We start from the raw sequence: 97,789 nt of genomic DNA, 5'->3' as shown, positions 1-97,789 counted from the left end.
GTGGGTGTGGATGGCATCGTCCAGATACGTGACGAGGTCGGACAGGACGCTGCGCCGTCCCACGACATGCCGGTAGTGCAGCGCGACGCGCGCGCCGTTGCGCAGGTGGATGCCCGTCAGCCGAAACCGCCGGCCCTCGCGTTGGTAGGTGGCGCGCCGCTCGTAACCTTGCGCCACGGTCAGTTCGGTGTCGGAGGTGCGAACCACCGTCAGGTTCTCGACGGGGTCGTAGTGGAATTTGCCGACCGCCGGTAACGGCCAGGCGTGCGTGCGTCCGTCGGCGGCGTGATAGCGCAGGGTTTCGCGGTCCGCGCCTGCCATCTTGATATCGATGCGCGTGGTGTACTCGTTGATCCAGCGTGCGCCGATGACGCCGTTGTCGTACGCAGCCAGATCCGAGGAATAGGTGCGTGCCCAGCGCAGCGGAAATGGCCCGGGCAGTGCGAAATCCACATGCGTGATCCGCTCGGTCCCCATCGCAAAGCTGATGCTGTGGCAAGTGGCCGGGCACGCGCCGTTCTTGTCCGGATTGGCATTCCGCCGCGCGCGGGCCTGGCGGCGGATGCGCGCCAGGCGCATGGAGCGCGCCATCTGCCGGGCCTTGCTCGCCACGGCCGGTCGCACGTTCGCGCCGATCGCGTACCCCTTGCGCTGGCGCCACAGCACCACGGCCACCGACAGTTGCATGAGCAGCGACGCGATGCTGTTGACGTTGTTCTCGTCGGCGAGCGATTGCATGCTGTCATTGACTTGCGGCGCCAGGGCATTCAGGCGCTGGGCGGAGCGCAGCATCAAGTCGCGCGCCTTGGCGGGCAGCAGGTCCTTGGCGGCGTTGCCGACCGACTGCTTGCTGCCGCGCACGCCGCTACCGAGGCCATCCCAGAGGTCGCGCGCCGCGCCCAGCGGCGAGTCCCACTTCTTGTCCCACGCGGACGAGAGCTGCTCGCCGGCTTTCTCGAACGAGGCATCCGCGTTTGCCGGGATGGTCAGGCTCACCAGGACATCGGCCAGCGCCTTGATGATTTCCTCTGCCTTGGCCCCCGCATCCTGCAGCAGCCCTTCCAGCCGCGCCTGCGCCTGTTGCGCGAAGTCTTCGATGTCGCCGGCGATGTTCTCGCTCAGGTGTGCGGCCAGGGCCATGATGATGGCGTTGCCCAGGCCCGCCTTGGCCTGGCGCGCGACCTCCTTTTGCACGAGAAACAGCGCGGGCCGCAGGCTCATGCGCGCAGCCGCCGTGCCCGGTACCGGCACCACACCGAAGAGGTTGATGCCCAGGCTCACCCAATCCAGGAATTGGGTGGGATTGCTGTCGACCAATGTGGTGATGTCGCCGATGGCGTCCACCAGCGCCATGAGGTTGCCCAGCACCGGCACCGCGCCCGCTGCCGCCTTGATGCGCGGCAGCGTGACCCAGCCGTCGCTGTTCTCGCGCAGCCACTGGTCAAAGGCGTTCTGGCCGGCTTCGACGTCTTCCGGGGCAATGGTGTTCAGCGGGGCGACGACGCCTTGCGGGCCGTCCAGGTCTTCGTCGCTCCATTCGATGCCGTCGTTCTCGGCTTCGGCTTCCTGGTATTCGGCTTCGGTGTAGTCCTCTTCGACGGGAGGGGCGTTTCGCTTTGGAACGGAGGGGGCAGCGCCTGGCGGGGTTGGCATGAAGGAGTCCGGTGTCGTCACAAAGGCCTTCAAGAGGCCGGAGGCATCCCGTTGTCGGGAATGCGGCGACATATGCGAAATCCGTGCCAGGGTTAGCAGCGCAAAGAAAACCCCCGCAACATCAAGGCCTTGAAGCTGAATCGCGCGCGAATCAGCCAGCCGATCGCCATCGCGGCTCAAGAAAAGCTGCGGTTTGGCCGGAAAATCGGGCCAAATTTGGCCCGTTTATTTCCAAGTTATTGATAAATCAGAAAACGCACCGGGCCAGATTTGGCCCGGTCGGGTCAAATCTGGCCCGACTGATTTGCCGACTCCCAGTCAGCCGGCGATACGGTGCCCCGATAGCCGCAAAAAAATCAGCCCGACCTCCACGCAGCGTAATGCTGCGCGGAAATCGGGCTGACTCTCTCACAGACGGGCGCATTGACCGCCCACGGTCCCTCCGCAGGCGGTCTTTCAGGGACGAACCTGAGCAGCCTCAGGCCGCCAGCCGGCCCTCGATCTCGGTCTTGGTCGAGCGCAGCTCTTCGGGCAGGCCCTGGGCCAACTGGCCGAACAGCTCATGATGCAGCGCCAGTTCCTCGCGCCAGGCGGCTTCGTCCACCGACATGACCTGCTCGAACTTGTCCGGGCTGAATTCCAGGCCGGTCCAGTCGATGTCCTGGTACGTGGGCGACACGCCGAAGACCTGGTCCACGCCCTTGGATTGGCCGTCGATGCGGCCCAGCATCCAGCGCAGCACGCGCATGTTGTCGCCAAAGCCCGGCCAGACGAACTTGCCGTCCGGGCCCTTGCGGAACCAGTTCACGCAGTAGATGCGCGGCAGGGTCGCGCCGGCGGCTTCGAGCTGCTTGCCGAGCTTGAGCCAGTGGCCGAAGTAGTCGCTCATGTTGTAGCCGCAGAACGGCAGCATGGCGAAGGGATCGCGGCGCACCACGCCTTGCTGGCCGGCGGCCGCGGCGGTGGTTTCCGAACCCATGGTGGCAGCCATGTAGACGCCTTCGACCCAGTTGCGGGCTTCGGTGACGAGCGGCACGGTGGTGGAGCGGCGGCCGCCGAAGATGAAGGCGTCGATGACCACGCCCTTGGGGTTTTCCCATTCGGGGTCGATGGACGGGCACTGCGAGGCCGGCGCGGTGAAGCGCGCGTTCGGGTGCGCCGCCTTGCGGCCGGTTTCGCGCGCGATCTCGGGCGTCCAGTCCTTGCCCTGCCAGTCGACCAGGTGCGCGGGCGGCGTGTCGGTCATGCCTTCCCACCAGACGTCGCCGTCGTCGGTCAGCGCGACGTTGGTGAAGATGACGTTGGCCTTGAGCGTGGCCATGGCGTTGAAGTTGGTCTGCTCGCTGGTGCCCGGGGCCACGCCGAAATAGCCGGCCTCGGGGTTGATGGCGTGCAGGCGGCCGTCCGGGCCGGGCTTGATCCAGGCGATGTCGTCGCCGATGGTGGTGACCTTCCAGCCGTCCATGCCTTGCGGCGGGATCAGCATGGCGAAGTTGGTCTTGCCGCAGGCCGACGGGAACGCGGCGGCGACGTGGTATTTGCGGCCCTTGGGCGAGGTGACGCCCAGGATCAGCATGTGTTCGGCCAGCCAGCCCTGGTCGCGGCCCATGGTGGACGCGATGCGCAGCGCGAAGCACTTCTTGCCCAGCAGCGCGTTGCCGCCGTAGCCCGAGCCGTAGCTCCAGATTTCGCGGGTCTTGGGGAAATGGACGATGTATTTGGTGGGGTTGCAGGGCCAGGCCACGTCGGCCTCGCCGTCGGCCAGCGGTTTGCCCACCGAATGCAGGCACGGCACGAAGTCGCCATCGGTGCCCAGCACGTCATAGACCTGCTTGCCCATGCGCGTCATGATGCGCATGTTGACGGCCACGTACGGGCTGTCGGACAGTTCGACGCCGATGTGCGCGATGTCCGAGCCCAGCGGGCCCATCGAGAACGGCACCACGTACAGCGTGCGGCCGCGCATGGCGCCGTCGAACAGGCCGTTGAGCGTGTCGCGCATTTCGGCGGGATCGGCCCAGTTGTTCGTGGGGCCGGCGTCTTCGGCGCGATCCGAGCAGATGAAGGTGCGGTCTTCCACGCGCGCGACGTCGGAGGGATCGGACCAGGCCAGATAGGAATTGGGGCGCTTGGCGGGGTTGAGCCGGCGCAGGGTGCCCGACTGGACCATCTGCTCGCACAGGCGGTCGTACTCTTCCTGAGAACCATCGCACCACACCACGCGATCGGGCTTGGCCAGCGCGACAAAACTGGCGACCCAGTCGATCAGTCCGCGATGCTTGACGTACGCGGGCACGTTCAAGGCTGCCAATCCCCCGTCCAAAGGCTTATTCATTGGGGTTATCTCCATACTTTGGCTAAAGGTGATACGGCCCCAATTGAGGGGGCCGTATCCAGTTTGCGCAATCATACTTGCAGCGCCGGGCAACCCGTCAACCCATCCTCATGGGGGAGATTGTCACCGGGTGAGACGGTCATCCGGGGTATCCGGCGCGCAGCTCCCTGCGGATAATCTTGCCGGTGGCGGTGGTCGGCAAACTGGTTACAAAGCGGATCGCGCGCGGGTATTCGTGGGCCGCAAGACGGGTGCGCACGTGGGCCTGCAGCGCCTTGACCAGCGCTTCGTCGCCTTCGACGCCTTCATTCAGCACCACATACGCCACCACGATTTCGGTGCGCTCGGCATCCGGCATGCCTACCACCGCCGCCATGCGGACGGCGGGGTGGCCGATCAGGCAGTCTTCGATCGGCCCCGGGCCGATCCGGTAGCCGGCACTGGTGATGACGTCATCGTTGCGGCCGACGAAGCGGATGAACCCCTGCGCGTCGCGCACGCCGATGTCGCCGGTCAACAGATAATCGCCCGCGAATTTCTCGGCGGTCGCATCGGGATTGTTCCAGTAGCCCAGGAACATGACCGGATCGGGGCGCAATACGCCGATGTTGCCCTCCTGTCCATCGGCCACTTCGACGCCGGCGTCATCCACAATAGCGACGCGGTGTCCGGGCGCGGCCCGGCCGATGGCGCCGATGCAGGGGTCAAAGAGCGACGAGCACGACGACACGATCATGTTGCACTCGGTCTGGCCGTAGAACTCGTTGATGGTCACGCCCAGGACGCGGCGCCCCCAGTCGATGAGTTCCGCACCCAGCGACTCGCCTCCGCTGGCCACCGAGCGCAGGGCGCGCGGCCCGGCCTCGCCGGGCCAGTCGCAGCCGCGCATCATCTTCAGCGCGGTGGGCGGCAGGAAGGTGTGCGTCACGCCGTGGCGGGCCATGAGTTCCAGCGCCGAGGCGCCATCGAATTTCTCGAAACGCCGCGCCAGCACGGGCACGCCGTGGTGCCAGGACGGCAGCAGCACGTCCAGCAGCCCGCCGATCCAGGCCCAGTCGGCCGGCGTCCACATCAGGGCGGCGTTTTGCGGGAAGAACTCGTGCGACATCTCGACGCCGGGCAGATGGCCCAGCAGGACGCGATGCGCGTGCAGCGCCCCCTTGGGCTTGCCGGTGGTGCCGGACGTATAGATGATGACGGCCGGGTCGTCGGCCGCGGTGGGCGCCGGGTCGTAGGCGTCGGATTCCAGGGCGAGGCTGCGATGGAATGGCAATGCACCGACCTGGGCCGGAGCGCCGGAAGCGGCGGACGAAGCATCGGCGCCGTCCTGCCCTTCGCCATCGATGCAATAGATCACTTTCAGGGCGGGCAGGCTGTCGCGGATCTCGCGCAGCTTGCGGCAGCCGTCCGCGTCGGTCACGAGGGCCGCCGCGCCGCTGTCGGCCAGCCGGTACTGGATGGCGTCCACCCCGAACAGCGTGAATAGCGGCACCGCGACCGCGCCCAGCTTGTAGGCCGCGACGTGCGCGATCGCCGTTTCCGGCGCCTGCGGCAGGTAGATGGCCACGCGGTCGCCGCGCCGGATGCCATGGCGCGCCAGGCTGTTGGCCAGCTGGTTGGACTGCGCCTTGATCTCATCGAACGTGTAGCGCGTCTGCGCGCCATCGCTCTTTTCGTAGATCAGCGCCAGCCGGCCGCTGCCGTCGGCCCATTTGTCGCACACGTCCACGCCGATGTTGTAGGCGGCGGGCACCTGCCACTGGAACGTGGACACGAGTTGATCGTAGGAATCTGCGCTGTGCAGCATGGTCTGTCTCTGGTGTTGTTATGGATGCGGGCCGGCTCCGGCGCGGCGCGGGGCATGTGCGCCGCCTTGCCTGGAAGTTGACCCTGGCTCAATAATAGGCCCTCGCGCGGCGGCCCGGCAGGCTGGCCGCCCCCTCCTTCCGCTTTCTGCCTGTATGGAAAAGACCCCACCCGTTCCCATGCGCCGCCCGCCGGCCAGCGCCAAATCCGAGCAACGCATCCGGGACATCCTGCGCGTCGCGCGCCAGGTGTTTTCCGAAGCCGGCTTCCAGGCGGCGACCACCACCGAGATCGCGCAGCGCCTGGGCGTGTCGGAGGCCACCGTGTTCACGTATTTCGGCGGCAAGCGCGAACTCTGCGTGCGGGTGATCAGCGACTGGTACGACGAAATCATCGCCAAGGTGGAGGACCACCTGCCGCATATCCACGGCGCGCGCGCCCAACTGCATTACCTCGTGCACACGCACCTGCGCCACCTGCTGGCCGAGGGGCCGGGCCTGTGCGCGTTCATTCTTTCCGAGGGCCGCGCGCGCAATGACGACTTCGGCGAGATCTACGCCGACCTGCAGCGCCGCTATACCGCCCCGCTGATGCGCATCCTGGCGCAGGGCCAGGCCGACGGCGACATCCGCCAGGACATGCCGCTGCGGCTGTTGCGCTCGGCGGTCTACGGCCCGATGGAGCACGTGCTGTGGGACGCGATCCTGCGGGGCGCGGGCGCCGACGTGGCCGCCACCGCCGACCATCTGGTCGGCTTCCTGTGGCAGGCCCTGCAGCCGCCGCGCCGGGACGCCCTGGCGCTGGCGCAGTTTCGCGGCGAAGTCCAGGACGCGCTGCATCGTCTTCAGTCGTCCGAGAAGAGCGAAGGCGGCACGTACTGAGGAAAGCCGTTGTAGGTCTCGCCGCGCTCGGCGGGCTGCAGCGTCCAGGAATGGCGGGCGTTGGGCACGCCGCCATCGACGCGTATCACGCTCCCATTGATGAACGCCGCCGCGGGCGATAGCAGGAAGACCACGGCCGCGGCCAGTTCGGCCTCGGTGCCGAAGCGCTGCAGCGGCACCTTGGTCTTCAATTCGCGCAACACGCTGCGGTAGTGTTCGTCGTAGCTGTCCATGCCGCTGGAGGCGATCCACCCCGGCGCCACGGCATTGACGCGCACGCCCGCGTGGGCCCATTCGCAGGCGGCGGTCTCGGTCAGGTTCCATACCCCGGCGCGCGCCGCGCCGGAATGGCCCATCCCCGGCATGCCGCCCCAGATGTCGGCCAGCATATTGACGATGGCGCCGCCGTGCTGGCGCATGTGCTGCGTATAGACCTCGCGCGATACCAGGAAGGTGCCGTGCAGATTGTTCTGCACCACGGCGTTCCAGCCGTTCAGGCTGATGCGGTCCAGCGGCGCGGGAAACTGGCCGCCCGCGCAGTTGAAGAGGCCGTACATGCCGCCATGCGCGGCCAGCGCATCGGCGACGGCGGCGCGCACGCCGGCCTCGTCGCGGATGTCGCAGGCGTGCTGGCTGATGCGCCCCGCCGCCTCGGGATAGATGCGGGCGATTTCGTCGGCCGCCGTCCGCAGCTTGTCGGGATTGCGCCCGACCAGCGCCAGGCGGGCGCCCAGGGAGGCGAGTTCGTGTGCGGTGCAACGGCCCAGGCCGCTGCCGCCGCCGGTCACCATCACGGTCTTGCCCTCGAACAGTCCGGGCCGGAACACGGATGCATAGCGTTGATCGGCGGCTGCGCCGCCTGCCTGCTGGGTCATGTCTCACTCCTTTTTTTGTTGAGCATAACTCAATAACTGGAAAGGAAGGGTCGCCGTTTTGGTCTTTTGCCAATAGAATCAGTCCACCAGATGACAGCATTCATTGAGCCACCATCAATAAAACCGGAGACTACTCATGACGCCGAACATCCCCCTGGACGTCGCCCTGGACGGCGCCATCGCCCGGCTGACGCTGAACCGGCCGGACATGCGCAACGCTTTCGACGATACGCTGATTGCCGCGCTCACGGCGGCGGTCAGGTCGGCCGCGGACGATCCGCAGGTGCGGGTGCTGTTGCTGACCGGCGCGGGCAAGGCGTTCTGCGCGGGCGGCGACCTGAACTGGATGCGCAAAATGGGCACGCTGACCGCCGCGGACAACCGCCAGGACGCCACGCGGCTGGCGGACATGCTGAATGCGGTCTGGACCTGCCCGAAACCCGTCGTGGCTTGCGTCAACGGCGATGCGTATGCCGGCGGCATGGGCCTGGTGGCGGCCTGCGACATCGCCGTCGCGGCGGACAGCGCGCATTTCTGCCTGTCGGAAACCCGCCTGGGCCTGCTGCCCGCCACCATCAGCCCCTATGTGATCCGCGCGATGGGCGAGCGCGCGGCCAACCGCTATTTCCTGACCGCCGAACGGTTCGACGCCGCCACGGCACTGCGGCTCGGTCTGGTCCACGAGGTGGTGCCGCCGGCGCAGGCGCTCGAGGCCGCCGAAGCCCTTTGCCGCACGCTGTGCGCCAACGGTCCGGGCGCCGTGCAGGCGAGCAAGCGGCTGGTGCGGGACTTTGCGGGCCAGCCCCTGGACGCCGCCCTGATCGCCGATACGGTCGAACGCATCGCGGCCATCCGCAGCACGGATGAAGCCCGCGAGGGGGTGACGGCATTCCTGGAAAAGCGCGAGCCGGCCTGGCGCAGCACCCCGTGAGCCGCGCCCCGGAGCCGCCGGGCCATTGATGCCATAATCCCGGGCGGATCTTCTGGAAGCCTCATGCCGCACGTCACACCGCCCGCCTTGCCTCCCCTGAACGCCGAACGCCTGTGGGCGCGGGTCGAAACCCTGTCCCGGTTCACCCTGCCCGACGTGCCCTGGACGCGCCGCGCCTTTTCGCCGCTGTTCGATGACGCGCGCGCCTGGCTGCGCGGCGAGTTCGAGGCCGCCGGGCTGGTCACCCGCCTGGATGCGGGCGGCAACCTGATCGGCACGCGCGCGGGGCGCGACGCGTCGCGCAAGCCCATCGCCACCGGATCGCATTGCGACACCGTGATGAGCGGCGGCCGCTTCGACGGCATCATCGGCGTGCTGGCCGGCATCGAAGTCGCGCACACGATGCAGGATCACGGCATCACGCTCGACCACCCCTTCGAGGTCATTGATTTCCTGTCCGAAGAACCCAGCGACTACGGCATCTCCTGCGTGGGCAGCCGCGCGCTGTGCGGCCAGCTCACCGCCGACATGCTGGCCGCGCGCAATCCGCAGGGCGAGACGCTGGCGCAAGGGATTGCCCGCATTGGCGGCGATCCGACCGCGCTGGGCGCGCCGCTGCGCCGCGCGGGCGAAACGGCCGCCTTCGTCGAACTGCACATCGAACAGGGCCCCGTCCTGGAAAGCCGCAAGCTGCCGATCGGCGTGGTCACCAACATCGTCGGCATCCGCCGCGTGCAGATCGTGGTCGAGGGGCAGCCCGACCACGCGGGCACCACGCCCATGGACATCCGCCGCGACGCGCTGGTGGGCGCGGCCCGCATCATCGACGCCGCCCATCGCCAGGCCAGCGCCGCCAGCGGCAACCCGCATTACGTGGTTGCCACGGTGGGCCGGCTGTCCCTGACGCCCAACGCGGCCAACGCGGTGCCCGGCCGGGTCGAGATGACGCTGGAAATGCGCAGCGACAGCAACGCCGTCCTGGACGCCTTCCCGGAAACCCTGATGGCCGGGGTGGCCGACGACCTGAAGGCGCTGCGCCTGACCGCCGGCTTCACGCAGCTCAGCCGCGCGCAGCCCACCGACTGTTCGCCGCTGGTCATGGACGCCGTCAAGGCTGCCGCCGACCAGCTGGGCTATGCGTCGATGCGCCTGCCCAGCGGCGCCGGGCACGACGCGGTCTACATGGCGCCCACCGGCCCCATCGGCATGATCTTCATCCCCTGCCTGAACGGCCGCAGCCACTGCCCCGAAGAATGGATCGAACCCGCGCAACTGCTGGACGGCACCCGCGTGCTGTACCAGTCGGTGCTGGAACTGGACCGCGCGCTGCGCGGCGCTTGAGGCTCACGACCCCATGGAACAGATCGAACTCAACGACAGCACCGCCGACCGCTTTCTGCTGGACGCGCGCGGCCTGTCGCTCATCGTTTTTCACAGCCGCACCTGCGGCACCTGCCGCGTGGCGCGCGAGCAGCTTCCCGCCGTGAAACTGCCCGTGGAGCGTCTCTGCTGGATCGACGCCGGCGACAACCGCGGCCTGGTCGAGCGCTACGAAGTCTTCCACCTGCCCGCCATGTTCGTCGCCCGCGACGGCGCCTTCTACGGACCGGTGCAGTCCACGCTGGCGGAATGGGACCTGCGCCAGCAGATCGGCCTGGCGCTGGACAGCTACCCCGCCGAATTGCCGTGAGCATCGCCACGGCAACACCGCGGCGCCTGCCCCTGGACGCGCTGGCCACCGGCGCCATGCTGCTGCTGTGCGTGTGTTGGGGCTTCCAGCAGATCGCCATCAAGCTGGTGGCGGACGACGTGGCCCCGATCATGCAGATCGGTTTGCGGTCGACCTTCGCGGCCCTGGTCCTGGCCGTGGTGGTGTGGCGCGGCGAAGGCCGGCGCGCCTTCACGGACGGCACCATCCTGCCCGGCCTGATCGTGGGCCTGCTGTTCGCGGGTGAATTCCTGTTCGTGGCCCAGGGCCTGCTCCACACCACGGCCTCGCACATGTCGGTGTTCCTGTACACCGCGCCGATTTTCGCGGCGCTGGGCCTGCATTGGCTGCTGCCCGAAGAGCGCATGAAGCCGCTGCAGTGGCTGGGCGTGGCGATCGCCTTCTGCGGCATCGCGGTCGCGTTCCTGGTCAAGGACAGCCAGCCGGCCGCGCCGGGCGGCGCAGGCAACGTGCTGCTGGGCGACGCCATGGGCCTGCTGGCCGGCCTGCTGTGGGGCGCCACGACGGTGGCGATCCGCAAGACCTCGCTGTCCGAGGCCGCGCCCGCCAAGACCCTGTTCTACCAGATGGCGGTGGCCTCGGTGGGCCTGCTGGCGTTCGCGGCGGCCACCGGCCAGCACGGCATCCGCTACACCCCGGCGGCGATGCTGAGCGTCGGCTTCCAGTCGGTGGTGGTGGCGCTGTCCAGCTACCTGGCCTGGTTCTGGCTGCTGCGCCGCTATCTCGCGTCGCGCCTGTCCATCCTGTCGTTCATGACGCCGCTCTTTGGCGTGAGCTTCGGTGTGCTGATCCTGGACGAGCCGCTGGACGCGGGCTTCGTGATCGGCGCCGCGATGGTGCTGGCGGGGATCACCCTGGTCAGCGGCGCGGAAATGGTCAGGCAATTGCTGCGCCGACGCTAGGCGCAGCGCCCCGCGGCGCCTGGCGCCATGGCCGGTAGCCTCATGGTTATCTCGGCTGGCGCCGGGAATGCCGACCGGATATAACCAAGGGTCTTTCCCACAGCCCGGCCGGCCGGTCCGGCGCGCGGCCACGGCGCGGAGCCCTCCAATGCAACCCTGGCACAGCGACAACCCGGCGCTTGCAGGCGCCTTTGCCCCCGTCTTCGACGAGCGCGACGACACGGACCTTTCGGTGGAGGGCGTGCTGCCCGCGGGCCTGTCCGGCGTCTTCATGCGCAACGGTCCCAATCCGCAGTTCGAGCCCGGGCCCGGCTACGCCTACCCCTACGACGGCACGGGCATGATCCACGCGCTGTACCTGGACGCCGGCCGGGCGCGCTACCGCAATCGCTGGGTGCTGACGCGCGAACTGCAGGAAGAGCGGGACGCCGGACGCCGCCTCTACAACCCCACTTTCGGACCGCCGCCGCAAGCCAACCTGGCCAATACCAACGTGCTGCGCCACGCCGGCCGAATTTATGCGCTGTACGAAGGCGGATGCCCTTACGTCATCGATGACACGCTGGCGACGCTGGGACCGGACGCGTTCCAGGGCAGGCTTGCCGGCGCCTTCTCCGCGCATCCCAAGGTCGATCCCCTGACCGGGGAAATGGTGGCGATCAATTACGACCTCATGGCGGGCACACTCGAATACCTGCGCCTGGACGCCAGCGGCCAGGTGGACCGCCAGGTGCGGTTTGCGTCGCCCTGGCCGGCGCTGGTCCACGACATCGGGCTGACCGCCACCCACGCGGTGGCTTTCGTGTGCCCGCTGGTCTTCGACTTCAGCCGCGGGCCGGCCGCGCCTGCGTGGGAACCGAAGCGCGGCACACAGGTGCTGCTGGTGCCGCGCGACTGCACCGACGCGGCGCAGATCCGGTGGATCGAGGCGGCCCCCTTCTTCAACTGGCACGTCGCCAACGCCTGCGTGGAGGGCGACACGATCGAGGCGGTGATGCCCTGGCACGACGGCTTTGGGCCGGACTCACGCAAGCGGCTGGAACTGCACCGGCTGCGCATCGACCTTGCCAGCGGGCAGGTCGATGACCAGATGCTGGACGACCAGCCCTGCGAGTTCGGCCGGGTCAACGACGCCTGGCTGGGCCGGCGCGCGCGGTACTGCTATGCCGGCCTGCGCGACCCGCGCCCGGGCGAGACGCCGCAACCGGGCGCCTTCGAGGCCTTTGCCCGCTACGACCTGGAAACGGGCGCAAAGACAGTGTTCCGGCTGCCCGCCGGCCAGACCGCCTGCGAACCGGTGTTCGCCGCCGACCCGGCCGCCGACCCGGCCGCCAACCCGGCCGCCGACGAGGCGGACGGCTATCTCCTGAGTTTCGTGCATGCCGAAAACGACGCGGGCGGGCGATTCATCGTGCTGGACGCCCGCGACCTGGCCGCCGGCCCGGTCGCGACGATCCGCCTGCCGCGTCGCGTCCCCGCCGGCCTGCATGGGTCATGGATGCCGGCATCGCCCGCGGGCGCGGCTCAGGCGCGCCGCTGACCCAGGTTCAGGACGATCAGCCCTGCCCCGGCCATCACGAACGCAAAGCCCCACCAATCCGACGCGCCCGGCCGGTCCCCCACCAGCGCCATCGCGCCCAGCACGCCGACCACGGGCACCATCAGGGTGGTCAGCGCGGCGACCGTGGCACTGACGCGCTCGCTCAGCACGAACCACAGCCAATACGCCACGGCGGTGCCCAGGATGATGTGGAACGAGAGCGCGCCGGCGACGCTGGCGGTCCAGCCGCGCGTGGGAAAGGATTCTCCGGCGATCAACGCCCCGGCCAGGGCGCAGCTTGCCCCCACGACCAGTTGCCAGGCCGTGATGACGATGCGGTCGCCCGCCACGGGCCAGCGCTTCAGGTAGACGGTGCCGGCCGCCCAGCCAAACGCCGCCACCAGCGGGAACACCAGGCCCTTGGCGGCCGCCACGTCGTTGCCGGCGAATACCGCGTGCAGCACGGGCCAGGCCAGCACCGCGACGCCGCAGGCGCCCAGCAGCAGCGCCAGGCCGCGCCGGCGGTCCAGCCGTTCGCCCAGCACCAGCCACGCGAGCAGCGCCGACATCATCGGCATGGTGAAAGTCAGCACCGCCGCGCGCGACGTGCTGGTGCTGAGCTGCGCCCAGGCCACGGCCAGGTTGAAGACCGCGACCGCCAGGATGCCGCCCACCGCGATGCCGGGCCACGCGCTGCGCGGCGGCAAAAGCGGCAGCCGCTTGGCCCCCGCCAGCAGCAACAGCAACAGCGCGCCGCTGCCCAGGCCCAGCACGCGAAGCGTGAACGGCGGGAAGATCGACAGGATGATCTTCACCGCCGGCCAGTTCAGGCCCCAGAACAGGGCCAGGGCCACCGGGATCAGGCGCACGCGGCGTGTTCTCCCGGGGAGTCTGCCCTTTCGGCGGCCGCAAGGTCGGCCAGTCCTCGGCGCTGGTTGCCTTCGGCGTCGAAGTTGTCCGGGCTCAGCCAGCATTCGTAGGCCGCGCGCAGGGCCGGCCATTCGCTGTCGATGATGGAAAACCACGCCGTGTCGCGGCTGCGGCCCTTGTAGACCGTGGCCTGCCGGAATACGCCCTCGAACGTGAAGCCCAGGCGCCGCGCCGCGGCGCGCGAGGGCGCATTCAGGCTGTCGCACTTCCATTCGTAGCGGCGGTAGCCCAGTTCGTCGAAGGCGCGGCGCATCAGCAGGAATTGCGCTTCGGTGGCGATGCGGGTGCGCTTGAGCTGGCGCGAATAGCACACGAAGCCCACCTCGATGACGCCGTTGGCCGGATCGATGCGCATCAGGGCCAGCGTCCCGATGGCGCGGCCCGTGGCCAGATCGATGATGGCGTGGTGCATCGGGTCCTGGCCCGCCTGCACGGATTCCGCGAAGGCCCGGTATTGCGCCTCGTCGGCGAATGGTCCGATGCCCATGTAGGTCCAGTCGCTGCCGTCGGGCGCCTGGCTGAAGGCGTGGTACAGGTCGGCCGCGTGGCGTTCGGTCGACAGGGGTTCCAGCCGGCAGTAGCGGCCGATGGCGGGTTCCAGCGGGGGACGCGGACGCGGGGTCCAGCCGGGCAGCGCCGGGCCGATCGGTTGTTGGAAAGCGTTGGTGCGGGGTTGCATGCGACGGTGCCTCGGGTCGGTTCAGGGAGCGCCGCCGAGCGTGGCGGGCGCGACATCCAGGCCCTCACGATATCGGAACCGTGGCATCATAAAAAGCGCCACGAACCTCTTGTTTAATAGGGCCATGATCGACACCACTTTGAGCGATTCCGCCGGCGTATCGTTGCTGTCCAGCCCGCTGGCGCGCGGCCCCGGCGCGCTGCCGCGCCAGCGCCAGCTCATCCAGCGGCTGAAGCAGGCCATCCTGGCCGGCCGGCTGCCGGCCGGCGGCAGGCTGCCCTCGTCGCGCGCGCTGTCCGAGGAACTGGAGATCTCCCGCAACACGGTGCTGATCGCCTACGAGCAACTGACGGCCGAAGGCTACGTGATCGCCGACCGCCAGGGCACGCGCGTGGCGCCCCTGTCGGCCGCCGCCCGCAACGCGGCCCGCCACGCCGCCCCGGCCGACGACCGGCCGCCCGCCACCGCGCGCCGCCTGGCCCGCATCGTCTCCGCGCGCCAGGCGCAAGACGGATCGCTGCCGATGACGCCCGGCACGCCGGCCCTGACCCAGTTTCCCCTCAATGCCTGGCGCCGCGCGCAGGACCGCGCCCTGCAGTCGGCCCCGGCCGCCGCGCTGGGCTATGGCGATCCGGCGGGCGAGCCGGCCCTGCGCGAGGCCATCGCCCAATACCTGCGGGTGTCGCGCGGGGTGCATTGCGACGCATCGCGCATCGTCATCACCGAAGGCGCCCAGGGCGCGCTGGCGCTGTGCGTGCAATTGCTGACCAACCCCGGCGACACGGCGTGGCTGGAAGATCCGGGCTACCGCGGCGCCAAGTCCGCATTCCATGGCGGCGACCTGAATGTGGTGGCCATGCGCGTGGACGCCGACGGCATCGTCATCCCGGAAAGCGCGTGGACCAGCCAGCCCCCGCGCCTGATCCAGACGACGCCGTCGCACCAGTACCCAACGGGCGCCGTGCTGTCGCTGACCCGCCGGCTGGACCTGCTGGAACGCGCCCGCCGCGCGGGCGCATGGATCATCGAGGACGACTACGACAGCGAGTTCCGGCACCAGGGCGAACCCATCGCCGCCATGCAGGGCCTGCTGCCCGACGCGCCGGTCCTCTACGTCGGCACGTTCAGCAAGACCATGTTCCCCGCCCTGCGCCTGGGATTCCTGGTGCTGCCGCAGGCGATCGCGGACCGGGCCATGCCGTCCATCATCGAGATGCAGCGCGGCGGCCATCGGCTGGAACAGCTCACGATGGCCGCCTTCATCGAAAACGGCCAGTTTTCGCGCCACCTGGGCCGCATGCGCCGCCTGTACCGCGAGCGGCAGGCCGCCTTGCGCGAGGCGCTGGCAACGCATCTGGGCATCGAACACGAGGTCCTGGGCGGACATTGCGGCCTGCACCTGACGGTGCGGCTCGCGCCGGCGTATTCCGACGTGGACATCGTGGCGCAGGCGCGCAAGCTGGGGATGCATCCCGCGGCGCTGTCGTCCTTTGCGCTGAACCCGCGCGAAGAAGACAACGGGCTGGTGATCGGCTACGGCAATACCGGCGCGGAGCGGTTTCCCGCGCTGGTGCGCCGGCTGCACGAGGTGGCGGCCGGCCTGAAGGCGGCTTAATCCACCAGCCCGCCCAGCACCAGCAGCGTCATGAACAGCCAGAACAGGAATCCGAGGATGGAGCGCCGCAGCAGCGCCTTCACCGCGCCCCACAAGAACATGAGGCCCAGCGCCAGCAGCACCAGGTTGAAGATCGACGGGCTCATGCCCATCGCGCCGGCCAGGCCGGCGTAAAAGTCCGCCAGCGCGCCGCCCAGCCCGCCCAGCAGCCACTTGATCCCTGCAACGATGGCGCGCAGGCCCTCGCCAAGCATGCCGCCCAGCGTTGCGAAAAAACCGTCCTGGGCCGGCATCAGCGACGCGTATCCGCAAGCATGCGCACGGCCAGGCCGGCCAGCACGGTGCCCATCAGCCAGCGCTGCGCCACCATCCACAGCGGGCGGCCCGCCAGGAACCCGGCGATGGACCCGGCCATGACGGCGATGAGCGCGTTCACCGACAGGCTGATCACCACCTGCGTCATCCCCAGCGCCAGCGACTGGGTGAAGACGCTGCCGTGGTCGGGCTGGATGAACTGCGGCAGCAGCGACACGTACATGACGGCGATCTTGGGATTGAGCAGGTTGGTCAGCAGCCCCATCGTGAACAACTGGCGCGGGCTGCTCTTGGGCAGGTCATGGACCTGGAACGGCGACCGTCCGCCCGGCCGGATCGCCTGCCAGGCCATGTAGAGCAGATAGAGGGCGCCGGCGATGCGCAGCGCGTCGTAGGCGTAGGGCACGGCCATCAGCAAGGCGGTGATGCCGAACGCCGCGCAGGCCACGTAGAAGATGAATCCGACCGCCACGCCGCCCAGCGAGATCAGGCCGGCCTGCGGCCCTTGGGAGATGGAGCGCGACACCAGGTAGATCATGTTGGGCCCGGGTGTGAGCACCATGCCCAGCGCTACCAGGGCGAACGTCAGCAAATGAGTCAGGTCGGGCATGATGAGCCGGCGCGCGCCGGTCGGAAGTCGGAGGTCGGAGGTCGGAAGTCGGGTCGTGAACGCACACCTTAGCCCAAAACTGTACCGGAACAGCGGATTTTTCCGGCGGGGTTGGCGGCGGGTCGCGCTGGCGATACAGTTTGCCGGTCGTTCACCCCGATGGAGCCCCGGCATGCCGAAACGCCATTCGTCCCCGGAAGCCCGCCCCGCCGCGATCCGCGTCGGCATAGGCGGCTGGACCTACGAGCCGTGGCGCGGCGCTTTCTACCCCGACGACCTGCCGCACGCGCGCGAGCTGGAATACGCCAGCCGGCAATTGACCGCCATCGAAATCAACGGCACCTACTACGGCACCCAGAAACCGGCCACCTTCGCCAAGTGGCGCGACGACACGCCGGACGATTTCGTGTTTACGCTCAAGGCCTCGCGCTACGCGACCAACCGCCGCGAACTGGCGGGCGCCAAGGAATCCATCGACCGCTTCGTCAAGAGCGGCATCGCCGAACTGGGCCCGAAGCTCGGCCCCATCGTCTGGCAGTTCGCCCCGACCAAGCAGTTCGACCCGCGGGACTTCGGCGCCTTCCTGGAATTGCTGCCGGACAGCATCGAGGGCCTGCCCCTGCGCCATGCGCTGGACGTGCGCCATCCCAGCTTCGCCTGCGAGGAATACGTGGAACTGGCGCGCAAGCACCGTGCCGCGACCGTCCATACCGACAGCGACGACTACCCTTCCCTGGCCGACCAGACGGGCGACTTCGTGTATGCGCGGCTGATGCGCGCCAGCGCGAGGTTCAAGGCGGGCTATGCGCCCAAGGCGCTGGACGCCTGGGCCGACCGGCTGCGCGCGTGGTCGGCCGGCGCGGACCCGGACGGCCTGCCGCACACCGGCGAGCCCGCGAAGACCGCGAAGGCGCGGCCGCGGGACGTCTATGCGTATTTCATCAACGGGGCCAAGGAACGCGCGCCGGCGGCGGCGCGCGCCTTGATCGAGCGGCTGTAAAGGCTTACTGCGCCACCGGCGTGCGCATCGTCACGAACTCTTCGGCGGCCGTCGGATGGATGCCGATGGTGTCGTCAAACACCGCCTTGGTCGCGCCCGCCTTCAGCGCCACCGCCAGGCCCTGCACGATCTCGCCCGCGTCCGGACCGACCATGTGCACGCCCAGCACCCGGTCGGTCTGCGCGTCGACGATCACCTTCATCAGCGTGCGTTCCTGCGATTCGGTCAGCGTCAGCTTCATGGGCCGGAAACGGCTTTCGAAGAGCTGCAGTTCATGGCCGGCTTCGCGCGCCTCTTCGGTCGTCATGCCGACCGTGCCGATGTTGGGCAGGCTGAACACCGCGGTGGGGATCAGCTTGTAGTCCACCTTGCGGTATTCCTGCGGACGGAACAGGCGGCGCGCCACGGCCATGCCTTCTGCCAGCGCCACGGGCGTAAGCGGCACGCGGCCGATCACGTCGCCGATGGCGAGGATGGACGGTTCAGCCGTCCGGTATTCGTCATCGACCTCGATGAAGCCATCCTCGCGCAGCTTGACGCCGGTGTTTTCCAGCCCCAGGTTGTCGAGCATGGGGCGGCGGCCCGTGGCGTAGAACACGCAGTCGGTCTCGATGACGGCCCCATCCTTGCAGGTGGCGGCCAGCGTGCCGTCCTCGCGCTTGTCGATGCGCGCCACCTCGGTGTTCATGCGCAGGTCGATGCCTTTCTTGGTGAGCTCGTCGCGCAGGTGCTCGCGCACGCCCAGGTCAAAGCCGCGCAGGAACAGCGGGCCACGGTAGGACTGCACGGTCTGCGCGCCCATGCCGTTGAAAATGGACGCGAACTCGACGGCGATGTAGCCCCCGCCCACCACCAACACGCGGCGCGGCAACTCCTTCAGGAAGAAGGCCTCGTTGGAGGTAATGGCGTGTTCCTTGCCCGGGATGTCGGGCACCTGGGGCCAGCCGCCCGTCGCCACCAGGATGTGCGCGGCGCTGTAGGTCTTGCCGTTGATCTCGACCTTGTGCGGATCGACGATGCGGGCGTGCCCTTCCAGCAGCGTCACGCCGCTGTTGACCAGCAGGTTGCGGTAGATGCCGTTCAGGCGTTCGATCTCGCGGTTCTTGTTGGCGATCAGCGTGGGCCAGTCGAACTTCGGCGCCTGGGCGGACCAGCCGAAGCCGTGCGCCTGCTCGAAGTCTTCGCTGTAGTGCGCGCCGTAGACCAGCAGCTTCTTGGGCACGCAGCCCACGTTCACGCACGTGCCTCCCAGGTAGCGGCTTTCGGCCACCGCCACGCGCGCGCCGAAGCTGGCCGAAAAGCGCGCCGCGCGGACGCCGCCGGAGCCCGCGCCGATCACAAACAGATCAAAATCAAATGCCATGTCGTTTCCTTCGCGCGGCCTGGCGGCCGGCGTTCACTGTCCGGGAAAGCTGTATTTAACACCACTGCGTCCCGGACCGCCGGCTCCGCCTCATCGCGTCCGCCCACTGTATCCCAGCCATCGCACGCGCCACCGGTCGCGCCCTGCCGTCCGCCCGGTTTCCACGCGGCGACGGTTGGGATACAGTGGGCGCAGCCGGCCCCGCAGGCCGGCACTTCATCCGGAGCGCATCCCATGTCTCTCGAAACCTGGCTGGCCTTCCTGGGCGCCTCGGCGCTGCTCGTCATGCTGCCTGGCCCCACCATCCTCACCGTCATCAGCTATTCGCTCACCCACGGCAAGCGCGCCCGCCTGCCGCTGGTGCTGGCCGTGGCGCTGGGCGATTCGACCGCGCTGGTGCTGTCGCTGCTGGGACTGGGCGCGCTGCTCGCCGCCTCGGCGTTCTGGTTCACGGTGGTCAAGACCGTCGGCGGGCTGTATCTGCTGTACCTCGGTTACCGGCTGCTGCGCGCCGGCGTGTCGCCGGCCACGCTGCCCGCGGCGACGGCCACGGGATCGCGCTGGAAGCTGTTCGCCAACACCTACCTGGTCACCGCGCTGAACCCCAAGGGCATGATCTTCTTCGTGGCTTTCCTGCCGCAATTCATCGACCCAGCGGGCGATGTGACGCGGCAGCTCTGGATGCTGTCGGCGACCTTTGTCGCCTGTGCCGGCATCAACGCCGCCGCCTACGCCGTGTTCGCAGGCTCGGCCCGGCGCATGCTGGCGTCGCCGCGCGCGCAGCGCGGCTTCAATCTGGGCGGCGGCGCGTTGCTGTCGGCCGCCGGCATCTGGGCCATGCTGGCCCGCCGCGCCTAGCGCAGCCAAGGCGCCGCCGGAGCGCTGTCGCGCTACCGCGCCGCGGCCATCATGTATTCCACCGCGGCGCGCAGCGTCGCCTCGTCGGCGGCCGAGCCGCCGCGGGGCGGCATGGCGCCCTTGCCTTTCAGCACGGTGACCATGAGCGCATCCGCGCCTTGCGCCAGGAACGGCGTCCAGGCCGCTTTGTCGCCCAGCTTGGGCGCGTTGGCCACGCCGCTGGCATGGCAGACGACGCAGGCCGATTTGTAGAGCCTTTCGCCGGCGGGGTTGACGGCGGCCAGGGTGTCCGCCGACGCCTGTTGCGCGGGCAGGCTGGCCAGGACCAGGGCGAATGCGAGTCGGGCAAAGTGGGGCATGGCTGGGGTTCTCGTCTACGGGGTGGGAATGTAGCGGCAAGGCGCGCGGCGCGCGCCCTGCCCTCTCGTCGATCAGCGCGGGATCGGACCCGGCGCCTTGATCTGCTTCATCAGGTCGTCATTCCACTTGCCCTCGACCTTGATGTGCCCGGCCGCGCCCAGCTCGAAGGCTTCGATCAGGTTGTGGTTCAGGTACGCGTACACGCCCGGCTGCTTGAAGGTGTAGAGCGCGGCGCCGGCCGATCCGCCGCGGATGAACCAGGTTTCCAGGTCCTTTTCCGGCGGGTTGTTGAACTTGCCGGTTTCCCAGACCCAGTCGCCGTGGCCGCCAATCAGGTGCGGGCGCGTGTCGCGGTTGGCCTGCGAATGGATCAGCAGCACGGTTTCGCCGACCTTGGCGGTCAGCGCGTTGTCGCCCGTCAGCGCGCCGACCTTGCCATTGAAGACGATGTGGGACGGGGTCAGCTTGCGCATGACTTCGACCGTGTCGCCATAGCTCTCGGCCAGGGTCGCGTAATCCTTGTACTTGCCGTTGGCGTCCTTCGGGATATACAGATCGAATTCGCCGATCGTGTAGACGCGGTCGTAGTGCAGCGGCTTGCCCTGCGGGTCTTTCAGGCCCTCGCGCGGCAGCACCATGATCGTGCCGCTCATGCCGGACACCACGTGCCAGGGCACCATGCCTTCCGGCGCACAGTGATAGACGAAGGTGCCGGCGCGGTCGGCCTTGAAGCGCAGCGTGGCCTGTTCACCGGGATTCACGTTGGTGAGCTTGGCGCCGCCCAGCGCGCCCGTCGCGGCATGGAAGTCCACGTTGTGCGGCATGGCGTTGGACTTGGGATTGACCAGGGTCAGCTCCACGTAATCGCCCTCGTGCACGACCATCGTCGGGCCGGGCATGGACCCGTTGAAGGTCATGGCCTGCAGGGTGGTGCCCTTGCCGTCGATGACCATTTTCTTTTCCTCGATGGTCATGGTGAATTCGACGACCTTGGGGCCGGACTTGGCCACCTGCTCATGCGGGTGGACCATGGGCGGGGCAACCAGCGTGACCTTGGCGCGCGGCAGCGTGTCGGCATCCTGGGCGTGGGCCAGACCTCCGGCCATCGTGAGAACCAGGGCGGCGGCAAGCAAGGTGGGGCGCAACGCGTTCATGTGCTACTCCTCTTTCGGTTTCTTCAACGCCGAGTCTGTCGGCAGCCCCATTGAAGAACCGCGGGCCAATGCGTTCTTTGTCGTAGCGCAAATTCGGGATAACCCTGCGGCCGTCCGCGCATTGTCAGTGCCACCCCCAGGTGTCACCATCGGACCGTGGAATTCCTCCACGGCCACACGCGGACCGCCATGCCATCGCCTTTATGCCATGCCCTGCTGCGCAACCTGGATGTCTTCAGGCCCTTGTCCGACGCGCAGCTCGATGCCGCGCTCCGGGACGCCGTTCCCTGCCGTCTTGAAGCGGGCGAAGTCGCCTACCGGCAAGGCGCCGACGGCGCCCACTTCTTCGTGTTGCTGCACGGCTGCCTCAAGGTCACTCAACTTACATCGGAAGGCGATCAAGTTGTCGTGAGATATGTCAATCCGGGCGATATGTTCGGGCTGGCGTGCGCGATGCGGCAGTCCTGTTATCCGGCCACCGTGCTGGCCGTGCAGGAAAGCGTCTGCCTGGCGTGGCCGGCGTCGGCATGGGAAGGCTTTATCGCCAGCCATCCGCAATTGGGCGCCATTGCGCTCCAGACCATGGGCCAACGCCTGCAGGACGCGCACCTGCGCATCCAGGAGCTTTCCACCGACGACGTCGAACAGCGCGTGGCGCGCGCGATCCTGCGGCTGGTGCAGCAGTCCGGCCAGCCCATGCAGGACGGCATCGGCATCGGCTTTCCCATCACGCGGCAGGACGTGGCCGAGATGACCGGCACCACGCTGCACACCGTCAGCCGCCTGCTCAGCGACTGGAAGCAGCGCGGCATCGTGGCCAGCGGCCGCAAGCGCATCGTGCTGCGTTCGCCCGCCGCGCTGGCCCGCCTGTCCGAAAGCGCGCAGCCGGCGATGGACTGCGCGTCGTGCCTGTCGTGCCGGGATGGTTCGCCGGCGGCCGATCCGCCGGCCGCCCAGCCCGCCGAGGCGGCCGCGCAGGCATAGCACGGCCCTCGCGGCCCGCACAGCCCGCGCCGCGCGGCTAGCCTTCTTCCAGCACCAGCCGCAGCCCCAGGTTCGCGGGCGGCACGCCCACCGAGCAGGCCCCGCTCTTGGGGTCGCGGATGAAGTCGGGCAGGTAGGCGATATGCCGGCCCGCCGCGACCCGGATGCCGCAGTTGCGGCTGAGCGCCGCGTCCGCCGGCGCATCCAGCACGCGCCGCGAATGGCAGTCCGAGGTCCATTCCCACACGCTGCCCGCCATGTCCTGCAACCCCGCCGCGTTGACGCCATAGCCGCCGAAAGGACGCACCGCCGTATCGGCACCCTCCCCGCCCCGGCGGCTCTGCTGTTCGTATTCCGCCAGCCAGCGCTGCGCGGGGTCGCCCGCGTCCTGGCCGCTGTCCTGCGGCCCCGGCAGCGTCTCTTCGCGATAGGCTTCGCCCGCCGCATAGACCCATTCCGCGTAACGGGGCAGCCGATAGCGCTGGCCCGTCGAGCCCGACAGCCATGCGGCGTAGGCGGTGGCGTCCGACCAGCTGATGCCCGTGGCCGGCAGGTCGGGCGACGCGTCCTGGCGATGCGCGGCATCCAGGGGCTTGCACGCGGCGGCGGCCACGCACGCCGCGTATTCCGCCTGGCTGACCTGGCGCGTCATGATCGCCACGCCGCGCGCATGGCGCGTGGTGACCGGCGCCTGCGACACCGGATAGCCGTTGCGCAGCGCCTCGCCGGGCGGTTGATGGGTGGCTACGCCGGGCGGCAGCCGCGTCAGGTCCGGCAAGGCAAGACGGGCCCGGTCTGCGGGCCCGCATGCGGTCAACGATAGGGAAAGGATGGCGGCAAGAGGCAGGAAGCGCATGCGGAGTTTCTCCGAAGCGCCCGCACCGGTCGGGCGCGGGCTTGGCTTGCATTGGACCCGCCGCGAGGGTCCGCGACGTTGCGCTGGCGCAAAGTCGCCCACGTGCGCGGATCAGCCGCGCGCCGCCTTGGGCGCCAGGCGCGGTTCGACCCGCGCGGGCTTGCTGCTCAACAGGCCCAGGATCACCTGCATGACCATGGCCAGCGCCCCCAGCAGGAACACCACGTCGCCAAACGTGCGGCCCCAGCGCAGGGTCTTGAGCAGGTCCTGCTGCATGAAGGCTTCGCTGCGGGCGTACCACATGCCTTCGCTGACGCTGGCATGGAACTGGATCAGGCCCACCGGCAACAGGCTGGTGAAGATCATCAGCACCAGGCCGATGTTCATGCCCCAGAACGCCAGCTTCATCAGCCCGGGGTTCAGTGCGTACTGCGGACGGATGTAGCGCAGCACCAGCAGGGTGAAACCCAGCGCCAGGAAGCCGTACACCCCGAACAGCGCGGCATGCGCATGCACCGGCGTGGTGTTCAGGCCCTGGATGTAATACAGCGAGATCGGCGGGTTGATCATGAAGCCGAAGACGCCCGCGCCCAGCATGTTCCAGAAGGCCACGGCCACGAAGCACATCAGCGGCCACTTCAGGTTGTCCATCCAGGCGGCGCGGGTCTTCAGGCGCCAGTTTTCCCAGGCTTCGTAGCCCAGCACGATCAGCGGCACCACTTCCAGCGCCGAGAAGCTGGCGCCCACCGCCATCACGGGCGTGGTCGTGCCCGCGAAATACAGGTGGTGGAACGTGCCGGGAATGCCGCCCAGCATGAAGAGCGAGGCCGAGGCCAGGCTGGCCGTGGTGGCCATGCGGCGCGACACGAGACCCAGGGTCGAGAAGATGAAGGCCAGCGCGGTGGTGGCGAACACTTCGAAGAAGCCTTCGACCCACAGGTGGACGATCCACCAGCGCCAGTACTCCATGATGGTCAGGTGCGTGCGTTCGCCATAGAAAAAGCCGGCGCCGTAGAACAGGCCGATCGCGCCGACCGAAGCCGTCAACAGCGCCAGCAGGTTCTTGTCGCCACCGGGCGTACGCAGCGCCGGCACGATGCCGCGCAGCATCAGCACCAGCCAGAAGCAGATGCCCGCGAACTTGCCGATCTGCCACAGGCGGCCCAGGTCCACGTACTCATAGCCCTGGTGGCCCAGCCAGAAGTTCAGCTCGGGCGGCATGATCTGCGCGATCGCCAGATAGTTGCCGGCGAACGAGCCGACCACCACCAGCACCAGCGCCCAGAACAGGATGTCGACCCCGACCTTCTGGAACTTCGGATCGCGTCCGCCGTTGATCAACGGGGCCAGGAACAGGCCGGCGGCCAGGAACCCGGTGGCGATCCAGAACAGGGCGCTCTGGATGTGCCACGTGCGCACCAGCGAATAGGGGAACCACTGGGACACGTCCATGCCATAGAACTTCTGTCCTTCGACGGTGTAGTGCGCGGTGAAGCCGCCCAGCAGCACCTGGAAGCCAAACAGCGCCACGACCAGGAACAGGTATTTGCCCAGGGCGCGCTGCGAGGGCGTCAGGGCGAAGGCCGTGAGCGGATCGCGCGCGGGCGCTTGCGGCTCCGCTTCTTCCTGCCCGCGCAGGAAGGCCCAGGCCCAGACCAGGAAGCCGATGCCCGCCAGCAGCACGACGACGCTGATGATGGACCACATCACGTTTTCGGCGCTGGGCTGATTGCCGATCAGCGGTTCGTGCGGCCAGTTGTTGGTGTAGGTGACCGGCATGCCTTCGCGTTCGGTCGCCGCGGCCCAGGCCGTCCAGAAGAAAAAGCGCGTGAGCTGCGTGCGGCGCGCGGCGTCGGGCAGCGTGTTCTCCTTCATGGCGAAGCTCTCGCGGCTGCCGTGCAGGGCCGGCGCGTCGGAGAACAACTGGTCGTAGTAGGCGGAGGTCTGCTCAATGGCTGTTGCGCGGCGCAGCGTGATCGTCAACGTATCGGTCGCGGCGTCGCTGCGGTTGGCGCGGTACTCGGCCTTGAGCGCTTCACGCAGCGCGGCCTGCTGCGGCGCGGGAAGCTGCGCATAGGCCTGGCCGTGCTCGTCGCGCGCGGCCAGGTCCAGCCAGGCCGTCAACTCGCGATGCAGCCAGTCGGCCGTCCAGTCGGGCGCCTGATACGCGCCGTGGCCCCAGATCGAACCGAGCTGCATGCCCCCGACGGATTGCCAGGCGGTCTGCCCATCCAGGATGTCGTCGCGGCCGAACAGCGCACGGCCGTCGGACGTCACCACGTGGCCGGGAATGGGCGGCGCCTGCCGGTAGACCTCGCCGCCGTAGAAGCCGAGCAGTGCAAAGGTGATCGCCACCACGGCGATCAGCGTGAACCATAATTTCCGATACGGACCCATGATGGGAACGCCCTCCTGTGTTGCGGTTGGTTGGGGTACCTGTCCCCATGCGAAATCCGTGCCAGAAAAAAACCGTTCGGAATCAATGCACTGTGAAGGGCGTGGTGTTTTTTACTGTTGCGCCGGCAGGTATAAAACACCATCACGGGGTGAATTCCACCGCGCGGCGCCGGCGCCCCATCCCCTTGCCGTCACTACAATGGGCATGGCATCTGCCCGCCCTACGCCCTGGTCCCACCGCCCGCCCCACACGCGAGGAATAGCCCGGATGAACACCGCGCCGCTACACATCGGAATCGTCGCCTGCTCCGCCGAGGGCGCCGCGCTCTGCTACCGCACCCTGTGCGCCGAAGGCGCGCGCCGCATGGGCCCGCACGCCCACCCCGAGATTTCGCTGCACACGCATTCGCTGGCCGATTACGTGGCCTGCCTGGACCGGGGCGACCTGGACGGCGTGGCCGCCCTGATGCTGTCGTCCGCCGACAAGCTGGCGCGCGCCGGCGCGGATTTCCTGATCTGCCCGGACAACACCATCCACCAGGCGCTGGACCGCATCGTGGCGCACGCGCCGCGGCCCTGGCTGCACATTGCGGCCGAAGTGGCCGCCGTGGCGTCGGCGCGCGGCTATCGGCGGATCGGCATCCTGGGCACGCACTGGCTGGTGGACAGCGGCGTCTACCCCGGCAAGCTGGGCGACCGGGGCCTGGACTACGCGCGCCCCACGCAGGAAGACCGCCAGCTGCTCGGCCGCATCATCATGGACGAGCTGGTCTACGGCGTATTCGAGCCGGCGTCGGTGGCGCGGCTGCAGGGCATCGTCGACCGGCTGAAAGACGACGGCTGCGACGCCGTCGTGCTGGGCTGCACCGAACTGCCGTTGGTGCTGAACGACAACAACTGCGCCCTGCCCACGCTGGATTCGACCCGCATCCTGGCGCGCGCCGCGCTGGATCGCGCGATCAACGGCCGGACGCCCTGACGCCGCTCAGATCTGGTCCAGCCCGTACTGACGCAGGCGGGCCAGGTCCCGCACCTGGATCTGGTTGTAGGCCAGGGCCAGGATGTCCAGGTCGGCCAGCGTCTGCAGCGCCTGGTTGACCCGCTGGCGCGACAGGCCGGTCAGGTAGCCCAGCTCTTCCTGCGAGATCGCCAGGGTCAGGTCGGTGGAGGGATACAGCTGCGGGTTGAACAATTGCGCCAGCGACTGCGCCACCCGCGCGTCGGCATCCAGCAGGCGGTGGTTCTGGATGGACGCGATGAACTCGCCCATGCGGTCGTTCAATTGGCCGATGACGAAATGCGAAAAGGGCAGGCTTGCCGACAGCAGCGCATGGAACGTGGCGGCCGGCACCAGCATCACCAGCGACGGCTGGATCGCCACCACATCGTATTTGCGCAGCTCGCGCTTGATGACGCTGCCCTCGCCGAACCAGCCGCCCGGCGGCACCCCCGAGAACGTACAGCTGCGCCCCGATTCGTTGTAGATCGCCAGTTTGAGCAGCCCCTTGCTCACCCCGAGCCAGTAGTCCGACGGCGCGTTGCGCCGCGCGATCCACGCCCCGCTGCCTACGTGTTCGGCGCGCGAGGTCGCCAGCACCAGGTCCTGGTGCGCCGCGTCCAGCGCGCCGAACCAGCGGCAGGCGCGAAAGAGCCCCGGCAGTTCGTCGGAGGAAACTGTGTTTGAAACATCGGACATGGGAAGAACCGTGTAAAACTGGGGGGTGCGCGGCCGGCCGTCTGTCGCGCAGGCGACAGACGCCATTTTCCGGCGGGCCATAAGCTAGGGCAAGCGACGGGGATCAAACTTCCCCGCAGACACATAAGAGGCGTACGCGCCCCAATTGGAGACCAAGCATGACCGGCATGTTCGACCACGGCCTTGCGCGCCGCGAGGCCAATTACGAAGCCCTGACCCCCGTGGATTTCATCGCCCGGGCCGCGCAGGTCTACGGCCACCGGCTGGCCATCGTCCACGGCAAGGTCCGCCGCACCTGGGCCCAGACCTACGAGCGCGCGCAGCGCCTGGCCGGCGCGCTGGCGCAGGCCGGCATCCAGCGCGGCGACACGGTCGCCGTCATGCTGCCCAACATTCCGGCCATGGTCGAGGCGCACTTCGGCGTCCCCATGCTGGGCGCCGTGCTCAACACGCTGAATACCCGCCTGGACACGCCCAGCGTGCTGTTCATGCTGGGCCACGGCGAAGCCCGCGCGCTGATCGTCGACACCGAATACGCCGACCTCGCCCAGCGCGCCCGGGCAGAGTTTCCGCATCTCAAGGTCATTTCGGTCCACGACCTGGACGGCGCCCCCGCCACCCTGCCCGGCGCCACCGACTACGAGGACTTCCTGGCGGCCGCCCCGGCTACCTTCGACTGGAAGCCGCCCGCCGACGAATGGGACGCCATCGCCCTGAACTACACGTCCGGCACCACGGGCGATCCCAAGGGCGTCGTCTACCACTATCGCGGCGCCTACCTGAACGCGCTGAGCAACATCCTCGAATGGGACATGCCCAAGCACCCCGTCTATCTGTGGACGCTGCCCCTGTTCCATTGCAACGGCTGGTGCTTCGCGTGGACGGTCGCCGCGCGCGCGGGCGTGAACGTATGCCTGCGCAAGTTCGACCCCAAGACGGTGTTCGACCTGATTCGCGACGAAGGCGTCACGCATTATTGCGGCGCGCCCATCGTGCAGAGCGCGCTCGCCAACGCGCCGGCCGAGATGCGCGCGGGCATCGCGCATACCGTGCGCACCATGGTGGCGGGCGCCGCCCCCGCGCCCGCGGTCATCGACAAGATGCGCGAGATCGGCTTTGAGCTGACCCACGTGTACGGCCTGACCGAAGTCTATGGCCCGGCCGCCGTGTGCGCCCACCAGGACGCCTGGGACGCGCTCGACCCCGAACGCCGCGCGCTGCTGACCGCGCGCCAGGGCGTGCGCTATCACCTGCAGGCCGGCGTATCGGTGCGCGATCCGGAAACCATGCAGGAGGTGCCGGCCGACGAAGCCACCATCGGCGAGGTCATGTTCCGCGGCAACATCTGCATGAAGGGCTACCTGAAGAACGAACGCGCGACCGAGGACGCCTTCGCCGGCGGCTGGTTCCATACCGGCGACCTGGGCGTGATGACGGCCGACGGCTATGTCCGCATCAAGGACCGCAGCAAGGACATCATCATCTCGGGCGGCGAGAACATCTCCAGCATCGAGGTCGAGGACGCGCTGTACCGGCATCCGGCCGTGGCCGCCGTCGCCGTGGTGGCCATGCCGGACCCCAAATGGGGCGAGACGCCCTGCGCCTTCGTCGAGCTCAAGCCCGGCTGCACCGCCACCGCCGACGAAATCATCGCGCATTGCAAGCTGCTGCTGCCCGGCTTCAAGGTGCCGCGCGCGGTGCGCTTTGGCGAATTGCCCAAGACGTCCACCGGCAAGATCCAGAAATTCGAGCTGCGCGCCGCCGTCGGCGCCACGTCCGCGATCGACGTGGCCAAGCCCGGCAAGCCGGACTGACCCGCTGGCCCTTGCCCCTTGCCCCTTTCCCACGATCACTCGCTGAAAAATTACCCGCTGAATCCAGGAGCGCTTACGCCATGACGTACCAAGCCCCCGTGAAAGACATGCTGTTTGTGATGAACCACCTGGCCGGCCTGGCCCAGGTGGCCGCCCTGCCCGGTTTCGAGGAAGCCACGCCCGACACCGCGCAAGCCGTGCTGGAAGAGTCCGCCCACTTCGCCGCCGAGGTGCTGGCGCCGCTGAACCACCCCGCTGACCGCGAACCGAGCGCCTGGCACGACGGCGCCGTCACCACCGCGCCCGGCTTCAAGCAGGCGTTTCGCCAGTACGCCGACGCCGGCTGGCAGGGCATGACCCACCCCGTGGAATACGGCGGCCAGGGACTGCCCGGCCTGATCGGGTCGCCCTGCTCCGAAATGCTGAACGCCGCGAACCTGTCGTTCGCCCTCTGCCCCCTGCTCACCAACGGCGCCATCGAGGCCCTGATGACGGCCGGCTCGCCCGAATTGCGCCAGCGCTTCATCGGCCCGATGATCTCCGGGCAATGGACCGGCACCATGAACCTGACCGAGCCGCAGGCGGGTTCGGACCTCGCCATGATCCGCACCCGCGCCCAGCCGATGGGCGACGGCACCTACCGACTGTCGGGCACCAAGATTTTCATCACCTACGGCGAACATGACCTCGCGGAGAACATCCTGCACCTGGTCCTGGCCCGGCTGCCCGACGCGCCGGAGGGCGTGAAGGGCATTTCGCTTTTCCTGGTGCCCAAGTTCCTGGTCAACGAAGACGGCACCCTGGGCGCGCGCAACGACGTCGCGTGCGTCTCCATCGAACACAAGCTGGGCATCAAGGCCAGCCCCACGGCCACGCTGCAGTTCGGCGACGCGGGCGGCGCGGTCGGCTATCTGGTCGGCCAGGAAAACCGCGGCCTGGACGCGATGTTCATCATGATGAACGCCGCCCGCTACGCCGTCGGCGTGCAGGGCATCGCCATCGCCGACCGCGCCTACCAGCATGCGCTGGCCTATGCCGCCGACCGCGTGCAGAGCCGTCCGGTGGACGGTTCCTCGCGCGAGGCCGTGCCCATCATCCAGCATCCGGACGTGCGCCGCATGCTCGGCACCATGCGCGCCCTGACCGAAGCCGGCCGCGCGCTGGCCTACGTCACCGCCGGCCACGCGGACCTGGCCCATGCCAGCCCGGACGCCGACGCGCGCAAGCGCCACCTCGCCATCCAGGAATTCCTGGTGCCCATCGTCAAGGGCTGGTGCACCGAAATGTCGATCGACGTCGCCAGCCTGGGCGTGCAGGTCCACGGCGGCATGGGGTTCATCGAGGAGACCGGCGCCGCGCAGTATTACCGCGACGCCCGCATCCTCACCATCTACGAAGGCACGACCGCCATCCAGGCCAACGACCTCGTCGGCCGCAAGACCCTGCGCGACGGCGGCGCGGTCGCGCGCGCGCTGCTGGAGGCCGTGCGCCAGACCGAAGCCGACCTCGCCGCCCGCAGCGAGCCCGCCGCCCAACGCATGGTCAAGCCGCTGCGCGAGGCGCGCGAAGCGCTGGCCAGCGCGGTCGAATTCATCCTGGCCAATGCAGCCGGCAATCCCAACGCGGTGTTCGGCGCCGCCGTGCCCTACCTGCTGCTGGCGGGCACCACCTTCGCCGGCTGGCAGATGGCCCGCGCCCTGCTCGCCAGCCTGGACCTGCGGGCCGAAGACCCGGCCTTCCATGACGCCAAGATCGCCACCGCGCAGTGCTACGCCCTGCACAAGCTGACCCAGGCGCCCGGCATGGCGGCGGTCGTGCTGGGCACGGCGGAATACGAGGTCCAGCCGTAACGCAGCGCCTGGGGCCCGCCTCGCGGGCCGGGTTTCAGCGCTGCCCGCCGGTGCCGGACGCCTCGGCGTGGATCCAGGCCAGAAAGGCCTCCACCGACGGGCGCTTGGCATGCCGAGCCGGGTACACGACGAAGTGCGCCTTCACCAGAATGGCCTTGGCCATGCCGAATACCGGCTGCAGGCTGCCCTGGGCCAGGTGCATTCCCGCGATGGTGGCGCTTTCCAGCGCCACGCCCAGCCCCTGGGCCGCGGCATCCAGCGACATTTGCGCCCGGTCGAACCGGATCGTGAAGTGGTCCGGCGCCCGCCGGTCCGAATAACGTCCGAACCAGTCGGACCACTGGATGACGCTGACGTTGCTCTGGATCAGGGGCACGTCGAGCAACTGGTCGATGCGTTTGATGCCGTGCTCGCGGATGAACGCCGCGCTGGCGAGCGGCAGGATGCGCTCTTCAAACAACGGCTCCACCACCACATCGTCCCAATGCGGCACCCCGTAGCGGATGTCGATATCCGACTGGCCCAGGGCGAAATCGCTGTGCGAATGCGCCGCCGACAGATTCAGCGCCACATGCGGATGCGCCTCGGCAAACCGCCGGAGCCTGGGCATCAGCCACAGGCTGGCGATGCTGGGCGCCGAATGCACGTACAGGCTGTTGCTGACGCCCAGGCGCAGATCTTCGGTCGCCGAAGAAATGGCCGACAGCGCCCCGCCGATGCGCGCCAGGTACTGTTCGCCCGCGCTGCTCAGGCGCACGCCGTGCGCGCTGCGTTCGAACAGGCGCACGCCCAGGTCGGCTTCCAGCCGGGAAATCTGATGGCTGACGGCCGACGCGGTCAGGTGCAGCTCCGTGGCGGCGATGGCAAAACTGCGCCGGCGCGCCACAGCTTCGAACGCCAGCAGATTGACGATGGGCGGCAGAGCAGGCATGGGGGTAGACCCTGACTTCAGATGAAGATTCGTCATCTTAGACTGATGACACATCGTTTGTCTTAATGCTAGGCCGCGTCCAGAATTGTCCTCGCTGACCCATACAACGACAGGAGGACGACAAATGCTGCTCAAGGACAAGGTCGCCGTGATTTCCGGCGGCGCAGGGATCAACGGACTGGGATTCGCCACCGCGCGCAACATGGCCGCGCACGGCGCCCGCGTCGTGATCCTGGACCTGGAACGCGCGGAGCCGGCGGCCGCGGCCGCCCGGCTGGGCGACGGCCATCTGGGCCTGGTCGCGGACGTGACCGACAAGGCCGCGTGCCTCGCGGCCGTCGAACAGGCCCTCAAGACTTACGGCAAGATCGACATCCTGGTGAACAACGCCGGGATCACGCAACCGGTCAAGACACTGGAAATCACGGGCGCGGACTATGACCGCATCCTGGACGTAAGCCTGCGCGGCACGCTCTACCTGTCGCAGGCGGTGCTGCCCGCCATGCAGGCGCAACGTTCCGGGTCCATCGTCTGCATATCTTCGGTGTCGGCGCAGCGCGGCGGCGGCATTTTCGGCGGGCCGCACTATTCGGCCGCCAAGGCGGGCGTGCTGGGCCTGGCGCGCGCCATGGCACGCGAGTTCGGCGGGGACGGCATCCGGGTCAACTGCATCACGCCCGGCCTGATCGAGACCGACATCACCCAGGGCAAGCTCTCGGCCGAGCGCAAGGCCGACATCGAGGCCACCATCCCGCTGGCGCGACTGGGCAAGGCCGACGACGTCGCGGGCGCATGCGTGTTCCTGTCCAGCGACCTGTCGGCGTACTGCACGGGCATCACGCTCGACGTCAACGGAGGCATGTTGATTCACTGATTCATCGATTCCCCGATTTACCGATCCGCAGCACCCATAAAAAAATCCAAGGAGACAAATCATGAAAAGCAAGACATTGCTTCGCGCGGGCCTGGCACTCGCCGCCGCCGCCCTGCTGCCCGTCGTGGCGCAGGCGCAGAACATCAAGCTGACCCTGGGGCACGGCGCGGCGGTGGGCAATCCCCGCCACGAAGCGTCGGTGAAATTCGCCGAGGCGCTCAAGGCCAAGACCGGCGGGCGCATCGAGGTCCAGGTCGCGCCGTCCGCCCAGCTCGGCGACGACGCCGCGATGGTGACCGCGCTGCGCACTGGCGCCCTGGACCTGAGCGCCAACTCGCAGGGCGCCGTCGCGGCCGCGGTGCCGGAGTACGCCGCGTTCGGCATGCCCTTCCTGTTCCGGGATGCCGGCGCGGCCTTCAAGCTGCTGGACGGCCCGCTGGGCAAGGAGCTGGCCGAAAAATCGGCCGCCAAGAACCTGATCCTGCTGGGAACCTGGGACAACGGCATCCGCCAGATGACCAATAGCAAGCACCCCATCAACAAGGTCGAGGACATGAAAGGCCTGAAGATGCGCGTGCCGCCCGACGCCACCCTGGTCGACATCATGAACGCCCTTGGCGCCCAGGCGCAGCAGATCAAGTTCGCCGAGCTCTACGTGGCGTTGCAGCAAGGCGTGGTGGACGGCCAGGAAAACCCGCTCATGAACTTCGAGGCGAGCAAGCTCTACGAAGTGCAGAAGCACCTGGCGATGACCAATCACCAGTTCCAGATGACGCCGTTCCTGATGAGCAAGCGCACCTGGGACCGCCTGAGCGAAGCCGACCGCAAGGCCGTGCAGGAGGCGGCGGACGAAGCGTCGGCGCTCCAGCGCAAGCTGAGCAAGGACGCGGACGACAGGCTGCTGGCCGAGCTGAAGGCCAAGGGTGTGCAGGTCACGACGCCCGATACCGCGGCGTTCGCAAAAGCGACCGCGTCGGTGGACGAGAAATGGCTGGCCAGCCCCATCGGCCCCTACGTCAAAAAGGTTTTGGCCGCGGCGCGCGCCAACTGACATGTCCCGGGTCCGCCCCTGACCGCCGCGGCGGTCAGGCGGGCGGACCGTGCACAAGGCAGGAGACAACATGAATACCGATCGACACGGACGGGTCGGCAGGATCATCGACGGCCTATGCCGCGTGGTGCTCTGGCTGTCCACCACGGTGATCTTCGTGATCCTCGTCGTCAACACCGGCCTGCGCTATGCAACCGGTTCAAGCCTGAAATGGGCCAACGAAATACCCGAGCTGCTCTTTCCGTGGCTCGTCATGTCGGGCGTGGTGCTCGCGGCGCTGCATCACGCGCACATCGCCACCACGTTCATGATGGACGCGGTGCCGGCCCCCGTCCGCCGCCTGGTGGCCACCGGGGTCTGGAGCGTGGTTGCCGCACTGTACGCCACCTTGTCCTGGGCGACCTTCAACATGCTGGAAATCGTCCACGACGAAAAGTCCCCCATCCTGCAGATGCCCGGCTCGCTGACCTATGCCTGCGTGATGGGCGCAATGGTGTTGCTCGCCGTGCTGGCGCTGCAGTCGGCGTGGCACAGCTGGCATTGTCGCGAAACCGCAGCCCAGTCAGAGGGCGAGCCGCCGGCGCGCGCCGTGCACTGGTGAGGACGGAGGATAGCCATGAGTGCAGTGATACTTATCGTTTTCATGGGCGCCGCGGTCGCGGCCATGCCCATTGCCCACGCGCTGCTCGTCGCCGCCATGGCGGCAGTGGCCAGCACGGACCGCGTGCCGCTGGATGTGGTGGTCCAGCAGATGGTCGCGCAGGTGCAGAGCTTTCCCCTGATCGCCATTCCGTTCTTCATGCTGACCGGCTCGCTCATGATGGGCGGCAGGCTCGGCGAGGCGCTGGTGGGCGTGCTGTCGGCGATGATCGGCCGTTATCACGGCGGACCCGCGCAGGTCGGCGTGCTGTCGTCCACGCTGTTCGGCGGGGTGTCGGGCTCGGCGGTGGCCGACGCCTCGGCCATCGGTTCGCTGATGATCCCGTGGCACAAGCGGCTGGGCTATCCGGCCGCGTTTTCGGCGGCCACGTTGTCCGCCGCCGCTACGATCGACATCCTGATTCCGCCGTCGATTCCCTTGATCCTGTTTGCCCTGACGGCCAACGCCTCCATCGCGTCGCTCTTCGTCGCGGGCGTACTGCCGGGCCTGCTGCTGTGCGGCGGATTCATGGCGGCCTGCTGGTGGGTGGGGCGGCGGCGCAACTTCCCGCGCGACACGGCGCCCTTCGATGGCGCGGCATTCCGGCGGCATCTGTTCTTCGCGATGCCTGCCGTGATCCTGCCGCTGCTGATCATCGTCTTCCTGCGGTTTGGCATCGCCACGCCGACCGAGGTCGCGGTCCTGTCCACGCTGTATGCCGGCCTGGTTTCCGCGGTGATCTATCGCGACCTGAGCTGGCAGCGGCTCAACGCCGCCGTCGTCCATGCCGGGCTGGCGACCGGCGTGGTGCTGCTGGTGATCATGGCGTCGTCGGCCATCGGCTGGCTGCTGACCTTCGACCAAACGCCGCAGGGAATTGCGCATTGGGTGCAGGAGAACGTGCATGCCAAATGGCTCGTCATCCTGTTGATGAACCTGATGATGCTGTTCCTCGGCATGTTCATCGACCTGCCCGCCGCCGTGCTGCTGCTGGCGCCGGTCTTCGTCCCGCTGGCCCAAAGCATCGGCATGGACATGACCCAGCTCGGCGTGATGATGGTCGTGAACCTGGCGATCGGCCTGTACACGCCACCGGTGGGCACGACGCTGTTCATCACCAGCGCCTTGGCCAAGGTGAAGGTAGGCCAGACCGTGCGCGAGCTGGTGCCCTTCTATCTGGTCGCGTTTGCCGTGCTGGGGCTGGTTTCCTACGTGCCGGCCAGCATCCTGCAATGAACCACAACTGAACCAAAAGGGAGCTTCGAATGGAGCAGTCCACCGCTTTGAATGAACTGGCGACGGCCGCGTGGCGCATCCGCCGCTACGCGGTCCGCATGGGAGAAGTCCAAGGCCAGGGGTACATCGGGCAGGCGCTCGGATGGGCCGACGTCCTGGCCGTGGCCTATCGGCACGCCATGAACCTGCAGCCCGCAGATCCGCAATGGGAAGGCCGCGACCGCTTTCTGCTGTCCCACGGCCACTACGCGATCGCCCACTACGCCGCGCTGATCGAGGCCGGCGTCATCCCGGAAAGCGAGCTCGACACCTACGGCAGCGACGACAGCCGCCTGCCCATGTCGGGCATGGCGACCTACACGCCGGGCATGGAGATCTCGGGCGGCTCACTGGGCCAGGGCCTGTCCATCGGGGTCGGCATCGCGCTGGGGCTCAAGCACAAGCGCAATCCGGCCTTCGTCTACAACTCCATGTCGGACGGCGAACTGGACGAAGGATCCACCTGGGAAGCCGCGATGGGCGCCGCGCACCATGAACTGGACAACCTCATCTGCCTGGTCGACATCAACAACCAGCAGGCGGACGGCCCTTCCGGCAAGGTGCTGGGATTCGAGCCGCTGGCCGACAAATGGGCGGCCTTCGGCTGGCATGTGCAGCGCGTGGACGGCAATGACATGGCCGCCGTGATCCAGGCATTCGATGCCGCGCGCACGCTGCCGGACCGCAAGCCGCGCGTCATCCTCTTCGATACGCGGATGGGCAAGGGCATCCCCTTTCTCGAACAGCGCGAGAAAAACCACTTCATCCGCGTCGACCCGCCCGAATGGCAGCAGGCGCTGGACATCCTGGACCAGAACCGCCCCACCCCCACGACCGAAGGAGCCTGGTCATGAGCCGCGCCAGCACCCCGCAAAAACCCCGACTCACCACGTCGGCCATGATCGCGTCGATCGCCTCGGAGGGGCAGCGCGTGCGGGCCGCCCCCTTCGGCAAGGCGCTGGTGGACTATGCGCAATCGCGGCCCGACGTCGTGGGACTGACCGCCGACTTGGCCAAGTACACCGACCTGCACCTGTTCGCGCAAGCCTATCCCGAACGCTTTTTCCAGATGGGCATGGCCGAGCAACTGTTGATGGGCGCGGCCGGCGGCATGGCCAAAGAGGGCCTCGTGCCGTTTGCCACGACCTATGCCGTGTTCGGCACGCGCCGCGCGTACGACTTCATCCACCAGGTGATCGCCGAAGAGAACCTGAATGTGAAGATCTGCTGCGCGCTCCCGGGGCTGACCACCGGCTACGGGCCCAGCCACCAGGCCACCGAGGACCTGGCGATGATGCGCGGCATTCCGGGCCTGACCATCGTCGACCCCTGCGACGCGCTGGACATCGAACAGGCCGTTCCGCAGATCGCCGAACACCAGGGACCGGTGTACATGCGGCTGCTGCGCGGGCAGGTGCCGCTGGTGCTGGACGAGATCGAGGGCTACCGCTTCGAACTGGGCAAGGCGAAGATGCTGCGCGAAGGCGGCGACGTGCTGATCATTTCGAGCGGCATCATGACCATGCGCGCGCTGGAGGCCGCCGAGGACCTGGCGCGGGACAACATCGGCGTAGCGGTGATGCACAGCCCGACCATCAAGCCCCTGGACGAGGCCAGTCTGGTCGAGGCGGTGCGCTACAAGCACCGGCTGGTGGTCGTGGCCGAGAACCATTCGGTGATCGGCGGGTTGGGCGAGGCCGTGGCCAGCGCCCTGCTGCGGCACCGCGTGCAACCGGCCCGGTTCCAGCTGGCCGGGCTGCCGGACGCCTTCCTGGACGCGGGCGCCCTGCCCACGCTGCATGACCGCTACGGCATCAGCCGCGAAGCGCTGGCCGCCCGCATCAGGCGATGGCTGGATTGAGCGCGGGGCGGCGGGCGCAGCCGGCTAGGTGCGCGCCCGCCCGTCCGCGGGACAGGCGGCGCGCGCCGCGCGCGGCGCCGTCGCTGCCCAGAACAGCAACGCCGCCACGCTGATGCCCGCGCCCAGCACGCAGACGCCCAGCCAGCCGGCCCGCGCATACACGGCCGTGGCCGCGATCGACCCCAGTCCGCTGCCCACCGCGTAGAACAACATGTAGCCCGCCACCAGGCGGCTGTGCGCCTGCGCGCTGATGCTGAAGATCATGGCCTGGTTGGTCACATGCAGCGCCTGCAGGGCGAGGTCCAGCGCCAGCACGCCGACCGCGAGCAGCCACAGGCTGCGGTCCAGGAAGGCGATGGGCACCCAGGCCAGGCACAGCAACGCCAGGCCCATCGCGGTGGTGCGCTGGCCATGCCCGGCATCCGCCGACCGTCCGGCGCGCGCCGCCATCAGCACGCCCACCACCCCCACCAGCCCGAACGCGCCCACCGCGGTGTGCGACAAGGCACGCGGCGGCGCGCTCAGCGGCAGCACCAGCGCGGTCCAGAAGGCGCTGAACGCGGCGAACATCAACAGCGCGATCATGCCGCGCACCCGCAACACGCGCTCGGTCGCCAGCAAGGTGAACACCGAGCGCAGCAGCGCGCCATAACGCAGGCCCGCGGCGGGCAGGCGCCGCCGCGGCAGCCAGCGGGCCAGCGCCACGGCCAGCAACGCCGACAGGCCAGCCGAGGCCACGTACACCGCGCGCCAGCCCCACAGGTCCGCCAGCACGCCGGCCAGCGTGCGCGCCAGCAGCAGGCCGATCACCACCCCGCCCTGCGCGGCGCCCACGACGCGCCCGCGCTCGGACGGAGCCGCCAGCGCCGCGGACAGCGCCAGCAGACCCTGCGTCATCGCGGTGCCCAGCAGGCCAAGGGCCACCATGCCCGCGAGCAGCCATGGCGGATTCGCCGCGCTCGCCACCGCTCCCAGGGCCAGCACCAGCAGGCCCAATTGCCACAGCATCAGCCGGCGGCGGTCCAGCAGGTCGCCCAGCGGCACCACGAAGAACAGGGCCAGCGCGCAGCCGAGCTGGGTGGCGGTGACGACGATGCCGACCGCCGCCTCGTCCAGGTGGAATTCCCGTCCGATGGCGTCCAGCAGGGGCTGCGCGTAGTACACGTTCGCCACGCTCAGGGCGCAGGCCGCGGCCAGTAGCAAGACCAGCAGGGCGGGCGTAGCGGGCGCGTTGCCGTCCGGCGAGGGAGAGGGTTTCATGGCAAATCCAGTTTTATTACGAAACCAGAATGCTAGGCGACTAGGTTTTATAATGCAACCAACTTTCGGCCGGCGCGACCGGCCGCCGGCCCGGATCCAGATCCAGATCCAGACCCAGCCCCAGACCCAACAAGGAACCCGACATGGTCAAACGCACCAGCCTTGAAGGCGCCGCCTGCCCCGTGGCGCGCTCGCTCGACGCCATCGGCGACTGGTGGTCGCTGCTCATCGTGCGCGACGCGTTCGACGGGTTGCGCCGCTTTGGTGAATTCCAGAAGAACCTGGGCATGGCCAAGAACATCCTCAGCGACCGCCTGCGCACGCTGGTCGCGCACGGCATCCTGCAGGTCGCGCCCGCCTCGGACGGAAGCGCCTACCAGGAGTACGTGCTCACCAGTAAGGGCGAGGCGCTGTTTCCGGTGATCGTGGGGCTGCGCCAATGGGGCGAAGACCATTACTACGGCCCTGAGGAAGCGCATTCGGCCCTCATCGACCGCCAGCGCGGCCAGCCGGTGCGGCGCCTGGAGATCCGCGCGCAGGACGGCCGCGTGCTGGCGCCGGGCGACACGGTCGTGCGCAAGGTGGCGCCGTCCGCACCGGATCCGCGGGGCGACGCCGCACGCTGATGCGCAGGGCCGGCCACGGCCGGCCAACTTCCCCGCCCTAGGCCGCCGCGGGCCAGCGGCCGGTCGCGAGCGCCGTCGGCGACCACGACTCGAAGCGCCACCGCAAGGCCAGCGCGCCCGGCCGCCGCACCACCCGGCGCACATGGACGCGCCACAGGCGTTCGGCGCCCTCGAATTGCGCGATCTCGGGGCCGTCCAGGACCACTTCCGCCCGCCCGCTCAGTTGCAGCACGTCGCCGCGCTCGAAGTCGATGAAGAGCAGTCCGGCCACGGGATTGGCCACGAGGTTGCCCAAGGTGTTGAAAAAGCGGTTGCCCGAAAAATCCGGAATCGTCAGCACGTCGCCGTCCACCCGCACGAAGCCGGGCTTGCCGCCGCGATGCGAGACATCCACGCTCCGGCCGCCGTCGCCGTCCTCGCGGTCGACGTAGCTGGCGACAAAGAAGGTGTCGGCCGCCGCGATCAGCGCGCGCGCCGCTGCGTCCAGTCCGGCCTGCCCGGGCAGCGCCGCGGCAAAGCGCAGCGACGGCGAGCGCGAGAAATAGAAGTCGCGCGACTGGATGTACTGCGGGCAATTGCCGAAGGATTGCGCCACCGCCACGTCGAAACGCTTGCCATCCCAGGCCTGGATGCGGCCGTTCATGCGGTTGCGCCGGCGCGTATGCAGCTCGATGCCCAGAAGCCCCACCGCCTTGCCCGGCCCCAGCCCGGCGCGCAGCGGATCGTCCGTGTCGGGCATCGCGGCGATGCGCAGCGTGTGCGGGTCGGGCGACGCGGCAAAACCGGGCTCCCCTTCCAGGATGCCGGCCCAGGCATCGCCCTGCGCATCGACGGCGCCCGCCACCAGGAACGGGAGCTGCGCGAAGAACTCGCGGTGCTGGTCGGGCATGTAGTCGCGGATGACCTTGCGTCCGACCAGGTCCATGCGCGCGGCCACGCCCGTGTGGTCCTGCAATTGGCGTTCGCCGGCGTGCCACGGCGAGGGTGCGGGGGTCTCGGAAGAATTCATGATGGTCTCCTTGCGGCGGGCGCCCGGCCTCAGGCCGCGAGCAGGCCCACGGCGGACGACGCCATGGGCACGAAGCGCGGCAGATGCTCGATCCGGTCGAGCCACGCGCGGATATGCGGATAGTCCGCCAGCGACACGTTGCCTTCCGGCGCATGCGCCACGTAGGCATAGCAGGCCACGTCGGCAATCGTCGGGGCATCGCCCGCCAGGAAATCGCGCTGGCGCAGTTCGCCTTCCATGACGGCAAGCAGCGCATGCGCGCGCGCCAGCGTGGCGTCCGCGTCGAGCGGCGCGCCGAACAGCGTCACCAGGCGCGCCGACGCAGGGCCGGCGGCCAGCGGCCCGGACGCCACCGACAGCCAGCGCTGGACAGCGGCCGCCCCCACGGGATCCTGCGGCAACCACGCCTGCCCGCCATAGCGCTTGGCCAGGTACACCAGGATGGCGGTCGAATCGGCGACCACGACGCCGTTGTCATCGATCACCGGGACCTGCCCGAAGGCATTGAGCGCCAGGAATTCGGGCCGCTTCTGCTCGCGCTGGCGCAGGTCCACGTCGACGGCCTCATGCGGCACGTCGAGCAGGGACAGCATCAGCTCGACGCGATGCGCGTGGCCGGACAAGGGGTAACGGTAGAACTTCAGGGGGGTGGACGGCACGGCGGGCTCCCAGGTGGATTCAGGGCTCCATCTTGGGGCGCGCCGGCCGGATCGGGAACGGCCGGCGCCGGCAAGACACTCTTGCCGTACATGAAATAAAGCCCGTCAGGCCGGCAGTGCGTCCAGGTCCCGGCGCAGGGCCTGGACGCAGAATTCCACGAAGCTGCGCACCTTGGCCGAGCTTTTGCGCCCTTCCGGATACACCACGTGGACCGGCACCGGCGGCATTTCGAATTCACGCAGCACCACCTGCAGCGCGCCGCTGGCCAGGTGCGGCGCCACCTGGTAGGACATCACCTGCGTCAAGCCCCAGCCCTCGCGGGCGGCCATGACCGCCGCCTGGAACGAGGTGACGGTGAGCTGGGACTGCACGTTGAGCCGCTGGATCTGGTTGTCCTGCACGAAACGCCACTGCGGCCCCCTGCCCTCCATCGCCGCGGTGATCGTGCAGAAGCGATGCAGGGCGTCCGGGGTTTCGGGCACGCCGCGCTCGCGCAGGAAACCCGGCGATGCGCAGACCACGCGGCGCACGTGGCCGACCGGCACCGCGGTCAGCGAGGAATCCGGCAGCGCACCGATGCGCACGGCCACATCGATGTCCTCGTCCACAAGATTGACCACGCGATCCACCAGCAGCGCGCGCACCGAAACCTGGCGATGCTCGCGCAGATAGCCCAGCACGGCCGGCATGACGTGCAGTTCGCCGAACAGCGCGGGCGCGGTGATGGCGAGCGCGCCGCGCGGCGCGGCCATGGCCCCCGCCGCCGCGTCGTCCGCCTGTTCGACGTCGTCCAGAATGCGGCGGCAGTCGGCCGCATAACGCTGGCCCGCTTCGGTCAGGCGCAGGCTGCGCGTGGTGCGCACCAGCAGCAACGCGCCCAGGCGGCGCTCCAGCGCGGCGACGCTGCGCGTCACGGTGGGCGCCGACATCTGCATGCGCCGCGCCGCCGCGGCAAAGCTGCCCGCGTCGGCCACGGCAAGAAATACCGTCATCTCATGGAATCGGTTCACAGCGGGACGGGCTCCGTAGTCTTGTCATGCGTGGTGGCGTCGCGTCTCGCGCCGTTGCCTGCAATTTACCCGCGAGCGTCCGCCTTGTCCTGCCCGCCGCGCAGCGCCTGGCCGCGGAACTCCTTGCGCAGCCACGCCAGAAACGCCTTGACAGGCGGGTGACGCTCACGCCCCGGGGCGCACAGCGCGGTGTAGGCCGAGCCCGCGACGCGGATCTCCGGCCGGAACGGCACCAGGGTGCCGGCCGCCACGCTGTCGGACACCATCACCGAACTGGCCAGCACCAGTCCCTGCCCGGCGATGGCGGCCTGCAAGGCGTAGTGTTCCTCGGTGTAGGCATGCTCGGCGGCCGGGCGGCGCCATGCCGGCAGGCCGGCCGCGTCGCACCACGCCTGCCACCCCTGCTCATAGAGTGGCGAATCGCGCCAGCGCACCGTCACCAGCGCGGGCGCTCGCCGTCCTGCCTGCGCGATGCGGGCCGGCGCGCCGTACACGCCGAACCACTCCGGCAGCACGCAAGCCGCGTGCAGCGCGGGATAGCGCTCGCGGCTGTAGCGGATGGCCACGTCCACGCTGGCGTCCTGGAGTAGGTCGACGGGGTCGGGCGTCGCGTCCAGGCGCAGTAGGTATTGGGGATGCGCCTGATGGAAACGCCCCAGCCGGGGCACCAGCCAGAGCGCGGCGAAGGAGTGCGTGGTGGAGACGGTCAGCGCGCCCGACGCCGGCGCGGGGCGCAATGCGTCCAGCGCCTGGGCGACATCGAGCAGGGCGCCATGCACGCCCGCAAACAGGCGCGCGCCCTTGTCGGTCAGGCGCACGCCGCGCGGAACGCGATCGAACAGCGCGCACCCCACGTGGCGCTCCAGCGCCTTGACCTGATGGGAGACGGCGGTAGGCGTGACCGACAGCTCGTTCGCGGCCAGCTTGAAACTGCGCAGGCGCGCGGCAGCCTCGAAGGTGCGTAGCGCGGTGACGGGAAGCGTGGCAAACATCGGCGGCAGACCTGGATGAATTTGATTCAGCTTAATCCAGGAATGGTCATTTGTCGCGGTGGCGGCTTGCGGCCAACATAGCCTGCAACATGGCCTGAAACATGGCCATGAAGATCGTTTCCAATCACTCTTGCGGGAGCCAAGCATGAATTCAAATCAGCAATCCAACCGGCTGCTCATACTGGTGGGCAGTCCGCGCCGCGATGGCAACAGCGCCGCGCTCGGCAAGGCCGCCCTGCGCGGGGCCGAGGCCGCCGGCACCACCGCCTCCCTGCTCTTTCTCGATGACTACATCCACGGTTTCCTGCCGGACCTGCGGCACGCCCGCGCGCCGGCGGACCGTTACGCCGAACTCTTCCTGGAACACTTTCTGCCCGCCGACGGCATGCTGCTCTGCACGCCCGTCTATTGGTATGGGATGTCGGCGCAGGCCAAGGCGTTCTTCGACCGCTCATTCAGCCATTACGCCGGCTCGGGATCCGAGCCCCAGCGCGTCATGGCGCGCATGACCGGCAAGCGGCTGGGCCTGGCGGTCGCCTCGGAAGAAACCTATCCCGGCGCGGCGCTGGGCATCGTGCACCAGGTCCAGGAATATGCGCGCTACACCCATTCCGACTTTGTCGGCTACGTGCACGGCGCGGGCAACAAGCGCGGCGAGATCGCGCGGGATCCGCGCCAGCCCCTGGCGGCCGCGCAGACATTGGGCGCCGAGTTCTTCACCCGCAAATACTCCGACTACCGGATCGAGACGCCCCGCCGTCACAACGTCTGGGAGCCGGCACCCGCCTTGAGCAGCACGCCGGGCGGGCTGCCATAGACCTGCTTGAACACGCGCGTCAGATGCGCCTGGTCCGCAAAGCCCACCGCCTGCGCGGCGTCGGCCAGCGGCAGGCCGCCGCGCAGCAGCGCGCGGGCGCGCGCCACCCGCCAGTTGCGCAGCCACGCCTGCGGCGGCAGACCATAGCGCCGCGCGAACTGCTTGACCAGCGTGGTGCGGTGCCGGTCCTGCGCCTGCGCCAGCGCCTCCAGGTCCGGCGCGCAGGCCGGATCGGCGGCCATGCGTTCGCGCAGCAAGGCGCATACGTCGGCCAGGTCGGCCACGCCGGCAGGGTCGCCCGACGCTACACGGCCGCCCTCGTTGCCGCCGTCCGGCGTCCGGCCATACGCGGCCAGCAGGCCGAACACGGCCGCCGACATGCGCGCGCGGCGCTGCGCGGCGGGAATCTCGTCGGCTGTCAGCGCATTCAGCCAGGTTGCGCACAGCGCGGCATCGGCGATCACCGGCCCGGCCCGCCGCACGCCATGCGCATCCAGCGCCCGCTCGTGGTCCTGGAACCAGGCGGGGTCGAGATAGGCCATGCGGTACGCCAGCGGCCCGGCAGCCGTGCCGCCCGTGTGCACCTGTCCCGGGGCGATCACCACGAGCTCGCCTGCCCGCGCGGTGTAGGGCGCGCCTTGCACCGTGAATTCGCAGCAGCCCTGCTCGACCGCGCCGATGGCCCAGGCGTCATGGAAATGCGGCGCGTAGCGATAGGCGCGCAGGTCCGCGATCAGCACGTCGCCGGGCAGGCCCGCGCCGCAATGCCAGATGTGTTGAGAAACCGCCATGGGTAGAGGGTCAGCCGTCTCGCGGCTATCCGAAGTAGCGCCCATCCGACGTCAGGGATCGGGCCAGCAGCCACGCGTTGCGAGGGTTTTCTCCGACGCGCCGGATGGCATACGGCCACCAGTCCGCGCCGAACGGGAGATAGACCCTGACGTTATAGCCCAATCCGCGCAGCGCCAGTTGCCAGTCCGGGCGCACGCCGTAGAGCATTTCAAATTCGAAGTCGGCGGGGGACCAGCCACGTTCGCGCGCCAGATCGATGATGGCGCCCGCCAGCCGGTCGTCGTGCGTGCCGAAGACCGGGTAGAAGCCCGAGTCCCGCGCCTCGCGCGACAGCATGATGGCGGCCGCGTCCAGATAGGCCAGGTCGATGCGCGCGCGCCCCGCGTGATCCAGCGCCCGCTCCGGGAACGCGCCCTTCACCAGCCGCAGCGAGGTCCGCTGGCGAATCGCCCAGGCCAGGTCTTCCGGCGTGCGGCGGCGCCGCGCCTGCAGCGTGAGCCCGGCGGGGACGCCCGCTTCCAGCAAGTGGCGATGCAGCGCGCAGGTGCGGTCGCGGATGGCGGAATCTTCCATATCCAGCATCAGGCAGCCGCGTCCCCCGCGCGCGGCGCCTTGCGCCGCCATGCCGATGCGCCGCGCGTTGTCCTCGCCCAGCGCGTCGCCCTGCATGTAGCCGATGGCGGTGGGGTCGACGGACACGTGCACGTCCAGGCCGGCGTCGGCCAACGCCTTGCATGCGCCGATGGCCTGATCGACGTTGTGCGCGATGGCGGCCCGGTCCGCGACGTACTCGCCCAGGTAGAAGAGCGATGCGCGGATGCCATGCGCCTCGCGCAGCCTCACGGCCGTGCGCACGGCCTCGTGCACGTCGGCGCCGCCGACGAACCGGCGGGCCAGCGAGGTCCGGGCGGCCATCGCCCGCATCGCCTGCCCGACCGCCGGGCTGCGCGCCAACGCAATCGTGGTTCTCTGGAAAATGCTCATCGCCTCACCGCGCAAAGCGGCCACTATGCAGCGACGGCGAAAGGCTGTCTTGAACGCCCGTGAACGGACGCCGGGACATGCCGGGATTCCGATCAGGCCTGGATCAGGCCTGGATCAGGCCCGGATCAGGGCCGGAACGGCGCGGGATCCAGCGGCAGCTCCAGCCCGCCCATCTGGGCGGTCAGCAGCGCCGCGCTGCCGCAGGCCAGGGTGAAACCCAGCGCGCCCTGGCCGACGTTCAGCCAGAGATTGTCGGCGGCGGGACTGCGGCCGATCAGCGGCTTGCCGGTAGGCGTGGCCGGCCGCAGTCCGGCCCACGGGATGGCCTGGCTCAGGTCCAGTTGCGGGAAGGCTTCGCGCACCTGGCGCTTGAGCAGGCCGATGCGCGCCGGGTCGATGTCGGCGTTGTTGCTGCCGATATCCACCATGGCCGCGATCCGCAGCACCCTGCCCACGCGGGCATAGACGATGCGCCGCTCATAGTCGGTCACGCTGATGCGCGGCGCCACGTTGTCGTCATCGGCCAGCGGGACGGTCAGGCTGTAGCCCTTCAGCGGGTACAGCGGCACGTCGTGGCCCAGCGGATTGAGCAAGGCGCGCGTGCCGATGCCGGTGGCCAGCACCACGGCGTCGGCGCCGATATCGCCATCGCGCGTGTTGACCGCGACGATGCGGCGGCCTTCGCGCTGCAGGCCGGACACGGGATTGGACATGGCGCACTGCACGTTGCCCAGGGTCTGCAGGCGATCGAACAGCGCTTCGGTGAACTGGCGGCAGTCGCCGGCTTCTTCGCTTGGGGTATAGATGGCGCCCGCCAGGCTGGCGCCCATGCCGGCAAGCGCCGGCTCGCGCGCCACGGTCTGGGCGGCGTCCAGCACCTGCTGGTCCGCGCCGTGCGCGGCCTGGTAGGCCACCAGCGCGCGCGCCTTATCGAGCAGTTCGGCGCTGCGGTACGCAATGAGCTTGCCGTTCTTCAGGTGCCCGAAGGCCAGGTCTTCCTGTTCGAGCAGGGAATGCATCACGTCCCGGCTGAGGTAAGACAGCGTCAGCATCTGCGCCGTGGACGCCTTGGCCACCGACGCGCGGCAGGCCAGCGCGAACTGCAGGCACCAGCGCCATTGGTGCGGATCCAGCCGGGGCCGGAAACGCAGCGGCGAATCCTGGCGCAGCAGCCAGCCCGGCACGCTGGGCAGCACGCCGGGGCCGGCCAGCGGCGCCACATAGCTGTAGCTGAGCTGACCGCCGTTGGCATAGCTGGAGACTTCCGCCGGACGGGGCTGGCTGTCGACCAGCACCACTTCATGACCCTGGCGCGCCAGGAAATAGGCCGACGTCACACCGACGACGCCCGCGCCAATCACGCAAACGCGCATACCGTTATCCAAAAAAGACCGCGAACCGGTCCATTCTGTAACGGGGTCCCCCGCGCCGGCAAATGCCAAACGCCGCAGGGGCCATAACCAAACTTCATGCCCTGGGATCAGGCGATCCGGTGCAGCTTGATGATGGCGGCGGCGGTCGGTTCGCGCACCAGATCGGCCAGCGTGTAGGCATTGAGCGCGTCGTAGAACGCCTGCAGCGTTTGCGCCAACACGCCCGCCAGCCGGCACACGCCGTCCAGCGCACAGGGCGGCTCGCGGCAGTCGATGAGCGGTCCCTGCTGTTCCAGCTCGCGCACCAGGTCGCCGACCCGGTAGTGGGTGGCCGGATGCGCCAGCGCAAGGCCCCCGCCCTTGCCGCGCGAGGTGCTGACCCAGCCGCGCTGCGACATGAAATGCACCACCTTCACCAGATGGTTGCGCGACAAGGCGAAGCGGTCCGCGATCTCGGGGATCGTGACGGCGGCGGGCCGGTCGCGGCATTGCGTCAGGTACATCAGGACGCGCAGGCCAAAGTCGGTGAATCGGGTCAGTTGCATGGCTGTGGGGCGGAGACCGGGCGGCCCGGAAACATCAGGCCGCCAGGATACACCGCTCAGGCGGCGACGCCGCCGGTGCCGAATGCCTCGGCGTGGATGCGGTCTTCGGCCACGCCCAGGCCCAGCAGCGCCTCGCGCTGCGCCCGCATGAAAGCAGCCGGGCCGCACAGGTAGTAATCGGCGCCCGGCACGATGGCCTCCTCGCGGATGGCGTGCAGATCGACGCGCCCCTTGTGGTCGTAATCGCGGCCAGGCTGGTCGCCATGGGCCACCTCTTCGTAGAACACCGCCTTGCGCACATTGGCGCGCGACGCGGCGATATCGTTCACGTGGTCGCGCATGGCATGCACCGACCGGTTGCGGCAGCCGTGCACGAAGCGGATCTGCCGATCGTCGTTGGCCCGCACCAGATGGTTCAGGATCGACACCATCGGCGTCAGGCCCACGCCCCCGCTCAGCAGCACGACCGGCGCGTCGCCGTCTTCACGCAGGTGGAAATCGCCCTGCGGCGGCGCCACGTCCAGCACGCCGCCCTCTTCCAGGCTGTCGTGCAGCGCATTGGACACGCGCCCCGCCGGCGTCTGGTCGCCCGCGGGTTCGCGCTTGACCGAGATGCGCAGGCGATCCTGCCCCGGCGCGTCCGAGAGGCTGTACTGGCGCGGCTGCATCAATCCCAGTTCCGGCACATAGACGCGCACCGACACGTACTGCCCCGGGCTGTACGCCGGCACCGTGCCGCCATCGGCCGGCGCCAGATAGAAGGAGGTGATCTCGGCGCTTTCCGGCTGTTTGCCCACCACGCGGAACGCGCGCCAGCCGGTCCAGCCGCCCGGCTTGTTGGCCGATTCCGCGTACAGGCGCGCCTCTTCGGCAATCAGCAGATCGGCCAACTGCCCGTAGGCGGCGGCCCAGGCGTCCACCAGCTCGTCCGTGGCGGCGGCGCCCAGCACTTCGCGGATAGACGCCAGCAGATGCTTGCCCACGATGGCGTAGTGCTCGGGCCGGATACCCAGGCTGACGTGCTTGTGCACGATGCGCGTCACCACCGGCATCAGCACGGAGGGATCGTCGATGTGCTCCGCATAGGCGGTTACCGCGCCGGCCAGCGCATGCTGCTGCGCGCCGCCGGCCTGGTGGGCCTGGTTGAACACGTGCTTGAGTTCCGGATTGTGCTGGAACATGCGCGCGTAAAAGTGCTTCGTCAGGGCCACGCCATGGACCTTCAGGACAGGGGCGGTGGCCTTGACCAGCTCGCGGACTTGGGGACTCAACATCTACGGCTCCTTGAATGGCGATCGTGCTCGCCTTTAAACATATATTCATAATACATCTTTAAGGGCGGACAGAAAAATCGCAGCTAGGATCAGTCTGAATCGGAGCGCCAGCGGCCAAACGGCTCGGGCGGCGGCAAGGTGCAAGCGGGCAGGCAAATCCATTGCGGCGCCACCGCGTCCGCGGCTCGATCCTGCGGGGCCTGCCACACCACCGAGGCCACCCAATCGCTTCCGATGCGGTAGGAACACGCCTGCCACGCGCCCCCGGGCGCGCGCAGCAGCGGGCTTTCCGGCGACCCGGACAAGCCCACGCAGGCCATGTCCGCGGGAAAATCCAGCCCCGCTCCTTTAATGAAGGCTTCTTTTAGTGTCCAGAGCCGATAGAAGTGTTGCAGGCGCGCTTCGCCCTGCAAGTCGGCCAATGCCTCGCGTTCGACTGGCGAACAGACCCACTGCGCAAGCCCGTCCACGTTGCGTGGCCGGATGGCCTCCAGGTCGATGCCGATCTTCCAGCCGGGCGGCGCCGTCGCGCAAACGGCATGTCCGCCACTGTGGCTCAGGGACGTTGCCCCGGGAACCGGCCCTGCGCGGCGCAGGTGCTGCAGCAGCGCGCGGCTGACTTTCCAGTCTTGCATCGCCTTGCCGCTGCGGATCGCCGCCGCCCGCCGGAGGTCGTCCGCAGACAGGTGTTCAACCCGGTATTGAGAGGCGGCGCTTTGATCGGCCCACCAGATTAAAAGTTCCTGAACGCTCACGGCTTAAAAGTAACTTTTGGATAAAATTATCGGTAATATGGGTTATTTTGTGTAATTTGTAACTGTTTAAATCGTTTCAGGCCGTATTCGCCATAGTAGAATCGCGCGCTATGTTGACGTTCTCAATCGCGCACTGGCAAGGTTGGACGCACGGATTTCAAGACCCGAGCCGTTGGCAGCACTGGGCCGAACACCCCTACTGCCCCCTCGGAGATCAAAGCGCCCCCCGCCTCGACTTCCTGCCCCCCATGCAACGCCGCCGCCTCAGCCCCCTGGCCCGCGGCGTCTTTGCTTGCGCCTGGCCGCTGGCCGACGGATATCCGGACATGCCGTTCGTATTCGCCTCGCGCCACGGAGAAACGTCGCGCAACTTCGGGCTGCTGGAATCGCTGGCGGCGGACGAGCCGCTGTCCCCCACCGCATTCGGACTGTCGGTCCACAATGCGATCGCCGCGCAGTGGTCGATCATACGCCGCGACACCGCCGAGTCCGTCGCGATTGCCGTCGAGGACGACGGCCTGGAACACGCCTTTATTGAAGCGGCCATGCTGTTCGATCAAGGCCATGACAACGTGCTCGTGGTGCTGGCCGAAGAACAGCCGCCCCGGCCCTACGCCCCGTGGGTGGACGATGTGCCGTTCTCTTACGCCGCCGCCTTCCGGCTGCGCCCGGGCACGGACTGGGCGCTCGCGCCCAGCGCCGCCACCCCCGGCGACGCTGCGCCGCAGATCTGGCCCAATCCCTTGAACCTCCTTCGCCATCTCGCGCTGCGGACCCCAAGCTGGCGGCACGCCAACCGCACCCGCCAATGGACCTGGACACGCAACGCATGAACACCACGGCACAAGTCCGCCAGGATTTCTGGCTCTGGCGCCTGGTCGCCACCGGCATGGCCTTCACCCTGTTCGGCCTGGGCGGCGTGCTGCTGCGCCTGATGGTGTTCCCGCCTCAACGGCTGTTGCCGGGCGACCGCCACGACCGGCAGCGCCGGGCACGCTGGGCGCTGCATGGCACCTTCAGGCTGTTCATCCGCTTCATGGTGCGCGTGGGCATCCTGACCGTGGAATTCAAGGGCGCCGAACGCCTGGGCCGTCCGGGCCAGATGATTCTTGCCAATCATCCGTCGCTGCTGGACGTGGTGTTCCTGGTCGGGCACGTCAAGAACGCCAATTGCATCGTCAAGCACGGCCTGGCGACCAATCCCTTTACCCGCGGGCCGGTGGCAAGCGCGGGCTACATCACCAACGACGAAAGCTTCGACATGTTCGATCGCGCCGCGGACGTGCTGCGCAATGGCGAAACGCTGATCGTATTTCCCGAGGGCACGCGCACGCCGCCCCGCGCCCTGCCGCAGTTCCATCGCGGGGCCTGCGCGATTGCCTTGCGCGGCGCGCGGGTCGTGACGCCGGTCGTCATCCGCATGAATCCGCGCAGCCTGACCAAGGGCGAGCCCTGGTACCGCATTCCGCCTTCCCGCATGCGCTATGTCATCGAGGTCGGCGAGGACATCGATCCGACGACCTGGAGCGCCGTGCATCCGCTGCCCATCGCCGGCCGCAAGATGAATGCCTATCTGCATGCCTATTTCGAAGCCGAACTGGCGCGCAGCGCGCCGGACGGCGCCTCAATGAACGCGCTGTCGCCCCAGACGGTGGAAGTGGAGTCAAAGCTGGATGAATCAACTGGAACTTGAGCTGAAAACGCTCGTCATCGAGTCCCTGGGACTGGAAGACATCACCCCCGACGACATCGACCGCGAGGCCGCGCTGTTCGGCGACGGGCTGGGCCTGGATTCGGTCGATGCGCTGGAGCTGGGCCTGGCGCTGCAAAAGCGCTACGCCATCACCATGGATCCCGAAACGCGCAACATGCGCGAGCATTTCGCCAGCATTGCCAGCCTGGCGGCATTTGTCACAGCGCAACGCCGCGACTGACGCACACGGAGTCACGATGCATACCCGCGAAGAAATATTCAATACGCTGCGCGGCGCGCTGGTCGAACTGTTCGAGATCGAACCGGAACGGATCACGCCCGACGCTCACCTGTACACCGACCTGGAAATCGACAGCATCGACGCGATCGACCTCATCGACCACGTCCGCCGGCAGACCGGCCGCAAGCTGGACGCCAATGATTTCCGCACGGTCCGCACCGTCGAGGACGTGGTCCAGGCGATGTGGCAAAAGCAGGATCCCGCCGCATGAAACGTGGCGTCGCGGCCGCGCTGGCCGCCGCCGCCGTGGCCTACCCGTTCCTCGTCTACGCGACGCTGGACAGGGTAAGCGCCGCCTGGCTCGCGTTGCCGCTGGCGCTGCTTTGGCTGGCGCGCGCGCTCACGGCGCGCGCCACGCAGCCCGGCGACCGCCTCCTGCCGGCCGTCGCCCTGGTCTTCTGCCTGATCCTCGCCATCTCCGATTCGCAAAGCTGGCTGCGCTGGTATCCCGTGCTGGTCAATGCCCTGATGCTGGCCATCTTCGGCATGAGCCTGCGCGGCCCGCAGCCCGTCGTCGAACGCCTAGCGCGATTGCGCCATCCGGCGCTGCCGCCCGAAGGCGTGCGCTATACCCGGAACGTCACCCGCGCATGGTGCGTCTTTTTCGCGCTGAATGGCTCGGTCGCGGCCGCGCTGGCGGTCTGGGGGCCCTGGAGCTGGTGGGTGGCCTACAACGGCTGCGTCAGCTATGTGCTGATGGGATTGATGGCCGCCGGCGAGTGGCTGCTGCGCCCGGCCATGGCCAAGGCCAAGGCAGCCTGAGCCATGGCCTGGACGCCCCTGCCCCGCCTGCTGTTGCCGGCCACGCCCGGCGACGGCAACGCCCCGGTCGCCGATTCGCCCCTGCTGACCCGTGACGCCTTCGCCCAGGCCAGCCTGCGCATCGCGGGCACGCTGCGCGCCCGCTCGTCGCGGCGGGCGGCGCTCTGGTTCGACGACGCGGCCGAACTCGCCTGCGCGCTATTCGCCTGCTGGCGCGCGGGCGTGGTGGCCGTCCTGCCGGGCGACCGCCAGGCCCAGACCTGCCAGGGCCTGGACGCCACCGTCGACGCGTGGCTGACCGACGCCGCGCTGCCCTTGCCCGCCGCCCGCCAGTGGCGGCTGGCCGACCTGCATGAACATCCGCCCCTCGAACCGGCGGAACTGGATGCGTCGCAGACCCTGGTGCTGTGCACCTCCGGTTCCAGCGGCACGCCCAAGCACATTGCCAAGACCTGGGGCCAACTGGCGCAGGAAGTGCAGGCGCTGCAGCAGCAGTGGCCCGACCCGCAGGCGCCCGTGCTGGGCAGCGTGTCGGCGCAGCACATGTACGGCCTGCCCTTCCGCGTCTTGTGGCCGCTGTGCGCGGGCCGGCAGATCGACCGGCCGCAGCGCCTCTACCCCGAAGACCTGCAGCAGGCCAGCCTGCGCCATCCCTCCTTCACCTGGATCGCCAGCCCCGCCCTGCTGCGGCGTCTGGGCCAGCGCCTGGACTGGACGCAGTTGCGCGGCAAGCTGACCCGCATCCACTCGTCGGGCGGCGCCTTGCCGCGGGACGTGTCCGATGACATCGCGCGGTCGCTCGGCCTGCGTCCCACGGAAATCTACGGCAGCTCGGAAACCGGCGCGGTGGCCTGGCGCACCGGCGACGCGGACTGGCAGCCGCTGCCCGGCGTGACCGTGGACGTGAACGGCGACGGCGCCCTGCGCGTCGCATCGCCGTGGGTCCATGCCGACGACCGCCAGACCGCGGACGGCGCCGAGCTCACGGCCGGCGGCTTCCGGCTGCTGGGCCGCCTGGACCGCATCGTGAAGATCGAAGAAAAGCGTGTGTCGCTGCCCATGCTGGAGCACGCACTGACGGAACACGCCTACGTCGCCGACGTGCGCGTGGGCAAGGCGGCCGGCGCGCCGCGCCTGACGGCGCTGGTGGCGCTGACGGCCCATGGCCTGCATGCGCTGCGCAACCAGGGCCGCGCAGCCGTGGTCGATGCCTTGCGGGCCCATTTGGCCACGCGCTTCGAATCGCTGGCGGTGCCCCGCGGCTGGAGATTCTTCCGGGACCTGCCCGCCAACGCGCAGGGCAAGCTGCCGCAAGCCGAGTTCGACGCCGCGGCCGGCCCGCGCCCGCTGGCGCCCGTCGCCATCCCCACGGACGTGGCGGCCGTGCCGGACAACGAGCGGCGCTACACGCTCGACATTCCCTATGACCTGGCGTACTTCAGCGGTCACTTTCCGATCGCGCCCGTGGTGCCGGGCGTGGCCCAGATCAGTTGGGCCATGTCGCTTGCCCAGCGCGACCTGAAGCCGGAACTGAGCTTTGCCGGCATGGAGGCGCTGAAGTTCCAGCGTCTCCTGCGCCCGGGCGACACCGCCGCCCTGGCGCTGAAATGGGATGCGGACCGGCAAAAGCTGTATTTCGCGTTCACGGTGGACGGCTCGCCCTGCTCGTCGGGACGCATTCTCCAAGGGGCGGACCATGGCGCCGCATAAGCTGTGCGCCGTCATCCCCGTGTTCAACCACGGCGGCACCGTGTCCGCGGTGGTGGCGCAACTGACGGCGCAGGGCCTGCCCTGCGTGCTGGTCGATGACGGCTCGGACCCGGCGTGCGCGGCGGTGCTGGACCAGTTGGCCGCGCAGCCCGGCATGCGGCCCGACATACGGCTCGTGCGCCGCGCGGTCAATGGCGGCAAAGGCGCGGCGGTCCAGGACGGATTGCGCGCCGCCAGCGCGCTGGGCTACACGCATGCGCTGCAGGTGGACGCCGACGGCCAGCACGCGCTGCAGGACGTGACGGCATTTTCCAGCGCCTCGCGCGCCAGGCCGGACGCGGTGATCTGCGGCGCGCCCGTGTACGGCGACGACGTGCCCCGCAGCCGCCTCTACGGCCGCTGGCTGACCCGCGTCTGGGTATGGATCAACACCTTGTCGTTCGACATCCCCGACGCCATGTGCGGCTTTCGCATCTATCCGCTGGCCGGCGTCCTGCCCGTGATCGACGGCGCCCATGTCGGCCGGCGCATGGATTTCGACATCGCCATCCTGGTGCGGCTGCATTGGCGCGGCATGCCCATGGCGTGGCTGCCGACGCGCGTCGTCTATCCCGAAGGCGGCATCTCGCATTTCAAGGGGCTGCAGGACAACCTGCTGATCAGCCGCATGCATGCGCGGCTGTTTTTCGGCATGCTGGCCCGATCGCCAGCCCTGCTGTGGCGCCGCCTGACCGGGAGCGTCCGTCCATGAGCGCCCCCGACAGCCATTGGGCGGGGCAGCGGGAACGCGGCCATCCGGCGCTGATGCGCCTGACGGCCTGGGCCGCGCGCAGGCTGGGCCGGCGCACCGTCGCACCCGTGGTCTGGCTCGTCGTGCTGTATTTCTATGCCTTCGGCGCGCGCGCCCGACGCGCGATCGCCGCGTATCAGCGGCGCCTGGTGAACGCCGGCGGCCTCGTCGCGCCGCTGCCCCGCGCCTTTCCCGTCTACCGGCAATACCTGGCCTTCGCCACCGCCATGCTCGACAAGCTGGACGTCTGGCAGGGCAGGATCACCATGGCCCAACTGGACATCGCCGACCCGGATGGCCTGCACGGCCAGATGGGCCATGGCCGCGGCCAGATCCTGGTGGGTTCGCACCTGGGCAACCTTGAAATCTGCCGCGCGCTTGCCGAGCAGACCGGCGCGCTCAGATTGAACGTGCTGGTCCACAGCAAACATGCCGTCCACTTCAACCGCCTGCTCGATGAAGCCGGCGGCGGGCTGCGCATGATCCAGGTCAGCGAGCTGGACGCGGCCGTCATGCTCGATCTGGCGCAACGCCTCGATCGGGGCGAATGGCTGGCCATCGCCGGCGACCGCGTGCCCCTGCAGGGCGATCGCACGGTGCCGGTGCAATTCCTGGGCGACGCCGCGCGACTGCCCCAGGGCCCCTGGCTGCTGGCCGGGTTGCTGGGATGCCCGGTGAATCTGCTGTTCTGCACCCGCCAGGGCGACCGGTACCGCGTTTCGATGGAGCGCCTGTCGGACGGCATCGCCTGGACGCGCGCGACGCGCCAGCAACGGATCGCCGACTGGGCGCAGCGCTATGCCGACCGCCTCGCGGCGCACTGCCGACTGGCCCCGCTGCAGTGGTTCAACTTCTACCCCTTCTGGAAAGACGATGCGTAAACGCGGCGCCATCGGCGCGGAAGTCGAAATTCGCGTGCCCTTTTTCGACGTCGATTCGATCAATGTCGTCTGGCATGGTCACTACGTGAAATACCTGGAGCAGGCGCGCTGCGAGCTGCTGGACAGCCTTGGCCACAATTACGGCGCCATGCGCGCCAGCGGCTATGTATGGCCGGTGATCGACCTGCACCTGCGTTACGCCCAGCCGGCGCAATTCGGCCAACGGCTGGTCGTGCGCGCCGAACTGGTGGAATGGGAACATCGGCTCAAGATCAACTACCTGATCCAGGACGCGGAAACGGGCCAGCGGCTGACTCGCGCCACGTCGGAGCAGGTGGCGGTCTGCCTGGCCAGCGGCGAGATGCAACTGGCCTCGCCCGAGGTCTTCGTCGCCGCGGTCCGAAGCAAGCTCCAGTCCCTGGAGGCCGGCACATGATGCGCATTCCCACCCCCCGCCCGTTCTGGAAACGGCTCGCCTGCCTGCTGGCGCTGGCCCTGCTGCCCCTGACCGCCGCGGCCTTCGACCTGGACGACCTGCGGGCACAACTGCGCGCCACGCCGATCGTGCGCGGCCAGTTCGTGCAACAGAAATTCCTGCGCTCGCTGCCCCAGCCCCTGACCAGCCGCGGCGACTTCACGCTGGCGGCCGGAAAAGGCCTGCTATGGCTGCTGCGCACGCCCATCGCGCAGGACCTGCGCATCGATGCCAACGGCATCTCGCGCCGGGACGAGTCCGGCGCCTGGATAAAGCTGCCCCAGCAGACGGGCGGCGGCCGCGAGAACCAGCTCTTTCTTTCCGTGCTGGCCGGCGACACCCGCGCGCTGCAGGAGAACTTCGACCTGGCGCTGACGGGCGAGTCCACCGACTGGCATTTGACCCTGACACCGCGCTCGGCGCTGCTGCGCCAGATCTTCGACACCATCCGGATCGATGGCGGCGCGCTCGTTGACCGCATCGAACTGCGTGAAACCCAAGGCGACCGCAGCGTGCTGCAGATGACCGGCGCCGTCGCCGCGCAAGCCTTGACCCCCGAGGAAGAGCGTGCGTTCGCGGACTGAACGCTGGCTGCCCCGCCTGTTCAAGCTGGGGCTGCTGCTGGTGCTGCTGGCCGGCGCCTGGCAGTGCCGCAACGGCTGGCCGGTTTCCGCCAATCTGATGGAGCTGGTGCCGCAGGCGTCCGTTGACGCCACGCGGCGGCTGGCCGAGAGCCGCATCCAGGAACCGCTGTCGCGCCAGCTCATTGCGCTGGTCGCCGCGCGCGACGGCGCCGATCCTGTGCCACCGGCGCGTCTGCTGGCAAAGCGGTGGACGGACAGCGGCCTGTTCTCCCAGGTGCAGGTGGACCTGAACGTCGACCTGGCCGCCCTGCGCGAGCACCTCCTGGCGGGCCGCCTGGCCATGCTCCCGCTGGCGGACCGCCAGCAACTGGAAAACGACCCCGCGGCCTACGCGCAGCGCCGTGCCCGCGAGCTGTCCGATCCCTTCTCCTCGTCGGGCCTGGTGCCCGCCGATCAGGACTGGCTGGGGCTGACGCGCCGCGCCGAACAGGCGCTGCGGCCCGGCGGACTGGTGCATTTCGACATGGGTTCGGGCACGTTGCAGGCCGAACAGGGCGGCCGGCGCTGGGTGCTCGTGCGCGCCGATACGCGCGGCGACGCCTTCGACGCCGACGCGCCGCAACGCATTGCGGCGCAGATCGACCAGGATCAAGCGGTCTTGGGCGCGGCGGGCGCCGAGCTGCTGGTGGCGGGCGGCCCCCTGTATGCCGCGGCCGGCAAGGCCCAGGCCGTCGCCGAAAGCGGCTGGATCGGAACCGGCGCCGCCATCGGCATCGTGTTGGTGTTGCTGCTGGCGATGCGCCGCTGGCGCGTGCTGCTGGCGTTCGTGCCCGTGGCCGTGGGGCTGGTGACCGGCGCGGTCGCGTGCGTCGCCGTATTCGGCTCCATCCACGTCCTCACGCTCGTCATCGGCGCCAGCCTGATCGGCGTGGCCGTGGACTTCCCCATGCATTGGCTGGGAAAAAGCTTTGGGATGCCCGACTGGCAAGCCTGGCCGGCCTTGCGCCGGGTCCTTCCCGGCCTGACCATCAGCCTGGCCGCCAGCCTGGTGGGTTACCTCGCGCTGGCGTTCACGCCGTTCCCGGCGCTGACCCAGACCGCCGTGTTCTCGGCGGCCGGCCTGCTGGGCGCTTATGCATGCACCGTGTGCCAGCTTCCTGCCTGGATGCACGGCTGGCGGCCACGCCCCTGGCTGCCCCTGCTGGGCTTTGCCCAGCGTGCGCTGCGCACGCGCGAACGGCTGGCCGCCCGGCGCGGCGTCCTGTGGATCGGCGCGGCCCTGGTGGCGGCGGGCGTCGCGGGCGGCATTGCGCGGCTTGGCATCCAGGACGACCTGCGCCAGTGGCTGAGCCTGCCGGCGCCCCTGATGGAGCAGGCCAGGCAAATCGGCGACATCACCGGCGTCGTGCCCACCAGCCAGTTCTTCCTGGTGCGCGCCCGCGATCCCGATGAACTGTTGCGCCGACAGACGCGCGTCGCCCAGCGGCTCGATGCGCTGGTGCGCGACGGCAAACTGGCCTCGTACAACGCATTGAGCCAGCTCGTGTCGCCGGCCGCCGAGCAGGAGGCCCTGCGCGGCAGGCTGGCCGCCCTGGCCGCACAGCCGCAGGCCTGGAAAGCCATGACCGACCTCGGCATTCCGTTCGAGGCCATCGCGCAAGAGCTGCAGTCGCTCGCGGCGCTGCCCCCGCTCACGATCGACGATGCGCTGCGCGGGCCCCAGGCCGAACGCTGGCGCGCGCTGTGGCTGGGCAAGCACGACGGCGAATACGCGGGCATGATCACCCTGCTCGGCCTGCGCGACCCGGCGGCCCTGGCCGCCGTGGCGCAGGACGCGCCGGGCGTCAGCCTGGTCGACCGCAGCGGCGAACTCAACCGCATGTTCGCCGCCACCCGGATCGAAGCCGCCGAACTCAAGCTCATTTCCTATGTGGCCGCCGCGGTGCTGCTGCTGCTGACGCTGGGCCGCGCGGCGACCTGGCGCATCCTGGCCGTGCCCCTGGCGGCCACCGCCTGCAGCCTCGCCGCGCTGGGCTATCTTGGCCAGCCCCTGACGCTGTTCAGCCTGTTCGGCCTGCTGCTGGTCTCGGCCATCGGGGTGGATTACGCGATCTTCATGTTCGAGCGCGTCGCGGGCGCGGCCGCCAGCCTGGTGGGCATTCTCCTGGGCGCGGTCACGACGCTGCTGTCGTTCGGACTGCTCGCCCTCAGCCAGACCCCCGCCATTGCCAACTTCGGGCTGGCCGTGGCGCTTGGCGTGGCCTTTTCGCTGCTGTGGGCGCCGTGGATCGGCCCGCCCCGCGGGCGCTGACGCTTTCCTCTCATCACGCATCGCAACATGGAAACATCCAGCATGGAACATCGGGAAGTCGTGGTCATCGGGGCGGGCCCGGCCGGCGCGGTCGCCGCGGCCTTGCTCAAACGGCAGGGGCACGACGTCCTGATCCTTGAACGCCAGCAATTTCCGCGCTTTTCCATCGGCGAAAGCCTGTTGGCGCACTGCCTGGAATACCTGGACGAGGCAGGCATGATGCCCGCCGTCCAGGCCGCCGGCTTCCAGGTCAAGAACGGCGCCGCATTCGCCTGCGGCGACGCCTACACCTACTTCGACTTTCGCGACAAGTTCACCGCCGGGCCGGGCACAACCTTCCAGGTGCAGCGCGCGCACTTCGACCAAGTGCTCGCGGACGACGCCGCCCGCCAAGGCGTCGAAGTGCGCTACCGGCAGGAAGTCACCGCGGCCGACTTCGGCGGCGACGGCCCGCTGCTGGACGTGCGCACCGCCGAAGGCGATAGCTATCAGGTCAAGAGCCGGTTCGTGCTGGACGCCAGCGGCTACGGCCGCGTCCTGGCGCGCATGCTGGACCTGGAACGCCCGTCGTCCATGCCGCCGCGCAAGGCCATCTTCACCCACATCGAGGACCGCATCGACGATCCCGGCTTTGACCGCGAAAAGATCCTGATCACGGTGCATCCCGAACAACGGGGCATCTGGTACTGGCTGATTCCCTTCTCCAACGGCCGCTGCTCGTTCGGCGTCGTCGGCGGCGAAGACCTTTTCGGCGTCCCCGGTGTAGACCTGATGACCACCTTGCGCGCCATGGCGCAGGCCGCGCCCAACCTGAAGCGCGTCTTGAAGAACGCGGTCTGGGATACGCCCGCCAACACGATAGGCGGCTACTCGGCCAGCGTGACGCGCCTGCACGGCCCGGGCTATGCCTTGCTGGGCAACGCCGCGGAGTTCCTGGATCCGGTGTTTTCGTCCGGGGTCACCATCGCGCTGCGCTCGTCCAAGCTGGCGGCCGATGCGCTGCACCGGCAGCTGGGCGGCGCCCAGGTGGACTGGCAAGCCGAGTTCGCGGACCCGCTGATGGTGGGCGTCGAGACATTCCGCGCCTATGTCCAGGGCTGGTACAGCGGTGAATTCCAGGACGTCGTGTTCTACCCGCGCGCGCAACCGGAAATACGCCGCATGATCAGCGCCATCCTGGCCGGCTACGCGTGGGACACCCGCAACCCCTTTGTCGCCAACCCGCAGCGCCGCCTGCGCATGCTGAGCGAACTCTGCCGCGCGGGCGCCCCGCTTGCGCAGCCCGCCTGAGCCGCCCCATGAACGCCGCTGCCGCCTTCTTCCTGACCGTACGCCGAAGCCTGGCGCTTGCGCTGCTGGCGTTGGCCGGTTGCGCCGGCGCGCCGCCCCTGCCCGCCCACGATGCCGGCTTTGCGCTGCCGCGCCAGTTGCACGTGGCGCAGACGGCGCCAGGCCAGCCCGCCGCCGACCTGCTCCTCGTGGTCCAACGCGAAGGCGCCGCCATGCGGTGGTCGTTGTTCGATCCCTTGGGGGTTCCGCAGGCGCGGCAGATGCTGGAGCGGGGCCAATGGCGCAATGACGGGTTCATGCGCCCCAATGCGCAGGCGCGCGAGCTGTTCGCCGCGCTGATGTTCGCCTGGACGCCGCAAGCGGATCTGGACGCCGAGTACGGCGCCGCGTCGTGGCGCGCCGTCGGGCCTGCCGGCGGCGCGACGCAGCGCGTTCTGCTCGGGCACGGCAAGGCGCGCTGGACCGTCACCTGGCCCGGCGATGCGCAAGGCCAGGCGTTTTCCATCCGTACCGCCGACGACGTGACGTGGCGGATCACCCCCTTGAAGGAGCAGCCATGATGACCTGGCTAGGCACCCCCGGCGTGGTGTGCGCGCTTGGCGCCGGCGTCGAGGCCGTCGGCCGCGCCGCGTTCGCCGGCGACACCACCGGCATGCGCGCCCAGGCCGGCTGGGTCAATGGCCGCGTCCTGACGCTGGGGGCCTGCACGGGCGCGCTGCCCGCCCTGCCCCGGGAACTGCCCGCGCATCACCACAGCCGCAACAATCAACTGCTGCTGGCGGCCGCGACGCAGATCGAGGCGCCGCTGCGCGCCGCCATCGCCCGCTATGGCGCGGACCGCGTCGCCGTGGTGCTGGGCACCAGCACGTCCGGCGTCAATGACAACGCGCCCGCATTCCGCGACTTGCGCCAGCATGGCGCCTGGCCCGCCACCTACGACTACCGCCGGCAGGCCCTGTCGTCCCCCGGTTCGTTCCTCGCCGACTGGCTGGGCACGACGGGACCGGCCTACACGCTTTCCACGGCCTGCACGTCCAGCGCCCGCGCCCTGCTGTCGGCGCAGCGCCTGCTGCGGCTGGGCCTGTGCGACGCCGTGGTCTGCGGCGGCGCCGACACGCTGTGCCGCCTGACCATCAACGGCTTCGCCACGCTCGAAGCCGTCGACGACGCGCTATGCACGCCGTTTTCGGTCCATCGCCGCGGCATCAATATCGGCGAGGCCGGGGTCCTCTTTTTGATGGAGCGCGACCCCGCCGATGCGAATGCCGTGGCGCTGCTCGGCGGCGGCGCCAGCTCGGACGCCTGGCACATGTCCGCGCCCGACCCCACCGGCGAAGGCGCCCGGCGGGCCATGCTGGCCGCCCTGCGGTCGGCGGACGTGGAGGCCGCCAGCATCGGGTGGCTCAACCTGCACGGCACCGGCACCCCACACAACGACGCGATGGAAAGCCACGCCACGAACGCCGTGTTTCCGAACGGCGTGCCCTGCGCATCGACCAAAGCCCTGACCGGCCACACGCTGGGCGCGGCAGGCGCGCTGGAAGCCGCGCTGGCCTGGATCACCCTGTCCGCGTCCAACGCCGAAGGCCGCCTCATGCCCCATGTCTGGGACGGCCATCCCGATCCGGCGCTGCCCGCGCTGGAATTCAGCACCCCCGCGCATCGCTACGCCGCGGGCCGGCGCCGCGTGGCGATGAGCAACTCCTTCGCCTTCGGCGGCAACAATGCCAGCCTCGTATTCGGAGGTCATCCATGATTCCATGGCCGGTCGCCAGCCTGCTGCCGCACGCGGGCAACATGATCCTGATCGACACGGTCAGCCACTACGACGCGGACAGCCTCACCGCGCATGCCGTCATCCGGCCGGGCCCCTATTCGCTGGCGGACGGTTCGCTGCCGCCGTGGCTGGGGATGGAACTCATGGCGCAGGCCGTGGGCGCCTGGGCGGGATGCCAGGCGCGGCAGGCGAACGAATCCGTCAAGCTGGGTTTCCTGCTTGGCACGCGGCGCTATGAATGCCATGCGGCCTCGCTGCCCGCGGGCGCCGCCATCACCATCCATGTCCGGCGCGGCCTGATCGACGCCAGCGGCATGAGCGTCTTTGAATGTGAACTGCGCGACCCGACCCGCTTGCTGGCCGAAGCCCGCCTGAACGTCTATCAGCCCAGCGACCCGCAAACCTTTATGCAGGAAGAAGCCCCCCAATGAGCGCCGACCCCATCCTCGTCACCGGCTCGAGCCGCGGCATAGGCCGCGCCATCGCGCTGGCCCTGGCCGACGCCGGCCACGATCTGGCGCTGCACTGCCGCCAGCAGCGCGCCCAGGCCGAAGCCGTCCAGGCCGAAGTGCAGGCCCGCGGCCGCCAGGCGCGCGTGCTGCAATTCGACGTGGCCGACCGCGCGCAATGCGCCGCCGCGCTGCAGGCGGACATCGAGGCCCATGGGGCCTACTACGGCGTCGTCCTGAACGCCGGCCTGACACGCGACGGCGCATTTCCCGCCCTCACCGGCGATGACTGGGACCAGGTCCTGCGGACCAACCTCGATGGCTTCTACAACGTGCTCAGTCCGCTGGCCATGCCCATGATCCGGCGCCGCGCGCCGGGGCGCGTGGTATGCATGGCGTCCGTTTCCGGACTGGTCGGCAACCGCGGCCAGGTGAACTACAGCGCCTCCAAGGCCGGCCTGATCGGCGCGGCCAAGGCCCTGGCCGTGGAACTGGCCAAGCGCCAGATCACCGTGAACTGCGTCGCGCCGGGGCTGATCGACACCGACATGATCGACGAACATGTGCCCGTGGATGAAATCCTCAAGGCCGTCCCCGCGCAACGCATGGGCAAGCCCGAAGAAGTGGCCGCGACCGTGGCATTCCTGATGTCCCCCGGCGCCGCGTACATCACGCGCCAGGTCATCGCCGTCAATGGAGGACTGTGCTGATGAAGCGCGTCGTCATCACCGGCATGGCCGGCATCAGCGCGCTGGGATCGGACTGGCCGCGCATCCAGCAGGCTTTCCAGGCAGGCCGCAGCGCCATCCGCGTCATGCCGGACTGGTCGCGCTACGCGGAGTTGAACACCCGCCTGGGCGGGCCGGTCGAGGATTTCCAGGCCCCGTCGCACTGGACGCGCAAGCAATTGCGCAGCATGGGCCGCGTCTCGCAGCTTGCGGTGCGGGCCGCGGAAATCGCGCTGGCCGACGCGGGACTGCTTGGCGATCGCAGCATCACCGACGGGCGCATGGGCGTGGCCTGCGGGTCGTCCGTCGGCAGCACGGCGGAAATCCGCGCCTTCGGCAACATGCTGCTCAATGGCGTGACCGACGACCTGAACGCGAACTCCTATGTGCGCATGATGCCGCACACCACCGCCGCCAATATCGGCATCTTCTTCGAACTGAAGGGCCGGATCATCCCGACCTCCAGCGCCTGCACCTCCGGCAGCCAGGGCATCGGCTACGCCTACGAAGCCATCCGCTACGGCCGCCAGGACCTGATGCTGGCCGGCGGCGCCGAAGAGCTGTGTCCCAGCGAGGCGCTGGTATTCGACGCGCTGTACGCGACCAGCCAGAAGAACGACACGCCGGAACTGACGCCCCGGCCCTACGACCGCGACCGGGACGGACTGGTCATCGGCGAGGGCAGCGGCATGCTGGTGCTGGAATCGCTGGAACACGCGCAGGCCCGCGGCGCGCACATCCACGCGGAAATCGTCGGCTTTGGCAGCAATTCGGATGGCACGCACATCACCCGCCCGGAAGCAGCCACCATGCGCGTCGCCATGGAGATGGCGCTGGCCGATGCCGGCCTGCCGCCCGACGCGATCGGCTACGTGAACGGCCACGGCACGGCCACCGAGCAGGGCGACGTGGCCGAGACCCAGGCCACCGCCCGGCTCTTCGGCAACCGCATGCCCATCAGCTCCCAGAAAAGCTACCTCGGCCACACGCTGGGCGCCTGCGGCGCGCTGGAATCCTGGTTCAGCATCGAAATGCTCCGCAACGACTGGTATGCCCCGACGTTGAACCTGCGGCATGTCGACCCGCTGTGCGGCGACCTGGACTACCTGACGGGCGAAGGCCGGCGCATGAACAACGAATTCGTCATGAACAACAATTTCGCGTTCGGCGGCATCAACACGTCCCTGATCTTCCGGCGCTGGCCCTGACGCTGGCCCCAGGCCGGCCCGGCACCGTTCCCCTCCGCTTTTTCACTGTCTTCCCAAGGAATGCAAATCATGAACCTTCACTGCAAGCTCGCTGGCGCGCTGGCCCTGTCGTTCGCTTTCTCGGCGCCTGTCCTGGCCGCGGATCGCACCGTCCACCTTCCCATGCAGGCCGCCATCGAGGCCGCGCAGGCGGCCGGCAAGATCGACGGCAGTGTGAAGTTCTACCTGGCCGGCACGGGCCCCAAGGGCAAAGTGCTGGAAGCCGGCGTGATCACCAACCGCAAAACGAATGCCTTCGCCAAGAAGGACGAAGATGCCTGCCTGTGGGTGGCGCAATCGGCCGTGATCGCCCTGCATGAAGCCGCCAAGAAGGCGGGCGCCAATGCCGTCACCAATATCGTCAGCTACTACCGCAAGAACGAATACCGCAGCACCACCGACTACGAATGCCACGCCGGCGCGATGGTCGCGGGCGTGGCCTTGCGCGGCGACCTCGCCACCGTGAAGTAAGCCCGGGGCGGGGCAGCCTGCCCGCCCTCGCCCGGTTTAAACTTCCCGTTTACCGCAACACCACAAAGGTTTACCCATGAGCACTGCTACGCTCAAGACCCGCCTGTCCGACTCCGTCAAGGACGCGATGCGCGCCAAGGCCGCCGAGCGCCTGACCACGCTGCGTTTCCTGCTGGCCGCCGTCAAGCAGAAGGAAGTGGACGAACGCCGCGACCTGTCCGACGCGGAAATCACCGCCATCATCGAAAAGCAGGTCAAGCAGCGCCGCGAGTCGATCGCCGCGTTCGAGCAGGCCGGCCGCACCGAAACCGCGGAACAGGAAAAGGCCGAACTGGCCGTGTTGCAAGAATTCCTGCCCCAGGCCGCCACGCCCGAGGAAGTGACCGCCGCCATCGACGCCGCGCTGGCCGAAGTGGCCGCGCAAGGCGTGACCGGCGCGCCCGCGATGGGCAAGGTCATGGGTATCCTCAAGCAGGCCCTGGCCGGACGCGCGGACATGACCGCGCTGTCGCAGCAGGTGAAGGCCCGCCTCGCCTAAAACGCGCCGCCAAACAGGTCCGGCTGGCGCGACTGCTGCGCCGGATCCGCGAAGTTGCTCATGCCCACGCCCGCCAGCCGGTACAGGGTTTCAGGCGGCAGTTCGACGCGTTCGCATAGCAATCTGGCCAGGGCCGCCAGTTCCGCCGCCGACGCCGGCGGCTGGGCGCTGGTCTGGCTGCGCGTCAGGATGCGGAAGCGGTCGGTCTTCAACTTGAGCACTACCGTGCGGCCCAGGGCGCCCTTCTTCAGCGCCTGGTCCCACACTTTTTCCGCCATGCGGTCCAGCGCCTCGCCCACGGCGTCCAGCCGGACGTCCTGCGAAAACGTGGTTTCGGCCGACACCTGCTGCAAGGGCTGGTCGGTCTGGACCTCGCGCTCGTCGATGCCGCGCGCCAGCTCATACAGGCGGCGGCCGTAGCGGCCAAAATAATGCTCCAGTTCCTGCGCGCTGTGCGTGGCCAGGTCGCCCACCGTCTGGATGCCCAGCTGCTCCAGCCGCGCCTGCGTGACCTTGCCCACGCCCGGCACCTTGCGCACGGGCAAGGGCTCCAGGAACGCCAACACCTTGTTGGGACGCACGACGAACAGGCCGTCAGGCTTGTTCCAGTCGGACGCGATCTTGGCCAGGAATTTGTTCGGCGCCACGCCGGCCGACGCCGTCAGGCCGGTTTCCTCGCGGATCTGCTGGCGGATGACCTGCGCGACCTCGGTGGCCGACGGCAGCCCGCACTTGTTGAGCGTGACGTCCAGATAGGCCTCGTCGAGCGACAGGGGTTCGATCAGGTCGGTATGACGGGCGAAGATCTGCCGGACCTGGCGCGACACGGCCCGGTAGCGGTTGAAATCGGGCGGCACGTAGATCGCGTGCGGACAGAGGCGCTCCGCCTTGATGGCGGACATCGCCGAATGGATGCCGTAGCGCCGCGCCTCATAAGAGGCCGCGCACACGACCGAGCGCGGCCCGGTCCAGGCCACCACCACGGGCTTGCCGCGCAGTTCGGGGTTGTCGCGCTGCTCCACCGACGCATAGAAAGCGTCCATGTCCACATGCACGATCTTGCGCTGGGAACGCGCAGTCTCCTGCCCCGTCATGGCCTCAATCCCGTGGCAAAAACATATATTATGACCGGCGACAATCCGCTACCCATTCCCGCACACGACGGTTCCATGACTGCATCCGCCCCCACAACCGACTACTTCGGCCTGACGATTCCCTTCATGCATTTCATTGGCCTGGTGCCCGAAAGCATTGCGCCGGCCTATGCCCGCACGACGCTGCCCTGGCGCGAAGACCTCACCAACAGCCGCGGCGACGTGCACGGCGGCACGCTGATGAGCGTCCTGGATTTCACGTTGAGCGCCGCGGCGCGCGGGTCCGCGGACGCCACCGAAGGCATGGCCACGATCGACATGAACACCACCTTCCTGTCCCCGGGCACGGGCGACCTGGTGATCGAGGCGCGCTGCCTGCGCCGCGGCGCGTCCATCGCCTTCTGCGAGGGCGACATCCGGCGCGCCGACGGCGAACTGGTGGCGCGCGCCACCGCCACCTTCAAGATCATCCGCCGCCGTCCGGGCGGCGACTGACCCAGACTGACCCAGTGCGCGCGCCTTACTTCGGCAGGTCGCGCGAAGGCTTGACGGGCGGACGCGGGTCCAGCGGCATGTAGGTGCTGCACGACACCAGGCCGTAATACACCGCGTCCTGCATCGCGCGCATGGCGGCCGCATCCCAGGTGCCCTTGCCCCACATCACGATGCGCACGTCCGTGGATTTTGCCCCCAGCGACTTCAGGTCGACGCGCGACATCTCGCGGTCCGAATAAGGGGCCAGCACGCGCACCACGCCGGACTGCGCGCTCTCATTCAGGTCGGAAACCACGCGGTAGGCATTGTCGGTGCTGCGCAGGCAGGCGTTGGACTGGCGGATGACCGCATCGTAGGCGTCCTTGAAGGCCACCGGCGCCTTGAATTCGCTGTGCGGCGACGAGCCGTCCTGCGAAATGCCCATCGAGCAGCCAGCCAGCCCCAGGGCCAGCGCCGATGCCGCGACCAGATTCCTGTACATGTAAATCTCCAGAAGAATTGCCGCGATTATCCCGCAAACGGCCTGGCGGGATAAGTGGGGCCGGTTCGACACCCTTTGCGCGGCTATGGCATTATCGACGAGCCGCCGGGACCGGCCCGCCGCAGCGCCGCCACTGGCGCGCGTGCGTCCCTTCGTCCCGCGCGTCCCCTGCAACGCGGATCGTCACCACGGAGGTTTTCCCTTGTTCTCATTCCTGCGCACCGTCCTGACCGCCGGCATCGTCGGCGCCACCCTGGGTGCCTGCGCCACGCAGCCGCCTCCCCGCGCCTATCCCCTGAAAGACTTCTTCCGCAATCCGGAACGCGGATTTTTCCGGCTGTCCGACGACGGCCAGACGCTGGCCTTCATGCAGCCCACCAGCGTGGACGGCCATCCCGCCCGCATGAACATCTATGTGCAGCCCCTGCAGGGCAGCCAGCTCGTGGGCGAACCGCGGCAACTGACCCGCGAGACCGCGCGCGACATCAGCGCCTACTTCTGGAAGGGCGCGGACGTGGTGCTCTACCAGAAGGACTTCGGCGGAGACGAGAACTTCCACGTGCTGGCCGTCGACGCGAAGACGGGCAAGATCACCGACCTGACGCCCTACGAGGGCGTGCGCGCGGGCATCGAGGACGACCTCGAAGACGATCCCGACCACGTGCTGATCAGCCACAACCAGCGCAACCCCGAGGTGTTCGACGTCTACCGCGTCAACGTGCACACCGGCGCGGCCGTGCTGGTGGCCCAGAATCCCGGCAACATCGTGGGCTGGCAGACGGACCACGCAGGTAAGGTGCGCGCCGCCATCGCAAGCGACGGCCTGAACACCACCCTGCTCTACCGCGACGACGAAGCGTCCGAGTTCCGCCCCCTCATCACCACCGACTACCGCACCAGCGTCAGCCCGGCCTTCTTCACCTTCGACGACAAGAAGTTCTACGCCCTGAGCAGTCGCGGGCGCGACAAGCTGTCCCTGGTCATCATCGACCCCGCCAATCCGGATGCCGAGGAAGTCATCTTCACGCCGGCCGAGGTCGACCTGGACGGCGCGGCGTTCTCGCGCAAGCGCCGCGTGCTGACCGTGGCGTCCTACCAGACGGACAAGCCGCAGTACCGCTTCTTCGACGCCGAGACCGAGGCCCTGTACCGCACCCTGTCCGAGCGCCTGGATGGCTATGACATCGCCATCCAGGGCGGCAACCGTGACGAGAACAAATTCATCGTCGCCGCGTACAACGACCGCACGCCCGGCGCGCGCTACATCTACGACGCCGTGGCCGGCACCCTGACCAAGCTGGCCGACCTGAACCCCGCCATCCCCGAGAAAGACATGTCGCGGGTGCAGCCCATCAGCTACCAGAGCCGCGACGGCAGGACCATCCATGGCTACCTGACGCTGCCGGCGGGCCGCCCGCCCAAGAACCTGGCCTGCGTCGTGAACCCGCACGGCGGACCCTGGGCGCGCGACGGCTGGGGCTACAACCCCGAAGTGCAGTTCCTCGCCAACCGCGGGTTCTGCGTGCTGCAGATGAACTTCCGCGGGTCCACGGGCTACGGGCGCGACTTCTGGGAGGCCGGCTTCGGGCAATGGGGCCTGAAGATGCAGGACGACATCACGGACGGCGTGCAATGGCTGGTCGAGCAAGGCATCGCCGACCCCGCGCGCATCGGCATCTATGGCGCAAGCTACGGCGGCTATGCGACGCTGGCGGGCGTCGCGTTCACGCCGGATCTGTACGCGGCGGCGGTCGACTACGTGGGCGTGTCCAACCTCTTCACGTTCATGAAGTCCATTCCGCCCTACTGGAAGCCGATGCTGGACAAGATGCAGGACATGGTCGGAGACCCCGTGCGCGATCGCGACCGCCTGACCGCGACCTCGCCCGCGCTGCATGCGGACCGCATCAAGACGCCGCTCTTCGTGGCGCAGGGCGCCAAGGACCCGCGCGTGAACAAGGACGAAAGCGACCAGATGGTGTCCGCGCTAAAGGCCCGCGGGGTGGACGTGGAATACATGGTCAAGGACAACGAAGGCCACGGCTTTCACAACGACGAGAACAAGTTCGAGTTCTACGAGGCCATGGAGAAGTTCCTGACGGAACACCTCAAGCCGTAGTCCCTGCCGTTTCCTCGTTCAGGGCCAGCGGGGCGGCGGCCATCTGGCCGCTGCCCGCGCGGGCCTGGCCGCGACCGCTCCAGGCCATTTCCACGCGGTCGCGCCCCTGCGCCTTGGCCTGGTACAGCGCCAGGTCGGCCCGCGCCAGGATGCCGTCGGCGCTGTCGCCCGGCTGGTAGGACGCCAGCCCGCCGCTCGTGGTCATCTGCACTTCCAGCCCCTGCAGGTACAAGGGCGTGTCACGCAAGGCATCGCACACGCGCTGCGCCTGCACCAGCGCCCGCGCCGGATCGCAGTCGTACATCAACAACACGAATTCCTCGCCGCCCAGCCGGCCGAAGCGGTCGCTCGAACGCACCGCGTTCTGCACCACCTGCGCGAAGTGGCGCAGCGCGGTGTCGCCCGCCGCGTGGCCATAGCGGTCGTTGATGGACTTGAAGTGGTCGATGTCCAGCACCAGCACGGCCAGCTTGCCGCCGGTGCGCTCGGCGCGCAGGAGCTCGCGCTCCAGCTCGTCCATGATGCTGCGGCGGGAGTACGCGTGCGTCAGGCTGTCGAACGTCAGCGCGGCCTGCATTTTTTCCGCCTGGCTCGTCTGGATCATGAAGAGCAGCGCGAGGAACAGGCCCGGCACCGTCACCGACCCGCAGACGATGAAAAAGAGTCCCCAGGCCGACGGCTGCAGCAGCGACACGGCCGTGTCCACGCCGGCGCCATAGACATACACGCGCAGGGCATGCAGACCCACCAGTCCGAAGAACGCCAGCAACAGGTAGAGCACCACGCCGCGCGCCTGGAACTGGCGGCGCTGCCGGAAAATGACCACGCCCGTCGCCGACATCAGCACGCAGGTATAGACCGAATACAGCAACATCCGCAGCACCAGGCTGTCGTTGCGGTACAGCAGCAGCGCAAAGCCGACCGTGCTGAGCGAGCACAGCACGGTCGTGCGCAGCACATGCGGGCGCAGGCCGAAAAACTGCCGCACGCCCACGTACACGAGCGCGGCGGAACAGGCCCAGGCCGCGTTCGACACCATCACATAGGCTGCGGGCGGAATGATGTCGGCGGATGCGTAGGCCAGCAGGGACAGCACGGCAAGCGCGTTGGCCGCCATGAACGCGGGCACGCCGTCGACGCCACGGCCGTGAAACGGAAGCAGCAACGGAAGCGCCAGGGCCGTCGCCAGGCCCCACATCAGGAAAAACAGGCTAGTCGTCATGGTGTATGCCGGCCCAGGCCTTCTGGGCCTGCCCCGCCTTTGGGAACTGCTGTTGCACTGGGTTCGCACTAGAAAACGCGTTACAAGCAAGCATTTTTGATGCTTTTTGTTACCAGAACGGCGAAAAGACGACCACGCGCGCTCACCCTGGGCGGCGCGCGTCTATTCGTCTGGAACCTTTACAGCCCGCGCCAGGACGATCGCACGGCTTGCAACAAAGAATACGCCAAGCCGATGGCTTGGTGACGGCCACTTTGCAGTAATTGACAGTTAACTTGCGCAAAAAACCGCAAGTTTTGCAGGGCGACGGCGTGGGCCTACCGGAAAACCCGCATTCAGGCGCGCGGGCGCGCGCCCCGCGGCAGCAGGATGGCCACCACGCCCAGCAGCGGCAGATAGGCGCAGACCTGGTAGACATAAGCGATGCTGGTGGCGTCGGCCAGCTTGCCCAGCGCGGCGGCACCCAGGCCGCCCATGCCGAAGGCGAAGCCAAAGAAAAGCCCCGCGATCATGCCGACCTTGCCCGGAACGAGCTCCTGGGCATAGACCACGATCGCGGAAAACGCCGACGCCAGCACCACGCCGATGATCACGACCAGCACGCCCGTCCAGAAAAGGTCGGCGTGCGGCAGCAGCAGCGTGAAGGGCGCGACGCCCAGGATCGACACCCAGATGACGATCTTGCGGCCGATGCGGTCGCCGACCGGTCCGCCCACCACCGTACCCACCGCCACGGCGGCCAGGAACAGGAAAAGATAAAGCTGCGCCTCGCGCACCGACAGCGCGAACTTGTCGATCAGGTAGAACGTGAAATAGCTGTTCAGGCTGGCCAGGTAGAAGTACTTGGAAAACACCAGCACGCCCAGGACGCCCAAGGCGCCCAGCACCCGGTTGCGCGACAGCCCGTTATCCGCGCCGTCGCGGCGCCCGCGCGGCTTGAGCAGCACGCGGTTCGCGGCATACCAGCGCCCGATCCGCATCAACACCACGATGCCGAACAGCGCCGCCAGCGAGAACCACGCCACACTGCCCTGGCCGTGCGGAATGATGAAAAGCGCCGCCAGCAGCGGCCCCAGCGCCGACCCCACATTGCCGCCCACCTGGAACAGCGACTGCGCCAGACCGTGCCGCCCGCCCGAGGCCATGCGCGCCACGCGCGAGGACTCCGGATGGAACACGGACGATCCCGTGCCCACCAGCACCGCCGCCGCCAGCAGCCAGCCGAAGGACGGCGCCATCGACAGCATCAGCAACCCCGCCAGCGTAAAGCCCATGCCCACGGGCAGCGAGTACGGCTTGGGATGCCGGTCGGTGTAGAAGCCGATGAACGGCTGCAGCAACGAGGCGGCGAGCTGGTAGACCAGCGTGATCAGCCCGATCTGCGTGAACGTCAGGCTGAACGAATCCTTGAGCATGGGATAGATGGCGAGCAGGATCGACTGGATCATGTCGTTCATCAGGTGCGCCACGCTGATCGCGCCTAGCACCTTGAAGGCCGTGGACGGATCGGATGCGGGAGCGGCGGCGGCAGGGGCGGCGGGGATGGCGGCGGCGGGATTCTGGGCGGAGTTCATGGAGCGCCTGCGAGAGGAATGGGCCAGCGGGGAATGAATCACCGGGGGACGGACCAGCCGGCCGCCCCCGGAATCAGCCGTCAGTGTAGAAATCCGGTCGCAAAGCGATCTGCCAATTTCCGTCGGCAAAGTGACAAAATAGGCCAGCCGCGCTTTCAGGCATCCCGCTCATCCTTTCGTCGGAAGTGACATCATGGCCGTCCGCCCCGCCCTCGTGCGCGATCCTGCCCGAAGCATTGACGCGCAGGACTACCAGCATCGCCCCCGCGTGGTCACCGCGATGGCCAAGGAGTTCGCCGCCGGCGCGCAGACCGGCTCGCACTCGCACCCGCGCGCCCAGCTCATCTATGCGGTCGAGGGCGTCATGCGGGTCACCACGCCCAGCGGCTTCTGGGCGCTGCCGCCGCTGCGCGCACTCTGGGTGCCTGCCGGCGTGCCGCATGGCGTGGACATGGTGGGCGCGGTCTCCATGCGTTCGCTCTACATCCAGGCCGACGCGGCGCGGGATTATTGGCCGCAATGCCAAGTGATCGAGGTCAGCGGCCTGCTGCGCGAGCTGATCCTGGCGCTGACCGCCGAACCCATCGACTACCCGTTGGGGGGACGGAGCGAACAGATCGCCGCGCTGATCCTCGCGGAACTGGCGGCCGCGCGCGTCGTGCCCATCCAGATACCCTGGCCGCGCGACCGGCGCCTGCAGGCCATCTGCGCGGCCATCCTGGACCAGCCCGGCCTGCAGCGCGGCATCGAAGACTGGGGCAGCGAGGTCGGCGCCAGCGCCCGCACGCTGATCCGCCTGTTCCAGTCCGAGCTGGGCCTCAATTACCGGCAATGGGTGCAGCAGGTGCGGCTGGCCGATGCGGTCTGCCGGCTGTCGCTGGGCGTGCCGGTGGCGCGCATCGCGTCGGACCTGGGCTACCGCAGCGCCAGCGCATTCTCGGCCATGTTCCACCGCGCGCTGGGCGCCCCGCCCCACCGCTACCTGCAATCCGTCCCCGGCGTGACCAGGAACCTGAACGAAAGCTGAACCCCTCGGGCGCAGCCAGATTTCGTTACCGAAACCTTATCGGGCCCTGGGCGGTCTATAGCGTTCTGCCCTAGAATCGCCTGCAATGAGCAATCCCCAGCAATCCTCCGCCACCCCGGGCGGCAAATCGGGCCTTCCCTGGAAACCTCTCCTGGTCAAAGCGGGCATCGCCGCGGCCGGCGCAGCCCTGTGCGGCGCCGTCCTGCTCGGCCTCGCGCTCGCCCTGGCGTGGCCCAGCCTGCCCGACCTGCACGCGATGACCGACTACCGGCCGCGTGTGCCGCTGCGCGTCTATACCGCCGACAAGGTGCTGATCGGCGAGTACGGCGAAGAACACCGCAACGTGCTGCGGTTCGATGAAATCCCCCCCGTGATGCGGCAGGCCGTGCTGGCGGCCGAGGACGACCGTTTCTACAGCCATGGCGGCGTCGATTGGATGGGCGTGGCGCGCGCCGTGCTGACCAACATCGTCAAGGGCTCCAAGTCCCAGGGCGGCAGCACGATCACCATGCAGGTCGCCCGCAACTTCTACCTGTCGTCCGAAAAGACGTATTCGCGCAAGTTCTACGAACTGCTGCTGACGTTCAAGATCGAATCCGAGCTCACCAAGGACCAGATCCTCGAGCTCTATATGAACCAGATCTACCTGGGCCATCGGGCCTATGGATTCGCGGCCGCCTCGCGCACGTACTTCGGCAAGCCGCTGTCCGAGGTCACCCCGGCCGAAGCCGCCATGCTGGCCGGCATTCCGAAAGCGCCGTCGCGCTTCAATCCCATCACCAACTTCCCGCGCGCGGAGATCCGCCAGCACTACGTGCTGGGCCGCATGAAGACGCTGGGTTACCTGACGCCGGAGCAGACCGACGAGGCCCTGAAACAGCGCCTCACGATCCGCGGCACCGAGGGCGGCAGCGCGCGCGGCTTCGCGGTGCACGGCGACTATCCGGCCGAACTGGCCCGCCAGCTGATGTACGGCATCTTCCAGGAAGACACCTACTCCAAGGGCATCGACGTCTACACCACCATCGATTCCAAGGCCCAGGAGGCCGCCTACCGCGCCGTGCGCGACGGCATCATCGACTACACGCGCCGCGCCGTCTATCCGGGCCCGGAAGAACAGATCGACCTGCCCGACGGCGTGGAAAAGGACGCGCAGGCGCTCGACGAGATCCTGGATGGCGTGCAGGAAAAGTCCCCCGACAGCGAAGACCTGCTCTCCGCCGTCGTGCTGGCCGCCAGCCCCACGGAAGTCACCGTCGCGCGCAGCGGGCGCGACATCATCACGATTTCGGACAAGAAGGCCCTGGCGGTCGTCGCCCGCGCGCTCAATCCCAAGGCCAGCGACAGCCAGCGCATCCGCCGCGGTTCCGTGGTCTACATCCACAAAAACGGCGACAACTGGGAAATCATCAACATGCCCGCGCTGCAGGCGGCGCTGGTGTCGATGGTGCCGCAGGATGGCGCCATCCGCGCCATGATCGGCGGGTTCGACTTCAACCGCGGCCACTTCAACCGCGTCACGCAGGCATGGCGCCAGCCGGGCTCCAACATCAAGCCCTTCGTCTATGCGGCCGCGCTGGAACGCGGCCTCACGCCCGCCACGCAGATCTCGGACCAGCCCTTCATGCTGACGGCCGAGCAGACCGGCTCCAAGGCCTGGCAGCCCAAGAACGACGGCAACAAGTACGAACCCATGCTGACCCTGCGCCAGGGGCTCATGCGTTCCAAGAACATGGTGTCGATCCGCATCCTGCAGGCCATTTCGCCGCAGTACGCGCAGGACTACCTGACGCGCTTCGGCTTTGACAAGTCGCGCTGGCCGGCCGTGCTGCCGCTCGCCCTGGGCGCGGGCGGCGCCACGCCGCTGCAGGTCGCCAACGGCTACAGCGTCTTTGCCAATGGCGGCTACCGCGTCACGCCCTATCTCATCGACCACGTCACCGACCGTTCCGGCAACGTGCTGATGCAGGCGCAGCCCGTCGTGGCCGGCGACGCCCAGGCGCGCGCCATCGACCCGCGCACCGCCTGGGTCATGGACGACATCCTGCGCGACGTCACCGTCAACGGCACAGCCGCGCGCGCTCACCAGGTGCTCAAGCGCAACGACATCGGCGGCAAGACCGGCACCACGAACGACGCCGTGGACGTCTGGTTCTCGGGCTTCACGCCCACCCTGGCCACCACCGTGTGGATGGGCTTTGACCAGCCCAAGTCGCTGGGCACCAATGAATTCGGCAGCGGCCTGGCGCTGAGCACCTGGCTGGATTACATGCAGCCGGTCCTCAAGGGCGTGCCCGAAGCCAAGCCCGCGCCGCGCCCCGACGGCCTGCTGGTGGACAACGGCGAGTACTACTTCTCCGAGTTCCCGCCCGGCCAGGCGGTCGCCTCGCTGGACCTCTCCTCGGGCGACGCGCTGACCGACTTCCTGAACAACAACCGTTCGACCGACGGCGTCGACACCTCGGTCAAGCCGCTGCCCCCCGGCGGCGCCGCCGCGCCCCAGGACAGCGCCATCCAGCCGCCCTTGATGCCGATCCCCGTGCCGCGCGCCGACAACGCCCTCGCCGCGCCGCCTGCCCAGGCCATTCCCGCTGGCGGCGGCGCCCCGGCGCAGGCCATCCCGGCCGCGGGCGCGCCCGCCGATCCGGACGGCGCACGCGCCAGCGCGGTCACCAGCCCGGGCACGGTGACGGCCCGGCCGCTTTAACAGCGCCGCGCAACACGCAAAACGGGCGCCTCGGCGCCCGTTTTTTTACTTCTGCCCCGCCACCTCAACTGGCGGGTGCGGGGTCGGTCACGACCTCACGCGGCCACGCGCGCAGGGATTCGAGGTCCAGGAAGGTGAAGTAGCCTTCATTCCAGCCTTCCGTGTCGATGTGGTAGACGTTGCCCAGCGCCAGCGGCGAAGGCACCGGGGTATGCCCCGCCACTACAGCCCGCACGCCCAGGATGCCCGTGCGGTCCATCTGCCGCAGGCGGTCTCGCGACCACTGGCAGGCCGCGCTGGTGCGCTTGTAGCGGTCCTGCAACGCGGATTCGAGCCGGGGCCAGAACAGCACGGGGCAATCGGCGTGCAGCAGCCCCACCGCGCCCGCCGAGGTCTCCACCTCGATGGCGATGGGAAGCCGGGTGAACGCCTCGGCAAACACCGCCTGCCGCTCGGCAGGCAGATCCAGGAACCAGCCGCCGCCATAACCGCGCCAGTTCATCACGTCCACCTCGCCGGTGCGCACGTGGCGGATCGCGTAGTCCTCATGATTGCCCTGCACGGCGTGGAACCAGGGCTGCGCCAGCCACTCCAGCGCCGCCTCGCTCTCGGGGCCGCGGTCGACCAGGTCGCCCACGGAAAACAGCCGGTCGCAGGCGGGGTCGAACCCCAATTCGTCCAGCGCGCGCTGCAGGCGCGAAAAATGTCCGTGCACGTCGCCCACCGCAAAATCGCGGCCGGACGCGTTGCGCGGGACCTTCAGAAAACGTTGCTCCATGGTGTTTCGGGTTGCCGCAAGGAAAAAACTGACCCTTCTTTTTAACCCGCTTTTCCGCGCTCCCGGCATAGGCCCGGTTGCCGAAAGGGTCATACGAACAACGGGCGAATGAACAACGGACAAATAGCGATACGAGAATCGCTCTTGTTCGTGATAATGTTGGCTCCTTCCCGTTCTGCCCTGCAAGGAATCGGCGCAAGCCGCCTTCCCGCCGTCGCCATGACCGCCGCGTCCACCATCAAAACCTGGTATCTGGTCCATAAATGGACCAGCCTGGTCTGTACGATCTTCCTGCTCATCATCTGCCTGACCGGGCTGCCGCTCGTGTTCCACCACGAAATCGAGCACTGGCTGGATGACGCCAAGCCGCTATCGCAGGTGCCGGCCGGCACGCCCCCGGCCAACCTCGACACCCTGGTGGCCAACGCACGCGCCATGTACCCGAACGAGGTCGTGGATTACCTCTTCTTCGACCCCGACGAGCCCCAGGTCTTCGTCGGCATGGCCAAGACGCCAGGCGACGGCCAGGCCTCGGGCCACGCCATCCGCATGGACGCCCGCACGGGCGACGTGCTGCTGGACGGCCCGCTATATACCGAGGACAAGTTTTCCTTCATGGGCGTCATGCTCGCGCTGCACGTGGATCTGTTCGCGGGCCTGGCAGGTGAATTGTTCCTTGGATTCATGGGCCTGCTGTTCTGCGTGGCCATCGTGTCCGGCGTCGTGCTTTACGGACCCTTCATGAAGAAGCTGGAGTTCGGCACCGTGCGCGCCGCGCGGTCGACGCGCCTGAAATGGCTCGACCTGCACAATCTGCTGGGCATCGTTACGCTGGTGTGGGCGCTGGTCGTGGGCATCACGGGCGTCATCAACGAGCTGTCCACGCCGCTGTTCCGGCTGTGGCAATCCACCGAGCTGCCGCGCGTCCTGGAGCCCTACAAGGGCCAGCCCATTCCCACGCAACTGGCGTCGGCGCAGCTTGCCGCGGACACCGCGCGCAAGGCCATGCCCGGCAATGAAGTGTCGTTCATTTCCTTCCCCGGCAACGCCTTTGGCAGTCCGCAGCATTTCATCGCCTGGATGCGTGGCGACTCGCCCCTGACCTCCAAGCTGAACACGCCCGTGCTGGTGGACGGCCGGACCGGCGAACTCACGACCGTGGCCCGCATGCCGTGGTACCTGACCGCGCTGGAGGTGTCGCGCCCGCTGCATTTCGGCGATTACGGCGGCCTGCCGCTCAAGATCATCTGGGCCCTGCTCGACCTCGTCACCATCGTCGTGCTGGTCAGCGGACTGTATCTGTGGCTGGCGCGCCGCCGCGCCACCGAAGCGCGCATCAACGAACTCATCAAGAAACACCAGGCCGCAGCCGCCCCGCAAAGGACGCCCGCATGACCCCTACGCCAGGCAAGCGCGGCCGCGGTTTCCTGTTTGTCTGGGGCGCGCCCATCGTGCTGGGAGTCCTTAGCATCTTCGGCCTGCTGGCGGCGCTGCTGGGCACGGGCGCCTGGCATTGGGCGTCCTGGACCACCCTGAGCCTGCTGCTCGTGGTCATCGTGCGCTATTGGGCCTTTCCTCCCAAGCGCTAGCGAGCCCCCCGGCCGGCCCCGCGGCCCCGCGCGCCGCGGCAACCATCCGGGATCGCGCTACGCGAACTTCTGCGGGTCCGGCCCCAGCCGCGGGCCTTCCTTGATGCCGTCGATGGCCGCCATGTCCTCGGACGACAGCTCGAAATCGAACACGTCGATATTCTCGCGGATGCGGGCCGGCGTGACGGACTTCGGAATCACGACCAGGCCATGCTGCAAATGCCAGCGCAGCGTCACCTGGGCGGGCGACTTGCCGTGCTTCTGCGCCAGGTCCAGGATCACCTTTTCCTGGGTGATGCGGCCTTGCGCCAGCGGGCTCCAGGACTCGGTCACGATGCCGTGCTTCGCATGAAAGGCCCGCAATGCGGTCTGCGTGAAACCCGGGTGCAGTTCGATCTGGTTGACCGCGGGCGCAACGCCGGACGCGTCCATCAGGCGCTCCAGGTTGGACTGCGTGAAATTGGACACGCCGATCGCGCGCGCGCGGCCGTCTTCCTTCATCTCGACCATGGCGCGCCAGGCGTCCAGGAACTTCTCGCTGCCGGCGACCGGCCAGTGGATGAGGTACAGGTCCACATAGGCCAGGCCCAGTTTCTCCAGGCTCTCGTCCATGGCTTTGTGCGCATCGTCGTAGCCGTGCTTGTCGTTCCAGAGCTTGGTCGTGATGAACAGGTCCTTGCGCGCCACGCCGGCCGAACGCAGGCCGACGCCCACGCCCGCTTCGTTGCCATAGATGGCCGCCGTGTCCACCGACCGGTAACCTGCCGCCAGCGCTTCCTTCACGCTGGAGGCCGCCTGATCGTCCGGCACCTGCCAGACCCCCAGGCCCAACTGCGGAATCTTGCCCCCGTCGTTCAATTTCACTGTGGGTACCTTCGCCATATGACCCTCCGTAGCTTGCGACACGACGCCTGCGCGGCGAATACGCGCCAGGTCGCGCAACCAGGGATGCAGCCGGACGGATCCCTGGATGAAAGAGAAAAATCGGGCCCGACGCGCTGCGCCCGTGCCGAAATACCGCCTTGATCGCCCCCGGTCCAGGACCATCCGGCCCAGGGGTTATCCCTCGAATAGTACCGCCGGTGCTCCATAATGCCCTCCAAACGGTGTAACTCCCCTGGCGCAGGCGCCCTCAACCACGGCATTGCGAGCATGAATCCTTCAGAAACGCCGCCCCGCAAGGGCGGTGGCTTTTCCACGCTTCGGACCCTCTTTCCCTACCTGTGGCCGCCCGGCAAGACCGGCCTGAAAGCGCGCGTCGTGGCCGCGCTGCTGTGCCTGTTCGCCGCCAAGGCCGCGACCGTCTATGTGCCGTTGTTATACAAGCAGGCGGTGGACGAACTGGGCAAGGGCGCGCCCGGCACCGTGACCGTGCCGCTGGGCCTGATCCTGGCCTACGGCACCGCGCGGGTGCTGTCGCTGCTGTTCTCGGAGCTGCGCGACGCCCTCTTCGCGCGTGTCGGCCAGCACGCGATCCGCTCGGTCGGCATGCAGATCTTCCGCCACCTGCATGGCCTGGCGCTGCGTTTTCACCTGGCCCGCCAGACCGGCGGCCTGAACCGCGCCATCGAACGCGGCACCAAGGGCATCCAGACGCTGCTGTCGTTCCTGCTCTTCAACATCCTGCCGACCTTCTTCGAGATCGGCCTGGTCTGCGTCGTGCTGTGGAAGATGTTCGACGGCTGGCTGGCGCTGGCCACGGGCGCCACGGTGACGCTCTACATGGCCTACACGCTGGCCGTCACGGAATGGCGCACCAAGTTCCGGCGCCAGATGAACGAGACGGACTCCGAAGCCAACACCAAGGCCATCGAAAGCCTGCTGAACTACGAGACCGTCAAATACTTCGGCAACGAGGAACACGAAGCGCGGCGCTACGACGCCTCGCTGACCCGCTACGAACGCGCGGCCGTGCGCAGCCAGGTCAGCCTCTCGATCCTGAACGTGGGCCAGGCCGTCATCATTTCCGTGGGGCTGACCCTGGTCATGTGGATGGCGGCCAACGGCATCGCCGAAGGCCGCTACACGCTGGGCGACTTCGTGCTGGTCAACACCTACCTGCTGCAGCTCTACACGCCGCTCAGCTTCTTTGGCTTCATCTACCGCGAAATCAAGCAGGCGCTGATCGACATGGAACGCATGTTCGAACTGCTGGGCCAGGACCGCGAGGTGGCGGACCGCCCGGGCGCCATGCCGCTGCGGATCGCGGGCGGCGCGGTCGAATTCCGCGACGTGCATTTCGGCTATGACCCGCGCCGCTCCATCCTGAAGGGCGTCAGCTTCACCATCCCCGCCGGCAAGACGGTGGCCGTCGTCGGCACGTCCGGCGCGGGCAAGTCCACGATCGCGCGCCTGCTGTTCCGCTTTTACGACGCCGACCGCGGCGCCATCCTGATCGACGGCCAGGACGTGCGCGACGTCACGCAGGCCAGCGTCAGGGCCGCGATCGGCGTCGTGCCCCAGGACACCGTGCTTTTCAACGACACCATCCGCTACAACATCGGCTACGGCCGGCCCGGCGCCACGGATGCAGAGATCGAGGCCGCCGCGCGGCTGGCGCACATCCACGACCTCATCCTGACGATGCCGGACGGCTACGAGACCAAAGTGGGAGAGCGCGGCCTGAAGCTGTCGGGCGGCGAAAAGCAGCGCGTGGCCATCGCCCGCACGATCCTCAAGAACCCGGCCATCTTCCTCTTCGACGAAGCCACCAGCGCGCTGGACACCCATACGGAACGCGAGATCCAGGCCAACCTTCGCGAGGTCAGCCAGGGCCGTAGTACGCTGATCATCGCGCACCGGCTGTCCACGGTGGCGGACGCGGACGAGATCATCGTGCTGGCCGACGGCCGCATCGTCGAACGCGGACGCCATCCGCAATTGCTGGCCCAGGGCGGCATCTACGCCGGCATGTGGACCCGCCAGCAGGAAAGCGCGCAGGCGGCGCCGGCCGATTGACAAGCCGCGCGCCCTGTCCGAACATCGCACCCTTTGCTTGCCAGGCCTTCCATGCAGGAATCTCCCTCCCTACCCGAAGTGCGCGTCTGCGCCGCGGCCGACCTGGTCAACGGCGGCCTGGGCGTCAAGGTGCCCGTCACCGACGGCGCGGGCCGCACCACCGCCTTCTTCGTGCGCTACCAGGACCGCGTGCACGGCTACCTGAACCGCTGCGCCCACGTCGGCGTCGAACTGGATTGGGAAGGCAGCTTCTTCACGCGCGCGGGCGACCTCATCATGTGCGCGCGCCACGGCGCCACCTATCAGCCCGACACCGGCCTGTGCGTGGGCGGTCCCTGCAAGAACGGGCGCCTGACCGCCCTGGCCGTGCAGGAGCGCGACGGCAGCGTGTTCTGGCTGCCCGCGGGCAAGATCCGCCCCCTGGACGCGGACAACGGCTGACCGCGCATGGCGGCCCGCCGCCTGCGGCCTACGCCCGGGCCACCGCCGCCGCCTGCGCCGGTTCGGCGCGCTCGGCATAGCGTCGCGCCAGCACCGCGCAGACCATGAGCTGCATCTGGTGAAAGAGCATCAGCGGCAACAACACCACCCCCATCTGCGACGTGCCGAACAGCACGGTCGCGAGCGGAATGCCGGACGCCAGCGACTTCTTCGATCCGCAGAAGACCAGCGTGATCTCGTTTTCCTTGGACAGCCCCAGCTTGCGGCTGCCCCAGGTCGTGATCAGCAGCACCGATCCCAGCAACAGCGCATTCACCAGCACCATGGTCGCCAGGTCGATGGCCGGGAACGCGTGCCAGATCCCTTGCGCAACCGCCTCGCTGAACGCGGTATAGACCGCCAGCAGGATCGAACTGCGATCCACCTTGGCCAGCGTGCGGCTGTTGCGCTGCGCCCATGCGCCGATCCACGGCCGCAGCAGGCTGCCCACCGCGAACGGCAACAGCAGTTGCAGCAGGATGCGGCCAGCATCGGCCAACCCATGGCCGCCGCCCTGGCGATGCAGCAGCAGCGCGACGAGCAGCGGCGTCACCACGGTGCCCAGCAGATTGGAGGCGGTCGCCGCGCAGATGGCGCCCGGCACATTGCCGCGCGCCATGGAGGTGAACGCAATCGAGGACTGCACGGTCGAGGACAGCGTGCAGACAAACAGCACGCCCAGCCACAGCGACGGCACCAGCAAGCCGGGGAACAGGGCCCGCAGGGCCAGCCCCAGGGCGGGAAACAGCAGGAAGGTGCACGCCAGGATCAGCGCATGCAGCCGCACGTCCTTGACGCCGGCCACGATGGCGTCCGTGGACAGCCGCGCCCCATGCAGAAAGAACAGCAGCGAAATAGCCACGTTGCTCGCCACCATCATGAAGGTCGCGCCCTTGCCCACGGCGGGGAAGAAACTGGCGAATACGACGGTGGCGATCAGGATGAGCGTGAATTGGTCGGGCAGGAAGCGGCGCATGGCAAGAGAATGTCCAGAAAGTTGCGCCCACTATAGGTGCGCCCCTTGCCATCGTGAAGGCCACTGGGTACTTTAACTGTCATCGGCATTTCCTATGACAAGCCCCCGTCCATGCTCAATCCCCTGTGGCTCCAGACCTTTGCCGCGGCCGCCGGCGCGCCGAGCTTCACCGAGGCCGCCCGGCGACTCGGCCTGACCCAGCCCACCGTCAGCGAACACATCCGGCAGCTCGAACAGGCCGTGAACCGGCGCCTCTTCCAGCGCGACACGCATTCGCTCACCCTGACCAGCGATGGCCGCAGCCTGCTGGTGCATGCCGAGATCATCCTGGCCGCCCACGAAAAGGCCGAGCGCCTGTTCGACGCCCCGCGCCTGCGCGGCCGCATCCGGCTGGGCACGTCGGACGACCTGGCGATGGGCCCGCTGCCCGATGTCCTGGCCGCGTTCCGGATCGCGCATCCCGAGGTCGAACTGGACTTGACCATCGGGGTCACCAGCGAACTCTACAAGCTGCTGGACGACAACCGCCTGGACGTGATGATCGGCAAGCGCCGGCGCGGCGACCGCCGCGGCCAGACGCTGCACAAGGAGGCGCTGCTGTGGCGGGCCAAGGAAGGCATGCGCGTCGTGCCCGACGAGCCCCTGCCGCTGATCCTGCTGCGCGAGCCCAGCGTGACCCGCACGCTGACGCTCGATGCGCTGGCCCGCGCCGGCCGGAGCTGGCAGATCGTGTGCACCAGCACCAGCTACGCGGGCTGCCAGGCCGCCGCGCGCGCGGGCCTGGGCATCACCGTGCAACCTTCGCACCTGTCGACGGCCGGCCTGTCGGCGCCTGCGGGCGCGGCGCACCTGCCCGCCCTCCCCCAGGTCGAACTCATCGTCATCTCGGCCCCGGCGCCCAACAAGCCGACGCGCGCGCTGACGGAAATCCTGATGCGCAGCACGCTGGTCTGAACCGCCTGGTCTGAGGCACAGACACCGGCCCGGCTCGCCTGCGCGCCGCTGCCCTGGCGCGACGGCCGCTACTCGGGCAGCGGGTCCGGCACGCCCTCCGCATCGACGGACTTCACGCGGTCCAGCGCGTTGCGCGCCGCGGACATGGCTTCGATCGTGCTGCGAAAGCGCCGGCTCAGAAAGATCTCGAAAGCCTGGCTCTGGGGCTCCGGCGGGGCCTGTGCCGCGTCCGGTTCTGCGCCTTCGGCCGTTGCGTCAGCCGCCGCGGCGCCTTTCACGGGCAGGCGACGCGTTTCGAGAAACGCGCGCGGCGGGATGCGCCCCTCAGGTTGCGTCGCGTACGCGACCACTGAAAATCCACTGATGATCTTCTCGGACATTCCGGTTTCCTTGGGCGCATACGTGCGGACGCACCGACACGATCCACAACGGCCCGCCGCCAGAAAACTTAAACGGGGAAACCCATCCGGCCCGCGCGCCGGTGCGCAGTCGATTCTATTTTGTCGACGCTACGGCCTGCGCGCGCACGCGCACATAGGCCGCCACCTGCTCCAGCACCTGCGACAGGTCCGCGCGCAGCGACTGGAAGCCCGCATTGCGCTCGCGCGTCGCCTCGTCCATGTAAAGCGGACGGCGGATCTCGACCTGCAGGCTGTGCCGGTTGCGCGCCGGCTGGCCGATCTGCGCGATCAGTTGCACGCCTTTGTAGGGATCGTTGCGGGCCACGGTATAGCCCTTGTCGCGCAGCGCCGTCTCGATCAGCGCGATGAACTCCGGCTCGCACGTGGTGCCGTCGCGATCGCCCAGCACAAAATCGGCCAGCGGGTGTTCGCTCTGGCGGCCCAGCCGCTCGTAGGCGTCATTGGGCATGGAATGCAGGTTCAGGTGCCAGACCGCGCCAAAGCGCTGCTCGACCTGCCGGATCGCCCCCGCCAGCGCGGCGTGATAGGGCTCGTAGTACGCCTGGATGCGGTGGCGCACCTGCGCCAGCGTGAGCCTGCGGTCGTAAATCGGCGTCGCCTTGTCCATGCGGCGCCAGATCAGGCCCTTGCCCAGGCGCGTCTTCTCGCCCGGATCCAGCGGCTCGGGCCAGGGTTCGGCCAGCAGTTCCGGATCCAGGTCCTGCAGGGTGCGGTTCGGATCGATGTAGACCCGCGGGAAATTTGCCGCGATCAGCGTGGCGCCCAGCGCCGGCGCCGCCGACCACAACGCGTCCACGTGCGTGTCCTCGCCCTGGCGCAATTGCGCAAGCGTCGCCGCCGCCCCGAAATCCTCGGGATAGCGCTCGCCGCTATGCGGCGAGTCGCAGACCAGCGGCAAGGCCGGTCCAGTCGGTTCATGCACGGAAACTGCGGGGAAGTCGGCGGTCGTCATCGTCAGTCAGCCTTGATGTCGGCGGCCTTGGCCACTTTTGCGTAGCGGGCCAGGGCCTGGTCGATCTGCACCTGGAATTCCTGAGGCGTCGTGGGCATCAGCGTACCACCCACCTCCTCGGCCTTCTTGCGGAACTCCGGATTGTCCATCGCCGCGCGCACGGCCTTGTTCAGGCGCTCCACCACGGCTTGCGGCGTGCCGGCCGGCGCCACCAGGCCGAACCAGCCGCCGGTGCCCATGTCGGGATACCCCAGCTCGATATAGGTCGGCACGTCGGGCAGCAGCGGCGAGCGCTCGGCGCCCAGCACGGCCAACGGACGCAGCTTGCCGCCCAGCACCTGCGGCAGCGTCGACGACAGGTTGTCCGTGATCGCGTCCACCTGCCCGCCCATCACGTCGTTCAGGGCCGGGCCGGCGCCGCGATAAGGAACGTGCAGCAGCTTGATGCCGGACAGCATCATGAAGTTCTCGATATTCACATGGCCCAGCGATCCCACGCCCGGCGACGCAAAGCTGTAGCGTTCCGGCGCGCTCTTGGCCAGCGCGACAAACTCCGCCATGTTCTTGGCAGGCACGTTCGGATTGATCGCGAAGATGCTCGGGACGGCCAGCACATTGGCCACCGGCACGAAGTCCTTGACCGGGTCGTAGTTCATCTTGCGGAACACGGCCGGATTCGAGCCGTGCGTGCTCATCGTCGCCATGCCGATCGTGTAGCCGTCCGGCGTCGCGCGGGCAACTTGTTCCATGCCCAGCGAACCGCCGGCGCCGGCCTTGTTCTCGACCACGATGGTCTGCTTCAGGTCGCGACCGGCGTATTCGGCCACCAGGCGCGCGACGATGTCCGTCGAGCCGCCGGCGGCGAACGGCACCACCAGCTTGATGGGACGGGCGGGGTAATCGGCGGCCTGCGCGATACTGGCGAAAGACAGCGTGGCAAACATGCCGGCGAGCGCAAAGCGCGCGGACCGGCCAAAAAGACGGCGTGACATGTGGCGACTCCTGAGGTTGTTGTTCTGAAGGCCGCCAGTGTCCGAACTTTACGATCCCCTTTCAAACGACTATATTGCACTCCTTCATTACCAAAGGTCATGCTCAATGCGGCTGCACTCGCCGTCCATGTCCGAGCTGCACGCCTTCGTGACGGCGGCGCGGCTGGGCAGCTTCACCCAGGCGGCCCAGGTGCTGTGCGTGACGCAGGGCGCCATCAGCCGGGCCATCTCCCGGCTGGAAGCGCATTTCGGCCAGCCCCTCATGCACCGCAATGCCCACGGTCTCACCCTCACCGAGACCGGCCGCAAGCTCTACGACGGCGCGCAAGCGCCCTTGCAGGCCATCGAGGCGCTGAGCGCCGGGCTGCGCGCCGATGACCGGCGCCTGCGCCTGACCCTGTCGTCCGTGCCCACGCTGGCCAGCGCCTGGCTCGTCCCGCGCCTGCCGGACTTCCACCAGCGCCACCCGGACATCCAGCTCGGTTTCTCCGCCTACCGCCGCAACGAGGACTTCTCCGGCGCCACGCCGGACGCAAGCATCCTGTCGGGCACGCCGGCCCAATGGCCCGGCTGGCAGGCCGATTACGTGATCGGACGCGAGATGGTGGTGATCTGCCATCCAGGCCGCCTGGCGGCGCGTCAGGCGCGGGGCCAGTGGGCCACGCCGCAAGGCCTGCTGGGCGAGCCGCTGCTGTACCACACCAACGGCATGGACAACTGGGCGCAATGGTTCGCCGCGGCCGGCGTTCCGCGCGGCAACGTCGCGTTGTCGAATGGGTTTGACCAGGTGTCCATCCTGATACGCGCCGTCATGGCCGACATGGGCATTGCGGTGCTGCAGCGCTGCCTGGTGCGCGACGAACTGCTGGCCGGCCGGGTCGCCGCACCCTTCCCCGAACTGGCCATCCGCATCGACCGCGGCTATCACCTGTGCGCCCCGGCGCAGCGGCGCGATCACTATGCGCTCGCCTGTTTTCGGCAATGGCTGCTGGAAACCGCCAGCCTCGATCCCGACGTCGTGGCGGCCGGCGCGCCCGCCTGAGGGGCGGGCCGGGGTCGCCCCAACCGGTGGCGCTGGCCCCGGTCACCACGCGCGGATCGCCCAAAATGCAACGGGCCCCGATTGGGGCCCGTGTCGTGCGAGTGGCAGTGGGAACGTTCAGGGCGCGAGCTTGAAGCCCAGGTCCACGCCCCATTTGTCGGTTTCGCGCAGCCATTTGGCGCCGCAGTTCAGGCAGCGGAAGTGGTCTTCGCGGCTTTCCTCCCGTCCCTTCTGCGTTGGGTTGGTAAATCCTTGATGTCCCAGGTGCGAATGCGGCGCGACGCCTGCAAGTCCCGGGTTAATGCGTTGGCAAGCCAAGCACATAACGCTCATTGATGCTTCCCCACAAACAGTGTTAGCAAATTGTAAGGGATTTCACCAATGTCTTTCTATTAAAAACACTTCACAGGCGAACAAAAATTGTTAACGTGATCAAGATACAACGTTTTGTAACGCCGCCAGGCAGGTTGCCAGATGGTAGGGGGACGTCGACGGCATGTCGGTCCGCGTCACCGCGCCCTTGGCGTCCAGACACTCGTACCACCCGCCGGGGTGCAGGAACCGGGCGCGAAACGCGGCCAGGGCCGGCTGCAACGCGCCCAAGTCGCCCATGACGCCCAACACCCGCAGATACTCGGTCTGGGCCCAGATGCGGCGCGTGTCGTCCACCACCGCGCCGGACTCGTCCAGCGCCGCCTTCACGCCCCCGCCATCCACGCCATGGTCCCTGGACCATTGCACGGCGCGCGGCAGCGATTCGGCCAGATCCAGGCCTTCGAACACCTGCGCGGCGTCCTGCACGAGCGACAGCCATTCGAACTGATGGCCCGGCTCAAGACGGTTATCCACGCTGCCCTGCAACGATTCGGCCACGCACTGCGTCGGCGCATGCACGAAGCGCTGGCTGATGCCCTGCGCCAGCTCGCGCAGATGTTGCGCGAACAACGCCGGCTCGGCGACCTGCGCCGCCGCCAGGTAGGCTTCGGTCAGATGCATCATGGGATTTTGCGCGGGCGGTTTCAGCGGCCGGGAAAAGTCCGCACTGAGCGCCGCGTGGTACAGCGAATCGGCGGTCTTGAATCGCGCTTCGATCGTGTGCGCCGTCGCAAGCATGAGCTTGCGCGCCTGCGCATTGCGGCTGCGTTGGAAATACGCCGCGCACGCCAGCACGATGAACGCGTGCGTATAGAGATCCTGGGTGTCGTCCAGCGGACGCGCCTGCGCGTCCACGCTGTAGCGCCAGCCGCCATGCGTATCGTGAAATACGCGCGTCAAGGATTCAAAGAGGCGGTCGGCATGCTGCGCAGCCGCCATGCCCGGGGCCTGCGAAAAGACATACAACTGGCGCGCACAGGCCATCGCGCGATAACGCACCGGCGCCAATGGCTGACCGCCAGCGCCATCCAATGATTCGAAAGGCAGGCCGAGCATGTCGTTGAAACCGCGGTCCAGCCACATGGGCAACACCACCGCATCATAATGCTCGCGCAGCGCGCGGATATCGTCCGCTAGTGAGGAGTTGGTCTGTGCGGCAGCCATTTTGGAACGTCGCGAACCCGGTGCGGGCCCCATGTTTTGGAGCAGCAACGATAACCGAAATCGTCGTCGCCATTCTCTGAGAGTCCACCAAGGTTTCATGCGCGCACAGACCGGTTGTGCCGGCCAGCTCCTTCCAGGGCCGAAGCCCTATCGGAAGATATTTTCCTCTACCCAGTTTTGCGCGAAGATTTCCGCGCGATCACGTGCTTCGTCCAACGAAGCGCAGTTACCCAAGTGGGAAAATGCGGCATCCACTTCGGTGCCGCCCTCGGCCGTTACCGTCAGCAATACGCCATATCCGCCGGTGTCCATGGCCGCTGTGGAAACGTCGATCAGTACTTCCTGGTCACGATGCTGCATGTGCTACCTCCCAGTCGGTTACTTATACGCGCTAACCACGCGTGACGCCGCGCCAGAACAAATGTTCCCGCGCAAATGAATAGACCCGCAACCGTCACGCAAGTTCATCTTACCGGCGCGGCGCGGGGCCGGATACGTCCGAAAGATGTCAATTCGCACATTCCGTCTCAAGAATTTCCCGGTGACCTCGGGAAGACGGCACGTCGGGCGAAATACCGCGAAAACATTCGCAACTATGCCGTAATCATCGGCGTCCCCTCGGCCGAGGGAATCAATGCGAATGGCGCAAGCCTGGTCTGATCGGGGCGTGCGACGAAAAAAATGGCCTAGCGCAAATGGATGGCGCCGGGCTCTTCCATGCGCAGCGACAGCCTGCCTTTGTCCGTGATGACCCAACGCCCGTCGGCGCCGGATTCGATGCAGCGCAGGGTTTCCAGCGCCTGGGCGACGTGCGCGGGCACGTCGGTCTGGACCGCGCCGGGCTCGTTGTTGTCGGCCACGACGCGCAGCCAGTGTCCAAGTTCGCCCTTTTCGAAACGATGCAATGCCATGCGTGGTTCTCTCTTGAATGGGTCAACGATAGCATGCCGGCCGCCACCGCCCGCCGGCATGGGGCTCGCCGTCAGGCCAGCAGCTTTGGCACGGAAGCGGCGAGCAGCGCAACGCCCGACAACGTCAACAGGCCGAGCACGACGCGGCGAAAGGTGACGTCGCTGATGCCGACATAGACACGCGTGCCCCACAACGTGGGCAACAGCATCGCGGGAACGATCAACGCAAACAGGGGCAGCATGTCGCGCGTCACCACGCCGGTCAGCACATAGCCCGCCATCGTCACCATCAGCATCGACAAATTGAAGTTCTGGATCACCGCGCGCTGCACGTCTCGATCGAACCCGCGCAAGGTGCACCACAAGGTCGGGATGACGCCCGTGAAGCCGCCCAATCCGCCCATGACCCCACCGATCGCGCCTGCGACGCCATCGGCCACCTTGCCGCCCACCGTGATGCGCGGGATGCGCGCCGCAAACAGCATGATCGGACACCAGATTGCGAGCAGCCCGCCGATAAAGGCTTTGAACACCAATGGATCCAGATGCGGCAGCACCTTCACGCCCAGCGGAATGCCCAGCAATCCCCCCACGACGAACGGCAGCAGGTGGGCCGCCGCAAAACCGCGGCGCACGGTGAACGCCGCCAGCAACTGGCCGGTCAGCGCGCCGAACACGGCCATCGCCGCCGCGAGCCGCGGGTCGATGGTCCAGGCCCAGAACGACATGGCCACCATGCCGAAGCCGAAGCCCGACAAGCCCTGAACAAAGCCGGCCGCCATGGCGCCCACCGCGACCACAATGTATAAGGAATCCATATCCGCTGCGCTTTGCGCGTGAAGTGCCGCCACCATTGCGGCGCACGCCATTCTAGAGCCTTCTACGAAACCCGCAGCGCCAGCGGACGCCGCAGCCGCGCGGCCAATGCCGAAGCCGCCACGCTCGCCGCAATCAGCGCAAGGCCAAGGGCCAGATCGGGCGAGATGCGCTCGTGGAACACCACGGACGACACGATCAATCCGATCACCGGCACGCACAGCATCGCGATGGACGTCGCGGCCGGCGCGAGCTTTTGCGTCATGCCCAGCACGACGATGAACGTCAACGCGGTGGCCAGCGGCCCGGTATACAGGATCAGCGGCCAGGCCTGCGCGTCGCCCAGGAACGTGGGCGCACCGTCGCGCATCCATGCCAGCGCGGCCAGCGGTATCGTGGCCATCGCGGTCTGCCACGGAATCATGTCCGCACCCAGCCGAACGTGGCGGTTGGCGCGCAACTGGATGATGTTGCAGGCCCACGCAAACGAGGCGCCCAGCAACATGGCCAGACCGATGACGGTAGGCGCCTGCCAAGGACTGAAGGCCGGCGCCACGATGACGCCGATACCCGCATAGCTCAGCGCCGTCGCAAGCCATTGTCCGATCGACAAGCGCTCCTTCAAGACCAACGACGACAGCGGAATCACCCAGATGGACGTCGCATAGGCAATGACCGATGCGCGTCCCGGCGCCACGTACTGCAGCGCCCATAACGCCAGCGCCGTGAAGGCGCCCATCTGCAGCAACGCAACGCCAGCCACCAACGGCCATTCCTGGCGTGTCGGCAGGCGCAGACGTCCCAGCATCCCGAGCACCAGCACGCTGATCAGCGCGGCCGATCCGAACCGGCTGGCGGCCAGCCACAGCGGACTCATGTGCGCCAGGCCCAATTTCATGACGGGCCAGTTTCCACCCCAGATGGCAACCGCGCCGGCAAGCGGCAAGAACGTGCGAAGACTGCTTGGCTGACTCATACCGACTGGACCTACCGCTACTTATTCTGCATTTCGGCCCCATGGCCGAACGACAGCAAAGTCTATAGGGTAAACCCCAGCATTTTTCACCGCTTTCCAGCCCAAGAGACGGCATACTCAGCACAGATACACTGCAAACCCGCCATCGCTAGGTGACTTATGCCGGAAATCAACCTGGATGCCACCGACATCCGCATCCTGAACGAACTTCAACGCGACGCCCGGCTCACGAACGTGGAGCTGGCCGCGCGCGTGAACCTGTCCGCCTCCCCCTGCCTGGCGCGCGTGCGGCGCCTGGAGACCGAGGGCCTCATCCATCGGCGCGTCACGCTGCTGAACGCCCGCAAGTTGGGCCTCAAAGTCAACGTCTTCATCCAGATCTCGCTCGACAAACAACGCAAGGCGGCGCTGGACGTGTTTGAACGCGAAATCGCAGTGCTGCCCGAGATCATGGAGTGCTACCTGATGTCGGGCGACGCGGACTACCTGATCCGCGCCCTGGTGCCGGACGTCGACGCGCTCGAACGCCTGATCGTCGAGCACATTACGCGCATCCCGGGCGTGGCCAGCATACGCTCCAGCTTTGCGCTCAAGCAGGTTCTCTACACCACCGCCGTACCGCTTGCCTGACGCCGCATCGCCGCCCATCCAGCACTTGCGGGATCGCGGCCGCAAGCCCACAATGAATGCGCCTGGCGCCGGCTTGTCCTGATCGGCGCCAGCATCCCTCCCATCGCTTAGCAAGGAGCAAACCATGCCCGAAACCGAATGGTTCCCCGGCAGTACGCTACCCGATCGTCAGGGTTACTTTGAAGTGGAGTTCGCCACGGGCGAAACTGAAATCACGCGCTACGGCATGCTGGGCTGGGAGCCCGAGGAAGAGCGCGGCCACATCGTTCGCTGGCGCGGCCTGGATCCGAAGATCGAACAAGCCGAGATCGATCGCGAAGCAGCCATCCGCAAAAGCAGCGACGGCGTGATCGGCTGACCGGCCGGCACAATCCGGCGAGGCAGTGCCCTCCTGCCTCGCAAAAAAAACGCCGCGGACATAATCGTCCGCGGCGTTTTTACTGGCACTGGGCCGATCAGGGTTCGAGCTTCGAGATCTTGGTGCCCGCCAGCGACACGCCCGCCATCAGGCCGCCATTGTTCATCACGAATCCGACCACCGGCTGCTGCGCCGTGTTGGTGTCGATGCGGCCGTTAGCGCCAATATTGACCACCGCCACCGTGGCATCGGCGCCAACCGTCCAACCGCTGCTGTTGCGGAATTTGTTCAGCGCGTCTTCCGTCATGAACAGCAGGACCATCGCCTTGGACTGCGCGCCGGCCTGGAAGCCGATCGAGCCCGCGGTCGTGCTGTAGTAGCCCGCGTTCGCGCCATTCACGCGCAGCACACCCTTGCCATGCTCAGCCCCGACAATAAAGCTGCCGCTCAAGACATCCGGGAACACCAGCACACCCTTGGCCCGGGCCACCAGATCCTTGGACTGCGGCGAAGCTTCATACAGTTTGGTGAGGGTCGCATTGGCCGCGCTGTTCAGCGACTGCCGCTGCTCGGCCGTCGAGGCGGCCGGCGACTTGGACGGCGTGGTCGTTGTACATCCCGCAAACAGCAGGCCCGCAGCGCCCAGCGTGATTGCCATGCCGGTACGGCGCAGAGCAGGAAAAGTGTCGAACATGGAACTCTCCTTTTGTTGTCGTCCAGTGACAACTTTACCGGTCATTCCTCATCCGACAAGACACACGAATGTGATAAACGAAACAAAAAACTAGCGGCGGATATGCGGCCCTACAGAATGCCGTAGCGAGGCTCGCCAGTAAATTCGTCCACCGACACGATGCCCGACAGCACCAGTTCCGCGTGCCGGCGCGCGACCGCGGGATCATTGAACGTCACGAACCGCGGCAACGACCAACGCTGCCGACCCGCTGCGTCGCCATTGCGGCTGACGGTTATTTCAATGGCCAATACACCGGGATTCAGGTTGACGACTTCGCACTCCACTTGAAACCCGTTGATATGACGCTGCGGCCACCCGCCCATTCTGCACCTGTGAAAATCTGCTTGCCCGGCCGCAATATGCCAAAAACAAACTGGCTTGCAAAGCACTGTTTTCAAGGGGTTAAACCATACTAATGGGGGTAGTATCGACGCATCTTGAATACTGCAAAATAGTCTGAAAACAAGGCTGTTTTCAGGGGTGCCGCACATTTTTTTCTGGCGATTATTCTGGCGTCGCAACCTGGGCAATCGACGCTCGGCGCAATCGTCAACGCATGGCAATGCTTATCATTTTTTTCCAGCCGTCCGGACGAACCCGCGGATCGCGGCCATAATGTCCGGGCGCCCGCCCCATTTTTCTGACAGGCGATCGCGTCGGCCCACGCTTAAACAGCCCATGACACCCATGAACAAATCCGCCTTCGAACCTGACACCGCTCCCTTGGAGATCCTGCCTCGCGACCTGTCCGCCTACCGCGAGGGCAATACCGGCATACCGTACGTCCATCGCTTCGATTCCGGCAAGCCCGGCCCGCATGTGCTGATCAACGCCATCACCCATGGCAACGAGATCTGCGGCATGGTGGCCGCCACGCATTTGCTGGACACCGGCGTGCGTCCGAAGATCGGCACGCTGACGGTCAGCTTTGCGCATGTGGAAGCCTACGAGGCCTTCGACATCGACAGGCCGTACGACAATCGCCAGCTCGTCCACAACCTGAACCGCATCTGGTCCGCGGCCATGCTCGACGGCCCAGAAGACAGCCCGGAATTGCGCCGCGCCCGCGAAATGCGCCCCGTGCTGGACGCCGCCGACTTCGTGCTGGATATCCACTCCACCCGCGCGCCCGTGCAGCCCTTCTGGGTCTACAACGAAATGGATCGCAACACCGCCCTGGCCGCCGCAGTGGGCGCGCCGCAGGTGCATCTGGTCATGCCGCAGGACAAGTTTCCCGGCACCGGCGTCATGGGCTATGGCCACCACGGCGACCCTATGTCCGACAGCGGCGGCGCGCTCGTCGTGGAATGCGGGCAGCATTTCGCCCGCTCCGCAGCCGAACTGGCGACCGACGTGACGATGCGGTTCCTGGCACACCTGGGTCTCATCGATACGCCGGCCGACGCCGCGCCGCCGCCCATCCCGCAGCGCTATCGCTTGCTGGAGGTCCACATGGTGAAGTCCGAAGACTTCGCCTTCACGCGCCCCGTCATCGGCTTCGAGACGTTCGACAAGGGCGAACTGATCGCCATGAACGGCGCCGAGGAAATCCGCTCGCCGTGCGACCAGTGCACGATCTTCATGCCCACGCGCATGCCCATCGTCGGCCGCGAGGCCGTGTACTTGACGCAAGCGATCTGACGCATTCCCAGGGACGCGGCGCGGTGGCGCTCCATCAAGGAGCGCGGTTGCAGCCGCGTCCCGAAGCGGACCTCCATCGGCGCCGCGCCGATGCGTCCGCCGCGGCGTTCAACGATCCGGAATCAAACGCTTTCCCATGCTGATCACCGCATCCTGCTCAAAGCCCAGGCTGTCGTAGAAACGTTTGACCGCCACATTCTCCGAGCGGATCAGCAGATTGATCTTCGGACACCCCATCGCCAACAACTTGCGCTCCACCGCGCGCATCAGCGCCGTGGCGTAATTGCGCCGCCGATGCGCGGGCGACACCGCCAGATAGTTGATCCACCCACGATGGCCGTCATAACCGCCCATCAGCGTTGCGACGATGACGCCATCCAGCGTGCCGACCAGGAACAGATCGGACTGGACCGAAAGCTTGCGCGCAACGTCCTTGCGAGGATCGTTCCACGGCCGCGTCAATCCGCAGGCGTGCCACAACGCAATGATCGCCGTCTCGTCGGACGGATGGAAAGGCCGGATGGCGAGGTCTTGAAGGGTCATGCTTGATTCCTTTCTCTGGAAAAGCGAAGACCTTGCGATACGCCTCGGGCGGGGGTCGATCCTGCAAACAAAAGGCCACGAGGATATCGTGGCCTTCTGGGAAGAGCGCCGCAAGAACGGCGCCCGAACGCGACTGACCACTCAACGTAGACGTCGAGTGATTCGTCGAAAATCTGCGCGGCATGCGGCAGCGGCTGGCGATGCGTTCATGCGTCAGAGCATACACGAGACGCCAGCCCGCACGCTACGTCGCGTGTGGCGGCGGTGTGCCCGTCAATGACCGGCCGGCGCGGGCAGCGTGCCTTCCATCACCACTACCGCCTGCCCCGCCACCTTGGCCCATACACCGTCGTCCCGCGGCTGCGCCTCGGCCAGCAACAGGCTGGCGCGCCCCATGTCCACGCCCTGCCCCACACGCAAGCGCAAGTCGCCCTTGCCCGCAATCAATGCCCGCAGCGCCGTGACCGCAGCCGTCGCACTGCCCGTGGCGGGATCCTCGGTCATCCGGCCGGTCAACATGCGCGCCTGGATATCGGTAGGCGCGTCCGTCGTGTCGCCGGCCGTATCGGTCGTGTACGCATAAATCGACTTGGCGCCGAGCTGCGGCATCAAGGCTGCATAGCCGCCAGAATCCGGCGCCGCCCGCCGCAAGGCCTCGCGGCTGGCAAGCTGCACGACGAGAAACGGCAGGCCGACCGATACCACCATGGGCGCGTGCTCGGACACCGCGATGTCGGCGGGCGCCAGCCGCAGCGCGCGCGCCACCGCATCCACCGGCGCCTCGCTGCCGCGGGACAACGGCTGCGGCGCAAGCAGTTGCGCACCCTGCAGACCGCGTTCGCCGTAAACCAGCGCAATACGCACCAGACCGGCCTCCTCTTCGAACACGAACGCTTGCGGCGCTGGCCGCCCCGCCGCGATCTGCTCGCGCGCCAGCACCACGGCCGTGCCGACGTTCGGATGACCGGCAAACGGCACCTCGCGATCCGGCGTAAAGATGCGCACCCGCGCCGTATGGGCCGGATCGCGAGCGGGCATTACAAAACTGGTTTCCGAATAATTGAATTCACGTGCGATCCGCTGCATCTGGCTTGCATCGAGCCCCTGGGCATCGAGCACGACGGCCAGCGGGTTGCCAAGATAAGCATGGCCAGTGAACACATCGGCGGTGACATAGCGGTAGCGCATACAGCGTCCTCCAGAGCCGCCCGGTCCGGGCGGGGAGCGGAGATTGTGCGTGTCGCGGCACGCGCGCAACAGGCACAGTCGCGTGAAATTTCGCGCATAACAGCCTATGCGACGGCGTTGAAGTGCGAAGCGCCTCGCGCGCGCCACGGCGCACGCCGAAGCCGGCAAGCGCCCCGAAGTGACGCCGGCACTGGAGCATGTGGTGCGCCGTCACTATTGATAACCGCAGGGGTCTGCGGAATACTTTGCGTCCCGAGCCTCCACTTTGGAGGAGATTGCGATGCAACGCGAAGACATTCAAAAGCTGGGCGCCCAAGCGGCCCGCGACGGACTGACCTGTTGGGACTGCCCGTACTATCGCGCGGCCGCCATGCCTGGCCACACAGGCGAATCGATCGCCGAATGGCATAACAAGGTTCAAGCGTGGGAAGCCGGATGGCGTGAGGCCTGCGGCGCTGGCAAGCCGTTGCCGGAGGGCCGGTGTCGCTACGAATCGCGCGCCTTGGCGCGCCTGTGCAATTGAACCACCGGCCGACTCATTCTTCCCGCATAATGCCGCCCGTGGTTCGCGCGGTGCGCTCGCCAAGGCCGCCGTGCGTCATGGGACCTTTCGCTTGCACAGCGCATTGCATACCGCGGCATGCGTGCTCCCCGAAACACCCCGTCAGCGCGTGATCGCGGCCACCCGTCAGTCGCTTCCAGCGCCCTCCCCAGAATCCG

101 protein-coding genes (1 of these 101 running past the window's edge) are annotated in these 97,789 nt (G+C 68.0%); 54 read left to right on the top strand and 47 right to left on the bottom strand.

Translation table 11 applies throughout. The features are described 5' to 3' along the window. From BMW75_RS24240 to BMW75_RS24230, 3 genes are all read right to left on the bottom strand, one after another. Positions 1-1,653: DUF6531 domain-containing protein (locus BMW75_RS24240; RefSeq protein WP_254792115.1), on the bottom strand; the 1,653-nt coding region annotated here is incomplete at its 3' end. 478 nt (positions 1,654-2,131) lie between these two features. Then, complete coding sequence (locus tag BMW75_RS24235) at positions 2,132-3,988, bottom strand: phosphoenolpyruvate carboxykinase (GTP) (protein ID WP_092582206.1); 1,857 nt, start codon at positions 3,986-3,988, stop codon at positions 2,132-2,134. A gap of 139 nt (positions 3,989-4,127) precedes the next feature. Beyond that, positions 4,128-5,795 (bottom strand): acyl-CoA synthetase, encoded by a 1,668-nt coding sequence (locus tag BMW75_RS24230; RefSeq protein WP_092582205.1) that lies wholly within the window; start codon positions 5,793-5,795, stop codon positions 4,128-4,130. Between the two features lie 154 nt (positions 5,796-5,949). Here BMW75_RS24230 and BMW75_RS24225 point away from each other — a divergent pair, with 154 nt between their 5' ends. Further along, entirely contained in the window at positions 5,950-6,675 is a 726-nt protein-coding gene (locus BMW75_RS24225; protein ID WP_076521554.1) for a TetR/AcrR family transcriptional regulator, read from the top strand. On the opposite strand, the gene BMW75_RS24220 is transcribed toward BMW75_RS24225, so the two are convergent. Beyond that, complete coding sequence (locus BMW75_RS24220) at positions 6,639-7,550, bottom strand: SDR family oxidoreductase (protein ID WP_092582204.1); 912 nt, start codon at positions 7,548-7,550, stop codon at positions 6,639-6,641. The genes BMW75_RS24225 and BMW75_RS24220 overlap by 37 nt on opposite strands. Positions 7,551-7,686: 136 nt before the next feature. Here BMW75_RS24220 and BMW75_RS24215 point away from each other — a divergent pair, with 136 nt between their 5' ends. The 5 genes from BMW75_RS24215 (at position 7,687) to BMW75_RS24195 (ending at position 12,652) form a co-directional block, all read left to right on the top strand. Further along, positions 7,687-8,481, top strand: coding sequence for an enoyl-CoA hydratase/isomerase family protein (locus BMW75_RS24215; RefSeq protein WP_092582203.1), 795 nt, complete (start codon positions 7,687-7,689; stop codon positions 8,479-8,481). A 63-nt stretch (positions 8,482-8,544) separates the two neighbouring features. Further along, positions 8,545-9,822: a Zn-dependent hydrolase gene (locus BMW75_RS24210; RefSeq protein WP_092582202.1), complete on the top strand. Its 1,278-nt coding sequence runs from the start codon at positions 8,545-8,547 to the stop codon at positions 9,820-9,822. A 13-nt stretch (positions 9,823-9,835) separates the two neighbouring features. Then, positions 9,836-10,171 carry a thioredoxin family protein gene (locus tag BMW75_RS24205; protein WP_092582201.1) on the top strand — a complete coding sequence of 112 codons (336 nt, stop codon included), beginning with the start codon at positions 9,836-9,838 and terminating at the stop codon, positions 10,169-10,171. Positions 10,172-10,173: 2 nt separating this feature from the next. Then, positions 10,174-11,112 (top strand): DMT family transporter, encoded by a 939-nt coding sequence (locus BMW75_RS24200; protein ID WP_217646964.1) that lies wholly within the window; start codon positions 10,174-10,176, stop codon positions 11,110-11,112. A 148-nt stretch (positions 11,113-11,260) separates the two neighbouring features. After that, positions 11,261-12,652 carry a carotenoid oxygenase family protein gene (locus tag BMW75_RS24195; protein WP_175493256.1) on the top strand — a complete coding sequence of 464 codons (1,392 nt, stop codon included), beginning with the start codon at positions 11,261-11,263 and terminating at the stop codon, positions 12,650-12,652. Here the strand turns inward: BMW75_RS24195 and BMW75_RS24190 are convergent. Then, positions 12,637-13,521, bottom strand: coding sequence for a DMT family transporter (locus BMW75_RS24190; protein WP_076521560.1), 885 nt, complete (start codon positions 13,519-13,521; stop codon positions 12,637-12,639). The two genes, BMW75_RS24195 and BMW75_RS24190, sit on opposite strands and share 16 nt — an antisense overlap. Then, positions 13,512-14,261: a GNAT family N-acetyltransferase gene (locus tag BMW75_RS24185; RefSeq protein WP_092582198.1), complete on the bottom strand. Its 750-nt coding sequence runs from the start codon at positions 14,259-14,261 to the stop codon at positions 13,512-13,514. Before BMW75_RS24185 ends, BMW75_RS24190 begins: the two co-directional genes overlap by 10 nt. A gap of 124 nt (positions 14,262-14,385) precedes the next feature. On the opposite strand from BMW75_RS24185, the gene BMW75_RS24180 reads away from it, so the two are divergent. Next, positions 14,386-15,876, top strand: coding sequence for a MocR-like pyridoxine biosynthesis transcription factor PdxR (locus BMW75_RS24180; RefSeq protein ID WP_092582197.1), 1,491 nt, complete (start codon positions 14,386-14,388; stop codon positions 15,874-15,876). Here BMW75_RS24180 and BMW75_RS24175 read toward each other — a convergent pair. Continuing rightward, positions 15,873-16,169, bottom strand: a complete 297-nt coding sequence (locus BMW75_RS24175; protein ID WP_056316115.1) for a hypothetical protein — start codon at positions 16,167-16,169, stop codon at positions 15,873-15,875. The two genes, BMW75_RS24180 and BMW75_RS24175, sit on opposite strands and share 4 nt — an antisense overlap. Continuing rightward, positions 16,169-16,801 (bottom strand): LysE family translocator, encoded by a 633-nt coding sequence (locus BMW75_RS24170; protein ID WP_092582196.1) that lies wholly within the window; start codon positions 16,799-16,801, stop codon positions 16,169-16,171. The genes BMW75_RS24175 and BMW75_RS24170 overlap by 1 nt, the downstream gene beginning before the upstream one ends. A gap of 172 nt (positions 16,802-16,973) precedes the next feature. On the opposite strand from BMW75_RS24170, the gene BMW75_RS24165 reads away from it, so the two are divergent. Beyond that, entirely contained in the window at positions 16,974-17,801 is an 828-nt protein-coding gene (locus BMW75_RS24165) for a DUF72 domain-containing protein (protein WP_092582195.1), read from the top strand. A gap of 4 nt (positions 17,802-17,805) precedes the next feature. On the opposite strand, the gene gorA is transcribed toward BMW75_RS24165, so the two are convergent. Then, positions 17,806-19,164: a glutathione-disulfide reductase gene (gorA, locus tag BMW75_RS24160; protein WP_092582194.1), complete on the bottom strand. Its 1,359-nt coding sequence runs from the start codon at positions 19,162-19,164 to the stop codon at positions 17,806-17,808. Between the two features lie 234 nt (positions 19,165-19,398). On the opposite strand from gorA, the gene BMW75_RS24155 reads away from it, so the two are divergent. Continuing rightward, the gene (locus BMW75_RS24155) at positions 19,399-20,022 is read left to right on the top strand and encodes a LysE family translocator (RefSeq protein WP_076521566.1); all 624 of its coding nucleotides are present in this window, start codon (positions 19,399-19,401) and stop codon (positions 20,020-20,022) included. A 32-nt stretch (positions 20,023-20,054) separates the two neighbouring features. Here BMW75_RS24155 and BMW75_RS24150 read toward each other — a convergent pair whose 3' ends face one another. Both BMW75_RS24150 and nirK read right to left on the bottom strand, forming a co-directional pair. Further along, positions 20,055-20,381: a c-type cytochrome gene (locus BMW75_RS24150; protein ID WP_092582193.1), complete on the bottom strand. Its 327-nt coding sequence runs from the start codon at positions 20,379-20,381 to the stop codon at positions 20,055-20,057. 72 nt (positions 20,382-20,453) lie between these two features. Further along, complete coding sequence (gene nirK / locus BMW75_RS24145; RefSeq protein ID WP_092582192.1) at positions 20,454-21,536, bottom strand: copper-containing nitrite reductase; 1,083 nt, start codon at positions 21,534-21,536, stop codon at positions 20,454-20,456. A gap of 189 nt (positions 21,537-21,725) precedes the next feature. On the opposite strand from nirK, the gene BMW75_RS24140 reads away from it, so the two are divergent. Next, on the top strand, positions 21,726-22,520 hold the full coding sequence (locus BMW75_RS24140; protein WP_092582191.1) for a Crp/Fnr family transcriptional regulator: 795 nt from the start codon (positions 21,726-21,728) through the stop codon (positions 22,518-22,520). A 37-nt stretch (positions 22,521-22,557) separates the two neighbouring features. On the opposite strand, the gene BMW75_RS24135 is transcribed toward BMW75_RS24140, so the two are convergent. Both BMW75_RS24135 and BMW75_RS24130 read right to left on the bottom strand, forming a co-directional pair. Beyond that, positions 22,558-23,376, bottom strand: coding sequence for a formylglycine-generating enzyme family protein (locus tag BMW75_RS24135; RefSeq protein WP_092582190.1), 819 nt, complete (start codon positions 23,374-23,376; stop codon positions 22,558-22,560). Between the two features lie 111 nt (positions 23,377-23,487). Continuing rightward, positions 23,488-25,773 (bottom strand): nitric-oxide reductase large subunit, encoded by a 2,286-nt coding sequence (locus tag BMW75_RS24130; RefSeq protein WP_092582189.1) that lies wholly within the window; start codon positions 25,771-25,773, stop codon positions 23,488-23,490. A gap of 268 nt (positions 25,774-26,041) precedes the next feature. Here BMW75_RS24130 and BMW75_RS24125 point away from each other — a divergent pair, with 268 nt between their 5' ends. Next, positions 26,042-26,752 carry an aspartate/glutamate racemase family protein gene (locus tag BMW75_RS24125; protein ID WP_092582188.1) on the top strand — a complete coding sequence of 237 codons (711 nt, stop codon included), beginning with the start codon at positions 26,042-26,044 and terminating at the stop codon, positions 26,750-26,752. 6 nt (positions 26,753-26,758) lie between these two features. Here the strand turns inward: BMW75_RS24125 and BMW75_RS24120 are convergent, their stop codons facing one another. Next, positions 26,759-27,469 (bottom strand): Crp/Fnr family transcriptional regulator, encoded by a 711-nt coding sequence (locus BMW75_RS24120; RefSeq protein WP_092582208.1) that lies wholly within the window; start codon positions 27,467-27,469, stop codon positions 26,759-26,761. Between the two features lie 158 nt (positions 27,470-27,627). Here BMW75_RS24120 and BMW75_RS24115 point away from each other — a divergent pair, with 158 nt between their 5' ends. Both BMW75_RS24115 and BMW75_RS24110 read left to right on the top strand, forming a co-directional pair. Then, complete coding sequence (locus tag BMW75_RS24115; RefSeq protein WP_092582187.1) at positions 27,628-29,283, top strand: acyl-CoA synthetase; 1,656 nt, start codon at positions 27,628-27,630, stop codon at positions 29,281-29,283. Positions 29,284-29,363: 80 nt separating this feature from the next. Further along, entirely contained in the window at positions 29,364-31,133 is a 1,770-nt protein-coding gene (locus BMW75_RS24110; protein WP_092582186.1) for an acyl-CoA dehydrogenase, read from the top strand. A 34-nt stretch (positions 31,134-31,167) separates the two neighbouring features. On the opposite strand, the gene BMW75_RS24105 is transcribed toward BMW75_RS24110, so the two are convergent. Further along, complete coding sequence (locus BMW75_RS24105) at positions 31,168-32,064, bottom strand: LysR substrate-binding domain-containing protein (protein WP_092582185.1); 897 nt, start codon at positions 32,062-32,064, stop codon at positions 31,168-31,170. A 124-nt stretch (positions 32,065-32,188) separates the two neighbouring features. On the opposite strand from BMW75_RS24105, the gene BMW75_RS24100 reads away from it, so the two are divergent. The 6 genes from BMW75_RS24100 (at position 32,189) to BMW75_RS24075 (ending at position 37,765) form a co-directional block, all read left to right on the top strand. Further along, positions 32,189-32,938, top strand: a complete 750-nt coding sequence (locus BMW75_RS24100; RefSeq protein WP_092582184.1) for an SDR family NAD(P)-dependent oxidoreductase — start codon at positions 32,189-32,191, stop codon at positions 32,936-32,938. 61 nt (positions 32,939-32,999) lie between these two features. After that, complete coding sequence (locus tag BMW75_RS24095; RefSeq protein WP_092582183.1) at positions 33,000-33,989, top strand: TRAP transporter substrate-binding protein; 990 nt, start codon at positions 33,000-33,002, stop codon at positions 33,987-33,989. Positions 33,990-34,059: 70 nt separating this feature from the next. Next, a complete protein-coding gene (locus BMW75_RS24090; protein ID WP_092582182.1) occupies positions 34,060-34,590 on the top strand; it encodes a TRAP transporter small permease in 531 nt (176 codons plus the stop codon). Positions 34,591-34,605: 15 nt separating this feature from the next. Continuing rightward, on the top strand, positions 34,606-35,865 hold the full coding sequence (locus BMW75_RS24085; RefSeq protein ID WP_092582181.1) for a TRAP transporter large permease: 1,260 nt from the start codon (positions 34,606-34,608) through the stop codon (positions 35,863-35,865). A gap of 29 nt (positions 35,866-35,894) precedes the next feature. Beyond that, positions 35,895-36,758, top strand: a complete 864-nt coding sequence (locus BMW75_RS24080) for a transketolase (RefSeq protein WP_092582180.1) — start codon at positions 35,895-35,897, stop codon at positions 36,756-36,758. After that, on the top strand, positions 36,755-37,765 hold the full coding sequence (locus tag BMW75_RS24075) for a transketolase family protein (protein WP_076521581.1): 1,011 nt from the start codon (positions 36,755-36,757) through the stop codon (positions 37,763-37,765). Before BMW75_RS24080 ends, BMW75_RS24075 begins: the two co-directional genes overlap by 4 nt. Before the next feature lie 24 nt (positions 37,766-37,789). On the opposite strand, the gene BMW75_RS24070 is transcribed toward BMW75_RS24075, so the two are convergent. Next, positions 37,790-39,025, bottom strand: coding sequence for an MFS transporter (locus BMW75_RS24070; RefSeq protein ID WP_092582179.1), 1,236 nt, complete (start codon positions 39,023-39,025; stop codon positions 37,790-37,792). A gap of 143 nt (positions 39,026-39,168) precedes the next feature. Between BMW75_RS24070 and BMW75_RS24065 the strand changes: the two genes are divergently transcribed. After that, entirely contained in the window at positions 39,169-39,651 is a 483-nt protein-coding gene (locus tag BMW75_RS24065; RefSeq protein WP_092582178.1) for a winged helix-turn-helix transcriptional regulator, read from the top strand. 37 nt (positions 39,652-39,688) lie between these two features. Here BMW75_RS24065 and BMW75_RS24060 read toward each other — a convergent pair whose 3' ends face one another. From BMW75_RS24060 to BMW75_RS24045, 4 genes are all read right to left on the bottom strand, one after another. Further along, positions 39,689-40,660 carry a pyridoxamine 5'-phosphate oxidase family protein gene (locus BMW75_RS24060; RefSeq protein ID WP_092582177.1) on the bottom strand — a complete coding sequence of 324 codons (972 nt, stop codon included), beginning with the start codon at positions 40,658-40,660 and terminating at the stop codon, positions 39,689-39,691. 29 nt (positions 40,661-40,689) lie between these two features. Beyond that, a complete protein-coding gene (locus BMW75_RS24055) occupies positions 40,690-41,319 on the bottom strand; it encodes a glutathione S-transferase family protein (RefSeq protein WP_092582176.1) in 630 nt (209 codons plus the stop codon). 105 nt (positions 41,320-41,424) lie between these two features. Then, positions 41,425-42,330 carry a LysR family transcriptional regulator gene (locus tag BMW75_RS24050; RefSeq protein WP_175493255.1) on the bottom strand — a complete coding sequence of 302 codons (906 nt, stop codon included), beginning with the start codon at positions 42,328-42,330 and terminating at the stop codon, positions 41,425-41,427. Between the two features lie 65 nt (positions 42,331-42,395). Continuing rightward, positions 42,396-43,322, bottom strand: a complete 927-nt coding sequence (locus tag BMW75_RS24045) for a LysR substrate-binding domain-containing protein (RefSeq protein ID WP_092582174.1) — start codon at positions 43,320-43,322, stop codon at positions 42,396-42,398. Between the two features lie 145 nt (positions 43,323-43,467). Here BMW75_RS24045 and BMW75_RS24040 point away from each other — a divergent pair, with 145 nt between their 5' ends. Further along, positions 43,468-44,139 (top strand): flavodoxin family protein, encoded by a 672-nt coding sequence (locus tag BMW75_RS24040; RefSeq protein ID WP_092582173.1) that lies wholly within the window; start codon positions 43,468-43,470, stop codon positions 44,137-44,139. Here BMW75_RS24040 and BMW75_RS24035 read toward each other — a convergent pair. The 6 genes from BMW75_RS24035 to BMW75_RS24010 form a co-directional block, all read right to left on the bottom strand. Continuing rightward, a complete protein-coding gene (locus BMW75_RS24035; RefSeq protein WP_092582172.1) occupies positions 44,082-44,930 on the bottom strand; it encodes an AraC family transcriptional regulator in 849 nt (282 codons plus the stop codon). The two genes, BMW75_RS24040 and BMW75_RS24035, sit on opposite strands and share 58 nt — an antisense overlap. Positions 44,931-44,955: 25 nt before the next feature. Continuing rightward, positions 44,956-45,915: a proline dehydrogenase family protein gene (locus BMW75_RS24030; protein WP_092582171.1), complete on the bottom strand. Its 960-nt coding sequence runs from the start codon at positions 45,913-45,915 to the stop codon at positions 44,956-44,958. Positions 45,916-46,040: 125 nt separating this feature from the next. Beyond that, a complete protein-coding gene (locus BMW75_RS24025) occupies positions 46,041-47,288 on the bottom strand; it encodes a D-amino acid dehydrogenase (protein ID WP_092582170.1) in 1,248 nt (415 codons plus the stop codon). Between the two features lie 107 nt (positions 47,289-47,395). Then, positions 47,396-47,833: an Rrf2 family transcriptional regulator gene (locus tag BMW75_RS24020; protein WP_092582169.1), complete on the bottom strand. Its 438-nt coding sequence runs from the start codon at positions 47,831-47,833 to the stop codon at positions 47,396-47,398. Positions 47,834-47,889: 56 nt separating this feature from the next. After that, complete coding sequence (hmpA, locus tag BMW75_RS24015; RefSeq protein WP_092582168.1) at positions 47,890-49,107, bottom strand: NO-inducible flavohemoprotein; 1,218 nt, start codon at positions 49,105-49,107, stop codon at positions 47,890-47,892. Between the two features lie 89 nt (positions 49,108-49,196). After that, the gene (locus BMW75_RS24010; RefSeq protein WP_254792114.1) at positions 49,197-49,742 is read right to left on the bottom strand and encodes a 4'-phosphopantetheinyl transferase family protein; all 546 of its coding nucleotides are present in this window, start codon (positions 49,740-49,742) and stop codon (positions 49,197-49,199) included. Between the two features lie 230 nt (positions 49,743-49,972). On the opposite strand from BMW75_RS24010, the gene BMW75_RS24005 reads away from it, so the two are divergent. From BMW75_RS24005 to BMW75_RS23915, 19 genes are all read left to right on the top strand, one after another. Then, positions 49,973-50,695 carry a beta-ketoacyl synthase chain length factor gene (locus BMW75_RS24005; RefSeq protein ID WP_092582166.1) on the top strand — a complete coding sequence of 241 codons (723 nt, stop codon included), beginning with the start codon at positions 49,973-49,975 and terminating at the stop codon, positions 50,693-50,695. Then, positions 50,692-51,555: a lysophospholipid acyltransferase family protein gene (locus tag BMW75_RS24000; protein ID WP_217646962.1), complete on the top strand. Its 864-nt coding sequence runs from the start codon at positions 50,692-50,694 to the stop codon at positions 51,553-51,555. The genes BMW75_RS24005 and BMW75_RS24000 overlap by 4 nt, the downstream gene beginning before the upstream one ends. Next, positions 51,536-51,796, top strand: coding sequence for a phosphopantetheine-binding protein (locus tag BMW75_RS23995; protein ID WP_076521597.1), 261 nt, complete (start codon positions 51,536-51,538; stop codon positions 51,794-51,796). Before BMW75_RS24000 ends, BMW75_RS23995 begins: the two co-directional genes overlap by 20 nt. Positions 51,797-51,812: 16 nt before the next feature. Further along, complete coding sequence (locus tag BMW75_RS23990) at positions 51,813-52,067, top strand: acyl carrier protein (protein ID WP_076521598.1); 255 nt, start codon at positions 51,813-51,815, stop codon at positions 52,065-52,067. Then, the gene (locus BMW75_RS23985; protein WP_092582164.1) at positions 52,064-52,618 is read left to right on the top strand and encodes a COG4648 family protein; all 555 of its coding nucleotides are present in this window, start codon (positions 52,064-52,066) and stop codon (positions 52,616-52,618) included. The genes BMW75_RS23990 and BMW75_RS23985 overlap by 4 nt, the downstream gene beginning before the upstream one ends. Before the next feature lie 3 nt (positions 52,619-52,621). Then, positions 52,622-54,328 (top strand): ApeI family dehydratase, encoded by a 1,707-nt coding sequence (locus BMW75_RS23980; protein ID WP_092582163.1) that lies wholly within the window; start codon positions 52,622-52,624, stop codon positions 54,326-54,328. Next, on the top strand, positions 54,315-55,079 hold the full coding sequence (locus BMW75_RS23975) for a glycosyltransferase family 2 protein (protein WP_092582162.1): 765 nt from the start codon (positions 54,315-54,317) through the stop codon (positions 55,077-55,079). The genes BMW75_RS23980 and BMW75_RS23975 overlap by 14 nt, the downstream gene beginning before the upstream one ends. Further along, the gene (locus BMW75_RS23970; protein WP_092582161.1) at positions 55,076-55,999 is read left to right on the top strand and encodes an LpxL/LpxP family acyltransferase; all 924 of its coding nucleotides are present in this window, start codon (positions 55,076-55,078) and stop codon (positions 55,997-55,999) included. The genes BMW75_RS23975 and BMW75_RS23970 overlap by 4 nt, the downstream gene beginning before the upstream one ends. Next, complete coding sequence (locus BMW75_RS23965) at positions 55,992-56,435, top strand: acyl-CoA thioesterase (RefSeq protein WP_092582160.1); 444 nt, start codon at positions 55,992-55,994, stop codon at positions 56,433-56,435. The genes BMW75_RS23970 and BMW75_RS23965 overlap by 8 nt, the downstream gene beginning before the upstream one ends. Then, positions 56,432-57,058, top strand: coding sequence for an outer membrane lipoprotein carrier protein LolA (locus BMW75_RS23960; RefSeq protein ID WP_254792113.1), 627 nt, complete (start codon positions 56,432-56,434; stop codon positions 57,056-57,058). The genes BMW75_RS23965 and BMW75_RS23960 overlap by 4 nt, the downstream gene beginning before the upstream one ends. After that, positions 57,042-59,369, top strand: a complete 2,328-nt coding sequence (locus tag BMW75_RS23955; RefSeq protein ID WP_092582159.1) for an MMPL family transporter — start codon at positions 57,042-57,044, stop codon at positions 59,367-59,369. Before BMW75_RS23960 ends, BMW75_RS23955 begins: the two co-directional genes overlap by 17 nt. Before the next feature lie 27 nt (positions 59,370-59,396). Next, entirely contained in the window at positions 59,397-60,659 is a 1,263-nt protein-coding gene (locus BMW75_RS23950) for an NAD(P)/FAD-dependent oxidoreductase (protein ID WP_092582158.1), read from the top strand. An 8-nt stretch (positions 60,660-60,667) separates the two neighbouring features. Then, a complete protein-coding gene (locus BMW75_RS23945) occupies positions 60,668-61,219 on the top strand; it encodes a hypothetical protein (RefSeq protein WP_092582157.1) in 552 nt (183 codons plus the stop codon). Continuing rightward, complete coding sequence (locus BMW75_RS23940) at positions 61,216-62,415, top strand: beta-ketoacyl-[acyl-carrier-protein] synthase family protein (protein ID WP_092582156.1); 1,200 nt, start codon at positions 61,216-61,218, stop codon at positions 62,413-62,415. The genes BMW75_RS23945 and BMW75_RS23940 overlap by 4 nt, the downstream gene beginning before the upstream one ends. Continuing rightward, complete coding sequence (locus BMW75_RS23935; RefSeq protein ID WP_092582155.1) at positions 62,412-62,867, top strand: hotdog family protein; 456 nt, start codon at positions 62,412-62,414, stop codon at positions 62,865-62,867. The genes BMW75_RS23940 and BMW75_RS23935 overlap by 4 nt, the downstream gene beginning before the upstream one ends. Next, positions 62,864-63,595, top strand: coding sequence for a 3-oxoacyl-ACP reductase FabG (fabG, locus tag BMW75_RS23930; protein ID WP_092582154.1), 732 nt, complete (start codon positions 62,864-62,866; stop codon positions 63,593-63,595). The genes BMW75_RS23935 and fabG overlap by 4 nt, the downstream gene beginning before the upstream one ends. Continuing rightward, positions 63,595-64,821: a beta-ketoacyl-ACP synthase gene (locus BMW75_RS23925; RefSeq protein ID WP_092582153.1), complete on the top strand. Its 1,227-nt coding sequence runs from the start codon at positions 63,595-63,597 to the stop codon at positions 64,819-64,821. The genes fabG and BMW75_RS23925 overlap by 1 nt, the downstream gene beginning before the upstream one ends. Positions 64,822-64,890: 69 nt before the next feature. Then, positions 64,891-65,331, top strand: coding sequence for an excinuclease (locus BMW75_RS23920; protein WP_092582152.1), 441 nt, complete (start codon positions 64,891-64,893; stop codon positions 65,329-65,331). 76 nt (positions 65,332-65,407) lie between these two features. Next, complete coding sequence (locus BMW75_RS23915; RefSeq protein ID WP_076521612.1) at positions 65,408-65,869, top strand: GatB/YqeY domain-containing protein; 462 nt, start codon at positions 65,408-65,410, stop codon at positions 65,867-65,869. Here the strand turns inward: BMW75_RS23915 and dinB are convergent. After that, positions 65,866-66,963, bottom strand: coding sequence for a DNA polymerase IV (gene dinB, locus BMW75_RS23910; protein WP_092582151.1), 1,098 nt, complete (start codon positions 66,961-66,963; stop codon positions 65,866-65,868). The genes BMW75_RS23915 and dinB overlap by 4 nt on opposite strands. Positions 66,964-67,038: 75 nt before the next feature. Between dinB and BMW75_RS23905 the strand changes: the two genes are divergently transcribed. Continuing rightward, positions 67,039-67,458 carry a PaaI family thioesterase gene (locus BMW75_RS23905; RefSeq protein WP_076522155.1) on the top strand — a complete coding sequence of 140 codons (420 nt, stop codon included), beginning with the start codon at positions 67,039-67,041 and terminating at the stop codon, positions 67,456-67,458. Between the two features lie 25 nt (positions 67,459-67,483). Here the strand turns inward: BMW75_RS23905 and BMW75_RS23900 are convergent, their stop codons facing one another. After that, positions 67,484-67,939 carry a BPTD_2524 family lipoprotein gene (locus BMW75_RS23900; protein WP_076521614.1) on the bottom strand — a complete coding sequence of 152 codons (456 nt, stop codon included), beginning with the start codon at positions 67,937-67,939 and terminating at the stop codon, positions 67,484-67,486. A 202-nt stretch (positions 67,940-68,141) separates the two neighbouring features. Here BMW75_RS23900 and BMW75_RS23895 point away from each other — a divergent pair, with 202 nt between their 5' ends. Further along, the gene (locus tag BMW75_RS23895) at positions 68,142-70,058 is read left to right on the top strand and encodes a S9 family peptidase (protein ID WP_092582150.1); all 1,917 of its coding nucleotides are present in this window, start codon (positions 68,142-68,144) and stop codon (positions 70,056-70,058) included. Here the strand turns inward: BMW75_RS23895 and BMW75_RS23890 are convergent. Together BMW75_RS23890 and BMW75_RS23885 are read right to left on the bottom strand one after the other, a co-directional pair. Further along, positions 70,048-71,280 (bottom strand): GGDEF domain-containing protein, encoded by a 1,233-nt coding sequence (locus BMW75_RS23890; protein ID WP_092582149.1) that lies wholly within the window; start codon positions 71,278-71,280, stop codon positions 70,048-70,050. The genes BMW75_RS23895 and BMW75_RS23890 overlap by 11 nt on opposite strands. 335 nt (positions 71,281-71,615) lie before the next feature. Continuing rightward, the gene (locus BMW75_RS23885) at positions 71,616-72,854 is read right to left on the bottom strand and encodes an MFS transporter (RefSeq protein WP_092582148.1); all 1,239 of its coding nucleotides are present in this window, start codon (positions 72,852-72,854) and stop codon (positions 71,616-71,618) included. Between the two features lie 193 nt (positions 72,855-73,047). On the opposite strand from BMW75_RS23885, the gene BMW75_RS23880 reads away from it, so the two are divergent. Continuing rightward, on the top strand, positions 73,048-73,881 hold the full coding sequence (locus BMW75_RS23880; RefSeq protein ID WP_092582147.1) for an AraC family transcriptional regulator: 834 nt from the start codon (positions 73,048-73,050) through the stop codon (positions 73,879-73,881). An 85-nt stretch (positions 73,882-73,966) separates the two neighbouring features. Further along, entirely contained in the window at positions 73,967-76,588 is a 2,622-nt protein-coding gene (locus tag BMW75_RS23875; protein WP_092582146.1) for a penicillin-binding protein 1A, read from the top strand. A gap of 64 nt (positions 76,589-76,652) precedes the next feature. On the opposite strand, the gene BMW75_RS23870 is transcribed toward BMW75_RS23875, so the two are convergent. Beyond that, on the bottom strand, positions 76,653-77,366 hold the full coding sequence (locus BMW75_RS23870) for a metallophosphoesterase (protein WP_092582145.1): 714 nt from the start codon (positions 77,364-77,366) through the stop codon (positions 76,653-76,655). Between the two features lie 219 nt (positions 77,367-77,585). Between BMW75_RS23870 and BMW75_RS23865 the strand changes: the two genes are divergently transcribed. Beyond that, positions 77,586-78,761, top strand: coding sequence for a PepSY-associated TM helix domain-containing protein (locus BMW75_RS23865; RefSeq protein ID WP_092582144.1), 1,176 nt, complete (start codon positions 77,586-77,588; stop codon positions 78,759-78,761). Then, the gene (locus BMW75_RS23860) at positions 78,758-78,955 is read left to right on the top strand and encodes a hypothetical protein (RefSeq protein WP_076521622.1); all 198 of its coding nucleotides are present in this window, start codon (positions 78,758-78,760) and stop codon (positions 78,953-78,955) included. The genes BMW75_RS23865 and BMW75_RS23860 overlap by 4 nt, the downstream gene beginning before the upstream one ends. Before the next feature lie 57 nt (positions 78,956-79,012). Here the strand turns inward: BMW75_RS23860 and BMW75_RS23855 are convergent, their stop codons facing one another. Further along, the gene (locus tag BMW75_RS23855) at positions 79,013-79,837 is read right to left on the bottom strand and encodes an aldo/keto reductase (RefSeq protein ID WP_076521623.1); all 825 of its coding nucleotides are present in this window, start codon (positions 79,835-79,837) and stop codon (positions 79,013-79,015) included. A 270-nt stretch (positions 79,838-80,107) separates the two neighbouring features. Here BMW75_RS23855 and BMW75_RS23850 point away from each other — a divergent pair, with 270 nt between their 5' ends. Both BMW75_RS23850 and BMW75_RS23845 read left to right on the top strand, forming a co-directional pair. Next, on the top strand, positions 80,108-81,913 hold the full coding sequence (locus BMW75_RS23850) for an ABCB family ABC transporter ATP-binding protein/permease (RefSeq protein ID WP_092582143.1): 1,806 nt from the start codon (positions 80,108-80,110) through the stop codon (positions 81,911-81,913). Between the two features lie 51 nt (positions 81,914-81,964). After that, entirely contained in the window at positions 81,965-82,354 is a 390-nt protein-coding gene (locus tag BMW75_RS23845; RefSeq protein ID WP_076521625.1) for a Rieske (2Fe-2S) protein, read from the top strand. 28 nt (positions 82,355-82,382) lie between these two features. Here BMW75_RS23845 and BMW75_RS23840 read toward each other — a convergent pair whose 3' ends face one another. After that, on the bottom strand, positions 82,383-83,369 hold the full coding sequence (locus BMW75_RS23840) for a bile acid:sodium symporter family protein (protein ID WP_092582142.1): 987 nt from the start codon (positions 83,367-83,369) through the stop codon (positions 82,383-82,385). A 111-nt stretch (positions 83,370-83,480) separates the two neighbouring features. Between BMW75_RS23840 and BMW75_RS23835 the strand changes: the two genes are divergently transcribed. Beyond that, positions 83,481-84,323, top strand: a complete 843-nt coding sequence (locus tag BMW75_RS23835; protein ID WP_092582141.1) for a LysR substrate-binding domain-containing protein — start codon at positions 83,481-83,483, stop codon at positions 84,321-84,323. Positions 84,324-84,391: 68 nt separating this feature from the next. On the opposite strand, the gene BMW75_RS23830 is transcribed toward BMW75_RS23835, so the two are convergent. From BMW75_RS23830 to BMW75_RS23820, 3 genes are all read right to left on the bottom strand, one after another. After that, entirely contained in the window at positions 84,392-84,703 is a 312-nt protein-coding gene (locus tag BMW75_RS23830; RefSeq protein ID WP_092582140.1) for a hypothetical protein, read from the bottom strand. A 115-nt stretch (positions 84,704-84,818) separates the two neighbouring features. Next, positions 84,819-85,697 carry an N-formylglutamate amidohydrolase gene (locus BMW75_RS23825; protein WP_092582139.1) on the bottom strand — a complete coding sequence of 293 codons (879 nt, stop codon included), beginning with the start codon at positions 85,695-85,697 and terminating at the stop codon, positions 84,819-84,821. A gap of 2 nt (positions 85,698-85,699) precedes the next feature. Next, positions 85,700-86,689, bottom strand: a complete 990-nt coding sequence (locus BMW75_RS23820; protein ID WP_092582138.1) for a Bug family tripartite tricarboxylate transporter substrate binding protein — start codon at positions 86,687-86,689, stop codon at positions 85,700-85,702. A 106-nt stretch (positions 86,690-86,795) separates the two neighbouring features. Between BMW75_RS23820 and BMW75_RS23815 the strand changes: the two genes are divergently transcribed. Beyond that, entirely contained in the window at positions 86,796-87,731 is a 936-nt protein-coding gene (locus tag BMW75_RS23815) for a LysR substrate-binding domain-containing protein (RefSeq protein ID WP_092582137.1), read from the top strand. 117 nt (positions 87,732-87,848) lie between these two features. On the opposite strand, the gene BMW75_RS30015 is transcribed toward BMW75_RS23815, so the two are convergent. From BMW75_RS30015 to BMW75_RS23785, 6 genes are all read right to left on the bottom strand, one after another. Next, on the bottom strand, positions 87,849-88,064 hold the full coding sequence (locus BMW75_RS30015) for a hypothetical protein (protein WP_006388022.1): 216 nt from the start codon (positions 88,062-88,064) through the stop codon (positions 87,849-87,851). A gap of 99 nt (positions 88,065-88,163) precedes the next feature. Beyond that, a complete protein-coding gene (locus tag BMW75_RS23805) occupies positions 88,164-89,270 on the bottom strand; it encodes an AGE family epimerase/isomerase (protein ID WP_092582136.1) in 1,107 nt (368 codons plus the stop codon). Between the two features lie 147 nt (positions 89,271-89,417). Beyond that, the gene (locus BMW75_RS23800) at positions 89,418-89,630 is read right to left on the bottom strand and encodes a hypothetical protein (RefSeq protein WP_006218759.1); all 213 of its coding nucleotides are present in this window, start codon (positions 89,628-89,630) and stop codon (positions 89,418-89,420) included. A gap of 326 nt (positions 89,631-89,956) precedes the next feature. Beyond that, positions 89,957-90,181, bottom strand: coding sequence for a hypothetical protein (locus BMW75_RS23795; protein WP_092582135.1), 225 nt, complete (start codon positions 90,179-90,181; stop codon positions 89,957-89,959). Positions 90,182-90,252: 71 nt separating this feature from the next. Continuing rightward, the gene (locus BMW75_RS23790; RefSeq protein ID WP_092582134.1) at positions 90,253-90,999 is read right to left on the bottom strand and encodes a sulfite exporter TauE/SafE family protein; all 747 of its coding nucleotides are present in this window, start codon (positions 90,997-90,999) and stop codon (positions 90,253-90,255) included. A 62-nt stretch (positions 91,000-91,061) separates the two neighbouring features. After that, positions 91,062-91,973: a DMT family transporter gene (locus BMW75_RS23785; protein ID WP_092582133.1), complete on the bottom strand. Its 912-nt coding sequence runs from the start codon at positions 91,971-91,973 to the stop codon at positions 91,062-91,064. Between the two features lie 159 nt (positions 91,974-92,132). Between BMW75_RS23785 and BMW75_RS23780 the strand changes: the two genes are divergently transcribed. Further along, positions 92,133-92,603 carry an Lrp/AsnC family transcriptional regulator gene (locus BMW75_RS23780; protein WP_076521636.1) on the top strand — a complete coding sequence of 157 codons (471 nt, stop codon included), beginning with the start codon at positions 92,133-92,135 and terminating at the stop codon, positions 92,601-92,603. Positions 92,604-92,727: 124 nt separating this feature from the next. Then, positions 92,728-92,961 carry a hypothetical protein gene (locus tag BMW75_RS23775; RefSeq protein WP_092582132.1) on the top strand — a complete coding sequence of 78 codons (234 nt, stop codon included), beginning with the start codon at positions 92,728-92,730 and terminating at the stop codon, positions 92,959-92,961. Between the two features lie 97 nt (positions 92,962-93,058). Here the strand turns inward: BMW75_RS23775 and BMW75_RS23770 are convergent, their stop codons facing one another. Together BMW75_RS23770 and BMW75_RS23765 are read right to left on the bottom strand one after the other, a co-directional pair. After that, complete coding sequence (locus BMW75_RS23770) at positions 93,059-93,655, bottom strand: BPSL1445 family SYLF domain-containing lipoprotein (RefSeq protein WP_092582131.1); 597 nt, start codon at positions 93,653-93,655, stop codon at positions 93,059-93,061. Between the two features lie 110 nt (positions 93,656-93,765). Continuing rightward, positions 93,766-94,086, bottom strand: a complete 321-nt coding sequence (locus tag BMW75_RS23765; RefSeq protein ID WP_254792116.1) for a hypothetical protein — start codon at positions 94,084-94,086, stop codon at positions 93,766-93,768. A gap of 298 nt (positions 94,087-94,384) precedes the next feature. On the opposite strand from BMW75_RS23765, the gene BMW75_RS23760 reads away from it, so the two are divergent. Beyond that, positions 94,385-95,338 (top strand): M14 family metallopeptidase, encoded by a 954-nt coding sequence (locus tag BMW75_RS23760; protein WP_092582129.1) that lies wholly within the window; start codon positions 94,385-94,387, stop codon positions 95,336-95,338. 108 nt (positions 95,339-95,446) lie between these two features. Here BMW75_RS23760 and BMW75_RS23755 read toward each other — a convergent pair whose 3' ends face one another. Both BMW75_RS23755 and BMW75_RS23750 read right to left on the bottom strand, forming a co-directional pair. Then, entirely contained in the window at positions 95,447-95,881 is a 435-nt protein-coding gene (locus tag BMW75_RS23755; protein ID WP_092582128.1) for a GNAT family acetyltransferase, read from the bottom strand. Positions 95,882-96,154: 273 nt separating this feature from the next. Then, complete coding sequence (locus tag BMW75_RS23750) at positions 96,155-97,069, bottom strand: PhzF family phenazine biosynthesis protein (RefSeq protein WP_092582127.1); 915 nt, start codon at positions 97,067-97,069, stop codon at positions 96,155-96,157. A gap of 280 nt (positions 97,070-97,349) precedes the next feature. Here BMW75_RS23750 and BMW75_RS23745 point away from each other — a divergent pair, with 280 nt between their 5' ends. Beyond that, complete coding sequence (locus BMW75_RS23745) at positions 97,350-97,592, top strand: CrpP-related protein (RefSeq protein WP_092582126.1); 243 nt, start codon at positions 97,350-97,352, stop codon at positions 97,590-97,592. Positions 97,593-97,605: 13 nt separating this feature from the next. On the opposite strand, the gene BMW75_RS23740 is transcribed toward BMW75_RS23745, so the two are convergent. Continuing rightward, positions 97,606-97,789: the 3' portion of a hypothetical protein gene (locus BMW75_RS23740; RefSeq protein ID WP_139208593.1), read on the bottom strand. It continues 179 nt past the right edge of the window; 184 of the gene's 363 nt are visible here — the last part of the coding sequence; the start codon falls outside the window, past its right edge; the stop codon is at positions 97,606-97,608.

This window comes from Achromobacter sp. NFACC18-2 (assembly GCF_900108985.1).
Lineage (GTDB): Bacteria > Pseudomonadota > Gammaproteobacteria > Burkholderiales > Burkholderiaceae_B > Achromobacter.
This window is presented reverse-complemented; position numbering and strand designations above follow the sequence as displayed.

Excerpts from the sequence above, each read along its gene's own strand:
- BMW75_RS24070 (WP_092582179.1), bottom strand. The coding sequence starts at position 39,025 with ATGAAACCCTCTCCCTCGCCGGACGGCAACGCGCCCGCTACGCCCGCC.
- BMW75_RS23800 (WP_006218759.1), bottom strand. The coding sequence starts at position 89,630 with ATGCAGCATCGTGACCAGGAAGTACTGATCGACGTTTCCACAGCGGCC.
- BMW75_RS24205 (WP_092582201.1), top strand. The coding sequence starts at position 9,836 with ATGGAACAGATCGAACTCAACGACAGCACCGCCGACCGCTTTCTGCTG.
- BMW75_RS24025 (WP_092582170.1), bottom strand. The coding sequence starts at position 47,288 with ATGCGCGTTTGCGTGATTGGCGCGGGCGTCGTCGGTGTGACGTCGGCC.
- BMW75_RS24005 (WP_092582166.1), top strand. The coding sequence starts at position 49,973 with ATGTTGACGTTCTCAATCGCGCACTGGCAAGGTTGGACGCACGGATTT.
- BMW75_RS23970 (WP_092582161.1), top strand. The coding sequence starts at position 55,076 with ATGAGCGCCCCCGACAGCCATTGGGCGGGGCAGCGGGAACGCGGCCAT.
- BMW75_RS23850 (WP_092582143.1), top strand. The coding sequence starts at position 80,108 with ATGAATCCTTCAGAAACGCCGCCCCGCAAGGGCGGTGGCTTTTCCACG.
- BMW75_RS23865 (WP_092582144.1), top strand. The coding sequence starts at position 77,586 with ATGACCGCCGCGTCCACCATCAAAACCTGGTATCTGGTCCATAAATGG.
- BMW75_RS24085 (WP_092582181.1), top strand. The coding sequence starts at position 34,606 with ATGAGTGCAGTGATACTTATCGTTTTCATGGGCGCCGCGGTCGCGGCC.
- BMW75_RS23825 (WP_092582139.1), bottom strand. The coding sequence starts at position 85,697 with ATGACGACCGCCGACTTCCCCGCAGTTTCCGTGCATGAACCGACTGGA.
- BMW75_RS24060 (WP_092582177.1), bottom strand. The coding sequence starts at position 40,660 with ATGAATTCTTCCGAGACCCCCGCACCCTCGCCGTGGCACGCCGGCGAA.
- BMW75_RS23960 (WP_254792113.1), top strand. The coding sequence starts at position 56,432 with ATGATGCGCATTCCCACCCCCCGCCCGTTCTGGAAACGGCTCGCCTGC.
- BMW75_RS24185 (WP_092582198.1), bottom strand. The coding sequence starts at position 14,261 with ATGCAACCCCGCACCAACGCTTTCCAACAACCGATCGGCCCGGCGCTG.
- BMW75_RS30015 (WP_006388022.1), bottom strand. The coding sequence starts at position 88,064 with ATGAGCGTTATGTGCTTGGCTTGCCAACGCATTAACCCGGGACTTGCA.
- BMW75_RS24100 (WP_092582184.1), top strand. The coding sequence starts at position 32,189 with ATGCTGCTCAAGGACAAGGTCGCCGTGATTTCCGGCGGCGCAGGGATC.
- BMW75_RS23915 (WP_076521612.1), top strand. The coding sequence starts at position 65,408 with ATGAGCACTGCTACGCTCAAGACCCGCCTGTCCGACTCCGTCAAGGAC.
- BMW75_RS24045 (WP_092582174.1), bottom strand. The coding sequence starts at position 43,322 with ATGTTTGCCACGCTTCCCGTCACCGCGCTACGCACCTTCGAGGCTGCC.
- gorA (WP_092582194.1), bottom strand. The coding sequence starts at position 19,164 with ATGGCATTTGATTTTGATCTGTTTGTGATCGGCGCGGGCTCCGGCGGC.
- BMW75_RS23965 (WP_092582160.1), top strand. The coding sequence starts at position 55,992 with ATGCGTAAACGCGGCGCCATCGGCGCGGAAGTCGAAATTCGCGTGCCC.
- BMW75_RS23950 (WP_092582158.1), top strand. The coding sequence starts at position 59,397 with ATGGAAACATCCAGCATGGAACATCGGGAAGTCGTGGTCATCGGGGCG.
- BMW75_RS24165 (WP_092582195.1), top strand. The coding sequence starts at position 16,974 with ATGCCGAAACGCCATTCGTCCCCGGAAGCCCGCCCCGCCGCGATCCGC.
- BMW75_RS23815 (WP_092582137.1), top strand. The coding sequence starts at position 86,796 with ATGCGGCTGCACTCGCCGTCCATGTCCGAGCTGCACGCCTTCGTGACG.
- BMW75_RS24170 (WP_092582196.1), bottom strand. The coding sequence starts at position 16,801 with ATGCCCGACCTGACTCATTTGCTGACGTTCGCCCTGGTAGCGCTGGGC.
- BMW75_RS23900 (WP_076521614.1), bottom strand. The coding sequence starts at position 67,939 with ATGTACAGGAATCTGGTCGCGGCATCGGCGCTGGCCCTGGGGCTGGCT.
- BMW75_RS23785 (WP_092582133.1), bottom strand. The coding sequence starts at position 91,973 with ATGAGTCAGCCAAGCAGTCTTCGCACGTTCTTGCCGCTTGCCGGCGCG.
- BMW75_RS24135 (WP_092582190.1), bottom strand. The coding sequence starts at position 23,376 with ATGCGCTTCCTGCCTCTTGCCGCCATCCTTTCCCTATCGTTGACCGCA.
- BMW75_RS23885 (WP_092582148.1), bottom strand. The coding sequence starts at position 72,854 with ATGAACTCCGCCCAGAATCCCGCCGCCGCCATCCCCGCCGCCCCTGCC.
- BMW75_RS23980 (WP_092582163.1), top strand. The coding sequence starts at position 52,622 with ATGGCCTGGACGCCCCTGCCCCGCCTGCTGTTGCCGGCCACGCCCGGC.
- BMW75_RS23975 (WP_092582162.1), top strand. The coding sequence starts at position 54,315 with ATGGCGCCGCATAAGCTGTGCGCCGTCATCCCCGTGTTCAACCACGGC.
- BMW75_RS23830 (WP_092582140.1), bottom strand. The coding sequence starts at position 84,703 with ATGTCCGAGAAGATCATCAGTGGATTTTCAGTGGTCGCGTACGCGACG.
- BMW75_RS24230 (WP_092582205.1), bottom strand. The coding sequence starts at position 5,795 with ATGCTGCACAGCGCAGATTCCTACGATCAACTCGTGTCCACGTTCCAG.
- BMW75_RS24110 (WP_092582186.1), top strand. The coding sequence starts at position 29,364 with ATGACGTACCAAGCCCCCGTGAAAGACATGCTGTTTGTGATGAACCAC.
- BMW75_RS24150 (WP_092582193.1), bottom strand. The coding sequence starts at position 20,381 with ATGCCCCACTTTGCCCGACTCGCATTCGCCCTGGTCCTGGCCAGCCTG.
- BMW75_RS24040 (WP_092582173.1), top strand. The coding sequence starts at position 43,468 with ATGAATTCAAATCAGCAATCCAACCGGCTGCTCATACTGGTGGGCAGT.
- BMW75_RS24115 (WP_092582187.1), top strand. The coding sequence starts at position 27,628 with ATGACCGGCATGTTCGACCACGGCCTTGCGCGCCGCGAGGCCAATTAC.
- BMW75_RS24090 (WP_092582182.1), top strand. The coding sequence starts at position 34,060 with ATGAATACCGATCGACACGGACGGGTCGGCAGGATCATCGACGGCCTA.
- BMW75_RS23920 (WP_092582152.1), top strand. The coding sequence starts at position 64,891 with ATGAACCTTCACTGCAAGCTCGCTGGCGCGCTGGCCCTGTCGTTCGCT.
- BMW75_RS24030 (WP_092582171.1), bottom strand. The coding sequence starts at position 45,915 with ATGAGCATTTTCCAGAGAACCACGATTGCGTTGGCGCGCAGCCCGGCG.
- BMW75_RS23795 (WP_092582135.1), bottom strand. The coding sequence starts at position 90,181 with ATGGCATTGCATCGTTTCGAAAAGGGCGAACTTGGACACTGGCTGCGC.
- BMW75_RS24215 (WP_092582203.1), top strand. The coding sequence starts at position 7,687 with ATGACGCCGAACATCCCCCTGGACGTCGCCCTGGACGGCGCCATCGCC.
- BMW75_RS23780 (WP_076521636.1), top strand. The coding sequence starts at position 92,133 with ATGCCGGAAATCAACCTGGATGCCACCGACATCCGCATCCTGAACGAA.
- BMW75_RS23845 (WP_076521625.1), top strand. The coding sequence starts at position 81,965 with ATGCAGGAATCTCCCTCCCTACCCGAAGTGCGCGTCTGCGCCGCGGCC.
- BMW75_RS23880 (WP_092582147.1), top strand. The coding sequence starts at position 73,048 with ATGGCCGTCCGCCCCGCCCTCGTGCGCGATCCTGCCCGAAGCATTGAC.
- BMW75_RS24220 (WP_092582204.1), bottom strand. The coding sequence starts at position 7,550 with ATGACCCAGCAGGCAGGCGGCGCAGCCGCCGATCAACGCTATGCATCC.
- BMW75_RS23870 (WP_092582145.1), bottom strand. The coding sequence starts at position 77,366 with ATGGAGCAACGTTTTCTGAAGGTCCCGCGCAACGCGTCCGGCCGCGAT.
- fabG (WP_092582154.1), top strand. The coding sequence starts at position 62,864 with ATGAGCGCCGACCCCATCCTCGTCACCGGCTCGAGCCGCGGCATAGGC.
- BMW75_RS23985 (WP_092582164.1), top strand. The coding sequence starts at position 52,064 with ATGAAACGTGGCGTCGCGGCCGCGCTGGCCGCCGCCGCCGTGGCCTAC.
- BMW75_RS23945 (WP_092582157.1), top strand. The coding sequence starts at position 60,668 with ATGAACGCCGCTGCCGCCTTCTTCCTGACCGTACGCCGAAGCCTGGCG.
- BMW75_RS24075 (WP_076521581.1), top strand. The coding sequence starts at position 36,755 with ATGAGCCGCGCCAGCACCCCGCAAAAACCCCGACTCACCACGTCGGCC.
- BMW75_RS23745 (WP_092582126.1), top strand. The coding sequence starts at position 97,350 with ATGCAACGCGAAGACATTCAAAAGCTGGGCGCCCAAGCGGCCCGCGAC.
- hmpA (WP_092582168.1), bottom strand. The coding sequence starts at position 49,107 with ATGTTGAGTCCCCAAGTCCGCGAGCTGGTCAAGGCCACCGCCCCTGTC.
- BMW75_RS23935 (WP_092582155.1), top strand. The coding sequence starts at position 62,412 with ATGATTCCATGGCCGGTCGCCAGCCTGCTGCCGCACGCGGGCAACATG.
- BMW75_RS24105 (WP_092582185.1), bottom strand. The coding sequence starts at position 32,064 with ATGCCTGCTCTGCCGCCCATCGTCAATCTGCTGGCGTTCGAAGCTGTG.
- BMW75_RS24130 (WP_092582189.1), bottom strand. The coding sequence starts at position 25,773 with ATGGGTCCGTATCGGAAATTATGGTTCACGCTGATCGCCGTGGTGGCG.
- BMW75_RS24120 (WP_092582208.1), bottom strand. The coding sequence starts at position 27,469 with ATGTCCGATGTTTCAAACACAGTTTCCTCCGACGAACTGCCGGGGCTC.
- BMW75_RS23750 (WP_092582127.1), bottom strand. The coding sequence starts at position 97,069 with ATGCGCTACCGCTATGTCACCGCCGATGTGTTCACTGGCCATGCTTAT.
- BMW75_RS24225 (WP_076521554.1), top strand. The coding sequence starts at position 5,950 with ATGGAAAAGACCCCACCCGTTCCCATGCGCCGCCCGCCGGCCAGCGCC.
- BMW75_RS24035 (WP_092582172.1), bottom strand. The coding sequence starts at position 44,930 with ATGGCGGTTTCTCAACACATCTGGCATTGCGGCGCGGGCCTGCCCGGC.
- BMW75_RS23805 (WP_092582136.1), bottom strand. The coding sequence starts at position 89,270 with ATGGCTGCCGCACAGACCAACTCCTCACTAGCGGACGATATCCGCGCG.
- BMW75_RS24095 (WP_092582183.1), top strand. The coding sequence starts at position 33,000 with ATGAAAAGCAAGACATTGCTTCGCGCGGGCCTGGCACTCGCCGCCGCC.
- BMW75_RS23890 (WP_092582149.1), bottom strand. The coding sequence starts at position 71,280 with ATGACGACTAGCCTGTTTTTCCTGATGTGGGGCCTGGCGACGGCCCTG.
- BMW75_RS23905 (WP_076522155.1), top strand. The coding sequence starts at position 67,039 with ATGACTGCATCCGCCCCCACAACCGACTACTTCGGCCTGACGATTCCC.
- BMW75_RS24065 (WP_092582178.1), top strand. The coding sequence starts at position 39,169 with ATGGTCAAACGCACCAGCCTTGAAGGCGCCGCCTGCCCCGTGGCGCGC.
- BMW75_RS24140 (WP_092582191.1), top strand. The coding sequence starts at position 21,726 with ATGCCATCGCCTTTATGCCATGCCCTGCTGCGCAACCTGGATGTCTTC.
- BMW75_RS23835 (WP_092582141.1), top strand. The coding sequence starts at position 83,481 with ATGCTCAATCCCCTGTGGCTCCAGACCTTTGCCGCGGCCGCCGGCGCG.
- BMW75_RS23995 (WP_076521597.1), top strand. The coding sequence starts at position 51,536 with ATGAATCAACTGGAACTTGAGCTGAAAACGCTCGTCATCGAGTCCCTG.
- BMW75_RS24020 (WP_092582169.1), bottom strand. The coding sequence starts at position 47,833 with ATGCAACTGACCCGATTCACCGACTTTGGCCTGCGCGTCCTGATGTAC.
- BMW75_RS24195 (WP_175493256.1), top strand. The coding sequence starts at position 11,261 with ATGCAACCCTGGCACAGCGACAACCCGGCGCTTGCAGGCGCCTTTGCC.
- BMW75_RS23940 (WP_092582156.1), top strand. The coding sequence starts at position 61,216 with ATGATGACCTGGCTAGGCACCCCCGGCGTGGTGTGCGCGCTTGGCGCC.
- BMW75_RS23990 (WP_076521598.1), top strand. The coding sequence starts at position 51,813 with ATGCATACCCGCGAAGAAATATTCAATACGCTGCGCGGCGCGCTGGTC.
- nirK (WP_092582192.1), bottom strand. The coding sequence starts at position 21,536 with ATGAACGCGTTGCGCCCCACCTTGCTTGCCGCCGCCCTGGTTCTCACG.
- BMW75_RS23860 (WP_076521622.1), top strand. The coding sequence starts at position 78,758 with ATGACCCCTACGCCAGGCAAGCGCGGCCGCGGTTTCCTGTTTGTCTGG.
- BMW75_RS23755 (WP_092582128.1), bottom strand. The coding sequence starts at position 95,881 with ATGACCCTTCAAGACCTCGCCATCCGGCCTTTCCATCCGTCCGACGAG.
- dinB (WP_092582151.1), bottom strand. The coding sequence starts at position 66,963 with ATGACGGGGCAGGAGACTGCGCGTTCCCAGCGCAAGATCGTGCATGTG.
- BMW75_RS23820 (WP_092582138.1), bottom strand. The coding sequence starts at position 86,689 with ATGTCACGCCGTCTTTTTGGCCGGTCCGCGCGCTTTGCGCTCGCCGGC.
- BMW75_RS23770 (WP_092582131.1), bottom strand. The coding sequence starts at position 93,655 with ATGTTCGACACTTTTCCTGCTCTGCGCCGTACCGGCATGGCAATCACG.
- BMW75_RS24155 (WP_076521566.1), top strand. The coding sequence starts at position 19,399 with ATGTCTCTCGAAACCTGGCTGGCCTTCCTGGGCGCCTCGGCGCTGCTC.
- BMW75_RS23875 (WP_092582146.1), top strand. The coding sequence starts at position 73,967 with ATGAGCAATCCCCAGCAATCCTCCGCCACCCCGGGCGGCAAATCGGGC.
- BMW75_RS24080 (WP_092582180.1), top strand. The coding sequence starts at position 35,895 with ATGGAGCAGTCCACCGCTTTGAATGAACTGGCGACGGCCGCGTGGCGC.
- BMW75_RS24175 (WP_056316115.1), bottom strand. The coding sequence starts at position 16,169 with ATGCCGGCCCAGGACGGTTTTTTCGCAACGCTGGGCGGCATGCTTGGC.
- BMW75_RS24210 (WP_092582202.1), top strand. The coding sequence starts at position 8,545 with ATGCCGCACGTCACACCGCCCGCCTTGCCTCCCCTGAACGCCGAACGC.
- BMW75_RS23925 (WP_092582153.1), top strand. The coding sequence starts at position 63,595 with ATGAAGCGCGTCGTCATCACCGGCATGGCCGGCATCAGCGCGCTGGGA.
- BMW75_RS24000 (WP_217646962.1), top strand. The coding sequence starts at position 50,692 with ATGAACACCACGGCACAAGTCCGCCAGGATTTCTGGCTCTGGCGCCTG.
- BMW75_RS24125 (WP_092582188.1), top strand. The coding sequence starts at position 26,042 with ATGAACACCGCGCCGCTACACATCGGAATCGTCGCCTGCTCCGCCGAG.
- BMW75_RS24180 (WP_092582197.1), top strand. The coding sequence starts at position 14,386 with ATGATCGACACCACTTTGAGCGATTCCGCCGGCGTATCGTTGCTGTCC.
- BMW75_RS23790 (WP_092582134.1), bottom strand. The coding sequence starts at position 90,999 with ATGGATTCCTTATACATTGTGGTCGCGGTGGGCGCCATGGCGGCCGGC.
- BMW75_RS23760 (WP_092582129.1), top strand. The coding sequence starts at position 94,385 with ATGAACAAATCCGCCTTCGAACCTGACACCGCTCCCTTGGAGATCCTG.
- BMW75_RS23840 (WP_092582142.1), bottom strand. The coding sequence starts at position 83,369 with ATGCGCCGCTTCCTGCCCGACCAATTCACGCTCATCCTGATCGCCACC.
- BMW75_RS23775 (WP_092582132.1), top strand. The coding sequence starts at position 92,728 with ATGCCCGAAACCGAATGGTTCCCCGGCAGTACGCTACCCGATCGTCAG.
- BMW75_RS24010 (WP_254792114.1), bottom strand. The coding sequence starts at position 49,742 with ATGCAAGACTGGAAAGTCAGCCGCGCGCTGCTGCAGCACCTGCGCCGC.
- BMW75_RS23855 (WP_076521623.1), bottom strand. The coding sequence starts at position 79,837 with ATGGCGAAGGTACCCACAGTGAAATTGAACGACGGGGGCAAGATTCCG.
- BMW75_RS24235 (WP_092582206.1), bottom strand. The coding sequence starts at position 3,988 with ATGAATAAGCCTTTGGACGGGGGATTGGCAGCCTTGAACGTGCCCGCG.